Below are 115343 nucleotides of genomic sequence, written 5' to 3' on the forward strand. Positions count from 1 at the left end.
TGCTGCCGTTGCAGCTTCAAAGGCACTGGCAAGGTCGCTCGGTCCATCGATCACTGACGAGATTATCGAAGACACGATTGGCCGGCTCGCGGATACCTGGGAAACTCCGGAGGCGCGTGAGGGGATAAACGCATTCTTTGACAAGAGAAAACCGGCATGGGTGTCTGGCTGATCAGGTCGTCTGACGTCTTGCGTGCTCGATCAGGGCGGCGATCCGCGCAACTTCGACCTGTTCCGACTTTGGCGCTTCCTTTTCCGGTTCGCCATACATGCGCTCCCTGCGCCGGCGGATTTTCTTGCGCTGCCACTCACTGATACCTTCCGGCAGCTCGATGCCCGCCCGGTCCATGCCGATCAGGATCCTTTGAAGATCAGGTATCAGTTCCGACGAAATTGTGAAGGTTCCGTTGGCAGGGTGCTTGAAGACCAGCGTCTTTGTGCTTTCAGCGCCATTCAGCAGAACAGCTTTCTTGTGTCCGATCGAACCCATGGTCGACTGGAACCATGCAACCCAGCCGGATGCCTCCCAAAGGCGGACTTCGACTTTTTTCAGCTCGTCATAGGGAACCCGGGCGCGCAATCCGAATTGGGTAAACTCAAATCCGTTGCCGAAAAAACGGACCCAGGATGTCTCTTGCCGGACAGCCACTGCAAAGAATGGAAAACACGCACACGCCGGAACCAACAGGCACAGGGAGATGAGTGCGAGCGCTCCTGTTGTGCTGCCCATTCCGATGAACGCGAGTGAGAAGAACAAAATTCCAAGCGTGAAACCCAGCGCGTCGAAGACGATGATTGACGGCCGGCAAACCGGTTTGACCGCTCCGGAAGGAGCAGATGGTTTGGGAAGTGCCGCATAGATACCCGCCGCCGCGACGAGGCATAACAGGCTGTTCAGCAGCGACATGAAGAAAAATCCGCAAACAATCGCAAAGACGCTGAGGCTCAAAGGTAATACGCGGCGAATAAATTCAATCTTGGCTGTTTTGCCCAAACCGCTCTCCATGCTTTCAGACAGCGAAACCGTAACAGACTGGGGAAACTTACTGATTCTGCCATTGAATCAACAGGAGAGATGTAAATCAACAACCAGATCATTCTATCCAAAAACAATGTAACCAATAATCTGAGTTTTTGCCGGCAAACTCGATTCAATTTGGAAGTAAAACCAGCCATCCTGAATTCCGGTGTTTCCGGTAACCAATTGTAATATATAATACTTGATGCAAAAAATATCCGAGCGGTCGACAATGACATCCTCAATTCCTCCGAATCTCTCCTGTGATCCGGTTAACGAATGCCTGGGACGCAAGTGTGTGCGTGCGAGGAAGGAGGCAGCAGAAAATTGACTTCGACAAGCAAAGCCAAATGATCGAACGGTTACACCAGCCTTCCCGTATCCGGTAGCTCGCCCACGAGCTTGTCATGAACCATCGTTAGGCCAGCACCCTCAGGCGCCGCGGAGGAGGCGATGACACAAGTCGAGGAAAGATTGAGTTCCTTGTCCCGGAAGAACGGTTCGCCGCGCGACTTGCTCCACGCGCGCCATGTCGCGGTTGTTCCGGCACAATCGAAAAGAACGGCGGCTCTGACGCAGTGCGAGCCAGAAGACGGAAAATGCCAGGTTGCCTTGCACCGTCATGTCTTTTCCCGTCTTCGCACCGATAGATGCCAGTGTTTTTCGCAGAAAAAGATCACGCCCGAGTTTGGCTTCCAGACTGCGAACATGTCGACTGATCACAAATTGTGTCAAATGGAGCCCGGCCGCCGCCCGCGCGAAACAGAGGTGACGTGCTGACGCCTCAAAGGCACGCAGCCAGGTAAGCGGTGGCAGATTTGAGTGCTGCATCACGCGCATAACCTGTACATTGGTTTTCCTTCTGTCATATCCTTGAATCCATTGTTCGTCAGTCCAGGTTCAGCTTGCCAAAATCGCCGAACGCCATGAGGGAGAAGCACGATGTTGCAGGTAGCGGAAAACAGAAATCTGACCCATTGGCAGGAACGTGTGGATATGGCTGCGACGTTTCGCTGGACCGCACGGCTCGACATGCACGAAGCGGTCGCAAACCATTTCAGCCTCGCAGTGAATGACGACGGCACACAGTTTCTCATGAACCCGAACCAGCGCCATTTCAGCCGCATCAAGGCATCTGACCTTCTGTTTCTGGATGCAAACGATCCTACGACAATGGAAGGGCCAGACGCCCCTGATCCGACTGCCTGGGGATTGCACGGATCCCTCCACCGCCTTTGCCCGCATGCCAGGTGTGTCATGCATGTTCATTCGATCCACGCAACTGTGCTCGCCTGTCTCGCTGACAGCAATCTGCCGCCCATCGATCAGAATACGGCAATGTTTTACGGTCGGTATGTCATCGATGAGGATTTTGGTGGCCTTGCCTTTGAAGAGGAAGGTGCCCGCTGTGCCACGCTGCTCTCCGACCCCAAGGTCAAGACGATGATCATGGGCAATCACGGAGTGCTGGTAATCGGTGACACTGTCGCGGACACGTTCAACCGTCTTTACTATTTCGAACGGGCAGCGGAGACCTATATCCGCGCCTTGCAGACTGGCCGCCCATTGCGCGTTCTGTCCCACGAGATTGCGGAAAAAACGGCGCAGGAGCTGGAAGACTACCCCAGCCAGGCCGATCAGCACCTCAGCGAACTCAAGGCCATTCTCGACGGTGAAAACTCGGACTACGCCAGCTGAAAATGCGCGACTAGGTGCCGACCAATGCTTGGTCTTCGGTGTCCGGCTGGACAAGAAGATCCTGAAATCAACCGTCTCCCGTTCCGACAAACCGGGACTTGTCTATCTTGCGGACTTGCGAAAAGGATCTGCGGACTGCTGATCACCCAGCGACGATTGCCCGGCATGTCGACTAGTGCGCAAACTTCGACACGAAACGGCGTCTCATGTCTCCGGCACCCATGTCTTCAGGCTTGGCAAATGAAAAAGTGGTGCACCTGCGAAGACTAACATAGAACTCGAGGGCCTGTCCAAAACTTTCGAAGAATTAAGGACTTGGGAGGAACTCCTCCGCTCAGACCCTGAAGTCAAACAAGCTCTCTTGGTGCTTGAAAGGCAAAACGACGGCCTTACGCAACCGATCAACAGGAAATCTAACAGTCGGTCTCGGACGCGAGGGCCGTCACTATGAGCGAGTTGAAGGAGACATTCCATGCGACAAGCGTCGGGGGAACCGTTCAAAGCAGATTGACACCAATCACCCCCCGTCCACGCCACAAGACGACGCGCGATTGCCCGCGTGTCACTGTTCGGTTGTCGCTCGACGACTATGAACGATTGCAAACCTTGGCTGGCGGAAGGGCGCTTAGCGTTTACCTGAGAGCAAAAGGGCTGGAGGAACCCCTTCCTAAGAGAAAAACAAAGAGCAGTGTGCCGATTGCAGACCGGCATGTCATCGCCCAACTGTTGGGAATTCTCGGCCAATCACGGATCGCGAACAATCTGAACCAGCTTGCGTACCACGCGAATGTCGGAAGCTTTGCCATCGATGACGATGCCCGGTCCCAAATCAATGAAGCATATGAACATGTGCTGTTCATACGGAAGATGCTTTTGCGGGGCTTGGGCTACCGGGAATGATCCTCAAGGGCAATCAACGCGGTTCGGGGCGCAATCTTGCGCTCCATTTGCTCAACGTTGATGACAACGAGCATGCGACGGTGCATGAACTGCGCGGCTTTCTTGCCTCAGACCTCATCGGCGCTTTCAAAGAAGCTGAAGCGGTTTCGCTCGGCACCAAGTGTCAGCAATATCTTTTTTCATTGAGCCTCAATCCACCAATATCAGCAAAGGTTTCCGTCGCTGAATTTGAACTGACAATCGAAAAGATTGAAAAAAAGCTGGGCCTGACTGGTCAGCCGCGTGCGATTGTTTTTCATGAGAAGAAAGGCCGCCGACACGCGCATTGCGTCTGGTCCAGAATTGATGTCCAGAACATGCGGGCCATCAACCATTCTCATTACAAGCGAAAGCTGTTCAATATTTCTCAAGAGCTTTTCAGAGAAAACGGTTGGGAGCTGCCTAAGGGATTTCAAAACAAAGATCAGAGTGACGAGTCTGCGTATTCATTTTCGGAAGCAGGACAAGCTAAGCGCGCTAAACGTGATCCATCAGATTTAAAACATCTCTTCAAAAACTGTCTTGAACAATCAGACTCGCTCCCTGCGTTCGCTGCAGCATTGAAAGAACAAGGGTTTTGCATCGCGCGTGGTGACAGGCGCGGATACGTCGCAGTGGATTATAATGGCGAGGTTTATTCACTCTCCCGCTGGTGCGGCGTTAAAGCAAAAGAGCTACGTGCACGATTTGGCGATCCGGACAATCTACCAACAGTCCACCAAGCTCTTGATGACCTCAACCGACATTACCCGCCTACCGACGCAAGTACCAGTCATCGGCACTCAACGAACGAGATTTTCGAAAAACAGCTTGCTGAACTCGTCGTACGTCAGCACGGTGAGCGAGAAGCGCTTGTTGAAAGTCACGAACAGCGTCGCCTTGTCGAGACCAAGGCGAGAAACAAACGACTGCCTAGCGGCTTTACAGCCATTTGGGCTCGTCTCACCGGACAGCTGACAAAAGCAAAAGAAGCTCTTTCCATAGAGGCACAGCTTTGTAGGTCCCGTGATCGACTGGAATTGCAGTCAATGATCGACAGGCATCTCACTGAACGGCGCAGTTTCGCAAGAAGCTTTGTTCAGACAAATATTCTGGTAGAATTGCAGCAAGAGTTTGGTGACGAGACTGCGAGCGCTTCGCGACAGCTTTATCAACCTGATCCTCTCCAGCCGTTGGTCCTACCACCAGATGATGCTCCTTTCACAAAAGAGGAAATTCGCAAACGGCCTGATCTCATCTTGGATGTGTTGTCTGACAGGAAAGCGCAATTTTCGAGATCGGACATTCTAAGTGCTTTGGCCGATGTCATTGACGATCCGCAGGAACTGCGAATTGCGAGCAGCAATGTCCTTTCATCAGCGAAGCTTTGCTCTGTTTCTAGTGGAATCCGAAATACCTTCACAACAAAGGATTTCGTAGCGACCCAAGCACGCTTGCTAAATGTCACTTCTGAGTTAGCGGCTTCGGGCGGTTTTGCGGTTAGATCCAGGCTTATCAGCAAAGCCATTGAAGAAGAAAATACACAATTGCAAAAGCGTTTTGGAGCAGCGCTCAGCAACGAACAAGTGGCCGCCATCAAGCATGTCTTGAAGTCAAACCAGCTTTCCTGTGTCGTTGGTCTCGCTGGTTCGGGGAAAAGCACGTTGCTATCTGTTGCCCGGAAAGCCTGGGAGAAACAAGGCTATCGCGTTCACGGTGCTTCCTTAGCGGGGAAAGCGGCTGATAGCCTTCATAACGCCTCCGGAATACCATCACGCACCCTCGCCTCTTTGGAAGCCAGTTGGAAAAGTGGGTATGAACCAGTCGGGCATGGCGACATTCTCGTTGTTGATGAGGCCGGAATGGTTGGAACACGTCAGTTGGAACGTATTGCTTCAGGTCTGAAGGCACGTGGTTGCAAACTCGTTCTCGTCGGTGACCCGCAGCAACTCCAGCCGATTGAAGCCGGAACGCCTTTTAAAACGATCGCAGAAACGACAGGGGCATCCCGACTGACAGAAATCAGAAGGCAGAAGCATGGTTGGCAGCGTACCGCCTCGAAAGCATTTGCGATCGGCGATACCGAAACCGCAATGCAGGCATATCAAGATCATTGTGCCGTGCATTCTGCATTGGACCGCGATCATGCAATTGCTGAACTGGTGGAAGACTACGTTTCAGATTTTGAAGAGAACCGCCCAGACTCTTCCCGACTTGCCCTGGCGCACCGGCGCAAGGATGTGCACGCGCTTAATCAAGCCATCAAATCTGCACTTCGACAAGTCAACGGTGCGGCGACCGAATTCTTGCTAGAAACCGATCACGGACCACGGGCGTTTTGCGTTGGAGACAGAATCCTGTTCACCCGCAACAACGCGACTTTGGGCGTGCGCAACGGTATGCTGGGATCAATAACAAAGGCCAGCGACAAGCAGCTTAGCGTCCAATTGGATGCGGAGGGAAGCGGCAATCGAAGCGACATTTCCTTCTCGCCGCAGCAATTCCAATCTTTTGATCATGGATATGCCGTTAGCATTCATCGGTCACAGGGTTGCACGCTGGATCGGAGCTTTGTGCTTTCCAGTAGAACTTTGGATGATCACCTGACCTACGTTGCGATGACCCGGCACAAGGAAAGTGTAAAGTTTTATTCGGCACCGGACATAGCTCGGCGGATTAGCATCAGCCAGTGCCAGAGTGACGAAACACCTAAACAGTGGCTAAATGACCCAAGGCTGAAACGGTCATAGCAATCAAAAAATCTAACCCTTCGAGGTCACACTTTGCAATGATAGCATCTGAAATACTCTATGGCTCCGGAACGTTTCTTAACTCCGCTGAAACTAGAAATGCACTTCTCCTAGCGTACGACAGGATTCTTCTTCCTTCAGACACTACTTACGAAACTTTGCACGTAAGATATCTTGATGGAGAATTTGAATTCAAATCGTTCAACAAAATCTCTTCTATTGATTGGTCCCATCCAGACGAAGATGACGATCCCATGCATGTGGAATTCCGCGAACACCTTGAGGATGATTTGCGGCCATATTTGAAGTCTGGTCTGGTGCAGCGCGTTCCACCAGAAAAAGAATTTGACCTCAAGGCGTCACCAATGGCTGGTTTGAAATCTATTCACCCCGACCTATGGTTTTCGATCTTGGCGGGACCGGTCGCTGTGATTTCCACCGATGGCGAGATGCAACAGGAGTTTGTCTGCGATGATTTCTTTCATCAGAGCGTCGATCGCGAAAGTAGTTGGACTGCAATCAGCCTTGACATATCAAACCATCTCGCCAGGACTGACCTGTCATCGAATATGGCCTTTGACCTTCCATATCGGTCTGAAAACATAAACGCTATTTTGTCTGAGGCTGCATTCCAGGTTGTGCTACCGGTTATAAGCCGGATCGCAGTGGATGATATTATGGAACTAAGGTTGAGAACTGAAGATTTCCGCGAAGGTTTTAGAACCTACATTCAGTCAATATCGCTTGAAGCAAGACAAATGGCTTCAGCAGGTGAGGATATCACTGAGGTCCGCAGATACTGTAGGGATCTTGTATCAACACAGTTGACACCACTCCTGGCTGAACATCAAAGGCAACTGTCCGCCCTAAAAACTCAGAAAGTTGCAGGTAACTTCGAAATCATTTCCAAATTCTTGGAAATTGAAACTGGCCCTTGGGCACCTAAGTTCTGGACTGAGCTTTTTAAGATATTGTCATCGTCAACAAACGAAACTGCTGCTGAGCTTACTAATAGAAAGTCGAACCTTAATCTTACTCTCAATTTGCTTCGTCTCGTTGGCGAGGATGTAAGTTCCATTGGCCAGAAGAAGCTATCCGATGACCTGAAAAACAAAGCTCGCGAGGTTGCCAAACTTCCCACGATTAACGAGGCTATTCGTAGACTCCTATGGCGGAAAGACTAAACTAAATTCAATAATCGAAGTGTGCGAACAATTTCACAGTTCTTTGACAAAGCATGGGGCACCTGCTGAAAACTGTTCATACCCATCTTCATAGTTGACATTGGCGCAGCCTGCAGCCTGCGTAGGTATGAGCTCACAACCGACCTTCGCTGCTAGTGTGCTGAACGACCGCTCTATTAGGCTTGAGCGCCCGAATATCGGCTGAAATTCGAAGTCTACTTCCCGCTTCGACATCGAATACCAACTGGTTCGTTACCGCCCAAAAAACAGGCGTCTTCAAAAAAACTCGGCCCGGTCTACGCCTGTAACAGTACCGCTATGATCCCAAGTTAGGCGAAGGCATTGAGGCTTCATTCTTAACACCGTGCTGAACGGCTATGCCATTATGATCTTTGGCAGTCGCCGCAGGCTCAAAACGCGAAACCAGACCTTTTTCCAGGAAATTGATGGCAACCATATCAGGCAACGCTTGTTCCAACTCCACCTCTAGTTCTTGCAACTCATGTTGCGCTAGTTCCTCGTCGCCAGTTCTTTCGCGCGCGTGATCCAGCTTCTCCTGAAACTCAATCAGTTCCTGCCGTTCTTCCAAAAGCCGCTGCTTCTCCAGAAACACGGGCTCATACTCTTCCCAAGTTGGATGGGCATCAGGAATGGTTGCCGGATCAAATTCATCCTGCCCGAGTTTTTGGCCGTGTTCGTCATACACAGTTTGGCCATCCTGGGTCCGAAACACTTTGCGCCCGTTGTCGAGAACAAATGCGCTGGACAAAAGATCGTCCAACCGCTTCTGAACAAGATCGAGCGCCTCACCGTTCTCCATAAGCGCGTGAACGGTTGCTTCCTCATATACATCGAGCTTTTTTCGGAACCGCTCAATTTCAATTGAGTTCGCAACAACGACCGAAGCAGCCAATTCACTTAATGCATCCTCGGCCCTTTCCGCTTGCTGTTGCTTTTGTTCACGGCGCTGGCGTGCATCGATAAACCATTTCCGGCGGTTGGCCTCGGCGATTTCACTCGAACGCTGCCGATCACTCAATTCGCGAAACTGGTTTATGATTGATCTCATCTACTCCCCACAGTCTTTCTTGATCATTACATGGACCAATGCACCGACTGGCTTGTCTGGCTGCTGTTCAAACCAAGTCAGGAGGCGTTGGGTGTTGACTTCGGAGTCTTCTCCGTAGTTCCAGTCATAAATGCAGCGCATCCCGGTCTGATCTGGTCTATCCTTTAGCCACCGTGCATAGGCTAGGCCTTCCACAACTCCATTGATGTAACTTGCACTCTGTTCAGCTGACATCTTGTCCAAAACGTCGCCTGCGGTTTGCGCCCTCGCCTCAACTGCATAAGAAATAATCATTATAGTAATTATAGATAACAATACTAAAAATTTACTTAATTTTAACCCTGTTAAATTGGTCATAATCGTTCGTATTTGTCATACTACAGAAAATTCACTCAAATTTGCAGTAAGTCACCCAAATATCGTAAAATATCAATAAGTTGATCATCCGGCAGGCGCTGAATCAGCAACTCCGAGTTTTCACGCGGAAAGGAACGATTCTGTCAATGTGTTAGCCTCGCGAAAAAACACGTAACTTATTGAAAATAAACAAAAATGAAGATCGGATATCTGAGAGTCAGCACTGAAGAACAAAACCCGTATCGCCAGCTCGATTCACTAACACCATTATGTGACCGGGTTTATGTCGAAAAACTCTCGGCTGTTGCGGCTAGGCGGCCTGTTTTTGACGCGGTCATGGATATGCTCAAACCCGGCGATACTTTGGTAGTTTGGGATTTAGACCGGGCGTTCAGGTCAACAGTAGATGCAATCCTTCAAGAAGAGCGTTTGAGAACCGCCGGTATCCGATTTGAGGTCTTCTCTTTAAGGGTCAACACGGCGGAGCCAGCAGGCGAATTTGCCTATTCTGTGATGGCAGCGGCGGCGCAATATGAACGGCGCATGATTTCCAAGCGAACCAAGGAAGGGTTAGAAGCTGCGGTCAAGCGCGGCGTAAAACTGGGCCGCAAGCGAAAACTCAGCGACAAACAGGTTCGCCAAGCTCGTGAGAAGCTTCAATCCGGTGGCTGGACGCGCAGTGAGGTTGCGGCGCTGTTTGGTGTCCACCCACGCACTCTCGCGCGGGCACTTTCGTTACTCGGGTCGGATATGTAACGGCCCGAGCAAGTGTTTTCTCATGCGGCAATTCGTTGTCGTGTTTTGTACCGATCAACGCCAGCAAGCCGACGTTCGGCAATCCTGCTATATCTCTCCTCAAGTTCAATTCCGAGGTAGTCTCTTCCAGCCAACGCGGCGGCAACGGCGGTTGACCCAGAACCGGAAAACGGGTCGAGGATCAAATCTCCAGGTTTTGAAAATGAGCGCACCAATGGCGCGATGATCTCAACTGCCTTTTCTGTTGGATGATATCTGTTTCCAGAATAGTGCCAGGACTGGACGTCACTGATTGGCAGCAGCGGTTTCTTTGGGAATCCTTTTGCCAGTAAATATGCTGATTCATGATGATAAGCAGTGTGTCCCATTGCTGACGCATAAGCCTTAGGCCAGACAATGTGTCCTACAATCTTGAAACCAGCTCCTTTCCAGGTATCGGAAAATTCAGGCAAAGCGGTCCAACCGGAAAAGCTGATAGCCAAGGAATTTTGTTTCAACACCCGGAACAGTTCATGGAACACGGGCAATACGAACTCAGCATTGTCGTCGTTTGCAATGCTTCGACCTATCCGGTCTTTGTAGTTCACCAGATATGGCGGATCGGTAATCACCAAATCCACGCTCTTACTTTCCAGCTCTTTCAATCGTTCATTTGAATCTCCGTTTATGATTTTGTTTCTCATTGTTGTTTGCCTTTCGTTTGGGTTGAAACAAACGCGAAGCAAAAAAGAACCCCGCGCATGTTCCCTTGCCAAGCGGCGAGCGTCCGGAAAATCACTAAAGACAATGTGCCCGCGCCAGTGCGGGCTCAATTCCCGGACGGGCGGCCAAAATCCAGCGATGGATCAACTGTTTTCTCGGGAGACCGCGTAAGCGGCGGAATATGGTTGACCCAAAGCAGCGCGTCGATGGTTTTGGCGTAAGCTGGAAGAAGGGCAAGAAGCGTGTGACCAACGCACAACAAGACACTGTTGAGGTCTTGCCGTGGTACTTCACGCCTTCAAACTGAATCCCACCGGGCCGTATTCATCTCGTACAAACCTTCCCAATCTGAAAAACTCTTTCATGGGAATTCCAAAGTTTTAGAAATGTCTTTTTTTCTTCGTGTTATTTTCTGAAATTGTAGATACGTATCTCATCAAAAAACGTTAGTTTCGACGAAGAAATGATGGATCGTGCTTCGAGCCAATGCACAAGCTCCTGATTTTCGGGCGTGTTTGGTATTATTGGCTGCCCCCACCCCTTTTCAATTTTGGAGTATGGCTTTGGCAATTGTTGAATAATTGACCAAATTTGTGCCACAGATAATATCCCGTGGCATTTGTTAAAGAGAGCTATTTGCGTGGAGACTGGTTTCGAATGAACAATTAAAGCATGAGCAACATCTTCAGATAAATCACTAACATCTGCATTTGTGCGATGCAGTACGCGCCCAACATGTGATGCTCTAGAGGGTAAGTTGGAGATCAAACTCAAATCCATACCAGAAACAATTCTCAATTTTTGTTCATCACCAATTTCAGAACATAGAATTGCTTCGCGAAAATCATCGTCAATTTCATATTCGCTTTCTTGTTTTAAGTAGGCGTCAATATTCTTCGCGATAAATTCGACTTGGAGATCTTCCAAGTCATTCAAGAAAGTAAAACTGTCGGTCGAAAGAATTATTTTTTTCTCTTCAATAAGTATCCTAAGCTTTTCTTTGTCAATTTCACTAGGAAAATTCTTAAACGATCTCGGAAGCATTCGTATATATGCGCGATAAATTTCGTCCTCAAAATCATTGTTGTTGATTAGGTAGGCGCGCAATGGCCTAGCTGAAACCTGGCTACCAACTTTTACGTTAGAAAGCTTGATCAGCGAGTCGTCCGACTTTAGGAAGTCAGTAAGCGTGCCAGCATCGAAATTTTCGCTATTTAAGTAATCTAAACAGTTCTGCCACGTTGATTCGAATTTATGCAGTCGAAATAGCGGGGTGTGGAGACGCACCGGGACCTGTTCGAGCGTGGGCAATTTTTTGGATTGCTTTTCGACAAACTGCACCAGATATTCATCCTCGATATCGTCATGATTAATGACTGTCAGGATTGTCGAAACCTCCTCCTCGCTATTAGTAATAGACTCAAGGAGCACGTTTTTCAGGTAGTAGCTAAATTCTTGCTCAATTTTGGTCGTCAGAGCTTTATCTTCAGATTTCAAGACTGTTGAGTAATTCTTAGTTCGTAGCTCATTTGTTCCATTTAATCCAAGAACAACTTGGAAGATGAATTCAATATTATCGATAGAAATAACGTATTTCCCGTCGGCAGCAATTAGCTTTGTGATCGCAGTATGGGGTTCAATATTCGAAAGTTCTTTTACTTCAAACTGAACCAAACTTAGTCGTTCATACTCGAAGTCGACACCTGATTCCAGAACATCAAGCAGACTTGTCGAAAGTAACTCGGAGAATACAGAGCTCTTTTCCTTCAGTGTCTCAAGCTGACTTTCGGGAAGATGTGCAAGCATCTGAGCGGCATGCATCAAGCTGTCCGGGCTTGATATCGCGGTCGAAACGAAATCAGGCCAATTTTTATTCAGCGCTGTAAGAAGTTCAGTAATTCTCTTTCCCGTTCCGTAATATACTTGAAAGAAGTTACGGCACTCGGAAAAACTTGAAGAAATGAAATCTATTAGTTTACCGATTTGTTTCTGATACTCTCCTTGATCGGCAAACAAGCAATCAACCAGGGTTTTGTTGAGAATGAAATTCTGACGGAAATCGTCAGTTCGCATCGCTGCAATGACTTCCTTGGGATTATCAATTTGAAAATCCGGACCCGGATTCTTAAAGCTACGGATTTGGATTAGAAACTTGTTGTCGTTTGGCGAAAGTCGACCAGAATGAAACAGAGAAGTATATTGATAAAATGAGTCGTCAAGAAATCCCTCAAATATTAGAAATCGCACAAGATCTTCGTTGTCATTAAATGCACTGAATAGTGGTTCGGAATCTTTTGCATTCGTTCGAATGATTTCATTGAATTTTTTAAGGCGCAACTTGGAATTTTCGACTCTCAGCTCCCTTATAGTTTTCGAAGTTTTTTCTTTGAATTTTTCGGTCCTTTGCTCAATCTCATCCTTTCTGTCTTGATACGATTTTTCCGGATTCACTTCGTCTTGCAAACCAATGAGTTTAATGCGCACGATCTGATTTTGAGGTGAGCGACATACAATTTCCTGTTTTTCTAGCTGCTCATCGAATACTCGATGATTAAGGATAGAGTGTAGTGGATCATGTCTATTTCCTTCGAATTCAAAAATATTATGGCCTTCAGGAATCTTAGAGGCTAAAGACATAGCGTAGATCTTGCGAAGTTCTTCCTGGTCTGCTGGCACTTGCTTTTCTGCATCACTAATTTGTTTTTCTAATTTTGAGACTAGAACTCTATTGCGAGACTCGACAGTGGAAATGTATGAGTCGTGCTTATTTAAGATCTCCGCAAGCTTGCCTCTACCTCGATGCAATTCTTCGAAATCACTTGGCAACACATTCTTGTAAATGAGAATTGCAAGGAGTTTGTTTGCATCGAGGATGCTATCTCCATCGGTCTCCAAGTTTGCGACATAGATTGCGTACTCGTTGAAGATATTCTGAATCAGTCGCATGTCGTTAAGGTAACGAGATACCTCACGCAAAAACTGCTGATTAAGACGCTTGTCCAGTGAGAGGCGTTTCCCTTGTTCAATAACTTTGTCGATGGAATTGGAACTGTTAATGATCGGTATTACAGGCACAATAAATTCGAAAAATTTAGTGCGATCCGTGTTTTTGAACATGTTGTCTCTAAGAGCGTAAAGAAATCTTATTGGTCTTTTCACACCCGCGTTTGCATTAACAAGGCTATTTATCTCACGTAAAGTAACAAAAATATCTGGATTGTTGAATCTGTCTAGATCTTCAATAACGACCAGATCATAATTTGTCGACTGAAAGAAATAGATTATCTCATCTAAATGACGATTCAGAATGGATTCTTCTTCAGCGGATTCCGGCTTTATTTCAATATCTTTCAACGAAACGCTTTTTAGCGAGAAGCCAAAGCTTTTAACATATATGTGGTGTAACGTGCCCCAAAGAAACAAAAGTGCTAAAGTCAAACTTGCAAAATTGAGCCAATTGTCAAAGCTAAACGGCTGAAAAAACTTTCCACTAACAATTTCTGAGCTGCTTTGCACCAAGTGCCAGCAAGCGATTAGTCCGAAAATAATGAAGATCGAAACAAATCTGGCCCACCATTTTGGTGACTGAATTCTCTTAAAACGCGATAGTGGCAGACTGTTAGAATCCGCGCCATAGAGCATCTGCTGCAGAATGCTACGCTCAATTTCCTGTTTACTAATAGCGCTCTTCGCGAGAAGACTATTTTCTTGATCTTCCCCATACGACGACACAGAAGCTTCAGGCAAGAAAGCAGCAAGCGATATTTGAAGGACTGGTTTCTTGTAAGTCTTCAGGAATGTTTTGATAATGCTGCTTTTGCCAGAACCATAGGGACCAGTAAGCGCGATATTCGAAATGTTGGGTTCGCTGATCGCGTAGTTTAGTGCATCTGAGTATATGCCTGACCCGTCTGCTTCGTCAGTCGGAGCTAAGTGAACATATTTAGGGGGTACATTGTCGCCTTTTTGTGTGACTGAATTTAACCAACCCCTAAGTCTTGAAACGATCTTCACTTCACTGACCTGTAAACCAGTTCTCTATCAATACAATTTCTACCATTAGCTCATATGCTGGAAAACACAATATTAGTAGTTGTGGACAAAGTTGTATAAGTCTCTCGAGATTTGCCTTTCTTAAATTATTTTTGGACTGACTTTGAAAAAATTCAGGTCTCTCTGAGCTGCAGTTACTTGAGCGGTTTGGTTTTCTGAGTCGACAAATTTTGTTGAAAATTTCTCGCTATTGCGGGCCTAAATCAAGAACAACCACTTCACGGAAAATATGGGCGTATGAAGCACGACTGCATCGTGGCTGATTTGTTAGCCACAACTCAATTCATGTCGGCAGGCCAATGCGGACATTCCATGATCTATTCAAAACAGCAAGAACAATCGGCTTGTTTCCTCAAGATAGTATAATTACTTTTCTATGACGGCCTTAAACAAATGTTAGAATAGTAAAGGTAGAAATTAGATGCTTCATATTTTGATTGATACTTGCGTTTGGCTAGATCTTGCGAAGGATTATCGAAAACAAACGATAATTCGAGCTGTTCATGAGCTTGTAGAGAGCCGCCAGATCAAAATCATTGTGCCGAAAATAGTCAAGGACGAGTTTGCAAGAAATAAGTCGCGAGTGGCTGAGCAAGCACAAAGCAGCCTCCAAGCACACTTCAAATTGGTCCGTGAAGTGGTCGATCGCTTCGCAGAGGATGACTACAAGATGCATACGCTGAATTCGCTGAATGAAACAAACCAGCGGATAGCGATGAAAGGTGAAGCCGTTAATGATTCCATCAAATGGATTGAAGGATTACTAACAGCCGGAATTTGGAAAGCTACAACGCAGGAAATCAAGCAGAGAGTAACCGAGCGTGCCTTAGCCGGAAGAGCACCTTATCACCGTTCGAAAAACAGCGTCGGTGACGCAGTCATTATTGAAACATATGCTGAGATAACGAATGCGAATACGAAACGTGTCAAATTTGCGTTCGTGACTCACAACATTCGCGACTTCAGCCAGCCAGCTGGTGATCAGCGCAAGCCTCACCCCGACTTGCAACCGTTGTTCGACGGTGCTCGCTCGACTTATTGGACATCTCTCGCGGAGCTCCTAAAGGCAGAGTTCACGGAAGATCTCGATGATTTGGTAGCGGATTCGAACTGGTTTGACGAACCTCGGCGACTTTCCGAGATTCTCGTGGCTACTCACCTTTTAGAGAAACAGATTTGGTATAATCGCCATCGCAACCTGATCGTTCGTATCGCGAAAGGTAAAACTAAGGTTGTTAGTTTTGAAGAGTGGGAAGCCGCAGATCCACGGGAGCGAAATAGGACCCTTGTCGTTGACAGTATATGGGAGAGAGCACTCCGCGCAGCTCGACGCACCGAGATTGAGGTCGGCATTGAAAATCTTGGGCCATGGGACGACTTTGAGTGGGGAATGATCAATGGCAAGCTAAGTGCTCTACGATGGGTCACAGGCGATGACTGGGACATGCTGGATACATAGTCGAAGCACTAGGTGAAGCTGAGTTCAGATCCTAAGGCAACAAACCAGTTGAACAAAAACTAAATGTCTGCGTTGGGTTGGTTTGTTTTATCTAGAGGGATGCAACGGGAGAGCGCAGCGTCTCCCTTGCCAAGTTGGTGGGGTCTGCCCCGACACATCTTGCATTCGCATCGCACAACGTAAGGACGTTTTTTTCACAACGCAAAAATTCTTTAATTAATTGCGCTTCCTCCGCCCCTTTCGCATTTTAGCACCGTTGCTAACAGGCCTTGCTAGAGTTTGCGCTTTTAGTGAATTGAAAAATTCGGAAGTTTTTGTGTTCTGAGAGAGATTAAACAAACCTATCCGTTCCACATTGAGAATTTCCCCATGCAAACTCAAACACTGTGGTTTTCGATCTAAGTGAATTAGAATAGGATCGCAGGAACTTCCTAAATTCCAAATTCGAATAATATTGTCATTTGCGGCAGAAACAACTCTTCTGTTATCTTTAGTCAAGAGGGCGCAAATAACTCGGCTCGGATGCTCTAATTGATCATAAATTTGAAGCCCATTTTTTGTATTCCAAACCCGCACGCTTTTGTCATCACTTGCGGTAACAACCAGAGTCCCGTCTAAGCCAAATTTAGCAGTGTTAACGGGACCAGAATGACTCAGAGAATGTTCCTTACTGCAATTCTCATTTAAATCCCATAGACAAGCTGTGCCATCATCAGATGCGGTTATAAGCATCGTTGCATCATGGTTAAAGTCAGCATCATTTATGATATCAGAGTGTTTAACTTCATCGTTTAATATTTCACCATCTTCAACATTTTGAATTATCGCAGTGAAATTATCTCTAACTGAAAAATGCTTTCGGCACTCACAGTCGAAAAGATTGACATCAAAAAGTGATCCCGAAACAGGTTTCCCAATCGTTGAATTTTTTTCATAATCCCAAATATAGGCAGTATCTAAGCCCGATCGTACAGCCAATCTTTTTCCCTTTTTTAGAAACTCGGCACGGCTAATGCTTTTTGAAGTTCCCTTAGATATATGAGATTTAAATTGAGAGGATCTTAGCGTTGCTGCGTTAGCGTGAGCACTCGTGCTCCATATCCGTAATTCGTCCGCGTATTCATTTATGGCAATATCTTGACCCAAATAATCAATAGTAATTGCACGAACTCTATGGTCCTCAATTTGTTCCAACAAACCATTATGCGCAGAATATTTTTTCCCGCCCGACAGGATGGGAATCTTTTGGGTGATTAGCTTACCTTCAGTAATATCCCAAATTTGTCCAAATCGCATATCAAGAGACATTTCCAGTACTCGAGAGCCGTTGCCGCTTATTAGAAAATTTGAACGCCAATATTTTTCGTCAGACACACGGGGATTTTTTTTATCAGCATCCCAAATTTGACAGATACCATCTCTAGATACCGAAACAACTTTGTTGCCGGTCAAGTTTACTTCAACTGTGTTCATGGGACTATCGAAATTGATAAATTTTACGTCGTTCCTGTCCTCAAGAACGTCATAAATAAGGACAGCATTTGAATCGGAACACGGTACGCATAGTTGACCAAGGTTCTCCCTCAATTCCTCAGCGCCCGATTGTGAGAGAATGTAGTCAGGAAAAGACGCTTTCAATTCACCAGATTCAGCATCACGAAATTGAACGATTTCATCGAACATCATCGATATTATTTCTTTGCCGTCCTTAGAGAAACTGCAGTTATTGAACAGATTATCGTGCTGCAGATGAATCAAACCAATTGAGTCCATATTACTCCATAAATATGCTGATAAATTTATTGGATCACTCAGTAGAACTTTTGTTCCATCTGAGCTGAAAGTCGCGGAATCAATATTGCCATTATCAATTTTAATGGTCGATATTCGCTTACCATCTGGAACCTTCCAAATATTCGCAGTACCATCAGATGAAACAGTTACAATCTTTGCTCCGTCCTTGGAAAATTCTGCTGATACAACTGAACAATTGTGTTCGAAGGGATTGCAAAGACTCGAGCCGTCCACGTTAAATATTCTGGATGTTCCATCTTTAGAGGCTGTTACAATTTTTGTACCGTCATATGAGAAACGCGCGCATAGTACCGAGTCAGTGTGTCCCGCGAAAGGCTCGCCGATTTGTTGTGATGTTTCTGCATCCCACAAACGTACAGTTCTATCAACAGAGGCTGTAACCACTGTTTTGCCATCAGGAGACCAACTGGCGTTGTTGACTACACCACGATGACCCTCAAGCTTCAATAACTCGGAACCTAGCCTTGGTAAGTATGGGTAAAGTGGAGTCGGCCAGCAATCAGGGTCTTTTAGCGCATCTGACAGCAAACTGATATAATCATCTGCTGTTTCATGTCCAAGATATCCAAACAATTGATGCGCTAGTGAAGCAGGACTCATTCGCAAGGCTGGTACTGAAAGATTTACTGCATGCCCAACTTTTAGTGCCTCAACTGACTGTTTGTCGGATAAAAAGGATTGCTGTAATTCTGCTATTCCCACTGCCTTCAGCTTTGATTTAAGCCATCCAAAATTCATCCTTAATTCGTTTGCACAATCGATTTGTTCTGCCTTCTCCATATGATAGAGAAGGTTCTTCCACCCATACTGATGGTCATGAGGAAGATCATCCCACCCACATGGGCAGAAGGTGCGCATAGACTCAAGAAGCTGTTCATGGAGTGAGCTAAGATTACGTTCTCGCTTATTCCAAGATCGAAGGTATGCCGATATTTCATCGTGCAGTTTAATAGTTTCGCTATTGGCATCAATTGGTTGGAAGAGGGAAAATTCACGAAAATGCTTAATGCGCTCTTTTAATTCGTCACTGTCTAGTCCATGGGTTTTGTCTCGCATCCAAAGATCAATGATCACCGGAATTGGGATTTCCGAACCGTCTGGGAAAACTCCTAATTGCCTGACAAGTTCAGGGTTCATATTCGGGGCAATAAAACTTAAACTTGCTTCAATACAGTGGCCAACAAGCTTGCGGCGCTTTTCAATTTCTTCTTCACCTAACCATTCAACATCTAAGCTGTCTATCTTGTCGCGCTCAAGAAATTTTTTGTATCTTGCAATCGAATAGCTGACAGTATCTTCGTTACTATTTTGTATTCGTTTGAAGATACCGTTAGCCAAATTCAGAATAAGAGGCCATCCATTGAAACGTCTAGATAGTTCACGAAGTTGCACTTTTTGACCTCGGGTTATGTTAGTCATTCCATCCGTCAATAAGGCTAGTGAAGTTTCATCTGGGAGTTTTTGTATTGGAATTATTTCAGATGAGAATTTTGCAACTCGTTCAATTCTCGTTGTAAAAACGATAACAACGTCTTCGAGATGTTTTGATAGCCAGTTTGCTTGCGTGATAGTCCAAATGTCGTCAGCAATTATAAGAAGGCGTTGTCGGGGAAGAACTTTTCTCAGTATTTGGATGTCTTCATCGCGGCCTTCTAACGCAATTTCTGATCTTTCATTTTTACTATACTGCTGCGCAATCATATTCATGATTGCTTGTTGCAATGTGATATTTCCAGCTTTTTGGTCTCGGCTGTCAATCAATCCAAATTGCAGCCAATAGATGCCTCCGGGAAACTGGCCTTGTACTTCCCAATCATGACATATCTCAAGGGCAAGAGATGATTTTCCATATCCACCAGGACCATAAATCGCGATACTTGAAGGAATTGAAGCTTCTTCTTCAGGGCATAGAAAGCTTTTTAGTTCTTCGAATTCTGGACGCTCACTCTGATAGGCATCATTTAAGAAATCTCTGTCGCTCCATGTCGGTGGTATCGGAACTTCATCGTCATTTATCGCCTCGAAAACTGATCTTTTGAAAATCAATTTTGCGCTTTTTTTATCAAAAATTTTCTTGTCGATTTCTTTCGCTATTCCGGGTAGTTCTAGCTCCCCATGTAGGCGATAATGAATTACGATGGCGTGAATTGTTGCAGCTTTGCAATCTTCAATATCGTCTAATTTCGAGCTACTAAGATTTTTGACTATCTCCCAAATTTCTTCACCCACAGCTTCTTCAATATCTGAAATCCACTTGGCAAGTTTTGCATCAATACCAGGTGTACCTTTGCCAAATCGGACATCACGAAATAATTTGCATTGCCTGCCTACTAGTTCTTCATATTCATCTTCAGTGCACTGTTTTTGTTCGGAATCTAATTCTTTTTTAATTCTGTCGGAAAATTCTGTGAACGGAATGTTTGGCAAGCTCTTCATACCAAAACTCTATTTTAGGTGTTCTGGAAAGTCGAGATGTCAGAGTTTGGGTATCATACCTCTTTCTGAAAGCGGCGTAGGATCATCAATGGCATAATCACCTTCGTGATATTTATTTGTAATTCTACCAGTCTCAGAGTCTCGAACAATCACTGAGTATCCGAAGCTCCGAGCAGGATATTTGCCGTGTGTTCTGAATTGCTCAACAATATGAACACCATTTTCAGGATTTACTCTAATTGATGCTGCGGCTCCTTCGCGATGAGCAAGGTCCTTGCTGTGCCAGCCCAAATCCAGTGGACGTCCCTTATCATCAAATGTTATTTCGGATGCTGAACCATCAGGTGGTGCTTCACGCATGCCATTCAATCGAATGCATTGATACACCGGTAATCTTGTGTTCCGGTTATAGATTGTTTCTGTGACGTAAACGTCTTCTCCATCCTCTAAATGTATCACCCTGTATCATATCAATATTTACTTATGAATTCAAGAAAAACTATATGAAACAACTTCTAAAAAGTGAAATATCGCTTATTTTTACATAAATTACCCGCTGTAATTTAGCTATTTTTCTCGCAATTACAGGATTACGAGGGTTTCCTAGAATAGTTCAGGAAGCCTTTTGGTCATCTTCATTGCATGCTGTTTTTGAGCTCAGTTGCTGGGGATGACCCCCCCGTCAAAAAACTAACTCGAACCAAACTGAGGAGTCAGTAAGGCCTGAAACCTTCTCCACCAGGAGAAGAACGATGAACACATCGTGGAACAAAGAACTGGAAAGTAACAAGGGCAGAATCTGGACACTGGACGAGCAGTGGCTTGTGCCCAAAGCGCCAATCTTGCGGGTGTGGGACGGCGATATTTACTGTGATCCGAAAGAGGAGATTGAATTGCCAGCTTACGAACAGAACCTCGCACGTTTCATCGAGTCGGTTGTGGCCGCGAATTACTGCGGTTCCTCTGGAAGCAAGCGGTTCAACTTTGCACATCAACATGCGACAGACCGGGCCACCGGAGAGCTGTTTGACTGGAGCAGGCGTTTTATCGACCGGGAGCGTTTGCCTGCTAATCCTGAGGACGAGCTCACCGTTTGTGATTCATTCGGACGAACTCCAGATCGGGCGATGAACCATCTTAAGCAGCGGGTTGAAACTCCACGCGACAAAGTTCTGCAGGAAAGAAACCTGTGGCGGGTGTGCTATCTGACGATTGCCATGAAGTGCTTCCTGGCCCGGATTGGCTATCCGGAATTCTGTGAGCGTCGCGTCTACTGATAATTCGGTAGACGTCCGCGCTGTACAAAATGCGCGACGAGACCGGGCCGATCTTAGATCGGCCCGGTTGTTTTTTGATTTCAAACGCGCCGATGTCAGGCCAAGGAAATCGCTATCTTTAAACCGCCTAGAGTCCGCCAAGAACTCGCCACCTATCAGCCCAAGTGGTCCGGCGCAAGATCCCACGGTGCCTTCAGTCAATTCGAGACTGAAGGAGAATTCCATGACGTATCTTGGTTCCAACGAAAAGTGTTCGAACCAGTGCCCTGGCAACGGTGACTGTCAGTTTGTTGCAAGCGCCTGTGAAGCCAAGGCCTGGCAAGCAATTGCCGACCAACCTGTCATTGGCTGCATTGATCATCTCACCACTAATTTCCTTCTGAAGGCTGATCGGGCGGATATGACAATCCTTGTTCAGAACTTTCGCAACGTCGCATCTGCCGACCTGGCGGCATTCGTCCGCCTTGGCGATGAACAGGTTGCCAAACATCCGGCACTGCTCAATCGCATCCAACCGGACAAGCTCAAAGACCAGGATGTGTTCATCGGTCAAGTTTGGGTCCAGGGCAGCCTTGTCGCAGGCGCTTACGGCACCCGGAAGATTGGGCCGGAAGGTGAGCTTTCCAATCACTGGAGTGGCCTCATCTCTAACGGAACGCTCAAAGGTGCGGGGCAGATCGTTTTGGCTGCCCTGATCCTCGCAGATGAGCATTGGCGTGGAGAAATTGTCGATGGTGAAGGTGTTGCCCGTGTCTTGCCAAATGACGCTGTCAACGTTGCTTCGTCCAAAACAATGATGCGCCTTGGATATTATGCAGCCCAGGTTTTGAGCCACCCCGTGACGCTCGAAAACGCACAAAAGGGTTTGCTGGGTTCTGCTGAGCCGAACGGTGCGGACCTGCGTTATGTGTTGCTGCGCGGTTATGGCGAAGAAACCGCTGACCATGCTCGTAACACGCTCTCGGGTTGGTCGGTGTCGTTTGGAGCGGCCAAATGACTTCATCTGAGCGCGCCAGCTAGCAGATCGCCATCGATCTATAGCTTGCGAGCACTGCCAGGATTGAAAAGCCACCGGAACACAATGACGCGAGTGTTGAGCTCGCGTCTTTTTTCGATAGAGCCCGACTGCGGGCAATCCGCCCAAAATCCGTCCGTTCCGCGCCCACAAGGTCGTTCCGCGCAACAGACTGTCGACTGGCAACTTTCTTCACGTGCATTCACGAAAGGAAATGGACATGAGCCAGTCCCACACAAATGCGCCCGACCGTATCAAGAAACCGGAACGGCAACCCTATTTGAGTGTCATTCTCACAGGATTGCCCGTTGTTTCTGCGGCAATGTTGCTAGTCGCGCTTTCAAATTTGGGCACCACAGGAACCGGTGTTACCGGTTTTATAAAAATGCTGCTCCTTCCGACGGCGGCATTCATGGTGAGCTACGCGACGTACCGTATGGCTATCGAAAAGGCCGCAACCCTCTTTTCGGTTGGCTTTAACTTGGCCGCTATTATTGGTCTTGCATCCATCATTATTGTTGGCACAGGCCTGTTCGCGGCAACCTACCCCGGTCTTGTGATCACCCAGGTTGAGGAACGCCGCCTGCAAACCTATCTGTCGGACGTTACAAGATATGCAGATGCCAGGAGTTCTGCGGCAGCAAAGTCCACACAGCTGGTTCCGGTAGCGACTGCGATCGCAACCGATATTGGTACCAACGCCGCGTGCGAACGGACATCTTCTTGTGTCTCGATGAAGGGCGGCGGCGGTTACGGGACTGTTGCCCGGACGCTTGAGACCCTCGCGGGCCGCGCCAGTGCTGTTTCTGGTGAAGCAGCTTCCGGACTTGAGAGGCACAAGATCGTTTTGGCGGACGTCAACGCACATCTTGCCCAGATGGAAGAGACACTGGCGGACGAGACGATTAGTATCTGGAAACGCCGCATCGCTCTGCGTAAACTGGAGACCGGTCTTGGGCGCCTCTTGAACGAACTGGACGAGGCCGTACCCGCATCGATGCTTTCCGCCTATGCTGCGGAATTGCGAGAGGGCGTGGCGCTCACCAATCAGCCGGACGTTTCTGATCGGGTCAATGGATTGCTCGCAAGCTATGCTTCCAACCTAGAGGCTGCGTTGGAGAGCATTGCACCTCAGGCAATCGAGCGTCCCTCATTGCCGCCGCGCACGGGCGCGATCCAGACTTTCGGTTACATCGGCGAGTATGCCCCGATTGCGCTGCTGACCTTTGCTGTGGAGCTTGTCTTCCCGCTCACCTTGTGGGCTTACACGGTCATGGCGCTCCTTTGGGACCGCTATCGGAACAACCCGGATGGTGATCCCTCACCGGCACACGATACGGTGTTCGACGATCTGACCAATTTGCACCCTGTGGACGTTCCGAAACACCGGAAGAAAGGGAAAGAGCCCACTCCACGCCGCATCCCGCGCAAACGCTGATAACCTGAAATCCTGATATCCAGCGGCTTCGTTGCCGCTGGATTTCTTTATTTCTGAGCGGCTCAAAAACCAAAAAAGCTGCTGAAAAACTACTCTCCCATACGGCCTAGAAAATGACCGAAATCCGCCCGGTCTCCTTGCCTGATCGCGTTACGAGAAGGTTGCCGTCCCGCGAAAAGCGGAAACGGACGCCAAAACCTCACCCGAAACGCGATGACGAACAGGACGACTATGCATGGCTTTAGATATTACCTCTTTACCGGTCTCCGGAGGCGTTCTCGCCTCCGGACTTGTTTTTGCCGGACTTTCTGCTTTCGTGCTTGGACCGCTGGTCGCTGAACGTACCGCGCAGAAAATCGGCTGGTACCAGGACTGCGAACGCGAGATTGTTCAGGACCTCCACAGTCACACCTCCGATCCCGTCCAGCAGCCTGCGATCAGCTGCAAGGATATGTTCGGGCACATGCCTGGAGAACATAGGCAGGTCCTGAATTTGTTCGGCATGGGTGCTGCCTGTGCCGCGCTCGACCAAACCCTTGAGCAGAAAAGGCGTCTTGAAACTCTCCGCCAGCAACGGTTGGAGCGCGCCGCTGATGAAGCCGGAGCGAGGTGTTCTTGTGCTGTGGCTCATCTGGTCGAAACAGAACGTGTCTCATTGGCCTTATTTGTTTCGAGCGCTCGGCTGATCACCCCGCCATCCCTCACCGACTTTCGAGCTTCCTTAAAATCATCTGCAGAAAGCCCGATCTGCCGCCGGTTGGCAAGCGTGGAGGACTGAGCCATGATTTTTGGAACCTTTTCCATGGACGCGGTGGCGATCCACACGCATCGGGACAGCTATCTGATTGCGGGCCTAAGTGTCTTCTCAGTCCGCAGGCCATTCCTCCCCCTAGCCCTGACAATAACTCTGGGACTTGGAAGCTTCGGTCTCGCCTTCCACGACCTTTTGTGGCTTCACGAGCAACTCGCGATTGCCGGTCTTTGTCTGGCTTCACTAGTTGGCGGGTGGACACTCGGGCAACTTCAGCTTCTCAGCCGTGATCTTCGCGGTTCTGAGCTCGCCGGTGCGATCTTTGGCACCTACGGCCATTTGAACCGTCTGCGCCGGGAAATCATCGCGGCTAGGTGTGAAACGGTACAGGGAGGTGAAACATGACCCGCCCTGGTACCAAGCCCGGTTCTATCCTGCGGATCAATGGGCGGTTCTTAAGAGCCTGTCTCGCCGGTTTCTTTGCCTGGATATGCTGGAGCTACACCTCCCCGGTCAATTGGGGCTTCGGGCTGCTTGCAGCCATGTCCGCGACCGGTGCATTGGCCGAGTTCATCGGCGCGCTGCTCGAGACCTGGCAATACATCCACCACGAATGGGAGATCTACAGGTACCTCAAACAAGGCAATGCCCCCAAATCCGACCGGTTTGTCTCAGATGATGAGTTGCGCAAAAGCGGTCGCATCAAATGAGCTGGCCGTTTCGAAGGTTCACATCGAACGCTGGTCTTGATCCTGAGGGGCATCGCCTCCTCGGGACGACTTTTAAGGGCGAGCCGATCTGGGCACCCAAAGGCCATTCGCTCCTACTCAGCGCCAATGGCGGTGGAAAAACAACAGCTGGATCAATGGCTTGGCTCTATTCGCTGCTTTCCTCCGTTAGTCGGCCTGCTATTCTGGTTTTTGACAGTAAGGATGGCGAGCTATGTGCCCAGGCTGCGCCCATGATCGCAGAAATGGGAATTCCGGTTGCCGCCATCGACGAAATGGGCGTTCTCGGGCCGGACTATCCCTATCGGGTCACCGTCAATGCTCTTGGCGGTGTTGTCAGTACCTACCAGAGAAACCCTCAGGATCTGGTCTTTACGAGCGAAAACGCCAACCAGGCGCTGATCTCAGACCCGCCAGACGATCAGAAAAATCAATACTTTAGGGATCAACCCCGTACGCTCCTTGAATACATCATCTATGCCCTCCTGAAACGCAAACAGCGTCTTGCCACACTCGGCGCGGTCTGGGGGCTTATCAGCAATCCGGTGATGCTGCTGAAAATCGCAAAAATTGACGCGGTTGAAGGGGATGACCTGCTTAAGGCGCTCGCGATGGACGTGCTTGACATGTCAACGCATGAGCATTGGCCTGCTCACCGGTCTGCTGCTTTCAAGGCCTTGCGTATTTTCTCGGCAGGCTCGCGCATGTTTGAAGCAGGTCTCGATCCTGATGCAACCCATGCCGATCTAATCCGCAAGCGTGCAGTGATCTTCCTTGTGGGGCCTCAGGCCTTCATGAACCGCCTAGGTGCTATCTATGCGCTTCATATCCTGGCCTTCACTGAGGCTCTTTACAAGGGTGCCGGACCGCTCACCATGATCGGAGACGAGTTCACCAACGCCCCTCTTAAACCTTTAGTAGAAACTCTTACAACGCTGCGTGCCTTTGGCGGTGAAATCCATCTCATCGCCCAGAGCCGCTCAGAAATTGAACGCCGTTTTGGTTGGTTGGAAACTCAGACAATCGAAGAAAATGCCATTGTCAAACAATGGTTTGGCTTCAGCTCGTTCGAAGAAGCCGAACGTGTCTCAAAGGCGCTTGGTGAAGGCCAATATGTCTCCACGAACCTGAGCACCGACAACAAGGAAATCCGCCTGCAGAGCACCTATCAAACGGGTAAGGAAAGGCTTTTGACCCCTGCGGAGCTGATGGAAATGAAACCTGATGAGCAGCTGATCCACATAAAGGGGCTTGGGTTCCTGCATGCGCGGAAAACCAGCATGGAGATGATTGCTCCCTACTGCCACCTCATTCGGCCCAATCCGCTTGAAGGCGGCATCTTACCCCCCAATCCCAAGATCGTCCTGCGCACCCCGAAAGGAGCTCACTCATGATTACGTCTGCCCGCTTACTGTCCCTGTTTTTATGGATTGCGGTTCCAGTTGCCGGATATGGCCTTTATGCCGGAAAGGGCCTCCCGCACATCATCTTTGCCTATACGTTCGATGACAACGGCGCCCGTTACGATCTGAGCGTCGAACGGTACTATCGCACCTGTACCTTCATCGGTCCCAACGGAACCTTCACCGTGAACGCCAATAGCGGCAAATGCGGCTGGATCAAGTTCTTTAAGAAGTCAGGCAATGGTTAGTGATGCAAACGCAGGTATTGAGCGACTGTCGGTTCAGGGCAGCGGCGTTTGAGCTTCAGGCGCTGCGTCAGCTCGATCCTGGCAAGCGTCTTGAGGCCGCTTAAGACGAGGTTCTGGGGGACCGAACCGCTGGCAATCTGCCCATCGCAGAAATCACGGTCCTGCAAGGTGAGTTGATACGGCTCTACGGCCTCCCAAAAATCAACGTAGCCCAAAGATTCCAGCCATTCGATCACATCTTCCACATCTTCAAAAACAACCATGTCTTGAGGATATCAAATCACTGAATACAAACGCAAATTTGGTGAGGACGGAGACAATCTCATGAGCAAAGACCTTATGCGCGAACTGAAGGCCACGTTTGATCTGGCAATCCGACAGGATGAAGCAAGGAGCCTGAGCAAAGGCATAGAATGGTCTGCCTTGACCGAAATTGAAACCCGCCACGAAACCGCCCGCGAGGATGCAAGAAATCGGTTCAATGAGGAATATGAAACCCGGTTTGAGCAAGCCCGCCGCGACATCATCAATAAAGCCGGTGAGAAAAACCACGACATGCCGAGCCCATACGGAACGGATCGGTTTAAAGGGGATGCGATCTCCAGGCAGGCTGACCGACGTATCAGGCAAGATCATGAATTTGAAATGACCCAGATCGATGAGGCGGAAGCAAGAGAAATCAGCACGCTGATTGATGCTGCAGAAACGCGCAACCGTTCAAAGGGGCTGGCAAAGGATGCTTTTGCAGAAAACGCTGACCGCCGGTCCGGGGAGGAACGCCGCCTCAAGCGATAGATCAAATGACTTCAATTGGGAAAGGATAGGACCATGAGCGATACGCCTCCAAGAGCCCCTGGAAAAGATCAGAACAATCCTGTCAACACGCTGACCCTGGCACAAAAACATGATGCGTCGATGATTGTGTCGATCATCAAACGGCAGATCGAACGGACTGGTTCCTTCAAGGACGTTTTGACGGACTATGCGCATGCCTATGCCCGCAATGAACGCTTCGACACTCAGAAGGCTGATACCTTCATCAGGGCGGTGTTCAAGGAAGAGTATGGTCAGACAATGAATGAGATGCTCACACAACAAAGGGAGCGCGAGCAGAACCTGCCCAAATCCGCTCATGACGACGCACTCCTGCGCGCCAGATCTGTAATCTCACAGATTGAGCAAGATGCCACCTTGCCGCTCTATCGCGCGGTCGATTGGGAAGCGACCACTATGTCAGCGGACTATTCCATCAGTGAATCTGCCGTCAAAAGACTGATGAACGAGGTCTTTGAAGAGGTTGAGGGCCACAGCTTTTACCAGCGTGGCAAACAAGCTGAAGAAGCTCGCTATGCCCGTCAGGCAGAACCTGACCAGCCTGAACGCGAGGAAGAGCCCGAACAGGGGCATCAGCGCTCCCCGTCGCGGTGAGTATCGCCAGGGAAGGTTCTTGCCTTCACTTGCCATAAGTATATGAAATATAGGAATAAATTCCTTGACAAGGGGAAGTTGTTTCTATAGTTTGTTCTCTTTTTGTTCGAATGAGCAAAGGAGACGAAAGACGACGAGATAGGAGATCATATGACCACCACGCCCAAGAAACCACCAGAGAACACGCAGGGTTCTGAAACCCGCTCTGCAAAACGGCTCACGCCCGTGGTTGGCGTGAATTATGAGCTTTATGCATCCTATCTGGACGATCCTAGTCTCTCCGAACACGACAAGCGGGATATCATCGAAACGCTTTATGGCATCGTCTCGAGCTTTGTCGATCTCGGCTTTGACGTCCATCCCTTGCAAAAGGTTGGTTCAACAATTGGCGTCCCCGGCCCCTGTGAGCAAAATGACGATATTCGTCGGTTGATTGCAGCGGGGATGGTAGACTTGGAAGCGTTGTCCGAAAGCGCCCCGGCAGAACAGGTAATTGCCGCTGATTCCGGTGCAGGAAGGCCGCTTTATCATCACAAGGAGACTTTAGAACCAGACCGAGGAGCCCATGACCTTTGACGATCAAATCATCACCGACGCTGTTATTTATTGCCGCGTCTCTTCCCGCGCCCAAGAAGCGGACGGGCATGGTCTTGAAAGCCAGGAGACACGGTGCAGACAGCACGCAGACGCAAAAGGCTACAAGGTTGCAGCGGTCTTCCCGGACACGATCACCGGGGGCATTGACTTCATGGAGCGGCCAGGAATGGTCGCTCTCTTAAGTTTTTTGGATGCCCAGCCTGATAAACGCTTCGTTGTTATCTTCGATGACCTCAAACGCTTTGCCCGCGATACCCGCTTCCACCTCGATCTGCGTGATGCCTTCCGTGATCGTGGGGCCAAAATCGAGTGCTTGAACTTCAAGCTCGATGAATCCCCGGAAGGTGAATTCATTGAAACCATCATTGCCGCGCAAGGGGCATTGGAGCGCAAACAGAACGGACGGCAGGTCGCCCAGAAAATGCGCGCCCGCATGGAAAACGGATATTGGATTCACAATCCACCGGTCGGTTATGAATATACGACCGTGAAAGGACGCGGAAAGCTTCTAGTCCCGAAAGAACCGCTGGCAACGATCGTCCGCGATTCATTTGAGGGTCTAGCTTCAGGCCGGTTCCAGTCGCAGGCAGAAGTAAAACGCTTCTTTGAAAGCTTCCCGGACTTCCCACGCAACAAAAACAACGAAATTACACAGCAGCGTGTCACCGATGTTCTGAAACAGCCGCTCTATACCGGGTACATTTGTAGCGAGACCTACAATCTCAATTGGCTGAAAGCCCAGCACGAACCGCTCATCTCCCTTGAGACCTTCGATAAGGTTCAGGAGCTGCGTGAAGGTGCCAGCAAGCTGCCAGCCCGTAAGAACATTGGTGATGAGTTTGCCCTCCGAGGGTTTGTTCTGTGTGGTGACTGTGGCAAGCCGTATCGGAGTTCTTGGGCAAAGGGAGCGACTAAGAGGTATCCGTACTATCTCTGCCAAACCAAGACCTGCCCGAGCTACGGTAAATCCATTCCACGGAACAAGCTGGAAGGCGAGTTCGCAGCGATCATTCGTACCTTGCAGCCAAGTCAGCAACTCTTCGACCTCGTAACGCACATGTTCCGGGATATCTGGAATGAACGCTCGGCCCTTCTCGAAGACGCAATCAAGTCCGGGCAGCGTCGCTTGCGCGAATCCGATAGGCAGATCGAAACGCTTCTGGACCGCATCATGGACGCAACCAATCCGACCGTCATCAAAGCCTATGAAGACAAGATTGCTGTTCTGGAGCGTGACAAGCTGAAATTACGCGAACAACTGCAAACAAAAGCACCTGAGAAAGGCACCTTCGACAAAATGCTAGAACTCTCTCTGAAGTTCCTCGCAAACCCTTATAATCTCTGGGAAACCGGCAACATTACCCTCAAGAGAACCGTCCTCAGACTGGCCTTCTCAGAGCGCTTCACATACCACCGATTTGAGGGTGCTAGAACACCCCAAATATCCTTGCCATTCAAAACCTTAGCAGGGATACATGGGGGTGAAATCAAAAATGGTGCCGCTGATAGGACTCGAACCTACGACCCCATCATTACGAATGACGTGCTCTACCATCTGAGCTACAGCGGCGTGTCCTGACGAACAGGTAGTGGCGCATATTGCGCGCGCTCGAAAGCGTGTCGAGTGGGCCGCTAATTACCGGAGCTTGGCCCGAGATGCAAGAGGCTTGCCGAAGGTTCTCCTTGGAAGATCGCTTCTTCCGCATGTTCTGTCCGGGCCTGTTCACCGTGCCCAGGAAATAGCACCGCCCGGACCGCTGCCACAGACCTCGTTTGCCGTCCAAATCGCCGCGTAGTGCGGATCCGGATCTGTCAGTTCCAAAGCAGTGGCTGCGTTGGTGAAAACATCAAGACCTCGATTGGCCCAGGCGCGCTTCGCGACTGGCCAGGACGGAAGTCAGGGGGCTGCCGAAACGCAAGCGATGTGCAAACCCGCCTGCTTCAGGTGTGACACCTGTCGTTCAATTGAAGAACCGGGGACGAGACGTTTTTGCCTTGCTGTCCTTGTCATCGTCTTCAGTTCCCGGATCGTCAGGCATGCGCGACAACGGAAACTGGATTGGACGGTTCTTGTCGTCTTCACCGTCGGCCTTCTCCTCATCGGCTTTCTTTTCTTCGGATTTGGCATCCTCCTCAGACATCTCCGAAGAGGATTTTGCGTCTTCCTTGTCACCGGCGGGCTCATCGCCCGTGTCGTTGTCAACACCGGTGGCAGAAACCGGTTTGTCTTGCTGCGTATCTTCGGACACATCCGGCTCTTCGGCAGCTTTTGCTGCCGGTGTCGGATCTTCCTTGTCCGGTTCAGAAGAAGCTGGCTTCGCCGACGCGTCCGGCAGATCACTCAAAGCGGGGCTGTGGTGAACGTCATCGGTCGTACCTTCATATCCCTGTTTCCCGTTGTTGACCGCAACGGACGGGGCTTTGGCGGGTTTGGTTTCGGCGACCGCCGTCTCAACCGGAGCTGCCTCCTTTTTCAGAGGCTCTGCCTCCAGCTCGACGATTTTAGCCTCCGCGACGGATTTCGTCTCCTCGATGGGATCCTGCTCGGCGGGTTCGACCGCTGCCATCGGTTCGGCAGGAGCCGCCACCGGCAAGGCCGGGGCCTCGAACAAACTGTCTTCGACAAGGTCGCCATCTTCATCCACGGCAGTTCCCGGGTTGGTCCACTGGAAGGCATCCAGCTTTCCGGTCACCGGAGATACCGGCTGCCATTCGGCCGACACGATACCGTCGGCAACCCAGGCCTTGTCCTGCGGCGCCTTCAGCGCACGCGCCAGCCAGTCACGCATACGGCCCCTGTCGCCATGCTCGGCTTCCTCCACTTCTGCCATCAAAAGGAAGGCAGACCGTGTCGGTTCGGACTGCAGCACTTTCTTCAACTGCGTGCGCGCTTCTTCGAATTCACGTGCTTCAATGGCAGCGCGTGCGATCGCCATCGCGCCTTCAGGCGTGTTGGTACGCTGTGCGGAAAGGGACTTCACGCGTTTCAGCCGATCGACCGCCGAATCGCCGGTGCGGACGTGGGCGTAGGTTTCGGCCAGCTCCGGATTGGGCGACAAGCGCCAGGTTGCTTCCAGCACCTTGGCAGCCTTGCGGATATCGCCCCGCCGGGTTGCAAGGCGGGACGTCAGGACGGCAGCCGGCACCAGGTCGAGCGCCAATCCATGCGCTTCCTTTGCAAGCGAATAGGCACGCTCCGGTTCTCCGTCCTCGAGCTTCTGCGCAAGCGCCGTCAGGATAACAGCCCGCTCCCGGCGATAGCTTTTCTTGTCCAGAAGCTTGGCGGCATAGTTGCGCTCCAGCGTCTTCAGTGCCTCGTCCCAGTGATGGGCAACCGCCTGATAGCCAAGCACAGCTTTCCCGGCCCACTCCAGGCCCGGTGAGGTTTTGGCGGCTTCTTCCGCGTAGTGACGCGCCGCCACGGGTTCCCTGTGTCGTTCTGCTTCGACGAACAGGCCATGCAGTCCCAGCGCCTTTGTTTCGGGATCGTCCAGCATGGATTCGAACCGCTGCCGTGCTTCATCATCCTTGCCGGCAAGCTGGGCCGTCTGCGCCAGAAGCAGCTTGGCCGCAGGTTCCTCGGACAACAACCGGTCTGCCTCCAGACCATGACGCCGGGCGAGTTTTGCATCCCCGGTGCCAAGTGCGATCAGTCCGTGCGACAGGGCCGCGTAGCCCTTGTCCTGGCGGCGGCGCTTGAAGAACCGGTTGGCGATCTGCGGCGATTTCAGGATCACCCGGATAATCCATACGGCAATCAGGAAGACCGCAAGCAGTGCGCCAACCACCAGCGCTGCGACAACCGGAGGCTGTTCCCAGACATATCCGTCCCAGCTGACCGAGATTGTCCCGGGCAGGTCCGCCACCCAGCCAAACCCGGCAGCCAGGCCGAACAGCAGGAGAAAGAACAAAAAGACGCGGATCATAAAGCTCGCTCCCAAGCGTCGCCGGGCGACTCCGGCTCAAAACAACTACTGCGTGGACGACCGGCCAGCGGTCGCCGCTTAACTGTCCTTCCCAGCAAGCGCACTAAGCACTTCCTGTGAGGCCTTGTCTGTTAACCCATCGACCTCAACTCTCGCCTCGGCATGGGCAATCCAATCGCTGCCGGCTGCCTTTGCCGTTTCCGGAAGCTCCTGAAAGGCTGCAATCGCACCCTTGAGATTACCATTGGAAACAGCATTTTCCATGCGCCGCAAGGCTGCTTCCGGCCCTGTGCCATCTTCATCACCCGGGCCTCTGACCGCAACGATGGATTTCGCGCTCGCAAGCAGACTGTTCAGGACGTCGTCGGAATGATCCGGCTCGGAAAATGTCTGATAGATCTTCCGGGCGACCGGTGGGAACTGCGCGATCAGGACGGAAACCGGTTCGACGCCGCTCTCCGCATGCGCCTCTAGCGCCTTGAGATCGATATCGGCCGGCAATCCTGCTTTGACAGCTGCAAGCTCTGTCGCGTAGGGGCGGCCCGAATCGACCGCCGACTTGAGCGCGGAAACAGACAATGCTCTAGCGGCGACTTCGCGCGCGGTCGCATCGCCCATTGTGCCTTCCACATGCTGAAGCCGTTTTGAAATCGCGTCCAGCTCGGCCCGGATGGTTTCCAGTGCAGCCGAATTTGCGGCGCCGACCGAATTGATATCGGAGGAAAGGCTCGACAGAGTTTCGGTCGCACGGGCCTGGCTGTCGGCAAGTGTTTTCAGGGAAACGTCGGATGTTGAGACAGCGGTCTGGGCCGCCTTGGCAGTCGCTTCGGCGTTCTGAACACGGTTTTCAACGCCGGAGAGCTGCGTCTTCAGCGCACTTACTTCACTCTCCAGGCCGGTGAGCGATCCGGAAAGCTTGCCCGCTTCGCTTGTCGAGGCAGTTGTCTCGCCTTCCAGTTTGGAGAGGCGCTGCTCGAGTGGCTTCAGGTCAACCTGCGACTGCGATCCGGTTGAACTTTCCAGAGCCGCAAGCCGGGTCTCCAGGGGTTTAAGGCTGATTGGGGCGCCTTCTCCGTTGCCACTGGCCGCAGCTGTAATATCGCCGCGCAGGCTTTCAATGTCCTGTTTCAGGGCGTCAATCGCGGGCGAGACATCCGCAGATGCCGACGAAACGGCGTTCTGCAGGTCGCTTTCAAGCGAAGATACCTTGCTCTCGAGCGCGCTTACCGCCGCACTGGCGTCCTGACCTTGCGCAGACGAACTGACATCACCGAGTTTTTGTTCCAGTTCGGAAATTTTTCCTTCAGCTGCCGAAAGAGCGCTTGCAAGCTGCTGATCCTGCTCCGGCGTGAGTTTGAGAATTCCGGCCTGGTGCAGACCAAAGCCGCCGCCCAGCACAATAATCCCGCCGATCACAGCTGCTATGAGAACCCCGAACGCGCCGACACCGCCGCGATCATCTGTCGGTGGAGGGCTTGAAAAACTCGAAGATCCTGAAGACTTCGCCGAGGCTCCGGTCGACGCGGGTTTCGCAGTACTCGCCGCGGCGGAAGCGCCACCTGTCGAAGCAGGCTTGGTGGAAGCAGAGGACGTTGACGTTGCAGATGCGGTCGTCCCGGTTGGTTTCGCAGAACCTGCGCTTGATGTTCCAGACGGTGAGGAAGAACCGGCCGATGCCGCTGAACGAGGTGTTGAATCGCGCTTGACACCAGACGCTGAACTCGCCGTCGAGGCACCCGGTCTGGAGGAGGCGGGACCGGAGCCGGAAGGCTTCGCGTCCGCTGGTTTCTTGTCTGCTGCCGGCGTCGCTCCGGCCTTGGGAACGCTTGTCGACGCACTCGAAGCACCAGGGCTACCAGGCTTTTCGTCCACCTTTTCAGCCTTCAGATCGATTGTCACCGGCCGTTTGGAACCGGTTCCCGAACCGCTCGCCGGCGTCGTACCGCTGCCCGGCTTGTCCGAAGCGCCGCTGCCGTTTCCACCTGAAGAGGACGTTCCGCCAGAAGATTTCTTGTCCGTCGCCATCTACTCTCCTCCTGAACCTTCCGGTCACTTACTATACACACCTCTTGGCGAAGCGGTACCGGTGCGGCATGTCTTTGTCGCGCTGCAAAACAACGACTCCACCGGATCTGGTTAACACTCTGCTAAGGCCAGATCCAATAGTGCTTTTTCGCATGGGGCGTCAGCCACTTCTACCCTCATATAAACAGATAGTGGCTCTGCCGCCCGATGCGAGATCGTGTAAATCCGCAAACTGGAGAAATTGTGATCCGGCTCCTGGTTTCTGAGCAAGCGCAGCAACACGTCTGCCGTGCGTCTTGAATAGACAAGCACCCCGTCATAGCCCCCGCTCCGAAGCGTTTCGTTGAAGGACTGGGGAAATGCCGTCACCTCCTGCATGCTGTAAACAACGGATACCCGGCAGCACAGGCCTCCTTCCGCCAGAATGCCTTCCAGGTTTCCTGCGCGCTCCTTTGCCGCGGGATAAAGCACATCTCCCGGACCCAGCCTGTCGCGACTGCCGAGAATCAGATGTCCAAGCGCTTCAACGTCACCTGAAGCGGATACAACATCGCGGTACCCGGCCCTCCGGCAGGCATCAGCCGTCGCATCTCCCACCGCAAATACGGGAAGATCCTGAAGATCACGCAGTTGCGCATGTCGTTCGAGCGTTGAAAGGGCGCGGCGGCTTGAAATTGCAAGTGCCGCAACGCCGTCAAGGTCAAACTGCGCGGGTGGTTCTGCTCGAAAATCCAGGAGCGGAGCTTCATCTGCATGGTGACCGGCGGCCCTTATCTTGTCGGCTGTTCGCTTGCAGTCGGGTTGCGGCCGTGTCACCAGAAAGCGCATCAGGTCAGTGCTCCGACAGAAATCCGGGTCCCATCCGCATCTTCAGCGTTTCGCCGACACCAACACCGATCTTTGCCGCATCTTCCGCAGCTCCGGTTGCCTCAGCCTCGTGTGCTTCGCTTCCGTCGGGTTTCAGGACGATTCCCTTGAAGTGCAGCTGGTCGCCATCAAGCGTTGCAAGGCCACCGATCGGTGTCCGGCAGGAACCATCGAGAACGGCAAGAAAGGCCCGTTCGGCATCAAGCCGGGTCTGGGTCGACTGGTCGTGGATCGCCGCAAGCCTGTCAAGCGTGGCAGCGTCACCTTCGCGGCTTTCGATGCAGATTGCCCCCTGACCGACCGCAGGAAGAAATGTATCGGTGTCAAGCAGACTGGTGATCTCCCCTTCAAGACCCAGCCGGTTGAGGCCCGCCGCGGCAAGAAGTGTCGCATCGACGGCGCCTTCGGCCAGTTTTCGCAGCCTTGTCTGCAGGTTGCCGCGATACATCACGACTTCAATATCCGGTCTCAGCCGCTTGATCATGGCCTGGCGGCGCAGCGAACTGGAGCCGACCACCGCGTTTTGCGGCAACTCGGCAAGCGAACCGGCCTTTGGAGACAGGAAAGCGTCGCGAACGTCTTCTCGCGGCAGAAAAGCCGTCAGCGCAAGACCGTCCGGCAGAATTGTCGGCATATCCTTGGAAGAATGAACAGCGATATCAATACGCCCGTCGAGCAGCGCTTCCTCGATTTCCTTGGTGAAAAGACCCTTGCCGCCAACTTCGGACAGCGGTCTGTCCTGAATGCGGTCGCCGGAGGTCTTGATGACCTCGATTTCAAACGCCTCTTCCGAAAGACCGTGCGCCGCCATGAGCCGGTCACGGGTCTCGTAGGCCTGCGCCAGTGCCAGCGCACTGCCCCTTGTTCCGATACGCAAAGGATTTGATTGCAAGGTTTACCGTCCAGATGTTACGCCCGGCAGGAAAATGCCGGACATGCGATGAGTTTAACAGTCTTATGACCTATTACAGGCCGCGATTGCAAAACCAATGACTTCAGTCAATTCAAAAGACAATGCGACCAATCTGACTGTCCTGGGCATTGAAACCAGTTGCGACGAGACTGCTGCCGCCGTCGTGCGCGGTCCTGTTCAACGGGAAATCCTCTCCAACACCATCCGATCCCAGATCGACGAGCATACCGAATTCGGCGGTGTCGTTCCCGAGATCGCCGCGCGTGCCCATATCGATGTACTTGACCGCATCGTCGCTGAAGCCATGAACGACTCCGGCTGTTCCTGGGATGATATCGATGCTGTTGCAGCGACGGCCGGCCCAGGTCTGATCGGCGGCGTGATCGTGGGCTTCATGACGGCCAAGGCAATCGCCATGGCGGCAGACAAACCGCTGATAGGCGTCAATCATCTGGAAGGGCATGCGCTGACTGCCCGCTTGACGGATGACCTGGATTTTCCGTTTCTCCTGCTTCTGGTCTCCGGTGGCCATAGCCAGTTTCTGATGGTGCGCGGCGTCGGAGATTATGAACGCCTCGGCACAACCATCGACGATGCGATCGGCGAGGCCTTCGACAAGACCGCCAAGCTGCTCGGGCTGCCCTATCCAGGCGGACCGCATGTCGAAAAGATGGCGGCAAAAGGTGATGTCCGCCGCTTCAGACTACCCCGTCCATTACTGGATCGACCCGGTCTTGACATGTCCTTTGCCGGGTTGAAAACCGCTCTGCGGACCCAGGCGAAAAAACTGGAACCGGTCGACGACCAGACCATCGCGGATCTTTGCGCCGGCTTTCAACGGGCAGTATCGGATGTTCTTGCGACCAGGACAGGAACGGCCCTGAACCTGTTCCGGGAGCGGCATCCGCAAAGCGAACCGGTGATAGTGGTTGCCGGAGGTGTGGCTGCCAATCAGGAAATCAGGAACGCCCTCACGCACGCTGCCGCTGAAACCGGCGCCCGATTTGTCGCCCCTCCCATGCACCTTTGCACCGACAATGCCGCCATGATTGCCTGGGCCGGGATCGAGCGCATGCAACTCGGGCCGGTGAACGACATGAGCCTCCCCCCACGCCCGCGCTGGCCGCTTGATTCGGAAAATGCCGGCATACTGGGCGCAGGCAAGAAAGGCGCGAAGGTCTGAAAGGACTTTCCCGTTCGAACAAGAGCGTCGGTATCTTTCTTCATCACTGCGGATTTGACGCTGCGATCACAAACTTGCCCTTTTGCCCGTGCAGGGACCCTGATAGGAAGCAATGCCCTCCAGCAAAGGAATTCGGCAGCATGCGCGTCTATCACAAGGCATATGTTTACCTGACTTGCGGCAGTGAGCTTCTTGTGTTTTCGGAGCCCGATTATCCGGAAGTCGGATTGCAGGTTCCGGGCGGCACCCTGGACCCGGGTGAGAGCTACCTTCAGGCCGCCAGACGCGAGTTTTGCGAAGAAACCGGACTTTCGTTGGATATCGCGCTCGAATCGTTCGCGGATCAGGATCGGATCCTCGAAAATGTTCCCGATTGTCTCGACGGCCTGCATCGGCGGCGGCATTTTCACGGCCGAATACCGGAGAAGCCTGCCGCGGAATGGGAACACTTCGAATCTTCGCCAAGCGCGGGCGGTCCGCCTATCCGGTTCCGCCTGTTCTGGATCGACTTGTTCGCAGATGGCCCGCCGAGCGAGACCCGGTTCTTTGAAGGTTTTGGAGTGCAGCTTGAGACACTACGGTCGCGCATGGAAGGGCAGAACAATGGGCGCCATTAGGACAGTAGGCGTTGTTGGAGGGGGTGCCTGGGGCACGGCCCTTGCACTGACGGCCGCGCGCGCCGGACGCGAGGTTCGGCTTTGGGCAAGGGACACCGAAACGGTCTCCAACATTCGCTCCCGGAAGCAGAACCAGCGCTATCTGCCCGGCATTACCTTTGACGAGGACCTGAACGCAACCTCATCGCTGCGTGAAATTGCGGACGCCGACGCGATCCTGCTCGTTACACCCGCGCAGACCACCCGCGCCCTGCTCGCCGCTTTGAAGGAGACCGGTACGGTTCGGGGCCCGGTAGTGTTGTGCGCCAAGGGCATCGAACAGACATCAGGGAAACTCTTGTCCCGGATCCTGAGCGAGGAACTGCCGGGGGTTGAGCCGGGAGTCTTGTCCGGTCCGAGCTTCGCCGACGATGTTGCACGTGGGCTGCCGACCGCCGTTACGGTTGCGGCAAACTCGGCCAAGACAGCCCTCAGCCTGTGTGAAGCGCTGCAGTCAACATGTTTCCGGCCCTATGCGTCGATCGATGTGCTTGGAGCTCAGATCGGCGGTGCATTGAAGAATGTTCTGGCCATCGCCTGTGGAGCCGTCGTGGGCCGCAAGCTCGGCGCCAGCGCCCAGGCTGCACTGACCGCTCGCGGCTTTGCCGAGCTGACACGGCTTGGAACTGCCATGGGAGCCCAGGGCGAAACGCTGACAGGCCTTTCCGGCCTTGGTGACCTTGTCCTGACCTGCTCCTCCACCCAGTCCCGCAATTTTTCCTTCGGCCTCCGACTTGGTGAGGGTTTCATGGCGTCGGAACTGATTTCCGCCGGAGGCAAACTCGCCGAAGGCGCCTATTCCGCCAGGGTCGCGGTCAAGCTTGCGCAAAAACACGACATTGAGGTGCCGATCTGCGAGACGGTTGCCCAGATGATAGACGCCGATCTTTCGATCGACGATGCGCTCAACACCTTGATGGCACGTCCGCTGAAAGCGGAAACGGAAAGTCTTTGAACGCCTCAATCCGGCATTGAGTTTGTATCAACTCGGCCCTAGGTTCGGACAAACTACGTCAACCAGGGATTCCACATCATGCTCTATGCCTTGATCTGCACCGACAAGCCCGGTGCGCTTCAAACGCGCCTGGACACCCGCGATGATCACATCGCCTTTCTCAAGGGGCTCGGTGCCGGGCTGAAGGCCGCAGGCCCGTTTTTGGACGACGACGGCAACATGACCGGTTCCCTGGTCGTGATTGAAGCGGCCAACCGGAACGAGGCACTGGCCATAGCCGAGGAAGACCCCTATGCCAGGGTCGGCCTTTTCGAAAGCGTTGAAATTCGCCCATGGAACTGGGTGGTCAAGAATCCGGAGGTCTCATAAGTGCAGTACTGGCTGATAAAATCCGAGCCGGACAAATGGTCCTGGGAACAGCAGAAAGCCAAGGGTGATGTCGGCGAACAATGGGACGGCATCAGGAATTATCAGGCGCGCAACAACATGCGTGCCATGAAAATCGGCGACAGGGCATTCTTCTATCATTCAAATATCGGCAAGGAAGTTGTCGGTGTCGTCGAAGTGTGCAGCGACATTCATCCTGACACGACAACGGACGATCCCCGCTGGGAATGCGTGGACTTCAAGGCTGTCTGCGACATGCCGAAACCCGTCACCCTTGTTGACGTGAAGGCTGAAGAGCAACTTGAAAAGATGGCCCTTGTGGCCAATACGCGCCTTTCCGTACAGCCCGTGACCGAAGAAGAATGGAAAATTGTCTGCGATATGGGCGGCCTGAAAGAACCGGCCTAGTCCATGCCGATCATCGATGATAGGACTGACTTCATCCGCCGCGAGACCCGCATCAGACCGGTTCCTCATGCTGAGGAAATCAGCCTCCATGTCGCCGACGAAGCCATGGAACTGTGGCAAAAGACGGAAGATGAACTGGGTGAACTCGGTCTCGCGCCACCGTTCTGGGCATTTGCCTGGGCGGGCGGTCAGGGTCTGGCCAGGTATGTCCTGGACAACCCGTCGCTGGTCGCTGGAAAACGGGTGCTCGACTTTGCATGCGGCTCAGGCCTGGTTGGCATTGCGGCAATGATGTCCGGCGCCCGGTCCTGCCATGCCGTGGATATCGATTCCTTCGCACTTGCGGCAACTGAACTGAATGCTGAATTGAACGGCGTCGAACTCAGCTTCGAAATCGGTGACATTACGGCTTTTCCGCTTCCGGCCGCACAGATCGTCTTTTGCGGTGACGTCTTTTACGACAAACAGATGACCGACAGGATTCTGCCGTTTCTGGACAGGCTCGTCGACGCCGGCATCGACGTGCTGGTCGGAGATCCCGGCAGATCCTATGTGCCGATCGATCGTCTCGAGGAACTGGCAGCGTATCGTGTTCCGGTTGTCGGTGCTCTGGAAGACAGTGAGATCAAAAAAACCCGCGTGTTCCGGTTTGGGAAAAATTGATCCGCAAATCGTGAGTTTTCGGGAAGATCTTGCGAAGTGGTCGGATACACAAAAGTTTTTGCCTGGCGGGACTTCCTCTTTGCGCCGCTTGCGATAGGTTAGCCGCTCTGGCGAACAAACTGCCCCACCGATTGGAAGTGTTTCTAGGAGTTCTTTATGCCCATCGTTAACCGCCTTGCTGATCTGGCTGACGAGATCACGGTCTGGCGCCGCGACTTTCACGAAAATCCGGAAATTCTCTATGAAACCGTCCGCACAGCCGAAAAGGTCGCGGAGTTGCTGGAAAGTTTCGGTGTCGACGAAGTCACGACGGGCATCGGCAAGACGGGTGTCGTGGGCGTGATCAAGGGCCGCAACGGCGGCACAGGCAGGACCGTCGGACTGCGCGCCGATATGGATGCGCTTCCGATCGAGGAAGCGACACAGAAGCCATATGCCTCGAAAATCCCTGGCAAGATGCACGCCTGTGGCCATGACGGCCACACGGCGATGTTGCTCGGCGCGGCCAAGTACCTTTCGGAGACACGCAATTTCGACGGCACGGTTGTGGTGATCTTTCAACCCGCTGAAGAAGGTGGTGCCGGGGCAAAGGCGATGATCGACGACGGCTTGATGACCCGCTGGCCGATTGATGAAGTCTACGGCATGCACAACTATCCGGGCATGCCGGTCGGTGAATTCGCGATCCGCAAGGGTCCGATCATGGCAGCGACCGATGAGTTCCGGATCACGATTACGGGCAAGGGTGGCCACGCCGCCAAGCCGCATCAGACAATCGACCCGGTCGTCGTCGGATCCAAGATGGTGTCCGTCCTGCAGACAATCGCCAGCCGGAATGCAAATCCGCTCGATTCGGTCGTCGTCTCCGTGACTGTGTTCAACGCCGGAAATGCCTTCAACGTTATTCCACAGGAAGCACTCTTGCGAGGAACAGTCCGGACCTTGAGCCCTGAAATGCGTGATCTTGCCGAAGAGCGCATGAACAACATTGTCAGGTCGATCGCCGAAGCATTTGATGCACGCGCAGAACTGGAGTTTCGCCGTGGATACCCGGTCACGGCAAACCATGATGACCAGACGGATTTCGCGGCCGAAATCGCCGAAGGCATCGCCGGCGACGGCAAGGTCAACCGGAACATTGAACCCATGATGGGCGGCGAGGACTTTTCCTACATGCTGGAAGAACGCCCGGGCGCGTTCATCTTTGCCGGCAACGGTGACACCGCAGGTCTGCACCACCCCGAATATGACTTCAACGACGACCTTATTCCTGTCGGTTGTTCCTACTGGGTAAAGCTTGTTGAAACGGCATTGCCAGCAAAAGCTGCCTAGTGCGCTTTTGGCCCGTTCCGCGGGATGACGAATCTTCAGATTACCTATAAAACAAACGCCGGTCCCGACCGGCGTTTTTCATTTGGGCATTTCACAATGGCACTTTCCCCGTTCAAGCTTCCCTTTATCGCCACGTACATACTGGTAGGTGCCGTCGTCGGTGTTCTGGTGATCCACCCGCTCAATCTGGTGGTCGTCTGGTGGGAACTCTCCCGTTTTTCTGAAACAGCGCCGAATGTCCTGGAATTTCTTTCAGCGCGCCTGTGGCTGATACTGCTGCCCCGTCATCTCGATGTCGCGATTGCCTACACCTTTGTCGGCGCGATCGTCGGATTGGCCTTCGGAGTCTTCACCCGCAACTATCTGCGCACCACCGAGGCCTACAAGTCGCTGCGCGACGAACAGACGACGCAGATCCCGGCAATCATGAATCAGGGCGAAAACGAACGGGTTGAATTCAAGTCTTCACTTCGCTGGGACATGAAGGAAGACCGCATCAACCGTGGCCTCGAAAAGGTCATCGCCAAGACGATCGCCGGCTTTTTCAACGCGGAAGGTGGCTATCTGCTTGTCGGCGTCGACGACGACGGCAAGGCGCTCGGGCTCGACAAGGACCTGTCCACGTTGAAAAGCCCGGATCTCGACGCTTTCGAGCGCACGGTCAACGACATCGTTTCAAAATATCTTGGCGGGGACCTGTGCCCCTACATCCACACGGTCTTCGCCAGGGTGGATTCAAGCGACGTGGCGATGATCATCATTCGTCCTACCCCACGTGCTGCCTATCTGGATGAGAACCGCTCCTCGGCGTTTTACGTTCGCAGCGGCAATTCAACACGCCAGTTGGATGTTCGCGAAGCCTTGAGTTACGCCAAGTCTCGCTGGAACTGACGGGATGGACGTCTTCGCATCGGTTTTTCCCGATCAACTCGGCAGTTTCTCGACAATCGCCCTGGTCATTGCCAGCTTTTTCACGTCTGCCCTGACTGCCGCGGTCGGGCTCGGTGGCGGCGTCGCACTCATCGCAGTAATGGCAACTCTCATGCCGGCAAATGCCCTGGTTCCTGTCCATGGTGTCGTGCAGATCGGCTCCAATGGCGGGCGCGCGCTCGTTCAGCTGAGGCACGTCGACTGGTTGATCGTGGCCTGGTTCACGATCGGCGCCGTGTTCGGCGCGGCCCTCGGTGGCGCCATTGCGGTTGAGCTGCCGTCGTCTGTTCTGCGGGCCGGCATCGGTCTCTTCGTGCTGTGGGTTGTCTGGGGCAAGCCTCCGAAATTCGTCAATGTTCAGAAACGGGCCATGGCGGCAGCCGGCTTTGCATCGACATTTCTTTCCATGTTTTTCGGCGCCGCCGGTCCGATCGGCGGTGCCGTACTCTCCACCCTTGGCCTGACACGACACGGTTTCGTCGCCAACCAGGCCGTCACCGCCCTCGTCATGCATGTTTTCAAGATCATCGCATTCGGCGCACTCGGCTTTGCCTTTGCCCCCTGGGCCGGCCTGATCGTCCTGATGATCCTCAGCGGCTTCCTCGGCACGCTCGCCGGATCGCGGCTGCTCGGCAAGATGAACGAGAAAACCTTCCGGACCGGTTTCAAATGGGTGATGACGGCCCTGGCGCTGAACCTGCTCTGGCAGGCAGGCCGAAACTGGTTTTGAAGCATTCGCACCGCGAATTGCCAAGCTTGACGGTTCCAGAAGCGTCACTTGAGATATTCGCAACAGGCTTTGCCTTGAAAGACGAAGCCCGACGCGGTAACTGAGCCCGATCGGTTTTCAATAATTTGGGATGGAACGCTCCATGGCTTCTCATAGTCTTCTGCTCTTGCCGGGTGACGGCATTGGCGCCGAAATCATGAAGGAAGTGGAAAAGGTCGTCGACTGGTTCAACGAAAACAGCGACATGACCTTTGACACCACCGAAGGCCATGTCGGCGGAGCGGCCTATGACAGGCACGGCCAGGCAATCTCCGATGAGGACATGGCCAAGGCACTCGAAGTGGACGCAGTCATATTTGGTGCAGTCGGTGGCCCCAAGTGGGACAAGGTGCCTTACGATGTTCGTCCGGAGGCTGGCCTGCTGCGCCTGCGCAAGGAAATGGAACTGTTCGCGAACCTGCGTCCTGCGATCTGCTATCCGGCCCTTGCCGATGCGTCTTCGCTGAAACCCGAGGTAGTTGAAGGACTCGACATCCTGATCGTGCGCGAACTGACCGGTGGTGTCTATTTCGGCGAACCCAAGGAAATCACCGACCTTGGCAACGGCCAGAAACGTGGCGTCGACACCCAGGTCTATGACACCTACGAAATCGAACGGATATCCAAGGTTGCCTTCGAGCTGGCGCGTACGCGCAACAACAAGGTCACCTCCATGGAAAAGCGGAACGTGATGAAGTCCGGGGTCCTGTGGAACGAAGTCGTTACCGAAACGCACAAGAACGGTTTTGATGACGTCGAGCTGGACCACATGCTCGCCGATGCCGGCGGCATGCAACTGGTCCGCTGGCCAAAGCAGTTCGATGTGATCGTGACCGACAACCTGTTCGGCGACATGCTGTCGGATGTTGCCGCCATGCTGACAGGTTCCCTCGGCATGCTGCCCTCCGCTTCGCTCGGCGCCCCGGACCCCGTCACCGGAAAGCGCAAAGCGCTTTACGAACCGGTTCACGGCTCGGCTCCCGACATTGCCGGCACCGGTGCGGCCAACCCGATCGCCATGATCGCCAGCTTCGCGATGGCGCTGCGGTATTCCTTTGAGGAAGTCGGCGCTGCAGACAAGGTCGAAAAGGCAATCGAGGCAACACTTGAAAAAGGGCTGCGTACAAAAGACCTTGCAAAGGATGGCGACACCGTCGTAACCACCGCGGAAATGGGCGAAGCCATTGTGGCCGAACTGGCTGCACTGAACGCCTGAACCTGACACCGTTTGCAATTCGAGCCGCCCGCGGGTATCCCGTGGGCGGTTTGCTTTTCTCAGAGAAGTTGTTCAGATGATCGAAGACAAAATCGCCCCTTTTCTCGGCACGTGGATCCTGGATGCGGACGAAAGCGAGTTCGATCAGGGCGAGCCGCCGCAAAGCGCAACACTGCGGATCGAGGACAATTTTGGCATGGTGATCTTCACCATGAACCAGCTTTCCGCGGAGGGTGAGGAAACCAGGGATACTTTCGAAGCCGTGCCTGACGGCCCGGAAGTCAAGCTCGGCAAGAGTGGTCTGGTAGATGCCATGCGACTTGTGTTTCAGGGAGACCGGAACCTCATTTCCGAGGCCCGTCGCGGCGGATTGACGATCATGAAAGCCGACCGCGAATTATCGGAAGATGGCCAGACCCTGACCATCACCCAGACCGTGCACCTCGTCGACGTGGCAAGCTTCACCAACACATCTGTCTACCGCAAGGCACAATAGAATCATGAAGCAGATCATCGGCGCCGTCACACTGGTAGTCCCTGACTACGACGCAGCCATCTCGTTTTACGTCGAAAAACTCGGCTTTGATCTTGTTGAGGACACGAAGCTCTCGGCCAACAAACGCTGGGTTCTTGTTGCCCCGAAAGGAAGCACCGAGACGCGACTTCTGCTTGCTCTGGCGGATGATGACCAACAGATTGCTGCCATCGGCAATCAGACCGGTGGCCGGGTGTGTTTGTTCCTCAATACGGACGACTTCGACCGGGATCACCAGGCCATGAAATCAAAAAGTGTCACGTTTCTGGAAACGCCACGCGTCGAGCCTTACGGCAAGGTAGCCGTCTTTGAGGACCCGTTCGGCAACAAGTGGGATCTGATCGAGAAATACTAGGCCGGTCTTGGCCGGAAAGTGAAGTTCGGGCAGCCGTCTGAAACGGCTGCCCGACGTTTTTATTCGGCAGCCACCGTCGCGGACTTTTCACGCAATCCGTCGCGATAGAGTGCTTTGGCGAGTGCAACACACATCAGCCCCATTACCATCGTGAACGGCAACGCCCCGATGATCATGGCGCTTTTCAGTGCCTCCATCGGGTCGGCTCCGCCATTGGTCTTGCCCGCGATCAGCAGGGTACCGATGACCAGTGTCAGGATCACGCCCCAGACGATCCGGTGCTTGATACCCGTCTGCTGTTCGCCACCCGACATGATCGTGTTCATCACGAGGATGCCGGAATCCGCAGAGGTAACCAGGAAGGTCAGGATCAGGACCACGCACATTACGGTGATGGCACTGAGGAAGCCTCCGGAGAGCATTTGTCCGAGGGTGACGAACAGTTTCGCCGTATTGGAAGCACCGATGATTGCACCATCCGCACCGCCGGTCAGTTCCAGATCGATGGCAGTGCCGCCGAGAATGGTCATCCAGGCAAAGCAGACCAGAGCCGGAGCAATGACGCAGCCGATAATGAATTCGCGGACGGAACGTCCCTTTGAGATGCGCGCCAGGAACAGCCCGACAAAGGGTGAGAACGCGATCCACCAGGCCCAGTAGAATGTTGTCCACCCGGCTTGCCAGCCGAACTGACGACCCGGTTCACCGGCAGCATAGGCCGCTGTGAGAACATTCTCAGGCAATGCTGCCGCCTCGCCTTCCAGTCCGGATTTGAACGCATCGAACGATCCCCAGGCATTGGTGGCACCTGTGCGCAACGCGTCGGCGAACGGCGCAGCTTCCGGCGGCAACGCCGCTGCAAAGTCTGCCGCGGACTGCGGACCGAATGCGCCAAAGCTCAGGGATACATAGTGAATGATGTAGTCCGCGATCGAACTTGCGTATGTGGTCATCGCAAACAGGAATGACCCGAACACGACGAATGTCAGAAGCAGGATGATCGACAGAACAAGATTCAGGTTGGACAGGTATTTGACACCCCGGCCAACACCGGAGACCGCTGATATGATCGACAGGCCCATGATGACCACCAGACCCGTGATCAGCCCCACTGTCCCGGGTGCAGGTGCATCACCGCTCATGTCCATCATCCAGTCCATGCCTGAAATGGCATATAGACCGTCGATAAACTGGGACACACCGAAACCGATCGTCACCGAGACGCCGAGGATCGTTGCAACGACACCTAGCACATCGACAACGTGACCCAGGAAGCCGTTCATCAGACGACCAAACAAGGGCGTCAGAGCCGTCCGGATGGTCAGCGGCATGTTGCGGGTATAGGCATAGTAGGCAAGAGACAGACCGGTCACCACGTAAATCGACCAGGCATGAAAGCCATAGTGGAGGAATGTGTAGCGATATCCCGATTGGATCGCCTCTTCCGAGTTCGCGGTGACTTCACCAGCCAGAATCAACGGATTCGACCCCCAAAGCCCAAGTGGCTCTGCAGTTGCGAACACCATCAGACCAACACCGAGGCCGGCGCCGAACATCATGGAAAACCATGAAAATGTCGAAAACTCGGGGGCCTCTCCCGGTGTGCCCATAACCCGGCTTCCAGTCTGCGGCAGTAAGGTGATCGCAAGCAGGAAAAAGGAAAAAAAGCCGACGATTACCACGTAAAAGCCGTTGAAATCTCCCAGCAGTTGCCAGTTCAGGCTGCCCAGCACGCCATTCGCGTTTGCCGGCCAGACAAGGGCCCAGATGACCAGCGCAACCATGATCGCCTTGCTTAAGATCGCGATCTCGACGCTATGGCCTTCATAGAATCCACCCGCAGATTTCTTGATCTGCAGATCAGTGAAGGGTTGTTTGATTGACATGTGTTTCCTCCCTGTTCACACGTGTCCTGATTGCCCGGGCGGCTTCATTCGCGGCTTCCCGGCTTTTACGCCGCACGACATCACGCCAATATGGCTTCGATTTTCGAAAGCGTTGTCGCATTTACGTCAACTCCATGACCTCGGGCCGACAAACGCTTGGTTCTGCGGCCATCGCCCGGCAGATGTGCACCGTCCTGAAAACGGATCGCCTCCACGAGCTCGGCAACAGTGGACGCGAAGTTACCGCCAGCGGTTGCAGCCGGATCAATCGCGATGAAGCACTGACCGGTTCTGGGTGGGCCACCGGAGGTTCCCGAAAACGGCGAAGCGTTTATTCCCAGCGTCGCGCCGGTGAGTGCAGCAGCCATGATTTCCGTCAGAAGCGCGATGCCAACACCCTTGTAGCCGCCGGACGGCGCCATCGACCCCTTGAGGCCGACATTCGGGTCGGTTGTCGGATTGCCCTCGGCGTCGAGCGCCCAGCCGATCGGGATCGGCTTGCCTTCCCGTGCGTGTTTCATCACTTCGCTTTTCGCGATCGTGCTGGCGCTCTGGTCGATCAGAAGGGCCGGCTGTCCATCGGAACCGGGCACAGCTACAGAAAACGGATTGGTTCCAACCACCGGCTTTGCCCCTCCGGATGGTGCGATGGATGCCGGCGCATTCGTAAACCCAAGCCCGACCAGTCCCTCCTGCGCCAGACGATAGGTGTGGTATCCGAGGACGCCGCAATTGTAGCTGTTCCTGATCACCAGAACCGCCAGACCCTGTTCTCGGGTCGCGGGCACAAGCGTTTCGAAACCCAGATCAATGGCAGCATGGGCAAATCCGGTCGCCGCATCGACCGCAACGACACCCGGTTTTGGTCGCGTCAGCACGGGCGTGGCCTGTCCATCGACCTTGCCGCATCGCACGTGTTCACAGTAGATCGGGATATAGGCGAGCCCGTGGCTTGCAACACCATCTGCCTCGGTTGCGGCAGTGGCCAGGGCGAGGGCGCGCGCACTTTCTTCCGACGTGCCAGCGGCAACCAGCGCGCGAAAGGACAGGTCCTCGATTTCGGCGAGTGAAAGTGTCCGGGTTTCGGTCATCATGACACCTTTTCAGTCATTGTCGGATAGCCCGGCACCTGCGCCCAAAAGGCGTGATTCATCGGTCGCCGGGGCGTAAGTGCGATAGGCATACTCATTGAGTCTGGCCCAGTTGTCGGGATCGGGTGTCGCTCTGCTCTTGCTGCGGCAGCGTGCGGCAAGTTCTCCGCCGGTTCGAACCGTCAGTTCTTCCGCCTGAGCTGGAATACCGTCGGGGCAGCTCAGGGCAACCCCGTCGGTGATCGCGAGCTGACCGTCGATGTCGACAGTCACGCAGCATTTGTGGAAACGGGCAGCATTCGCCGCAAACGGCAGGATCACCAACGGAGCGGCAACCTGGCGCATGCGGATGGCATCCTTTGCCAGTTGATGCGCACAGTCGGAAAGGTAGGCGCCCGCAACCAGCGGGCACAGCTCGCCATCGGCGCGCCATTCGCCTTCCTGGCCTGTCGGTGCATGATCTGCCGAGACAGCCAGCCGCCGATCCAGCAAACCTGCAAGAATTGTCACACCGTCTTGCCCGTTTGCGCAAAGCCAGCGGGTGGCTTTGGCAGCTTCTTCGGCGCACCCCCAGGAGTACCCCGCTCCCCTTGCTGCCCGCTTCGAAGCTGCCTCGATTTCATTGAGGGAATAGCTCATCCGGCGATCTCCGGATAAATCCACAAATCGGCGGTTTCCGGTGAAAGGTCTTCAGGATACGGTGCCCCGGCATACATGCAGATTCTCACCCACCGGTCCGAGCGCGGATCAAAATGGGTTGCCCCGAAGAAAGACAGTTTCGCCCGTAACATGTCGATGGGCATGACCGTGGCGCTGATCGTGTTGTCGCGTATCTCGCCATACGGCGCGGCCCGGCTCATTTGCGCCCTGCGGATGGTGTGCCGGTGCTCGGGATGGTTCAGCAGAAAACGGGCGATCGGTTCCGTGGCATCCCACGCTTTCAGTGCGGCAAATGCCTTCGCGGCATCACGTGCCGGCGCCAGGGGCTGCTCATAGTCTGTGATCGGTTCCTCGAACCTTTCCCCCATGCGAGGTTCAAGCTTTTCCTCCGAAACGTACCAGGCCCTTGCGCAATTGGTCGGGTCGGTCCAGTCAAGTTCGAATGCCCAGCCGAAACCGTCTTCCAGCAGCGCTCGAACATCGCCGACCTTCATTGACCCATCAATTCTGAAAGCGTCTGAATTGCTGTCTGCCATGCAACAGGTCAATTGATCGACGAGTTCGCCATAGGGCTCCAGAACAAGGGAAGCGACAAATTCCTGCCCTTCCTCGCTGAGCGATACCTCCGACCATTCCACGAGCTTGTTCCAGGGGTAGTCATTGCCCAGATCGGCGTCGTCGAGATAGTGCGAAAGCTTTTGCAGATCGGATTTCAATTGCCCCAGCTTGGCGAGCTGAACCGGGTGTTCAGAACGCCATTGATCGACGGAAACGGTGGTCCGTTTCAGAACATTCCTGAAGGTCTCGATGTCTTCCGGCAATGCCGTCCGGACCGAGCGCACCCGTGCGATTGCTTCTTCGCGCACCATCATCCAGTTGTTGAAAAGGACAGGGTGATTGATGATGAACGGCGCCATGCCCAACCCGGTCGAGTTACCGATTCCGAGACGACGCGCGATGATCGGGTCCAGCGAGACGGCTTGTTCGCCGCCTTTTGCATCAGCCATATGCTGCACCAGGTCCCGGACAAATGTTCGGGTCAGATAAACGGACAGCATTTCCGCCTGAAACGGCACCTGCATTTCACTGCGCGCGGCTATGATTTCCCGGTCCGCAGCACCGAATTTCCCGGACCCGTAGACAGCGGTGGTACGCATCAGGTAGCCGACCGCCGAGATTTGCGCGGGATCGGGCTGCAGGCCGGCTGCAAGACTGTCGACCACGTGGGTCCACAGCCGGACCGAGCGGTTCGCCCGTGACAGGGACAACTCGCATTCGCTGATGCGTCCGGCTTCCTGCAATGGAACGTTTTGCGACAACCGATTGATGTCCGCTTCCGTCGGAATACCGTCGAACAAGGCGAATGTGGCATCCCACGCATCGGCGATCACCCGATCCGAGCGTTTTTCGGCAGGCAGGTCATGAGCAAAGGCGACCAGTGAATAGACCCGCTCCGGACCTTTCGCTGTATAGACCGCACGTCCGACGCCATTTTCATCGATATCGAACAAGGGGCAGGAAAATTCCCAGCCTTCACCGGCCATTCGGCGGGTCAGGACACGCATGAAACTCAGGCGGCACTGGTGCAGGGAGCCAAGACGTTTCAACCGCATTACTGTTGCGGGATCGCGTCGCGGAATTTGCGTGCCGCCCGTGTTCACCGGTTTTTCCTCCCGAAGTTTTCGGCGAAGAAGCGGTACCAGTTGCCCCCCATGATACCGGAAATCTCGTCCTGGTTCATGCCGACGGAACGCAGTCCGTTCTCGATATTGCCGAAATCACGGTTGTCGCCGAACCAGTCAGGCATTGGCGGAAAACCGGGGTTTTTCGCCGAGCCCTCGCCATAATCGATTTCCTTGGTCCAGCGGCCGACCCGCATCCACTCCACGACACTATCCGGCTGGTCCTGGCAGAGGTCGGTACCGATGCCCAGATGCTGCGCGCCGTATTTGTCGGCGGTTCGAGCGATCATCTCGCAAAAGCTCTGCAGCGTGCAGTCGGACTTGTCCTTCAGGTGATGCGGGTAAACCGAAAATCCAAGCATGCCACCATTCTCGGTGACTGCGCGTATGACGGAGTCCCGTTTGTTTCGAAGCGCCGGAGCCCATTCATGGGGATTGGCATGCGTAACGGCGATCGGTCGTTCAGACAGGTCCGCGGCTTCGATTGTCGACCGGTCGGCCGAATGACTCATGTCGACGACCAGCCCGACGCGGTTCATCTCCTTGATGACCTCGCGGCCCATACGGGTAACGCCGGTGTCTTCGCTTTCATAGCAGCCTGTCGCCAGCAGCGACTGGTTGTTATAGGTCAGCTGCATGAACCTGGCGCCCAGCGTGTGCACGATCTCGACCAGCCCGATGTCATCTTCAATCGGAGACGGGTTTTGAAATCCGAAAAAGATCGCAGTCCGGTCCGTCCGGCGCGCCTCGTCGATATCAGCTGCCCACTCTCCCTTCATGATCAGGTCGGGATACAGTTCGAACCAGCGATTCCATTTTTCGAAATTCAGGACGGTTTCACGGAAGTTCTCGTGATAGGCGATCGTGACGTGAACCGCGTCCACGCCACCTTCGCGCAGTTGCCGGAAAATCTTTTCCGACCAGTTGGCATATTGCAGCCCGTCGATCCGCATCAGTCCGGGCTCCCGGCGCTGATATAGGCGGTTTTGACGGTCGTGTAGAACTCGGCCGCCGCCTTGCCCTGTTCACGCGGTCCATACGAACTGTCGCCGCGACCACCGAACGGAACGTGATAGTCTGTGCCTGCTGTTGGCAGGTTGATGGTGACGACCCCGGTTCGTGCATTGCGGCGGAAGTGATTGGCCCTGGCAAGGCTCTTCGTGACGATCCCGGATGTCAGGCCGAAATTGGTGTCATTGACGGTCGCAAGCGCCTCATCGTAACTCCCGACCTTGATGACGCAGGTGAGCGGCGCGAACATCTCTTCACGGTTGATACGCATGCCGTTGGTGGTGTTGAGAAACACCCCCGGGGACATGTAGAAACCTTCGTGCGGCCGTTCGAGACGCTTGCCGCCGCAAGCCAGCTCGGCGCCCTCGGACTTGCCCAATTCCACGTAGGAGAGGTTTTCCTGAAGTTGCTCCGCACTGACTACCGGGCCCATCTGGGTGCCCTTTTCAAGCGCGTGACCGACCTTCATGGCCTCGGCCCCGGCAACCAGCTTGTCGACAAAGGCATCATGCACGCTTTCGTGGACAATCAGTCTGGAGGAGGCGGTACATTTTTGACCCGTTCCACCGAAAGCGCCTCCAAGGGCCAGGGTAGCTGCAAGATCCAGATCAGCGTCGTCCAGAACAGCCAGCGCGTTCTTGGAACCCATCTCCATCTGAACCTTGGTCAGGTTCTGGATTGCAGCTGAAGCAATCCCCTTGCCGACCGGGACAGAGCCGGTGAAGGTGATGGCATTCACTTTCGGGCTTTCCACCAGACGCTGACCAATGGACCGGCCAGCGCCCATCACAAGGCTGAACAGTCCTTTTGGAATATCCTGCTTCTCGATGATTTCCGTCAGCGCGACCGCCGATGCCGGGGTCATGTTGGCGGGTTTCCAGACGACGGCATTTCCATAGCAAAGCGCGGGTGCAATCTTCCAGGAAGCCGTAGCGGTCGGGAAATTCCAGGGAGAGATGACCGCAACGACACCGACCGGCTCGCGGCGCACGTCGACCTCAATACCGTCCCTTACGCTGTCGGCATTTTCACCGATCTGGCGAAGGCATTCGGCCGCATAGTAGGTAAAGAACTGACCGGCGCGGTAGACTTCGCCTTTGCCTTCCGCGAAAGGCTTGCCTTCCTCTCGCGACAGCAATGTGCCGAGTTCTTCGGCACGCGCCATGAGTTCGTTGCCGATGTTCATCAACACAGCCTGCTTCCGCTCCAGGCCATAGGCAGACCATTCGGTTTGCGCTAACCGGGCACGATCCAGCGTAGTGTCGAGTTGGTCCGGACCTGCCTGCGCGAACATCCCGATCAGGTCGCTCAGGTCGGAAGGATTGCGGTTTTCGATCTCGTTTTCGCCGGCCAGCCATTCGCCGGCAATCAGGTTCAATTTCGTCACAACAGGTTCCAGGTCCAAAGAATTCAGAATGGAAACAGGATGGACACCAATCACAATATCAGTCAAACTCAATAAACTTAACTCTATTTCAGAAAAACTGAAGAATGGCCGTCAAGATTGAAATGCTCCGGTGCTTTTGCACGGTGGCCCAGACAGGCAGTCTTGTTGAAGCTGCAGACCGACTCGGACGCACTCAGTCTGCGGTTTCAATGACGCTCAAGCAGCTTGAAGATCATTTGGGCAAGAGACTGTTCGAAGGTGAGCGCAAAAACCGGCTGTCACCTCTGGGAGAACAGGTGTTTGAATTGGCACTCAAACAGGTGCGCCAGTTCGATCAGGCAGTACAGAGCATAGAAGCAGCCGCGAATGCCGTTCAGGGACTGATCCGGATTGTGTCCGTACCATCAGTCGCCGCCCTGCTGTTTCCGCTCGTTCTCGAACACATGACCCGTAAATTTCCCGGCCTGAAGGTCGAACTCAGGGATACCGACACACAACAGGTGCTGGACGCCATGACGCAAGGCAAGGCCGACATCGGAATTGCGTCGGGGTATCACCCGTTGAACGGTATCAAGGCCGTCCCGCTCTTTGAAGACCAGTTTGGTCTTGTCAGCGCTGCCGATCATCCGTTGATGCTGAAGGCCGAGCCATTGACGATTGCCGATGTCGTCGCCGCTCCGTTCGTCGCAAATGCCCTGTGTGAACTGATTAGAACACCCCGGTTCCTGACCGCTGTGGCAAATACCGACGTAACCATCCACAACACACATTCACTGATCACGATGGTCAGAACCGGTGCCTGGGTTACCGTCCTGCCTCAAACGGTCGCGCGCTTCATTCCTGAATCGACCGCGTTTCGCGAAATTTCGGACCTGCCGGACAAACGGGAAGTTTTTCTCTACATCCGGGAACGTTCGCGGTTCAGGGAACTGACAGAAGAGTGCAGCAATTTCATCTTGAGAACCGAATTGCTCTGAGAACCAAAAGACGCGACCCGCGATTTGCGAAATTCTGCGCAGATCATACAGAATGTACGCGTTTCCGTCTCCTGGTCGTTGTGTGAATACGAGGCGTCAAGCCGCGGCAACGTCGCTCAGGAAAACCCTGATTTCCGTTCGCAGATCCTCTGTACTCTTCACAACTTCGCTTGTCCGGCTACCCATGTCTGCGGCAGCCGAGCTCGATTGCTGCGCAATTTCCTTCACCTGGTCCATGTCCCCCACGACAGACCGGGTCTGGTCCGCTGCTTCCAGAACATTGCCCTTGATGGCGTCGGTAGACTGTCGCCGGTTTTCAAGATCCTCGGCAATCTGCGTGGTGCATCCGGTCACTTCGCCGATATCGGCGATAATTTTTTCAATTGCCTCCACGACGCGACCCGTCCGCTCCTGAACCAGTACGACCTGGCCGGTGATCTGTTCGGTGGCCGACGCGGTCTGACCGGCAAGCGTCTTGACTTCACCGGCAACAACTTCGAAGCCCTTGCCCGCGTCGCCCGCGCGGGCCGCCTCGATCGTGGCATTGAGCGCCAGGAGATTGGTCTGATCTGCAATTGCACTGATTAGGGACACGATCTCCCCGATCGACCTGGATATTTCCGCCAGGCTTTCGATCTCGGCATTTGCAGTCGCCGCATTCTGATTTGCCGCCTGCGCGATGTCAGTGGCCTCCTGCGCGCGCCTGCTGATGGCAGTTATGTCGTTTGCCAGGATTTCAGAGGCTTCTGCAACGGCGTCAACATTTTCCGATGCGCCGGACGATGCGACGGCGGTGTCCTGCGCGCATTTATCGGCATTCTGGGCAATGTCTTCCAGGGATCCGGAGGTGTTTTTCATGTGTGCAAGGGCCCCGTCGACTTCTGCAAGCAGGTCCGTCATGCGGCATCTGAAACCTTCGATCAGATCGTCGACCCGTTCCTGTCGTTCGGCAGCGGCCTGTCCCTCGAGCTGCTGCCTCTCGCGTGTCAGTTCGATCGTGCGATCGCGATAATATCCAACCGCCCGGGCGATATCCGAAATCTCGGTGTGGCCGTAAGAAAAAGGCAGGTCGGTTTCCAGACCGTCGGAATCCGCAAGCTTCCGGATGCCGCAGTTCAAGGAATGGATGCAATAAAGGATCGATTTGCTGAAGTGCCAGGCAACGGCAAATGCAAACGCAAAGACAATACCGAGGGCCCCGGCAACTCCCCACATCCGGGTCTTGGCTTCTGTGACCATTGCCTGAAGCCGTGTTTCAAGATCCGCCAAACTGACCTGCTGCAGGTCGTTCATGGCAGCAAGAAAGGCACCGAAACGATCTTGCAAAGGGGTCAGATCAAGCGCCGTGCCGTCTGCGCCCTGCCCGACGTCGCGGGCAACGCTTGCAAGTTCTCCCTGGAAACCGCCATTCGCCTGCCGGAAAGCCTTCCCTGCCTTGCCGAATGGCGTTTCATCACCTTCTGCTCCTTCATGCATTTCTGTTCTGGTCAGGCTGCTGATCTGGTCCGCGAGTACTTTGAACTGACCGGCGCCAACAAGAACCGACATCGTGTCGGAATGGCTGAGTTCGGTCTTAGCGGCAACATTTTCGCTGTTGCGGACAACGGCACTGACCCGAACCACAAGATCCGAAAGTTGTCCCGAGACGAGTTCTGCAAGGAGGTTCGCTTCCTGAGACCGGTTCGCACGAACGCCGGACTTGTCACCAATGCAATTGATCAGTCGATTGGCCTGGGTGAGCTTCTTCGCAGGTGTTTTTGCCTGCTCATCGGGAGCGCAGGCGGGATAGGCAGCCAATACGTCGTTCGGCAAGGTGCCATCCGCCATCACGGCATCGGCCCACACAGCCTGAAGAGCTGGAAGGCCCTCAAGTTTTGCACTGTCACGCGCCAGGTCCTTGTAGGCCGATTGGATAATCCAGCCCGCACAGGCGACAATCGGCACCGTCAGAACGATCACCAGGATGAACAGTCTCTTGCGGATGGTCAATGGATGTCTCCCGAATCGCTTTGGAACGAATTGAGAGAAAACCTAGGTCGAAATTCCCAATAAATTCGAAACGGGACCACCAAATGATGAACTTCGAATCTAAATTGTTGAATTCGTTCAGTCAGTTTGGCGATTGAGTGTACTCAGGAACAGGGTCTGGCCACTTTTCCGATTTTGTGTCAGCTGCTGCGTTCTGCGACCCGGAGATTTCGCCCCCCAATTGTCCGGAAATCCCTGCTCTTCCAGTTACGACGAATTCAACAGGCCGAGGCGCATTGCTACAGGACACTTCCCGGGAGAGAGGCTCGTTCATGTGACTCACCTCTTGGGCCTGAAGGACCTGATTTTCGCGGCCATCCTCTCCGCTTGCCCCGCGAGTGGCCTGGTCATCCCTTACCAAAGGCACACTCAGGTGGCGAAACATCGGGCGGGAAATATTTTCAAAGGCCGTCTCTTGCAAACTGGTTAAATAGCATACTATATAATATTAATAGCTTGCTATATTATGGAGCGACGCATGCCGAAATTCCCGGACTTCAAATCTTTCATTCTGGCCCTGTTGATCCTTGCCGGCTTTTTCGCGGGAACAGCCGCAATAGCCGCTGATCTCAAAACAAACGAACCTGTCACCTTGATAAATGTCTTTGAGGTCCCCGCGGACCAGATCGACAAGACTGTCGAATTCTGGGAAAAGTCACGTGACTTCCTTCGTCAGCAGCCCGGGTACATTTCAACGCGGCTGCACCGGGCACTTGCACCGGATGCCAGATTTCAGTTGATCAACATTGCCATCTGGGAAAGCCCCGAAGCCTTCCAGGCAGCTATCGGCAAGATGCGCGAAACCAATCCGGACACGGATGCCCGGAATACTGTTTTCCATGCAGCTCTCTATCGGGTTATCCGGACAGATGAGGAAACCGAGTAATGTCGGGAAACTTCAGGCAGGACCGGCTGATGCACTGGGTAATCGCGGTGCTTGTTCTGGCAGCGCTTGCCTCCGGCTTCGCTATGACGAGGACTGAACCGTTTTCCCTTGCCCTTCTGCAAGCTCATTTGGGATGCGGCATCGCTGCCGGCCTGCTGACGCTGCTCCGCGTCCTGATCTGGTTCAAACGCGGCGCACCGCAACCCATTTATCCGGTTTCCTCGCGGCTTCAGAAGGTGGTCAGCAGGATTGTGCACGGACTTCTGCGTCTGGTTCCGCTCGCCCTGCTGGCAAGTGGGGCTGGCATGATCGCATTTTCAGGAGCTTTCCCGTCTATACGGGAGGGGACACTTCAGGGTCTTGTCGCCTTTCAGGATCTGCCGCCTCGCAATCTGCATCACATGGCCGCGTTGCTGCTTGCTGCACTGACCGCGCTTCACGTTGGGGCAGCGATCTGGCATTTCCGGAAGACCAATGCAAAAAGCCCCTCATGACAGGCGTCAGCGGTTAAAAAGTGCCAAGCCCGGCTGACGGAACAGCCGGGCTTGTTTTCAGTTTCTGGATGAGGCGCCGTTGGTCTAGTTCAGCCGTGATGCAGGTCCGAGATCGATCAGCTGGGTTTCGCCCGGAGCATCATCGACGCCGTCATTGTCGGTAACCAGGATCAGACGACCGCCCGCAGTCACCGCAAGGCCTTCAGGCTTGTCCTGGACCCAGCCTTTTCCTTGCGCCAGGGCAGGAAGTATATCCATCGCAAGTCGTTTCTTGAGGATCGGAAGAGTTTCGCCGTGTGCGGCCGGTGTGATGCCTTCCAGCGAAACAACGGTGACCTGCTTGATTGCGGCATCTTCGCCACCCTTGTTGTCGCGCTCAAGGATGGCGAACCGGCCGTCACCGAGCGAGACGATTTCGGACAATCCGACCCAGCCACCGGCAGCACTCTTCGGCGCGTCGAGCGGATAGTGGACGAAACCCCAGGACTTGTCGGCGGGGTTGTAGATCCCGATCTTGGTGTGACCCTTCGGATCATCGTTCCATTCCCGCTGGACAGCGACGGCAACGAGGTTCTGTCCGTCCATTTCGAATTCAGCAACCCCTTCGAACGAAAACCGCTTCTGCTGGTCGATCAGGCTCTGCGGCAACGTGATTTCTTCCTGAACTGCGCCATCGGCGTCGACTTTCAAAAGAAGATGGCCACGTTCGTTCTTCGGATGTCCTTCCGAGGCCAGCCAGAACCCGCCGTCCCGTGCGACTGCAATGCCTTCCAGATCCAGTCTCTCCTGATTGAAGCCGGTCACGGTGGTGTAAGAGGTGATCCTTGCCGGTTTGGCGGAAATGTCCAGGGTGTATATCCGGCCGTCGTCATAGAAACTGTCGTTCACCGCGTAGAGCTTGTTGGCGTCGGACGGATCGGCAGCCAGCGCCGAGATCGCACCCCAGCCGATCGGGGCTCCCTTTTCCGGATCCATGTCGGAAACGACGGACGGATATGCCGGAGATTCAGCGCCGAACTTGTAGAGCGTGATATGCGAGCGAACATTGTCTTCCGCGCTGTCAACTTCGTTGGCGACCAGGAAGAGATCGCGTTCCGGGATGGCAAGCAATCCTTCCGGGCCGACATGGGTCGGCAGGAACTGGACGAATTCCGGCTCACTTCCCGTGTCCCTGTACACGGCAACAAAGTTGCCCCGCTCCGAGTTGACGAATATCAGGGTCTCGCCGCCGAATTTGCCGACAGCAACACCTTCCGGCTCTGTTCCCTTCTTGTGGGCACGCTTTGCCGGGTAATGTCCGTGTGACATGCCCAGATGCTCCATCTGGTTGCCGCTGTCGAACAGAACGTCGCCCCTGGCACTCCAGATCGTAAAGCCGCGCGAACCGCCTTCGTAGTCGCCCTCATTGGCTGTTACGAAACGCTCGTCATCGATCCAGGCAACCGCATCAGGTTCGCGTGGAACGTTCTCGCTGCTCCCGGACGCATCGCTCATCCGGGATTTCTTGACAGGAACATTTTCCGCCGTCGCAACACCGGCGGAAAAGTCAGCGACAACTTTGCCCGTGGCAAGGTCGACTACCGCAAGATGGTTGTTTTCCTGCAGCGTCACGACCGCCTCGTTTCTGGAGTTGATGGAAACGAATTCCGGCTCCGGATCTGACGGCGCGGTTCCGGCAAGACCTGTCAGGTCGACAAGGCGCACCGCATCGCAATTGGTCGGCGCGCCATTGCCGTCAAGATCGAAGATCGCAAGGTGGCCGGCGGGCATCTGCGGCATGACACCGTCATTCAGGTCTTCATCGCGCTCGTTCTCGATCGCGATCGCGGCATATTTGCCATCCGCCGAAATGGCAACGCTGTCAGGCTGGCCGTTGGTGTCGCATCTGGCAATGACGTCCATGCCATCAAGCCCGATCACGGCCAGATGGCCGGATGCATTGACATAGTCCTCGCTGGTGTTGACCCCGGCATAGGCGGCCTTTTCACCAACAGCGACGGATGTCGGCTCACCACCGAGATCGACCCGCCCGATCGGTTGAATGTTCAGCGGGTTGCCCGCGTTGACGAAGACGATCGCCTCACCGGGACTGTCGGTGAACGCCAGCGTGCGGCCGTCCTTCGATGCAGAAATGATTTCGGCTACCGTCTCGGTCGCCTGGTCGACACCGTCCGGCAGGGTCTTGTAAACCGGGTAGGTATTGATCCGCTCGAAAAACTCCGCCTGCGCTGCTGACACGGCACCAAGACCGCACAGAACAGCAAGGCTGACGCTTTTCAGAAAACGTCCGCGAGGGTCCGACATTGCACTAGCTCCCATATGTTTTGGGTTGAGGTGCGCGAAAACTAGTTGGCCTCATTACAGAAAAAGTGACAATCGCATGAAGGTTGTGTGACAAGCTCACGAATAAGATATGCAGCGTTTCCAGGGTGAGGTTTCCAGAAAAAGCTGGACAAGACACCGGAATTCTCTCACGTTGCAACCCTTGCATTTTCTCGCGCAAAACGCGCGCTTCTCTATTTCGGATATTCTCATGCAGATCGGATTTGTCCGCGCCGCCCTGGTGCTGGGGCTGCTTGCCGCCGTTGGTCCTTTCGCCATTGATCTCTATCTTCCGGCGACACCCCAGATCGTTCAGGATCTGAATACGGATGACGCCGGAGCACACATGACCTTCACGGTCTATTTCATTGCCTTCGGTCTCGCACAGCTCATTTACGGACCGATCGCGGACTGGCTCGGCCGCAGACCGCCCATTTTCGTAGGGCTCGTGGTCTTCATTGCCGGTTCCGTTATCTGTGCCATGGCGACTGACATTTCCATGCTGACCCTTGGTCGCTTCGTGCAGGCACTCGGGGCTGCTGCACCGATGGTGATCGTGCGCGCGGTGGTCCGGGACCTGCATACAGGCACGCAGGCGACGAGGCTCATGGCTCTGGTGATGCTCGTAATCAGCATTTCGCCGCTGCTTGCGCCCCTGACCGGCAGTTTCATCATTTCCCTTGCAAGCTGGCGCATGATCTTCGGCGCCCTCGCGCTGATCGCCTTGCTCGCAATGGTCCTGACAGCGCTCCGGCTTCCCGAAACACTTCCCGCGGACCGGCGCAGCCCGATAAATGCAGCCGCCTTGCTGCGCAGCACCGTCTACCTGATGAAAGATGCAAGGTTCCTGGGCCTGACGATGATCGGTGGTTTCGCGCTGGCCAGCTTCTTCGTCTTCATCGCCTCAGCGCCCATGGTGTACATGACCCAGTACGCCCTGACGCCGACGGAATTCAGCCTGGTGTTCGCCGTCAATGCAGTAGGCTTTTTCGCCGCCTCGCAATTCGCGGCCGATCTCGGTCAAAAATACGGTATGGGCCGTGTTGCATTCTGGGCGGTCTGCGGATTTGCCGCGGCAACCTCGACGCTATTTGCGCTCGTCTGGCTGGGTCTCGATGATCTGCCGGTACTGATGGCCATGTTTTTCCTTGGCAATTCGTGCCTCGGACTGGTCATCGCTCCGACAATGGTCATGGCTCTGGAGGAGCACGGAGAACACGCCGGCATGGCATCGTCGCTTGGTGGAACATTTCAGATGGTTGCCGGCGGCCTCATGATTCTGATCTGCAGCCCGTTCTTTGACCGCACCGCCTTGCCGCTGGTCGGCGCTGTTGCAACCTGCGCCTTCATTGCCTTTGTATTGGCTCTGTTGACGCTGCGTCCGCAACAGGAAGGCAATGCTCCCGCCTGAGGACGTCCTCAGGCGGAGGATTTTCCGATTTCGTCCAGTCTTTCCTTGAGCGACAATTTGTCGAGCGAGGACATCGGCAAACTGATGAAAATTGCGATCCGGTTGTTGAGCATGCGGAATGTCTCGTTGAAGGCCAATCGTTTTTCGGTTTCGTTGCCTTTGGCCAACACCGGATCAGGAACGCCCCAGTGTGCCGACATCGGCTGTCCCGGCCAGACAGGACATGTTTCCTTCGCTGCATTGTCGCAGACGGTGAAGACGAAATCCATTTCAGGTGCCCCAGGCCCGGCAAACTCGGACCAGTCCTTTGAACGGAAGTCTTCAGTCTTGAAATTGAGTTTCTCCAAGAGCGTTAATGCTTCCGGCCGGACGAAGCCGGCAGGGTTCGATCCAGCAGAATAGGCCTTGAAACGTCCTTTCCCATCCCGGTTCAATATCGCTTCTGCCATGATTGACCGCGCCGAGTTTCCGGTACACAGAAAGAGGACATTAAAGACTTCGTTGGACATCATTCCCTCCAGGTACTATTCGCTATTTCCGGCAGGCAATGGCCTCCATCACCTGCGCGCAGAGTTCAGGGTGGCCACCGCAGCAATCGGCCACAAGATAAGTCAGCAATTCTTTCGTTCCATCCATATCCGCGTAGTAGCGGATCGAGCGTCCCTCACGTTCGTTTCGAACCAGCCCGGCCTGCAGGAGAACAGACAGGTTGGCCGACATGGTGTTTTGGCGAACACCCAGCGCTTCACCGATATCACCCGCGCTCATGCCTTCCGGACCTGCATTAATCAGAAGCCGGAAAACATCCAGACGTGTCTTTTGGCTGAGCGCACCGAAGGCACTCAAAGCTTCATTTATATCCATAAATCATGATATATTGATTCTTTTGCGGACAGCAAGCAAAGAATCGCCATTTGATCGAACTTTCGGTATCCGGATCCCTCATTGCGCAAACAGGCTTGTTTTCCTGCGTCCGAACTGTTGATCTGCGCTGTCGGACGACGGAAGGGAAATCATGAAAACATTCGCGAACAATTGGCTCGGTAGAGGACTTGAAAACACACCGGGATTCGCGGCCGGCAGTATTTCGCAATCACCGGGCCCGGAGCGGGAGTTCTTTGCCGACGTTACGGGAATTGAACCCTCTCCGCTGTTGAACCTCTCCGAACTTGCCTTGGAGCTTGGGGTCGGCGCCCTTTACGTGAAGGACGAGCGAAATCGTCTTGGACTGGGAAGTTTCAAGGCACTTGGCGCAGCCTATGCCATTGCGAAGCGCGCATTTGCAAAAATCGAGGCGGGCGAGACAAGTGATCCCGCAACGGCGCTTCACGGCACAACATTCGTCTGTGCAAGCGCGGGCAACCACGGACTTTCCCTTGCCGAGGGTGCGCGCATGTTCGGTGCCGAAGCCGTCGTCTTCGTCGCCGAAACGGTGCCGGAGGCTTTCGCTGACCGGTTGCGGGGCCGAGGCGCAAGGGTAGTCCGGGCTGGTGCGATTTACGAAACCAGCATGGCGGAAGCGGAACGTCAGGCTTTGGAACATGGCTGGCAACTCCTGTCTGACAGCACGTGGCCCGGGATGACCGACCCCGGACGGGACGTGATGGAAGGATATCTGATCATGGGCGAAGAAATTGAATGTCAGATACCCGAGCCGCCGACACATGTGTTTCTGCAGGCCGGTGTTGGCGGTCTGGCCGCAGCCTGCGCATTGAGCGCGCGCGCAAGCTGGGGCAATGATGTCACGATCACGATCGTCGAGCCGGAGGCAGCCCCCGCCCTTCAGGCCAGCATTGCGGCTGGCAAGCCGGTGAATGCACCCGGTCCGGTTTCAACCATGGGCCGCCTGGACTGCAAGGAACCATCGCATCTGGCACTGAAATACCTGGCCAGGCAGGCAAACCGTTTTGCGACGATAACCGACAGGGAAGCAGAGGAGACGGTGTCCTGGTTGAAAGACCATGACCTTTATACAACGCCGTCGGGAGCCGCCGGCCTGTCCGCGCTTCATCACGCACGCGGCCAGTTCGATGAACTTGGCCTGACCTCCGGGTCCAGGGTCCTGTGCTACCTCTCCGAAGGTCCCGAACAAGGCTGATAAGGATCTCCCCGAAACCAATTCTCGAGAGAAGCTGACCACAGTCTGGGCACACAACTGGCCGTGACACCATGCGTCGCCGGCCTCGAACAGCCACATGGCAAGCCGGTGGTCGATTCAGGCAATACCCTTGTGCGGCACAGGATGCTTGCGGGAATAACCGCCAGGGCAAACAGCCCCGAGTGCCCGTTCAATCCCGGGTTCAAGCATGTCGTTCATGGATTTCATGCGACAATGCGAGCATCAATCGATCGAATTCATTGTATTCCTTGTTGACTTCGACGGGATTCCGGGCAAAAACACCGCCGTCTCAAGTTTTGACGATTGCGAGCACCTGATGAACCGGCTGAAAGCCGACATTCTGGATATGATGTCCATGGCCCTTGCCAGCGCTACATTTCTGCGCGGCGAGACCCGGTCGGCTGCCGCAACCGCATTCAAACGCACAACCAAGACAACCAAAACCACCGCTTGACGGTGCCGCTCATCCCGCCTCCCCGGGGATGGGAGGCGCCAGGAGCCGGCGAGCCCGTTTCCCCGGGTAGCCGGTGAAGCGGGGAGACGGACAAGGACAAGTCAGAAATGGGTTTCAAGATCGCAGTTGCAGGCGCTACCGGCAATGTCGGCCGCGAGATGCTTGACATTCTCGACGAGCGCGGCTTTCCGGCAGACGAGGTTGTCGCCCTGGCGTCCCGTCGCTCGCAAGGAACGGAAGTTTCATTCGGCGACAGGACACTGAAGGTTCAGGCTCTGGAGAATTACGATTTCTCCGACACCGACATTTGCCTGATGTCAGCCGGAGGTACTGTTTCCAAGGAGTGGTCGCCGAGGATCGGCGCAAAGGGCTGTGTTGTCATCGACAACTCCTCTGCCTGGCGTTATGACGCGGACGTGCCTCTGATCGTTCCGGAAGTCAATGCGGACGCCATCACCGGCTTCACCAAAAAGAACATCATCGCCAATCCGAATTGCTCAACAGCCCAGCTCGTGGTGGCACTCAAGCCGCTGCACGATCACGCCAGGATCAAGCGCGTCGTCGTTTCGACCTACCAGTCGGTGTCTGGTGGTGGCAAGGACGCGATGGAAGAGCTGTTCAACCAGACGAGGGCCATTTTTGTGAACGATCCGATCGAACCGGACAAGTTCACCAAGCGCATCGCCTTCAACGTCATCCCGCACATCGACAGCTTCATGGAAGACGGCTACACCAAGGAAGAATGGAAGGTGCTCGCCGAAACCAAGAAGATGCTGGATCCGGCCATCAAGGTAACCTGCACCGCCGTTCGCGTTCCGGTGTTCATCGGCCATTCCGAAAGCATCAACCTCGAGTTCGAAAACGAGATTACAGCAGACGAGGCTCGCAACATCCTGCGGGAGGCTCCGGGCTGTCTCGTGATCGACAAGCAGGAAGACGGTGGCTACATCACGCCGTATGAAAGCGCCGGCGAGGACGCGACCTATATCTCGCGTATCCGTGAAGATGCCACCGTTGAAAATGGCCTGAACCTGTGGGTCGTCTCCGACAATCTTCGCAAGGGAGCGGCTCTCAATACTGTCCAGATCGCTGAAGTTCTGGTCAATCGCGGCCTGATAACTCCCAAGAAGGCCGCAGCCTGATCGATCCTGGCGGGCGCTTTCCAGCGCCCGTTTCTTCATTCCGAACAGGTCCGGTTTCTCACGATCTTCTTGGTGTCGGAACCCGGCAAGGCGTTGATGGGTGGATTGCCGGTTCCAAGCACGATATTCAGGCACCGATACGAACCCTCGGTCCCGCATGCCGGGTGCGCCCGTATTGTCAGTGATTGCCGGACTTTCTGATCGTCCCATCAACAATCTGCCCAATCTTTATCCGTGATTTCAGGAGCGCGATTCCCGAATGCATGCCTCGATTGACAGCTCCTTTCAGAACTTTTCGGCATCGGCACCCGGCGCCCGGTTCACCGACTGGATTGCAACACGTGCGGAACCTTATTGGACCAGCGCGACCAATCACGCATTCACACGCGCGATTGGTGACGGATCCATGCCGGACGAAGCATACGCTCGCTATCTGATCGAGGATTACACGTTCATCACGGATCTTGCTTCGACACTTGGTTACCTGGTCGCCAAAGCGCCGAACATGCGGGCAAAGTCGCGACTGTCTGCATTCCTCGCCCTGCTCACGTCGGAGGAAAATGATTATTTCCTGCGGTCCTTCGACGCTCTTGGCGTCCCGGCCGAGACCTATGAAACCGCCGCGCAAGGACCGGTCACGCGTGCATTTGCCGATCTGCTCCTGACGTCTTCAGGCAAGGGATCCTATGCCGAAGGGCTCACTTGCCTGCTCTGCGCCGAATGGTGTTACCTGACATGGGGTCGGCGCGAGGCACAAAAGCCCCGACCGGAGAAATTCTACCTCGCCGAATGGATAGACCTTCACGCCGTTTCCGGTTTCGAAGACTTTGTTGATTGGATCCGCGCTGAACTCGATGAGATCGGCCCTGCGCTGTCGCCTTTGAAACAGGAAACACTCGCTGAACTCTTCACCCGGATGAGCATGCTGGAAGACGCGTTTTTTGAAGCCGCATGGACAGGCGAACTCCCGGCTGCTTTTGATGATCCGCAACGGCGGTAACGCATGTATCTCTATGAAGCTGCCGCTCTCGGAGCCGCCAGTCTTTGGGCCCTGACCGGACTTTTGTCTGCTGCGCCTGCTCAACACCTTGGCGCAATCGCCTTCAATTGCACGCGCATGGTTCTCGTCACGATCATGCTGTGCGTTTGGGTGATGTTGACCGATGGCTGGAATTCAATCGGCAGCGGCCACCTATCGCCATTGATCCTGTCAGGCTTCATCGGAATCTTCATGGGCGATACCGCCCTGTTTCTGACACTGAACCGAATGGGTCCGCGCCGCACGGCGATGCTCTTCGCACTTAACGCACCCATGTCTGCAATACTCGGCTGGCTGATCCTGGATGAAACGCTCACCGCCATACAGGTTCTGGGGATCGTGCTGATTTTTCTCGGTGTGCTGCTGGCGATTCGTTTCGGCAAACGCAAGTCGCAGCTGCACAAATGGGAAAGTATCAAGGGCCCGCTCTGGGTTGGTGTCCTGTTTGGCATTGCCGCAGCGCTGTCACAGTCCATAGGGTCCTTGATTGCCCGCCCTGTCATGGAAACCGGCGCAGACCCCGTTGCGGCCTCGAGTATCCGCGTTGGAGTGGCTGCACTCGGTCTCGTCTTGTTGACGCGTCTGCCATTCAGTTGGGTCAAGCCTGCTGGAAGCTTCACGCTTCCCGTCATCGGCATCATTGCGGTTTCCGGCCTGCTGGGCATGGGCATCGGCATGACCCTGATACTCTTCGCTCTCTCCGGCGGCGAAGTCGGCATCATCGCAACACTATCAGCAACGACCCCGGCGGTGATGCTGCCAATGATGTGGTGGCGGACGAAGGAATTTCCTGCTCTGGGTGCATGGGCAGGTGCTGTCCTCGTCGTTGCAGGGAGCGCGCTGCTGTTTGTCGTCTGAGAGAATTCGCAGCAACAATAGTGCATGGTGTCGTGAACAACATGCATGGGCCGGACAAGCCCGAGGACGTCGCCTTTTTCCGCAGCAGCGTCGATAAATGTAAACAATCGCCAGAGATTGCAATCTAGCCTGTCCGAGAGAAAAGTTGGTCAAAGTCACCCGGCAGCACACCGGGGATCCGGACGACGCTGCGAATCAAGGTTGCGGTCAAGGGGAAATGGACGTGTCCGTATTGCTCGAACCGTTTCGGCTGAAACACCTCACGCTGCGCAATCGCATCATTAGCACGTCGCATGCGCCGAATTTTGTCGAAGCCGGTCATCCGCGTGAGCGCTACAGGCTGTACCACGAAGAGAAGGCGAAAGGCGGCGTTGCCCTGACGATGATCGGCGGATCGACGAACATCGCGCCGGACAGCCCCTCGGTTTTCGGTCAGCTCTATGCTGGCGATGACAGCATCGTGCCATGGTTCAGGGAATTGACCGATGGCGTACACCGGCACGGCGCGGCTGTGATGTGCCAGATAACCCATATGGGTCGCCGAACGGCATGGGACGACGGGCATTGGCTTCCGGTCCTGGCACCTTCAGGCGTGCGCGAACGTGCCCACCGTGCGTTCCCCAAGGTGATGGAATTGCAAGACATGGATCGTATCGTCCATGACTTCGCCGCGGCGGCGCGCCGGTGCAAGGCAGGTGGTTTCGATGGAATTGAATTGCTGTCCCACTCGCACCTGTTGGGACAGTTTCTGTCTCCGCTCACCAATCGGCGCGAAGACGATTATGGTGGTCCTCTTGCAAATCGAATGCGTCTGACGCTGCAGGTGATTGATGCCGTGCGAACAGAAGTTGGCCCGGACTTTGTCCTTTCGATGCGCATCACCGGAGATGAACTCACCGGGGACGGTTTGAGCACCCGGGACTGCATTGCCGCTGCCCGGCTGATTGAGGAAACCGGTCAAGTCGACTTGCTCAACATTCTTGCAGGTGCTCCGTACGATGATTTGGGCCTTGCCGAATGGGTACGCCCAATGGGACTGCCATCTGCTCCACATATCGAGGTGGCGGGACGCATCCGCGAGGCCGTCAACCTACCCATCCTTCATGCAGGCGGCATTGCCGATATTGCCACAGCACAACATGCGATAGCTGAAGGTCACGTCGATCTGGTTGGAATGACACGCGCCCAGATGGCCGATCCCTATCTGGTGGCCAAACTTTCACGCGGGGAGGAAGTCCGCATTCGTCCCTGCGTCGGCCTCGGCTACTGTGTCGACAGGGTCAATCAGGGCAAACCTGCCGTCTGTGGGCACAATGCTGCAACCGGGCGGGAACAGACCTTGCCTCACGTCCTGTCAGCCAGTGAACGGCCCAGGAAAGTTGTCGTTGTGGGCGGAGGCCCCGGAGGACTCGAAGTTGCGCGTGTCTGTGCTCACCGGGGTCATGATGTTGTCCTTTTCGAGGCCTCCGATCGTCTTGGAGGACAGTTGGTACTGGCCGCCAGGGGGACGACGCGCAGACAGGTCCAGGGGGTCGTGGATTGGCTGATCTCGGAGGTGAACACCCTTGGGGTCGACCTCCGCCTGAACACTTATGCGGAAGCCGGCGAAGTGATTTCCGAGATGCCGGATCTCGTCATCATCGCGACCGGCGGCTGGCCGGCACCTCCAACATTTCCCGGTGCTGCACTCGCCGTTTCCAGTTGGGACGTTTTGTCCGGTGAAGCTCGAGTTTCGGGAGAAATCCTTCTGTTTGACGAGGTCGGCGATCATCCGGCTGCGGTCACTGCCGATTTTCTGTCGCGCGCCGGAAGCTCTGTCGAGATTGCAACACCCGACCGCACGCTGCTGCATGATCTTGGCCCGACCACAAGCGCTGTTGCCTTGCGAGATCTGTCGGCCAATGGCGTCAAATTCACGTGCCTTCAAGAAATTGCGGAGCTGACCGGAAAGGGTGGCAGGATAGAGGTGCACCTGCGTCACACGTTGACCGGAGAAATCACCGCTCGTCACGTCGATCACGTGGTTGTAGAGCATGGCCTTACTCCGATGGACGGGCTTTATCATGAGCTCAAGCCATTTTCTAAGAATTTCGGTCAGATCAATCACACTGCTCTGATCAGGGGAGAAATCGCCTTCCCGGACACCAATCCGGAAGGTAAATTCGATCTGGCACGTGTTGGCGACGCGATCGCAAGCCGCAACATGCATGCCGCAATCCTGGACGCCTTGCGCATATGTGTGCCGGTTTGAATCGCTTCCGGACCTCTTGTCGCCGGCAACCCGAAGCGATCACGGATCACCTGCTTTCAGCGGATCAGACAGGACGCGCGAACAAAAAAAGAATACAAGTAAAAATTGAAGTCATTTGCCGAATATTTACCTTGAAAATTTACGATCCCCTGCGAGAGGCTATAGGGGAATTTCATGAAAAGTCTTTATGCTCGTTTGAGCGTTACGTCCACGCTGGCAATTGTTTCGGCCGGCGTGCTGACAATCTCGATGGTTGTCGTCGGTTTCATCCTGTATCAGGTGGCGCTTGGTCAGGCTCAATCTGCTGCCATCAAGAAACAGGACGTCAACCTGCGCGTCGCCGCGACGATCCTTCAAGAACGTGTTGAAGGAACGAATGTAAGCTGGAACAATGCCGGCAACGTCACGCGGATCGAACTGGCCGAAATTCCTGCGTTCGAGAATCATCAGATGATCGATGCAATCGGCCGGATGACCGGTGAGACGGCTACTGTTTTTGCCTGGGATCCGGAAACGCGCGACTTCTGGCGCAAGACCACCAACATCATCAAGGGCGACGGCAAACGAGCGGTTGGAACGCCTCTGGGCCAGAAGGGTGCCGTTTACCCGGTCGTGACCGGCGGCAAGACGTTCTACGGTCAGGCAACGATCCTCGGCAAGGACTATTTCACGGTCTACAAACCAATCTTTGCCAGCCAGGGTGATATCATCGGCATTCTTTATGCCGGGGTCGAAAAAGCTGCTGTGCAGGCGAACGTCTGGGAACTCATGAGCGGCTACGCAATGCTGGCGTTTCCGGTGGTGATCGTTTCTGTACTGCTTCTGATTTTCGCGATCCGTCAGCAATTGCGCCCCGTGACAAAACTTGCAGAAATCACCACGCAGATTGCTCAGGACAATCTGGAGGAAGAAGTTCCTTTCAAGGAACGAACCGATCAGATCGGCGCGCTGGCTCAGGCCGTCAACACACTGAAGACAAGAGCCGTGGAACGCCTTTCGCTTGCCGATCAGCAACGAGACACGGAAGTCGCTGCACATGAGCGCCAGAACAGTGTTCAGGCATTGATCGAAGGGTTCCGCAGCAATGTATCGAACGTTCTGAATTCGGTGAACGAAACCGTCCAGAACTTGGAGGGTACGGCCGGACGCCTGTCCGACCTTTCAAGTCAAAGCGCGACCAGCGCCACGGAAACCCTCAATTCGGCCGACGATGCGACCTCAAGCGTCCAAACCGTGGCAAGCGCAGCCGAGGAACTCTCCGCCTCGATCGGAGAAATCTCCCGCCAGGTGGCCCAGACGACCGAAGTTGTCAGCAGAGCGACAGAGGGCACTCGTGTCACCAACGAAAAGGTCGAAGGTCTTGCATCTTCAGCCTCCAAGATCGGTGAGGTCGTGACACTGATCCAGGCGATTGCCGAACAAACAAACCTTCTGGCACTCAACGCCACGATCGAAGCGGCGAGGGCCGGAGAAGCCGGCAAGGGCTTCGCGGTTGTTGCGGCCGAAGTGAAGGAGCTCGCGACACAGACTTCCAGGGCAACTGAGGAGATCGGTGCCCAGATTACGGCCATCCAGGATGCGACCAAGGAATCCGTCAGCGCGATCGCGGAAATAACGACGATCATGGAGGAGGTGAATTCCTATACCAGCACCATCGCCTCTGCGGTCAACGAACAGGGATCGGCAACGGGCGAAATCTCTCAAAACGCGCAGAAAGCCGCCGAAGGCACCACATTCGTTTCATCGCGAATGTCTGATCTGTCAGGAACCGTAAACGAGACGTCGGAGTCTTCACAAACGGTTCTGGATGCCTCAGAGCAGTTGTCCACGCGCACCGAGGAACTGCAACGGGAAGTCGAGTCGTTCCTGCAAAATGTTGCTGCCGCCTGAGGCACGCTTCTGAAGCATCGTTATCGCGCGGAGGCCTCCGGTCTCCGCGCACCGGCGCTCTCCGCCTCACCCTCTTTGCGCCCGGACGACGCGGCCAGCCAGTTGAATACCAGCCTTGCCTGTTCGGACGCATGGGGTTGCAGTTTGACGTAGTAGTCACGCGGAGACGAAACGGTTTCCCGCAACAGTTTCACCAGGCGCCCTGTCTCCACGAAAGAACGGGTCAAGCCTTCCCAACCGAGAACTGCGCCCATATCATCCTGCGCTGCCTGGAGCGCGATAACATAGTTGTTGACCCGGTGGCTGTTTCTCAGCTTTCCTCCATAGCCCAGCGCTGCGAACCAGTCCTGCCAGTCGGTCCAGTCTGTTCCGCCGGCGTCCAGATGTATCAGCGGCAGGGCTGCCAGATCGTCGATTGTCGAGATCCTGTTTTGTTCAGCAAAACGCGGACTCGCCAACGCTGAAATACGGTCATGGAACAATGCCCGGCACAGCCCGGTATCACTGGACATATCACCGTAGTGAATACTGAGATCGCAGTCCGGTTCGATTTCGTCGGCGTCACTGACGATCTGCGATACCGAGATGTGTGGGTGCGACTTCCAGAATTGCGCCAGCCTGGGTGTCAACCACAACGCGCTCATGGCGGTCGTCGCCCGGATCGTCACGGATGTTTTCCACGCCCGTGCTCTCAACTGATCCAGAGCACCGTTGATCTCCTCAAATCCGCGTTGGAGCGAAACCAGCAGATAGGCTCCTGTCTCGGTCAGTTCAACGCCGCGATGATGGCGGCGGAAGAGAACGCTGTTCAGATCCTGTTCGAGCGCTTTCACCTGATGGCTGACCGCCGCCGGCGTAACATTCAGTTCGGCCGCGGCCTTTTTGAAACTGATATGCCTGGCGGCAGATTCAAAGCTGACCAATGAGCTCAGCGGTGGCAGATCATACGGACGCTTAGGCAAATCGATCTCACCTCAATCCGGGCAGCGATGTAACATCCTAAGGACCATTTGAGATATCTGCATTAGTTTTTTTGACTCAAGATGAATATTTTTGTCATTGCCAGCCTGGGCGATGAACTCGAGAAATAAGGTCAGGAACGAACTCGAAGCCTTCAGGATCTTTCATGCTGAATCCGAATACGCCGATGCTCGCCGACGCCTTGCACGCCACCCGTCAGTCGTTCGACAAAATCCCCGTCGTTGATCTGGCCCCACTGATTGATGGAAGCAATCCGCAAAAGGTTGCCGGAGAAATCAACTGGGCGCTGGCCAATGCGGGTTTCATGTATGTCAGGAACCATGGCATCGCCGACACCGTGGTTGACGATGCATTCGATCAGACCAAGGCTTTTTTCAAACTGCCGGATACCGAGAAAATGGATCTGCACGTTTCCAGATCCGGCCAGACGTTACGCGGCTACATAGAGCCCTTCGGCGAAAACACTGACCCTGGCAAGACCAAGGACCTCAAGGAGTGCTTCGACCTTGGTCCTGAATCCGAGCCTGACTGTCCCTTCTTCGGACCGAATCCCTGGCCGGACGAAGCGAAAATTCCCGGATTTCGCGATGCGGTTTATCGCTACCATGAAGAAATGAAACGACTGTCGATGACAATACTGACCGGGATAGCCCGCAGTCTTGATCAGGCACCGGACTTCTTCGAAAACAGGATGCGCAACCCGATCAGCATCCAGCGTCTCCTGCATTATCCTCCACAAACAGGGATCGTGGACGAAAGCATCATCGGCATAGGTGCACATACGGACTACGGCAGCCTGACAATCCTGGCACAGGACGATGTCGGTGGTCTGCAGGTCATGAACCGCGACGGGCAGTGGGTTGAGGGTACGCCCATCGCTGGCACCTTCGTCATCAATATCGGCGATTTGCTGCAGCGCCTGACCAATGACCGGTTCCTGGCGAACCTGCATCGTGTGGTCAACACCAGCGGGCGCGAACGCTATTCAATCCCGTTTTTCATTGATGCGGACTACGATGCCGAATTCTCGCCTCTTCCTTCCTGCGTCTCGCAGGACAATCCGGCGCGCTATGAGGCGGTGACTTGCGGTGCCCACAAATACGGGCGGTTCGTCCAGAGCTATCCGCATCTTCAGAAAGTTCCCGCCTGACCAATGGTGGATTTTTTGCAGTTACGGGCACACATTGACATCTGCTAATTGGGGAACACGGCGTACGAACTCCCGATATGGTTGGATAAAAGCGCCGTGGTGTGGACAGCGGTTACCCCTCATAGGAAACGTGCATGAAGCTACCCGACACGATGACTGCAGTGCTGCTGACGCACCACGGTGGGATTGAAGCACTTGAATACCGGACCGACGTCCCGGTGCCCCGCCCCGGCAAGGAGGAACTCCTGATCAGGGTCTCGGCAGCAGGGGTCAACAATACCGACATCAACACGAGGATCGGCTGGTATTCCAAGAAGGTCACCGACAGCACCAATGCGGGCGGCGCAGAGGGTTTCGAAAATGCTGCTGACGCCGATGCCACGTGGTCGGGCATTCCCATGTCCTTCCCGCGCATCCAGGGTGCAGATGTCTGCGGTCATGTTGTTGCCGTCGGCGAAAAAGTCAACGATACGCGCCTGGGTGAACGGGTAATCGTTCGCAACATGTTGCGAAGCTATGTCGACTATCGTCCCTTCGAGTGCTGGACACTCGGTTCGGAATGCGATGGCGGTTTTGCACAGTTTTGCGTTGCCCCGGCCCGGGAAACGCACGCCGTCTCCTGTGATTGGAGCAACGAGGAACTGGCCTCCATTCCCTGTGCCTATTCCACCGCTGAAAACATGTTGCACCGGGCGGCGGTCGGAGCTGAAAGGGTCCTGATAACAGGCGCCTCGGGAGGTGTCGGATCCGCTGCAGTGCAACTCGCAAAAAGGCGCGGCGCACAGGTGATCGCCGTGTCGTCCAGCGCGAAGGCAAAAGCCGTCCTGTCTTTCGGTGCGGATCAAGTCATAGACCGCGACGCGGACTTGCCGGCAGAATTGGGAGAAGGCAGCGTTGACGTGGTGATTGACCTGGTGGCAGGAAAAGCCTGGCCCACTTACCTGCAGATCCTGAAGCGCGGCGGTCGATATGCGACAGCAGGCGCCATCGCCGGACCTATTTCCGAAATTGATGTCCGGACGCTTTATCTCAAGGACCTGACATTGTTCGGCTGCACTTTTCAGGAAGACGCCGTTTTTGAAAACCTGGTCACCTACATTGAAAACAGTGAAATCCGACCGCTGGTGTCAAGGAAGTATCCCTTGGCGAATATTGCCGACGCACAGGAGGACTTTCTCGCAAAAACCTATCCCGGGAAACTGGTGTTGGTTCCGCCGCAGGTGGAGGCATGAGAATACGGCGGATCGATCTGTTCCAGGCCGACCTCCCCTATTCCGGTGGAACTTACATGTTGTCCGGGGGGCGCAAGTTTTCTGTTTTCGACGCCACGATCGTCAGGATGGAGACGGATACCGGTCTTGAAGGCTGGGGAGAATCGACACCCTTCGGTTCAAACTACATCGCCGCTCACGCACTGGGCGCGCGCGCCGGCATTGCCGAGATTGCTCCATCTCTTGTTGGACGCGATCCGAGACAGGTTGAACGGCTCTATGATGTCATGGACAGCGCCCTGGCGGGCCACGCCCATGCCAAAACAGCACTGGATGTTGCCGCCTGGGATATTCTCGGCAAGGCAACCGACATGCCTTGCTGGATGCTTCTGGGTGGGACCACGGCCCGGCGCATGCCGGCAATTTCTTCAATCCATGCCGGATCACCGGAAGATATGCGCAGGCGTGTAGCCGAACATCGTGCCAAGGGATTTCTGGGTCATTCGGTGAAAGTCGGCGCGCTTGACGGCGAAGGTGGTCCCGCGCTCGACGCCGCGCGGATCGAGGCATCATTGGCGGATCGCCAGCCTGACGAGTTTTTTCTGGTCGATGCCAATGGAGGCCTGACGCCGGAAACGGCTCTGCGAATGCTGAACCTGTTGCCTCACGGACTGGATTTCGTTCTGGAAGCCCCTTGCGCTACCTGGCGGGAAACCCTGTCACTAAGGCCTCGCTGCCCGGTTCCGATCATCCTGGATGAACTGATGCAGACCGATGAAGACCTGGCCCAGGCGATAGCTCTGGATGCATGCGACGGAATAGGTCTCAAGATTTCCAAGGCCGGTGGTCTTACGCCCGGCCGGCGGCAAAGGGATACGGCGCGAGCGGCCGGAATGACAATCAGTGTGCAGGACACGGTCGGCTCGACGATTGCATTTGCCGCGGTCGCCCATCTCGGACAGACCGTCCCTGAAAAGATCTTGCGATGCATACTTGATTGCCGCGACATGGTCACGAAACAGCTGGCGGAGTTCGACGCACCGCTGGTCGATGGAGGAGTGCTTGCTCCGGCGGCCCCGGGCCTTGGTCTGACCGTTGATCGCGCGGCTCTTGGCGACCCTGTGGCCAGTTGGGACTGACCCACATGTTTCAGGCCTGATTGAGAACCTGTCTGCGGATTGCCTGAATGCCCGCGCCGACTGCACTCGGTTCCGCCGGGATTTGCGATTGAATCAAAACCGGGCCGGGGATGTTCCTGCCAAACCTGTCCGGTTCGCCGATGGACGTGGCATTGATCAGCATCTCACGAAGCGCGGGCGGCGCTTCACCGCCGTAAACAATCGCGGCAGGGTCAAGGATGGCGTAGATGTTGCCGACAATCCGGTTGAGTGCCGGCGTCACCCTTTGCACCCAGTCTCTGACGCCTGGCCATTGCGGGTCGAAGTTTGATTTCAACACGTCGATCGACGGCACATCGACCCCGTTCTCCCGAAGCTCCGTGATCAGGTACTGCAGTGCCGGACGGTCAGCCCGTTCTTCGGCCGGAAAGGACGTCGTCAGTTCGGCTGCATTCTTGTTGAAACCGTAAAAGGGCTTGCCCTCGATGACCAGGCCGCCACCAAATCCGTGATTGAAGGAGAGGTAGGCAAATGTCGGATAGGTCTTTCCGGCACCACTCCACAATTCGGCAATCGCTCCGAGCGTCGCATTGTTCTCCGCATGCGCGGGACAACCAAAGACTTCCGAAACCCGCTTTTCAATTGCAAATCCGGTCCACTTGTTCAACGGAAGCGGGGTCGTGAACAGATTTTCCCTCGTGATCCTGAACCCCTGTGTCGAAACTCCGCAGCCCGCGACGCGTACCGGATCGATATTGAGCGCCTTGCGTTGGCTTGTCGCGGTCTCGTAGGCAGCTGCGATGACGGCTTCCGGATCGTTCGGAGACACGTCAATCCTGGATTTGGAAAGAATCTGCCCGACAAGGTCGATCCAGACCGCCTCCACCGAATTGGTGTCGACCGAAACACCGAAGCCAAAGGCTCCGGACGGATTGACCGCAAGCCTCGGACTTGGTTTGCCGCGCCCCTGGATCACCGGTTCGCAACGCTGGAGAAGTTCCTTTTCGAGCAGATCTTCCGTCAGCCGGTGAACCGTCTGTTGAGACAGACCGGTCAGGGGCGGCAGGTCCGCACGCGCGACAAGTTCGTTCACCCTGACGGCTTCAAGAATTGCCGAACTGCTCGGCCCGATAGGAAAATAACCAGCATTTTCAGAGGCTTGTTGAGTCCGAAAAAGTGCTGTCACTGATTGTTTCCCGAAGTCGCAGATTGAATCACCCGCCCATCCTAACCAGCCACACCAGCTGCGCCAATCCCTGTCATATTTTTATTACACTTTGTGAGTAATAAATGTTATTACTCACTGAGAGTGATATTATTCGACGGGTAAGGAAATGGGAGCGAGGGCGAATAATGGACGGGATAACAGCAGGCAACCTGAAGATGGTTTTCGGCGACTTTGTCGCTGTCCGCGACGTCAGTTTCGAAGTTGCAGCTGGTGAATTCGTAACGCTTCTCGGGCCATCGGGATGTGGCAAGACAACCCTTCTCAAGATGATCTCCGGCTTCCTGACGCCGACCGGTGGGACCATTCATCTCTCGGGTGTGGATGTTACCCGCACACCGCCGGAAAAACGCGACACCGCACTGTGTTTCCAGTCTTACGCCCTGTTTCCGCACCTGTCAGTTCTGGAAAACCTGGAATTTGGCCTTCGGCAGAAGCGTGTGCCTCCGGCAGAGCGCAGACAACGCCTGGATGCCGTAATCGATAATCTGGATCTGGCGCTGCATCTGGGCAAACTGCCGAACCAGCTTTCCGGTGGACAGCAGCAGCGTGTCGCCCTCGGTCGGGCACTCGTCATGCGCCCGAACGTGATCCTGTTCGATGAACCTCTTTCCAATCTCGACGCCAAGTTGCGCGATCAGGTTCGCATCGAAATCCGCCGCATCCAGCGTGATTTCGGCCTGACGGCAATCTACGTGACACACGATCAGGCCGAAGCCCTTGCCATGTCGGACAGGGTTTTTGTCATGAATGGCGGCAAGATCGAACAAGCCGACACACCGGAAGAACTCTACAGCGCCCCCAAAACAAGTTTTGTCGCCGATTTCATCGGCAGTGCCAATGTCCTGGAAGCGGACGTCACATCGACGAATGGCAACGGGGACGTCGAACTGTCAACGCCCCTCGGTCCGCTGAAAGCAAATTCCGGGGCGCCGCCGATGGGACGAAAGGTAAAAATCTGCTGGCGCCCGGAACATGCCGACTTGACGGCCACAGGTGAAAACCGGTTGAGCGCACGGGTAACGCACAGGGCCTTTCAGGGACATTTCACCGACCTCCATCTGGATGACGGCGGCAACGGATACCGGATCCAAACCAACCAGCCGTCGATCCGGGAAGGGGACACGGTCACCTTTTCGCTGAGATCCGACCAGATCGTTCTTCTGGAGGCCCTCGCATGACCTTGAGGAAGTGGTTGCTCGTATTGAGCCTGCTGACACCGGGCATCGGTCTGATCGTCGCCTTTATCGGTGTCGCGGTCTATATCGCGGCTGCGCAGTCCTTTGGTTATTACAACCTGGCCGGAGAAAGCAGTTTCTCGCTCGAATTCTGGGACAGGATGCTGGACCGCAAGGTGTTCAGCCGCGCCGTGATGTACTCGATCTATATCGGGGTGATCAGTGCATTTCTGTCTGTGGCCTTTGCCTACCCGCTGGCAATCTGGCTGCGCAAGCCGTTTCCAGGCTCACTTGCAATTGGCGCAATGCTGAAAGCGCCCCTTCTGGTGCACGGTCTGGTCGTCGCCTTTCTGTTTATCAACGTCATTTCCTATCACGGCATTCTCAACCAGCTGCTTCAGGGTATCGGCCTTTGGGATGAACCGCACAGACTTCAGAACGACCGCAATGCAATCGGTGTTCTCATCCTGCAAACGTGGAAGAACATGCCTTTCGCGCTGCTCCTCTTGACCGGCGCCGTCCAGAGCATTTCCGATGATGTCCTCAACGCGGCCCGGGATCTGGGCGCTGGCAGTTTCGACCGGTTTCGCAAGGTAATCGCCCCGCTCACCGTTTCGGCCATGCAGGCGGCTCTCATCATCATCTTCATCGGCGCACTGGCCGATTTCAGCTTCCAGGTGATCGCGGGGCCAACCAACCGACAGTCGCTCTCACAGCTGATGGTGTTTTTCAAGGATGGCGGTCGCTGGAACGATGCCGCTGTCGTCGGCGTCAGCCTGATGATCATTGCCATCGCCGGATCTGCGCTGCTTGCAGCCGTCAGCCGGATCGTGATGCGCGGGAGGATCGCATGAGCGCTCAACGTCTCAACCAGATCCTGCTGGTTCTGCTTGTCAGCCTCACCGCTATCTGGCTGATTGTCCCTTTCTCCATGGCGATCCTCTGGTCGCTCGTCGATCCGGCTGAACCCTGGACCGCCGACAAGCTGGTGCCACCGGTCATGTCATTCTACCGATGGCAGGACATGTGGGAAAATTCGTCGCTGCAGACGGCGCTCGTCAATTCCTACCTGTTGGCACCTTCCGCCGCCATCGCGGCACTCGCCCTGGCGATGCCGACGGCTTTCGCGCTTGGCCGCATCCGGTTCCCGGGCCGGGAAGTTTGCAAGATCCTGGCTTTGCTGCCGCTGATCGTGCCACCTTTCGTCACCTCCATTTTCTTCACGTCGATGCTCTACCAGCTTGGCCTGCACACATGGCGTTTCGGTGCGATCCTGTTTGCCCATGCGATTGTGTTCATGCCCTACGCAATCCGTATCATGACAGTCAGTTTCGAGCAGGTTCGCAGTGACCATATCGACGCGGCGCGGGACCTTGGAGCCAGCGCCTGGGCACGCTGGAAAGTGGCCTATCTGCCAGCTCTCAAACCGGGCATTTTCGCCTCGCTCCTGATCGTTTTTATCCAGTCGATCGAGGAATTCGCACTCGCTTTCATCGTCGGCTCGCCCGACTTCACCACCATTCCAACACTGCTCTACGGGACGCTCGGACAGGACTTCGTTCGACCGAATGCAGCCGTGTTGTCCCTCATTCTCGTCGTGCCCAACGTCATCTTGATGCTCATCCTGGAGCGGCTTCTGAAATCGGCCAATCCGGCACTGAGTTCGGGAAAGGGCTGACGAGAATACCAAGATCAACACTAATCCGGTCGGCGTCGATTGGGTGTCAGAAGTTGATCGACTTGAAAATGTTGGAGCAACTCTTCTGTGTCCGGCCGGACGCAGGTTGTTTCGAGCTTAACGGAGACCAACCGGCATGTTGAAGACTCTCATCCTTTCCACCACAGCCCTGGCCATCGGCGTCAGTGCATCCGCAGCTTCCGACCTTTCCGGCATGAGCTGGGACGATATCGTTACCCAGGCAAAGGCGGAAGGTGAACTCACCTGGTACGTCTGGTACCTGCAGGACGACCTGCGCCGCGCCGTCAAATCGTTCGAAGACGAATATGGTATCGATGTCACGATTCCGGAAGGAACATCTGCCGGAAATGCTGAAAAGCTCATCGCGGAACGCAACCGTGAAGTCGGTGACATTGACGTCTTTGCCTGGGGTTACAGTGACTTTGAAACCGTGGATCTGGCAGCAACTTTCTCACCGCTCAAGATGCTGCCGGCCGATGACGGCCGGGTCTCGGAACTGGTTGGCATCGACGGTGGCGACTTCGTGCTGGCCTATTGGGGCAATCAGACCGGCATCGCTTATGACCCGGCGAAAGTTTCAGCCGACAACTTGCCGCAAACCCCCGAGGAATTCGCAGCCTTCTGGAGCGAGAATCCCGGCAAATTCGGCTTCAACTACGAGAAAGGCGGCTCTGGTCCGTCCTTTTATCAAAATACGCTTCGCAGTCTGACCGGTGTTGATTTCTCGAATGGAGAGATCTCCGACGGCAAGCTGGCAAAAGTCGAGGAAGGCTACGGCTTCTTCAACGACAACGCCGAAAACTACGTTGTCACAGCCTCCAACGCCGACAGTATCGTTCGCGTCAGCGACGGCGAACTCTGGATGGTGCCGGCCTGGGAAGATCACCTCGCCGGATTGCAGAAACGTGGCGAAGTGCGCTCTGAAATCAAGTTCTACATCCCTGAAATGGGCATGAACGGCGGTGGCAACGGCATTGCCATTCCGAACAATGCTCCGCATCCTGCCGCGGCTGCCGTCTTCGTAAACTGGCTGACATCCGCGGACACACAGACCATGTTCAACCGTGATTTCGGCACCGCGCCGATGCATGCCGAGGCTGACGACAGCAACGCCCTTGTGCCAAACGACCAGCGCGCGAACCGGCAGCCATGGGCAGGCCAGCCATTTCGCAAGGCAGTTGAGGAAAGTTTCATCGAGAACGTGATCCTGGAGCGCTAACGCGCAATACTGTCACAGGCGGTTTCGCGGCAATCGCGGAACCGCAAACTTCAAAACAACGATACCAACCGAAGTAGCCATATGAATTTTCAACAGACACCCGTCGCCCGCCCTCCGCTGAACGATTTTCTCGCCGACCGGTCCTGGAAACTCGCCGTTGTCGCCCATCGTGGCGCCTGGCATGGAGCACCGGAGAATTCGATCCGTTCCGTCGAACTAGCAATCCGGAACGGATACGAGTTTGTCGAGATCGATGTCCAGGCAACCGCGGACGGGCAACTTGTCTGCATTCACGACGATTCGGTCGAACGCATGACGGGACAACCTCACGTCGTGGCTCAATCCGAGGCTGCTGACCTGACGGGCCTTTTTCTCAAGGAAGGCGCGGGTGGAGAAAATGCAGAATTCACATCCTCTCTTCCTGCTCTTCTCGGCGATCTCTTGAATGTGAGTTCGGACAGGATCTATGTCGATATTGACGTGAAGCACTTCAGGGATCTTGAAGTTGTCTGCGAATATGTGCGCTCACACCAAAGCCGTCACCACGTCAATCTCAAGACCGTGGTGGCAACCCCGAAAGACCTGGAATATCTGGATAATCTGGAACGACGGACTGGATTGCTGATCAAGCCCGTGCTGCATGTCACCGGCGACACTCTGGAAACCTTTCTCGGCTTCCTGCAGACACGCCCGACACCGTTGGTGGAGATCCTGTGCGATACCTGGACAACTTTCGAACGATATGCCGAGGCAGCCCATCGAGCCGGAACCGACCTGTTCCTGAACACTCTCGACGAAGTGCCCTCTGCTGTCGTTACAGATACTCCGTCGCTGTCTGATCCGGACCAGGGCTGGGGCCGCCTCATGCGTCAAGGCGCCCGGCTGTTACAGACGGACCACCCCGAGGCGCTGAAAAAATATGCCGACAGCAAGGCGGAACCGGCTTCGGCGATCCAGGGCCTTTAGCCCGGGTCACACCTTTTGATGGCCGGAGCGGTCAAGAACGTGTGATACGTTTGCACAGGGCGACAAGCGTCGCTGCCTCGTCCGGTGTCAGTTCGGTCTTTTCAAACACCTTGTCCGTGACCTTGCAGCTCTCGCTCCACAATTCCCTGCCTTCCGGCGTAAGGTGAATGAACTTCTGGCGTTCGTCACCTTCCGCCATCTCCCGTCGAAGCAGATTTCGTCCCTCCAGTCGTCTGAGCAGAGGCGTCATCGTTGCCTTTGACAGGCCGAGGCGATTCGCCAGACTGGTGATCGAGACATTGTCCTTTTCCGCCAGCGCCATCAGCACGATATACTGGGCATAGGTAAGGTCATGCTGCTCCAGCAAGGGGCGATAATACTGATCAATCGTGTTGGATGCCGAATAGAGCGCAAAACACAACTGGGAATCGAGCGTAATCTCTGCTGCTTCCGAGACTGCCGATTTTTCTGACAAGTGAGTGATCCTTGGTTGGTGCTGCCTGACGACAATGTCAGCATATAGCACTTGATTATCTTTACGCATAATGTTAGTGCACGAACAATTTGTTTTCTAATTAATAACGAGGAGACCACTAATGTTCAAACCGGCTTTCATGGCACTTTGCATCGCCCTGACCCCAGGCACCTCGTTTGCCGAAGATCCGCTCGCAAACGCGGAAAGTGCATTTGCCGCATTCCAGGACGTGTTTGGCGTGACAAAAGGCAAGCGCCGCAATCACACCAAGGGCTATTGCATTGAAGGCGAATTCCAGCCGTTGGACGCGGCAATACGCGACTTTTCCGTCAGCCCGCTTTTCACCGGAACATCAACGGTCATCGGAAGGGTTTCCCACAAGGGCGGGAACAATGAGGCATCCGACGACAAGTTCGGTCACTACGGCCTGGCTATGGAGATCACGACACCTGACGACGACGTGCATATCATCAACATGAACACCGAACATTTTTTCCCCGTCGCAACGCCCGAGGACTTCACCGAGTTGATGCGTGCGAAGGCAACCGGCAAAGAGGCAGTTGCGCGGTTCTCAGCAAAAAGCCCGGAATTGCGGGCCCACAAAAGCTATCACGCAGCACTCGACAAATCGCTCCGTCCATATGAAGGCGCAACCTACAACAGCATCAACAGCTTTTACCTGGTTGACCAGACTGGAAAGAAGACAGCCATCCGTTTCTCTTTCATGCCGGTGGGAGAGCACGAGATTGCGCTTGACCCGACCAAGGACTTTTTCCTTCAGAACATGTTGGCAAACCTGCAGGCCGGAGAAGTGGCCTGGAACATGGTGATCACGATCGCAAATCCGGGTGATCCGGTGAACAATCCGGCGGTTCCGTGGAAAGGCGATCACAAACGGATCAACGCTGGCAAGTTCGTCGTGACGTCCGCGATGACCGAAACGGATGGCCGGTGCGATGCGATCAACTACGACCCCACGGTTTTGAGCCAGGGCTTCGAGCCATCGGAAGACAGGATGCTTGAAGCCCGTTCTCTGATTTATGCGATCGGTGTCGGCAAGCGGCTTTCGGAGAAGGAATGACCTTCCGTTTTCCTCAACCAGCCACACCCGAAACATATTGAAATTTCCTCTTTCCCGCCAGGAAACAAAAAATGACACAGGCCACAAAGCTGATAGATGCACTCAACGGTACATTTGGATGCCACAAGAGTTTTCGCGCTTCGCACGCCAAGGGATTTACGGTCAGCGGCCGCTTTATCCCGGCACAGACAAATGCGGGTGTTCAAATCCCCCTTCTTCAGTCCGAACAGCCGGTCGCGGCCAGGTTTTCGGTTGGCGGCGGCAAGCCGGGTATCAGTGACAAAAGTCCAACCGTGCGCGGTATCGGACTGATGATAGGCGGCGCGTCGGAGGTCTGGTCTCTGGCGCTGATTTCTGCTCCGGTCTTTTTCGCCAATAGCGCACAGCAGTTCGTCGACTTCCTCGCCGCCCGCGCACCTGACCCTGAGATCGGAGGTCCGAATCCGGAGAAGGTGAAGGCCTTCAACACTGCCAATCCGAATACCGTGCCACATCAGGAGTATCTCAAGTCCACCTCACCCTGCCGCTGTTATTCCACCGAGCGGTACCACTCGGGACACGCTTACGGTTTTTCAATCGACAATGCGTCGGTTGCTGCCCGGCTGGTCCTTGAACCGACGGCTGGTCGCACCGGATTGACGCCGGAGGAACTGGCCGTCTTTCCCGACGATTTTCTCCGGGATGCGATGACCCTCAAATTGGCCGATGGCCCGGTCTGCTGGGTGCTGAAGCTGATCGTTGCAAATGCGGCAGACGAGGTCCGGGACCCGACAGTTCCCTGGGATGGAGAACACCGGGAAATTGTCCTTGGAACAATAGAGATCGAAGACCTGGACGACGGCAAGGAAAGTCAGTTGCGGGTGTTTGATCCGGCGCATCTGGCAAAAGGTGTCGATGCTCCAGGTGACAAGGTTTTTGCTTTGCGCAGTGCTGCCTACGCGGAATCGAAATCGCGTCGCACTGAATGACCATCCGTATGGTGTCTGGCTCAGTTCCGTGAAGATCTCTGTTGTCGGTACGATGCTTCCGGCACCGGGCGCTGCGATGAAGGTTTGTTTCTTGTTACCGTGCCCGGATATTCCTGGCACGGCGCATCTCGGTCAGCTCGATCAATTGCAGAAATAGACTTTACTTCGAACAAGAAATTTACCTATAAATTCGATCTATATTACTTTTTTATTTCACGAAATTTGAGTTTTATTATTTTTAATTGAAAAAAACTTCCTGCAATCCAATACTTCAAAAGCAATAACATGAGAATTGCAGAAAACTCATGGCCATAATGTTAAAACCGGTGGTTTTTATGAACGAATGCCCCACGAACAACCGGCATTTTCCGTCCGCAAACAGGAAGTAATGCATCATGACGAAGCCGTCCTTTGATCCAGCCTTCCTATCAGTGGACGAAACAATGCCTGACCCTTCCACCAGCACAGAAAGCCATGCGGAAAACCTCGACCAGGCCTCGTTGCCTTTTTTCTCGCTCGACGAGATTGCGGATCAACTGACCGATGGCTACTGGCTGAACGAGGGTGGACTGAGGCGAGCGTTTGACACAAGCAGCAGCAATCAGGTGTCGGTGAACATCGATGGTCTCAGCGAAGAAGGGCAGTCCCTGGCGCAACGTGCGCTCACGGAATGGTCGAATGTCGCCGATCTGGAATTCGTCTACGTTTCCGGTGCTGCTCAGATAACCTTCAATGATGAAAACACGAATGCATCCGCGACATCCCAAACCAGCGGAGGCATGATTCTCTCATCTGAGGTCAACATTCCCCTGTCCTATCTGGAAACCCACGGCACGGGGGTTCCCGGATTTGCCTATTTCATGTATCTGCGCGAAATCGGGCAGGCTCTTGGTTTGGGTCATGCCGGGAATTACGAAGACACTGCCACGTATGGCGTTGACAATCACTATGCCAACGATTCCTGGCAATCATCCGTCATGTCCGCGTTCAGCCAGACCGACAACACCTCGATAGATGCCAGTTTCGCCTATCCGGTCACACCGATGATTGCCGACATTCTGGCGGTTCAGAACCTTTACGGAGAACCGGACTACATCTATCCGGACTACAGGATATTCGGCGCCAATGTCTACGGTGATTACAACGAGCGAGGCTTTTACGAAATCAGTCCGGATGCCACTGCGACCATCTTCGATTCCGGTGGTGAAGATCTCATTCGATTTCTCGGATATAGCGGTGACCAGCGCATAGATCTCAACCAGGAAGCGACGTCGGACTTCGCCGGCGGAAAGGGCAATCTCGTCATCGCACGCGGTGCCGTCATCGAACGCGCCTACGGTGGAAACGGGAATGACGAGATTATCGGCAATTCCTCCGATAACTTGCTGGTTGGCTACGACGGTAACGACACGCTGATCGGTGGCGAGGGAGATGACTTTCTCAGCGGATGGAACGGCGTCGACCTGATGTTCGGCGGCCCGGGAGACGACACCATCATGGCGACGAACGAGGACGTCTTTTTCAAGGATGGTGCGCCGATCGACCTGGGTGGTCCGGGGTATGATCGTTTGATCATTTCACTTGAATCATACTTCGAGACCGACAGCCTTTCGCAATTCGGCATCGAACATTTCTGGGGTGGTGGCGGTGACGACAGGGCGATCGGCGACGATGGAACCGTCGACTACATTCTGGAAGGTCGCTATGGCAATGACATTCTGACCGGGAACGCCGGGAACGACACTCTTCTAGGTGGTGACGGCCACGACGTCCTGACCGGGGGCGCCGGCAATGATTTCTTGCGTGGCGGCATCTGGGGCTATGATCAACTCTTTGCCCAGGAGGGCGACGATACCGTCTACTACGCGAGCGGCAAGGTGTTCTGGGACGACCACAAACCCCGGGACATCGGCGGCTCCGGCTTCGACACCCTGATGATCGAAAACGGTTCGAAATTCAACACCGTAGGTCTTTCATGGTACGGCTTCGAAGCCTTTGAAGGTGCTGAAAAGACGGACCGGGTTTACGGAAACGATGCAAGCGTCAACTATCGCATGGATGGCGGTGGCGGCGACGATGACCTGCGGGGGAGTGGAGGTAACGACACTTTGCTTGGGGGAGAAGGAACCGACATCCTGTTTGGCAAGGACGGCGATGACCTGCTTGATCCCGGCCCTTCCACGTCAGGACAACAGGAACTTTTTGGTGGTGACGGAAGCGACACCTACCGGATTTCAACGGATAGCGGCCGAACTTATATCGAGGAACTGTTCGAACAGGGCTCTGACAGCCTGGTTTTCGAGAGCCTGATGCCGTCGGACATCGAAGCCACGATCGTCGATGGCGACATGCTGCTTCTCTCCTGGCACGACGGCACGGGTCAGGTCACGGTAAACGACCTTGGGCAAAACATTGAACGGTATGAATTTGCCGACGGATCCGCATACTCGGCCGACGAGTTCGAATTTTCCTGAGTTGTGACGCGTGCAACACCGGCACCGATCCGACGCATGACCGGACAAATTCGCTCTGCAAAACCTGTTGCAGATGAAGAATCTGAATTCCGGGGTCAGCCACCGAAATCGCTGATCAGATCCGGCATGAATGGTAGATCCGTAACGCCAATATCTATACCGGCCTGCACGAACAGGGTTGAAAGCTGACCACGGTGGTGGGTCTGATGATTGAACATGTGCGTGACAAGCAGCCATCGGGGACGACTGCGCGAAACACCATCCGTGCTTCTGGTCCAGGTCATCGTTTGTGCAAGCCAACTTACTGAAAGCTGGTCGGCAAAGGTGATGATATCGCTGCACATGTCCTGTTGGGCCTGGCGCAATTCCAGATAGTCGTCAAAGATGTCAACACCCATACCGTTGACCTTGTAGGACTTTTCGAAAAACCGGTTCATCCAGACCCGGTCTGCGAACAGGATATGATTGAGTGTTGAGTGAACCGACCTGAAAAAGGCGCCCCGATCCTGCTTGCGATCTTCATCGCTCATTTGGTCTGCCGCAACATGGATCTTGTTCGTCATCCAGTTGTTGTAGGCAGCCATGCGTTGGTAAAGGCCTGGATCGATCTGCATTGTGCTGCTCCGTTTGCGAACCTCAGTCCGCATCCTCGGTCGATCCGGAACCGGCTGTTTCGAACCGCTGTGTTTCCGGGTCCATAAGCCGGAGTTCTCCGGAGCCGATATCGAACCAGGCACCGTGAAACAGAAGACCGTCCTCCCGGACAGCTCTTTCCACAAAGGGAAAGGTCATAAGGTTCTTCAGTGACTGGCGAACACCGGCATATTCCATGGCGAGCTGAGGGTCATCCGCCTTGTCGATCGGCATGCAGGCCATGGCGATTGCAGCCGGTTCCAAGAGCTTGATCCAGCGCCCGATGAACTCGCCGGTAGCCATGGGCGAATTCGCATTTTCGCGGAAAGCTTTCACACCACCGCACTGACCGTGGCCCATGACAACGATATGCTTGACCTTGAGGCTGTCCACGGCGAACTCGATCGCGGCGCTCGTGCCGTGCTGACCCTGCGCTTGCTCATGTGGCGGCACCAGATTGGCAACATTTCGCACGACAAACAATTCGCCCGGCCCGGCATGAAAGATCCCTTCAGGTGTCACCCGGCTGTCGCAGCAAGAAATCACCAGAATGTCCGGCTTTTGACCGTAGACAGCCAGACGCTCGTGGGTTTCCTTGTAACGGACAAAGCCCTTGCTGAGGTACCGTTCATAGCCGTCCATGAGAGATGCGGGAAAAGTCAACGATTAGCCTCCTTGAAAGCACTGGGTGCGCGCATCATCGGTGGGGAGGTTCTTATCACTTGCCAAAGGGAATGCAAATCAGCCAACGCGATTACGCTGTTGGGAGAACAGGATCTCCGTCACATCACGGGAACACCGTGACGGACCGGTTCACGGGTGACCATTTCATGTCAGATCGTCGGATCGTGCTTGCGCCGGTCACGTGCACCGGCGCAAACCTCTGGCCTGTCAGCTGGCAGACTTGAGTTTTTGCACGACCTCTTCCGTGGTCCAGACAGCGTTGGCCATATAGCGGAAGTTGATGATCGCGGACAGGTATCCATCACCTTCTGGCAATTTCGCTGCTGCCGTTGCATCGCGTATCACGGCCACTTCGAAGCCCTGTTCCAGCAATTCGCGAAGGTGGCTTTCGGTACACAAGTTTGCCGACATCCCGGCGAGTATGACCTGGTCCACACCGTTCTTGCGCAGCTGAAGCGTAAGGTCGTTGGTGTCGTTGCCATAAACCTTGTGCGGTGATGTCACGATGGTCTTGCCATCGTTGATGTATGGCTTGTATTGCGGCATCCAGTCGGCGCCGGACCCCTCGAAACCTTCAGTCGTCAGGGCTCCCTTGCGGTCGAACATGCCGATCTTGTGCATCAGTTTCTCAAGCGCACCTTCGAATTTCCATCCGTGATCCGTCGGGTAGTAGTAGTGAGGCGAAACAGCCACCGTCAGACCCGCTTCCTTTGCGGACTTGAACAGCGTTTCGATGTTATCGACCGTGTTGTGTTCTTCCACGCTCGCACCGATCACGCCCCACGTCACACCATCGGGATGAAGAAAATCAATCTGCGGGTCTGTAACGACGAGAGCAGCGCGCTTGAGATCAAGCTTCATGTCCGAGGGTGGCAAGGCCGGTTCCGCCGGATCGGCATAAGGGTTGGCCGTTTCTGCCGATGCGTTTCCTGCAACGGTGGCAGCGACACCCGCCGCTCCGGCCACCACGGCACCGCGTAGCGCGGCACGGCGCGAAACTCCCGACTTCCGCATTTCGTTCTCATGTTCGTGATCGTGATCGTGACAATTGCACATCGACAAATCCTCCAGGTTTGATGTCAATGACCTCAACTTGAAAGACATGATGTATCTTTGCGTCCGAGAAAGAGACAAAAAGGACAAATTTTGTATCTTTTCATCCGAAAGGCGTGCAGTGTCACAACATGAATTTCGAACACGTATTCGATCAGCTTGAGCTCACGACAGACCCTTTCGCTGTTTGCGAATTGCGTGGCGAATGCGATCTGGGTCTGGGACAGGATGCAAATGCCACGCTGCATTACATTCTCGCCGGGGAAGGCGCGATCCTGATCCGGGGCGAACCGGCCATCGAGGTCAGCCCCGGAAGTCTTGTGCTCATTCCCGCTCTCCAGAGCCATGCGCTGCGCAGCTTCGGCAGGCCCGGCGAACCGGTCCCCAAATGTGATCCGGCAGAGCTCAAACTGCGACACGTGCTGGAAGTTTCTCGAGATGGCGGCGACGACAATCAGGTTATCGCGCTTTGCGCGCGTGTACGCGTGGGTTTGCGCGGTGCAGAAGACGTCATCGATCTCATACGCAGCCCGATCGTCGAGCGGATCGACCCTGACAACCCGTTGCGCCCCGTGCTGAACATGATCCTGCAGGAATTGAGCCGGCCGACAACCGGAAGCCGCGCGATGATCCGGTCCCTGCTGACGCAGTGCATGATCGAGTTGCTGCGCCGCCGCGTTGTGCACGACGACGAAGGCCTGCGCTGGATGGCCGCCCTTCGGGATCCATCGGTCTGGGAAGCGCTGCGGGCACTGCTGGACGCTCCGGGAGACGCGCACACAGTGGAAAGCCTGGCTGCGCGCGTCGGCATGAGCCGATCGACCTTCGCTCAACGATTCGCCGCTGCCTATGGAAGCGGCCCCATCGAGCTCTTGCGCGATTTGCGGTTGCACCGTGCCGCAAGGTTGTTGCGCGACAGTGATTTGCCCGTCAAGACGATTGCGCACTCGGTCGGATTCAGCAGTCGCACTGCCTTCAGCCGGTTGTTTGAACAGCGCACAGGCCAAAGTCCGATTCAGTACCGGCAACAGCAAATTTCACAAAGGTAAATCCTTTAGAAGCGTTCCGCACGCAGGACCGAGCAGTCCGATACTGTAACAACACCGATGTGGCGCTCGACCACGGCAAAGGCCGCCTCCAGCATTTCGTCGAGCCGCTCGGGACGGATGATGCATATGATCGCGATCATGCCTCCGGCTCTGGAGACCTGGCCTTCGCGGCTCCAGCGCCCCGACCGGCCACTGCCGCCCATCACCGGCAGGATCGTGTAACCGGTCACTCCGGCTTCATCCAATGCGTCGGTCAACCGCGTTTCCATGGGCGCCTCAATGATGATTTCCACCCGTTTTGCATCATTCATCATCATGAACTCATCCTCCGGCAGCCTGGGCAATGTTGAGATAAAGCGGAATTCCGATCGTCAGGTTGAACGGAAAGGTAATGCCGAGAGACATTGTAAGGTAAATCGATGGATTGGCCTCGGGCAGTGCAACTCTCATGGCGGCCGGAACCGCAATGTAGGACGCGGAGGCACTCAACGTCATCAGCAGCATCGTTCCGCCAACGGAAAGGCCGATCACGTTTCCGGCCAGGAGACCGGCAACCGCGCCGATCAACGGCATCAGGATACCGAACGAGATCAATCCAGGCCGCAGGAGTCCGGCGCTGCTGCGCAGTCCGCGTCCGGCGACAAGACCCATATCGAGCAAAAACAGGCAAAGAACACCCTTGAACGGGGAAACGATGAAACTTTCGATTTCCGATAGCCCTTTCGGACCGGACAGGAACCCGATGAAGAACGAACCGACAAGAAGCACGATGGAACCGTTCAGCAGGATCTCCCTCAAAAGTCCCTTGGTCCCCTTGGCCCGTTCTGCATTGGTATCGGCAGACGAGAACCTGGCCGCCAGCCAAAGAGCCGACAGGATGGCCGGAGCCTCCATGGCCGCTGCAACTGCAACGAGATAGCCTTCGCTGGCAATGCCCTGGCTCTGCAGAACCGACGTCGCCGCGACAAAGGTCACGATCGATATCGAACCGTAATGCCCGGCAACGGCAGCCGCATCGACCGCACTGAGGCGTGACATGGTGCGCAACAGTCCGAATGCGGCAAATGGAATGACGAACGAAAGGACAACGCCGGCAAGAAGTGCGAGCAGGAGCGTGGAATCAATGCCATGCGCACTCACGCTTACTCCGCCCTTGAAACCGATGGCGAAGAGCAGATAGATGGAAATCGCTTTCGCCGCCGCTTCCGGAACAGACAGGTCCGACTTGACCAGCGCGGCCCCCAGTCCAAGCGCAAAGAAGAGGATGATCGGCGACAGCAGGTTTTCTGCCGCCAATGAAAAGATCGTTTCAACCAAACCCGTTGCGCCCTTAGCCCGACCGCATCCCGACGAATGACTTCATCGAACAGAATACGTAAGAATACTTATATTGGCGGATATGGGTATTTCCTGAAACGCGTCAAGGACCGTCAGCAGGACAACCGCTGAAAAACGCCTCATACCTTGAGAGATAGAGACTCAGGTCGCCACATTCACCTCGTGGGGCTCGTCGCCTTCGCCATGATCTTCGTAGGCATGCCTGATGTTGCCGGGTGGAATTCCGTCGACCGCGCCACGGAGCGGATGAACCGGTCCGTGATCAATTCCCGGTTCCAGCGCCTGCAATGCAGCTGCGCGATAGGCTGCAACGCCATCCAGAGCGTGATTTTCAACGTGGTGGGCATCAATGAGCACCGCCGGTTCATTTTCGGAATAACCGGTTTCGCTGTCGTGTCGCTGCGCGCGGTTACGCTTGTCTCTGCGATCATAACCGGTTCCATCACCGTCCTTGTCCGCAGGATACTCTGTCGCGTGCGCAACGACCTGGGCCGTTTGAGGCCTTTCGATCGTCGCCATCTGGGCCTCCTGGCCGTCAGAGAATGCCGCCTTCTGGCGGAACCCGCTGATAGTCTCAACAAAGCGTTAACAAAGCTTTACGCAAAGTTAACCTGTTGACACACCAAGAACAATAGTGCCTCGCGACGTTATGCACTCGAAAATTCTAGGCAGCGCGCTCCGCTGAACTTCCAACGATCTTGACAACGTCAGCCATGATATCTGTCAACTGGAAGTCCTTCGGAGTATAGACGGCGGCAACCCCCATCGCCTTCAACAGGGAGGCGTCTTCATCCGGAATGATTCCACCGACAACAACGGGAATATCATCCGCGCCTGCGTTCCTGAGCCGCTCCATGACATCGCGGACGAGGGCAAGATGCGACCCCGAAAGGATCGACAATCCGATGACGTGAACGTCTTCCTCGACTGCCGCATTCACGATCTGCGCCGGTGTCAGCCGGATGCCCTCGTAGACAACCTCCATTCCACAATCACGTGCGCGCACCGCAATTTGTTCCGCCCCGTTGGAATGACCGTCAAGCCCCGGTTTGCCGACCAGGAACTTGAGGCGGCGGCCCAGTTTTTCCGAAACCAGTTCGACGTCGCTTTGAACCGATGCCAGATCGCCGGCATCGTCACGTACAGCCTGCCCGACACCGGTCGGCGCCCTGTATTCGCCGAAAACATCGCGCAGGACACGGCCCCATTCACCCGTGGTAACACCGGCCTTTGCCGCCGCAATGGATGGCTCCATGATATTCCGACCTTCCTGAGCGGCCGACTTGAGTTCGGCAAGCGTGGCCGAAACGGCAGCGTCATCGCGAGCGTCGCGCCAGGCCTTCACCTTTTCAACCGCTTCTTCCTCCACGTGCTCCGGCACGGTCAGGATGGCACCATCTTCACCCGCCGCCAGCGGAGAGGATTCGCTCTCGATCCAACGGTTGACGCCGACAACGACCTGGTCGCCTGCCTCGATCGCGGCCAGACGCGCTGAATTTGCTTCAACGAGCTGCCGTTTCATATAGCTGGAATCAACGGCAGCAACCGCACCTCCCATGGTATCGATCCGGGCAAGTTCCTCACGTGCCTCGGCCTTCAGCGCGTCGACTTTCCGGGTGACCTCCTGAGAACCATCAAAAATGTCGGCATATTCGAGCAGGTCCGTTTCATAGGCCATGATCTGCTGCATCCGGAGCGACCATTGCTGATCAAACGGTCGAGGTAATCCGAGCGCTTCGTTCCAGGCCGGCAGTTGCACCGCCCGTGCCCGCGCATTCTTGGACAGCACCACGGCGAGCATTTCGACCAGGATCCGGTAGACGTTGTTTTCCGGCTGCTGCTCGGTCAGTCCAAGGGAATTCACCTGGACACCGTAACGGAAACGCCGATAACGCTCGTCCTCGACGCCATAACGTTCCCGGCAGATCTCGTCCCACAGTTCCGTAAATGCGCGCATCTTGCACATTTCGGTAATGAACCGCATGCCGGCATTGACAAAAAACGAGATCCGGCCGACGGCCTTTGGAAAATCCTCTTCCGGAATTGCCTTGCTGGCTTTCATGGAATCCAGAATGGCAATCGCGGTTGCCAGGGCAAAGGAGAGTTCCTGGACCGGAGTCGCGCCCGCTTCCTGCAAATGATAGGAACAGACATTCATCGGATTCCACTTGGGCATGTTGGAATAGGTCCAGGCAATCACGTCCGTGGTCAGTTTCAGAGACGGCGCCGGCGGAAAAACATAGGTTCCGCGCGAAAGATATTCCTTGATGATGTCGTTCTGGGTCGTGCCCGAAAGAAGCGCGCGGTCGACCCCCTGCTCGTCGGCAGCCGCGATGTAGAGCGACAACAACCAGGGAGCCGTGGCATTGATCGTCATCGACGTGTTCATGCGCTCCAGCGGAATTTCGTGAAAGAGTGCACGCATGTCTCCAAGATGCGCGACCGGGACGCCGACCTTGCCGACTTCTCCTTGAGCCAGAAGGTCGTCCGGATCATATCCGGTCTGTGTCGGCAAGTCGAACGCAACCGATAGTCCGGTCTGGCCCTTGGCAAGGTTCCCGCGATACAGCTTGTTCGATTCCGCTGCAGTCGAATGTCCCGCATAGGTTCGGAAAATCCAGGGGCGATCCCTGTCCCCGATATTCTTTCCCGCCTGGCTCATGCCACAACTCCTTCTAAGGCCTTCTTCTGCCTGTCTTATTCTGTATTCGCAGCGCCTGGGCCGCCCAGATCTCCCGGTCTGGCAGCAACATGCATGAGATTACGCGCATGCGAAATTTCACTGTGCAATGCAAAATATGCTTGGCATTAAAATGCAAGTTAAGCAATAGTCGTATAGATCAACACCCTATTTTGAACAATAGTTGCGCAAAATGGGGTTCTGAGCCATTCGAGCCTTGTGCAGATGCGAAATCGGAAATGACAAGAAGCCCTGGGAGGGGATGAATGACATCAGCAGCAGCAGCAGCCGAAGCCAATGACAACCGAACTCTTGAGGATGCTCCGGTGAAAGATCTTTACGAAATCGGTGAAATTCCACCACTCGGCCATGTCCCGAAAAACATGTATGCGTGGGCAATCCGGCGTGAGCGCCACGGAGCACCGGAAGATGCCATGCAGCTTGAGGTCGTGCCGACCTGGGAGCTCGACAGCCACGAGGTGCTGGTCCTCGTGATGGCGGCAGGCGTCAACTACAACGGTATCTGGGCAGGTCTGGGTGAACCGATCAGCCCGTTCGATGGCCACGGCGCCCCCTATCACATCGCCGGATCGGATGCCTCCGGGATCGTCTGGGCTGTCGGCGACAAGGTCAAGCGCTGGAAAGTCGGTGACGAGGTCGTCATTCACTGCAATCAGGACGACGGTGATGACGAGGAATGCAACGGCGGCGATCCGATGTTCTCCAACAGCCAGCGGATCTGGGGCTACGAAACACCGGACGGTTCCTTCGCGCAATTCACCCGCGCCCAGGCACAGCAGTTGATGCCCCGGCCGAAACACCTGACCTGGGAAGAAAGCGCCTGTTACACGCTGACATTGGCGACCGCCTACAGAATGCTGTTCGGACACCATCCGCATGAGCTGAAACCCGGGCAGAATGTCCTGGTCTGGGGCGCGTCAGGAGGGCTAGGTTCCTATGCCATCCAGCTGATAACGGCAGCTGGCGCAAACGCCATCGGCGTCATCTCCGACGAAGACAAGCGGCAGTTCGTCATGGATCTCGGCGCCAAGGGTGTGATCAATCGCAGGGACTTCAACTGCTGGGGACAATTGCCGACCGTGGGCTCGCCCGAATACGGAGAGTGGTTCAAGGAAGCACGCAATTTCGGCAAGGCAATCTGGCAGTTCACCGGCAAGGGAAACAATGTCGATATCGTCTTTGAGCACCCCGGGGAAGCGACCTTTCCAATTTCGACATTTGTCTGCAAGAAGGGCGGCATGGTTGTGATCTGTGCCGGAACCTCCGGCTTCAACTGTACATTCGACGTCCGTTACATGTGGATGCACCAGAAACGCCTTCAGGGTTCGCACTTCGCTCACTTGAAACAGGCGGCCTCCGCCAACAAGCTGATGGTCGAACGGCGCATTGATCCTTACATGTCCGAGGTTTTTCCGTGGGACCAGATACCCAGGGCCCATACGAAAATGTGGAAGAACCAGCATGCACCCGGAAACATGTCGGTTCTGGTATCTGCTCCAACGACCGGGCTGAGAACATTCGAAGACGTTCTGGAAGCCGGAAAGCGCTGACAAAAAGCTCCCTGAAAGGCTTGAACCCCAAGCCTGATGCAGCCTGGCCGGTCCGTGTCTCACGGGCCGGTCTTTTTCGTTTTCGGCCCATGGTCCAGGGTCATGCCGAACGGCACACCGGGAATCGGGCCCGGTTTCCGATAGAAGCGAAATTGCCGCTTCAACAAGTTTCATTCCCTGACCTGCCGCAGCACGAAGTCGCGACAGCCTCGCAAGCAATGCATCTGCCAACGCATTGGTACCGGGCAACCAAAGGCATTGCCCACAATTCCTTTTGGGCCTGCCGCAATTCTGCTGCGTTGTCGATTTCCCTTGAGAGGCAGAATTGATTCGTTGGAACGCAACCGGAGATCCGCCGCACGTGAACAAGCACCACAGGGGTTTTCGGACCACCAAATATACCCTTGCCGCTATTGCCGCGCTCTCCGTCGCCGCATGCCAGAGCGAACGCTTTCAAACGCCGCCGTTTTACAAGGATCTTGCGCGCGTGGACGGTCAGGTCGACACGTCCACCGCGGCGCAGATGATTTCGCAATACAGGATCAACAACGGACTGCCGGCGGTTGCGCCGGACCCTCAACTCAATGCGATCGCCAAGTCCCAGGCTGAAGCAATGGCAGCGGCCGGATCGGTTCAGGCATCCCTCGCACCAGACCAGCTACTGGCAACGCGCATGTCGTCCATCGGCGAACCGAAGACGGCTGCGGCGGAAAATGTCAGTGCGGGTTACAGGACATTTGCAGAAGCCTTTTCAGGCTGGCGGGAGTCGCCCGGGCACAATCAGGTTCTTCTGACCGGGGACGCGACCCGCCTGGGTATCGCAACAGCCTATTCGCCAACCGCCAAGCACAAGGTCTTTTGGTCCCTGGTTCTGGCGTCTCCCCGGCCCGCACAGTAGAAATCGCCTAGTAGCGGCGCGGATATCGAGGATAAATGGGCTGGACTGGCCGCACCACCGCCGGCGGACGCCGGTAGATCGGATAGTTGTTTGAGTACCGCGGCACACCGATATAGACCCCGGCACTCGGGATCGGCCGACCGTAGTAGCTCCCCTGAACGCCATAACTCAGGTATTTTCCTGACACCCAGCCCTTGACGTTGGCAAACGCCGCGTCACACCAGGAAAAGTTCGCCGTGCATCCGAATACGGTGACACCACCGCCCTGTGGGACCGTCGTGATAACAGGATAATTCGTACCCGGTCCCGCGCGCATGTTGAGGTTTGCGGTCGTGTAAGCAATCGCGGGACCCGACTGGGCCAGCGCCGGCATTGACATCATGGCCACGGCGCAAAACGCAAGCGGCAAGCGGATCATCATATTATCATTCTCCGAATAACTTGAGACCGGGCGCAGACCGCCCGGGCTCCAAGCCCACACGGTGCAGATGTGGGAAGACAACATGGCGAAAATATAGCACCTGGGTCCGGATTTCCTGATCGCCCGGTCGAAAGAAGAGATTCCCCTTGCCCTCGACCTGCCCGATCGGCTTCATTTGGGGTGAAACGATAGGTGGGGAAAAACAAACATGAACAGCATTCGCAAGCTTGCATCGGCAGTGGCAGTTTCAGCGGCCTTGCTCCTGGTGTCTCAGACCAACGCCTCTGCGTTTGACGCCCATGCAGGGTACTATTATCCCGAACCCCAGACTCGCGAAGTTTACATTTCCGAGCTGACCGTCGCACCGGACGCGCAGGAACGGTCTCGAGCTGCCTTTGTCATCGGGCTTGCCGCCCAGCACGCGAAGCAGAATCATGCAGCCGGATATCACCTCTTCGCCAAGGGGGGAGACCTTGAGAAACTGATCATCGTCTCAACGGGTGACGACCGGTATGACACGTTGTATCGCATGCGCGCGCTTCTTGCTGCTCTGACCTCCCTGGCACGGTCAACAGAGCTTTTCGCCCGCTCCAATCATCCTCACGAATTGAATTTTCTGGACTTCTGCAAGCTTATCGGCTTCACGCAGGTCACCGTGACGAACGGCAAGGATGTCGCGCACCAGATCAAGATCCAGTAGATCGCGCCGGAGCCGACCGTCTGCCACCGGCGAGCCCTCAGCGCTTGAGCTTGCCCTTGAGCCAGGCGCGGTACTGGGACTTGGTTCCAAAGAATGCGTTGCGGTCGACGTCGCCCTTGACCCCTGAGACACGTCCTTCAGCCGTATACTGCCAGAAGACCCAGTCGTCCCGCTGCTCGTAGATGTTCTTGGGATGCGTGGCGACGGACCGCAGCCAGAATTGTTCGCCCTTCAGGGCTCCGACCATCCGGTCCCGGTGAAAATCCACTGATGAGTAAATCACCGGCCTTTTGCCGTAGTGCCGCTCCATTTCATCCAGGAAAACCTTCATGTCGCGGACAATCTTTGCCCGCTCCGGTCTCAAGCGGCAGGTCTTGGAATGGGCGTTCCACTCCATATCGAGGACGAGGGGAATCGCATCAGGATCCTGGGGAACCACTTCCTTGACCCAGGCGATCTGTTCCTCGACCGGACGGCAGAAGTAATAGAAGTGATAAGCGCCCCTTGGAACACCTGCCTTGCGCGCCGCAATCCAGTTTTGTGCGAACCTGGGATCAACATGATCTCCGCCCTCGGTCGCCTTGATCCAGGCAAATGCAACTCCGGATTTTTTGACCTTGTCCCAGTCGATGTCCCCCTGCCAGCGCGACACATCGATACCGTGAACCGCATAGTCTTCCGGCGTCGGGTCCGGAAAGTCATAAGCCGAACAAGCGCCCAGGAACAATATTCCGAACATCGAACAGAAGGATTTGACCAGGGCCAGCACAGCAACCTCTACAGAGTTAAGAAAGGCTTTTCTTGTCCGCTCAAAATGCGCGTGAGTTCCTAACGGAACGTGGACGAATTGATAAAATCTCCGCAAAAACCCGTATTCATCTTCAACCGGCTACCCGATTAGGGCGGCATTGCGGCAGCACGAAGACAAGAACCTGACTGTCGAGGAATTTCGAGGGACGATCAGAACGACGCTCTGCCCGTGGCCACACCTGATGTGTCATGACAGACAAGCTTTATGGCCAGCTTGTCGACGGCCCGCCGCATATTTTACTCGGCCGGGGAACCGAACCGATTGGATAAATTTCTGCAATCAGGCTGAAGACTGAGTGTTTCCCCAAATTTTCCAGTTTAACACCAATTCGTCTCATCTATCGTGTGAAACCGTGCAGTAAAAACAAAAACACGGCACAACCTGGAAAATCATAGTGTTAAAAATTCGCGTGTTTACTTCACGTCGATCGCATCAAATCGTCATTCAGGTAGACTATTTCAACCGGGGAAGATAAAAAAATCTCAAAGAGATAAAAATCCGGGGGGCATTTATGAATGAACGTGAAATCAAGATTGTTGAGACGGCGCTTCAACTTTTTTCTCACTACGGAGTCAAGAAGACAACCATGAGCGAAATAGCAACCGCCGCCGGGGTTGCAAGACAAACACTTTACAATGCTTACGATTGCAAGGAAAAGCTGATCTACGACGCCGTAGAGCATCATGTTCGCAAATCGTCAAGCCTCATTTCCGAAGAATGCGCCGAGTTGGACACACTCGGAGAACGTCTCGATGTCGCTTTTTTCCACCTGAGCGCCAAACCCTGCGAAATGATGCTTCAAATGCCTCACGGTGAAGAAATTCTCCAGATAGTCGAAGGAATTGACGCATCGAAGAAGGAGAGCATCGTTCGAATTTGCAACGAGGCGATCGGGAATGCCCTGGAGCCGTTCAGGGACAGACTGCGACTTGGCACCGTTGAATTCGGAGATCTTTGCAATTTTATCAGGCTTTCCTTCGACCAGATCAGAACCAAGAGCGAAGAAAAGAACCAGATTGACCGGTCGTACGCACCGCTCAGACAATTGCTTGAAAACAGCGTCAGGAACTGACCCGACGCCAGCATATCTGCCGGCATTTGGCTTCTGAATTCATTGAACGGAAATCCGACCTCCAGATAGGGGGAGGCCCGGCAGTTTGGAGTCTGCCGGGCCGAATGACTGAGAGGAGGTCAATTTTTCTCAGTCAGATTCTAATCGAAAGATTAGAACGTGCGCTGCATACGAACACCAAAGAGGAGTTCGTCAAGGTCATCAACATTCTGACCGGTGATGTCGGCGCTTGTGTTGGAGTAACCAACGTCAGCACCCAGAACGAAACCGGAGACCGGCTCCCACTGGACTGAACCGTCGATTGCCCAGCGGTCGATATCGGCATCGGTTGCCCCGATGAAGTCTTCCTGATCAACGTGTGCGTAGGAACCGTCAACTGCAAGACCGATGGTCGGAGTGGCCTGGATGTAGACACCGGCAGACAGGGAGTAACCGGTGCTCTTGTCGCCGTTTCCGCCGTAGTCGGCCACGGATCCAAGTGTCGTTCCAGTGTTGCTGACCACGGAGATATCGGTGATGCCGTTGCCGATGTAGGACAACGCACCGTCAGCATAGAAACCCTGGAAGTAGATGTTGGAACCGGAGCTCGCGAACGGCAGGTTGACGTTCACACCGGCGCCGACTGCCCAGCCCAGGCTGTCTTCACTACCACCATGAGGAATCTTGCCGTTGAAATTGGCATCCGGATAGACCTGATGCAGGGCACCGGAAAGCTGTGCGGAACCCCAACCCTGGGACATGCTGAGTGCGGCGACGAAATCCGGAGCACGTGTGCCGCCGTAGTCACCGACTTCGCGGTCGGAACGGTCTTCAAGAGCGACCGTTGCAGAGAAGCCGTTGCCAAATGCAGCGGTGTAGGCGAGTTGGTTCGTTGTGACATCAGACCAATCGCGCGTGACAACACCGATGAAGGCCTGACCCGTGTAGATGTTGAAGTTTGATCCGAGGTAACCGGCTGTCAGGCCGCCCCACTGGATGTAACCCGCATCAAGCTTGAACCCGTTCTCTCCGTTTTCGACCTGCATGCGCAGCCCGACATAGGCACGCAAGGTACCGAATTCTGTCGCATTACGCGCATCGAGGTAGGCGTAACCGCGTGTCAGCCAGGAATAGCCGTCAGAATCACGGGAGCCCCATGGACCATCTTCCAGAACGTTGTTGACAACGAACTGTGTACGAAGACGACCACCAACACGCAGGCAGGTTTCGGTACCCGGGATATAGTAGAAGCGAGAGCCGTAAGCGTCACAGACGCGAACGTAATCGACCGGCTCCGGAGCAACCGGAAGATCGGCTGCCTGAGCGGTGGTAGCGGTAGCAGCTGCAGCTACTCCAAGCATCAAAGCTTTTAATTTCATCGTAATCTCCAAGTTTCTGGTCACAAGCAAATAAGTTTTGATGCAGTCGGTGTAGATTTCTATATCTTGCGTTGCATTCAAATCCTTAACTAAGATTTGAATCACTTATCTGTCCTGCTTTGACTACGAAAATCATTTTTTATTCGGAAGCTCAAGCGTAAAAGATTGAGTGAGGTAGGATTGAATTTCAGAGTCACATTTTTACAACATTCTGATTTCAAAGACTTTATTGTCTTTTTCATAGCGAAGCCATCCGAAATTCCAGAGAATGGAAAACGGTTCTATACTCTATTAGATCTTTTATTCTTCTGATTTTTATTGACCGCACATCTGCGGCGAGTAACTGGGGCATTGTGAGTTTTCATGATGCCTCAATCCGAAAATGGACTCAAATAACAAAAATGTCAAAATGTCTTTTCGTCTATATGTCCAAATTACAACACCGCCGAGATATTTCTAACCTTACAGTTGCATGCACTTGAAAACATGCCAGCAATCCCCAAGGCGACGGAAAGAGGGCTTGAAGGTCATCCGGCAAGTCCCAAGCGTATTGCACTCCGCACTCAAATCCTTATGACTGGCCTTTCCGTAACCATTCCCAGCCCGGGGCCTCCATGACCGATCGTCTCAAACTAGTTACCTGGAACATCAATTCCGTGCGTCTGCGCATGCCGATTGTGGAACACCTGATCGACGAGATCGCACCGGATGTCATCTGCCTTCAGGAAACCAAGTGTCCAGACGCGAATTTTCCGGAGAACGCGTTTCGCAAGGCCGGATATGAGCACATGGCTATCAACGGTCAAAAGGGCTATCACGGCGTGGCAACCCTCTCCAGGCGACCGCTCACCAACACCGAGAAGCGCGACTTCTGCAATGTCGGAGACAGCCGGCATGTTGCAGTCGACGTTCCCTTCAACGGGTCCAGCCTGCGACTGCACAATTTTTATGTCCCGGCGGGCGGTGACGAACCTAACCGTGAAGTCAATCCGAAATTTGGTCACAAGCTGGACTTCATGTCGGAAATGCATGACTGGCTTCAGGGCGAAGAAACGGATCGGCCAGCAGTTCTCGTCGGCGATCTCAACGTCGCTCCATATGAACACGACGTCTGGTCTCACAAGCAGCTTTTGAAAGTGGTCTCGCACACGCCTGTCGAAACAGAACTTTTCGAAAGTGTGCGGGAAAAAGGCGGTTGGCTGGACGCCATGCGTCAGTTCACGCCGCTGGAGGAGAAGCTTTACACCTGGTGGAGCTATCGGGCGAAGGACTGGTCGAAAGCCGACAAGGGACGCAGGCTTGACCATGTCTGGGTTTCCGGGCCGCTTGCTCCGCATGTCAAAGGCACAACGGTGATGCGTGAAGCACGCGGCTGGGAGAAACCTTCCGACCACGCACCGGTGATTGCTGTTTTCGAAGCGTAACCCTTTCGAAGTCATTCACAGGTCGAAATTGTTATCCGTTTGAAACTCCGACCTCATCGCATATCGGACCGGGGCACCGCGTTCTTTTGTCTCTGACAGATGGGCGTCAGAGCGGCACAGCAGATCAAAGTCTCAATATCACCTTGCCACGCACCTTGCGCGCCGCAATTTCCTCAAGAGCCGTTTCGATCTCCTCAAGCGGATAAACTGCATGAATATGAGGTTTTAGCCGCCCCTCCTGCACCCATTCAAGAAGCTGCGTCATGTTTTTGCGGTGACCTTCCGGATCACGCTCGATCGCCGCTCCCCAGAACACACCAAGCACATCGACCCCCTTGAGCATGACGATGTTCAACGGAATCCGGGGAATGTCCCCGGCCGCGAATCCAATGACCAGAAATCGGCCTTCCCATCCGGTAGCCCGGAGGGTCTTCTCCGTATGATCACCTCCGACCGGATCGTAAACCACGTCCACACCCTTGCCGTTCGTCAGTTCCTTGAGCCGTTCCTTCAGCGGTTCCCGGGAATAATCGATGGTCAGATCAGCGCCGAGTGAACGGGCGAAGGCAAGCTTTTCCTCTGACGAGGCACAGGCGATCACCTTTGCTCCCATGATCGTCGCCACTTCGACCGCAGCCTGGCCGACGCCCCCGGATGCGCCGAGAACTGCAACCGTCTCACCGGGTTTGAGATCCGCACGGTCGCGATAGGCGTGCAGCGTGGTCCCATAGGTCACAGCCAGTCCCGCAGCAACGTCAAAGGACACCCCGTCTGGAATCCTGATAAGGTCTTCCGCCCGCACGAGCACCTTTTCACGGGCAGCTCCGCATTTCATGTATCCCATGACCCGGTCGCCGGTGGCAAATCCGGCCACATCAGCTCCGGTGGCCTCGACCACTCCGGCAAATTCCGCACTCGGTGAAAACGGGAAATCCGGTTTGTACTGGTACTTCCCTTCAATGATCAGCGTGTCGAAAAAGTTGAGAGCACAGGCCTCGACCTTGACGACAACCTGCCCGGGCTCTGCTGCGGGCTCGGCAATCCGCTCGACGACAAGATTTGAAGGCGGGCCGAATGATTTGCAGAGACAGGCTTTCAACGGAACCTCTTTGAACACGAAACCGGAAGATACTGCTTGCGACACCGGAACCCGGCGCAAGCCAAAGGCACGTTAGCAAGTCTTTTGCACCGCACCTATAGGCATTCCGGATAAGCTCGCGGTTCAATGTCTGGCGATTTTCCGGTAAGAGGCGGCAACGCAGTAAAAAACGGAACAGGTAATGCGCGGATATTTTGCCGTCGGTGCGGAGGGCCTCTCGAAGCGGATGAACCTCGGCACGCTCATGCGGTCTGCCCATGCATTTGGGGCGAATTTCTTCTTCACGGTTGACGCGGATCAGAAGATCCGAAAGGCACCTCCTTCAGATACGTCCAAAAGCCCCGGTCATCTGCCGGTTTTTACCTGGGACAGTGTCGACACAATGGAATTGCCCCGCGGGTGCCAGCTGGTCGGAATTGAACTGACCGACGACGCAATTGATCTTCCGAGCTTCGGACACCCGCTGCAGGCGGCCTACGTGCTTGGTCCGGAGCGTGGCTCGCTCTCGCCGCAAATGCTGGAGCGCTGCAATCACATCGTGAAGATCCCGACAAGGTTCTGCGTCAATGTCGCCATGGCAGGTGCGATCGTCATGTATGATCGTCACAGGGCGCTTGGGCGCTATGCGGAACGCCCGGTCACCGCTGGCGGCCCCAAGACCGATCGTCCGAAACATGTCAGTGGCGGACCTGTCATGCGCAAGGGGCGAAAGGTGCCGGGAACCTGAACCCGCCACACGAGGTAACGTCCACACATCAAGAGACGAAAGACGGCTCTACCGAGATGCCCCGCGCTGCGTTGCAATAAGCGATCTGCCGACGACGGCTGCCAGTACTGCCATGACCGCAAATGTGGCAAACAGCCAGATCGAGGAATTTGCCGTCGCATCAAGATCATTCCTCGTGTTGAAACCGGAAAGGTTGGCAACCAGTCCGGCAACCGCGGTGCCGAATGAAACGGCAAACATCTGGATGGTGGAAAGGGCCGAAGCCGCATTTTCCTTTTCAGAAACATCCGTGAATTGCAGCGCGAACGTATTCAGGTGCGGCCAACTCATACCGATACCGGCCCCGACGAGAATGAGTGCGAACGACAGGACGGCGGCAAGCGCTGTCCCGGCTGATCCGTACATGGGTGTCGCAATTGCCAGCAACAGGGTGCCCGCCAGCATGACCACCGGTCCGGTGACAACAGTGCGGTGCATGGCGACACCGGTGAAGCGCGCAGAATAGACCTCGGCCGATGACCAGCCGATGGAAACAAGCGCAGCGATGTATCCTGCAAGCAGCGGAGAGAGACCGTGTAGACGCTGCAGATAAAACGGCATGAAAAACTCTGCATTGACGCAGAAAATGAGCAAAGACATTACGGCGAAAGACAGAAACAAGGGCGACCCGGGCTGCATTGCGCCCCGTGGAAACAGACGTATGTCGGCAGTGTTCTCCCGCCGCATCAGAGCGAGTACCAGGACAACTGACAGCGCGACGCCCGCAGCCGCCACGAGTGGAAACGTCGCCAGGGATCCGGCCGAGACAGCAAGGACCGCGCCAGCAAGAAGCGCCAGTTGGCCAAAGGCGATCGGGGCTGCCGGTGGCAGGTCGTCCCCGACCTGGGGCAGAAGTCGCCAGATCAGCACGGTATAAATGATCGTGACGGGGATGAGCGATGCAAATCCGCCGCGCCAAAAGTCATATTCTGCGAACATGCCCCCGATTGCCGGACCGAACAGCATCGCAATGCCCCAGGTTCCCGACAGCAATGCAACGGCCCGGGACCACAACCGTTCGGGATAGGCGAACACGATCATCGCATAGCACAACGTGAACATGATCCCGCCGCCGATTCCCTGAATGAACCGACCGAAAAGCATGACCGGCATGTCAGGAGCAGCAGCGGTAATCAGACTGCCGAGTGCAAAGACGACCCCCGATACGGCAAAGGACAACCTTGCACCCAGTCTGTTCAGGATCTTGCCGGTCACGGCCGCGCTCAAAATGGCAGCGAGCGTAAACAGGCTCGAATTCCAGGCATATAGCGCCTGCCCGCCGATTTCAGAGACGATCGATGGCAGCATCGTTGCAGAAATATTGATGTTTATGGCATGCAGAATGATTCCGCCTGCCAGGACTGCCGAGACCGATGCGTGAGCACCCCAAAGGACTTCGCTCCAACGCGCTTCTCCGGACTGCTCGAATGTGGCTGTCATGAGTGTATTCTCTCTTTTCAGAACAGGAATTTGCTCAACGCCGCCTCTACCTAGGGGCTCAACTTAAGTTGAGGTCAAGATTTCTTTTGTATGTTTTTGCAGGGATGTTTCCGAAGTAATAAATCTTGCAATTGCCGACAACGGGCAGTTTTCTTGGAAACACAGCCGGGGGAAATCGATGACCGTTTCTATCAAGTTTCAATTGTCGGTGCTTTGCCTTTTGATGTGTCTCCTGACGTTCAATCCGGCTCAGGCGGCATTCGACAGGGTCGCGCTGGTCATCGGCAATGGCGCCTACCGGGCAATGTCGACACTTCGCAATCCGCCAAATGACGCCGATCTCATGAGCACCAAATTGTCCGGGCTCGGCTTTGAAGTCGTTCGGGTCATCGACGGAGACAAGGCAGCCTTTGCCGCGGCCCTGACCGAATTCGGGCGCAAGGCTCAGGGGGCGGACGTTGCCCTGGTGTTTTACGCCGGACACGGCGTCCAGGTGAACGGCCGTAACTGGCTGTTGCCAATTGACGCCGACATCATCGCCTCGACGGATCTCCCCGGTCAGGCAATCAAGGCGAACGACCTTCTGGAAATCATGGAAATATCCGGAGCGAGGCTGAAACTCGTATTCTTCGATGCCTGCCGCAACAATCCGTTGCCTCGATCGCTTACCAGAGGCACATCGAACGGCCTTGCCCGGCTGGAAGCCAATGCGGCAGGAATGATGATTGCGTTTGCGACGGCGCCGGGCGACGTGGCTCTCGACGGAACGGGAAACAACAGCCCCTTTACCGAAGCGCTCGCGCGTCTGATCGACACACCTGACCTCGAAGTCCGCCATCTGATGGGAAAGGTGCGCGAAAGCGTTTATGTGTCGACCGGTGAGCGCCAGCTTCCCTGGCTCAATGAGGCGCTGATCGGTGAATTCTACTTCGGAGGAAAATCGGCATCGGGCGCGTCTCCCACCAGACCGCAGCCACAGGTCGCAGCAATTGCCCCAAGTGCACCCCGGCCCTCTCACAGGCCTGTTCCCAGATATATCAGCAGCCAATGTGTTGCCGCACCGGTCCCGGGCGACACAATCGAGGTCTGTGCCAGCTCAATCCTCAACCCGCAATATGGCAATCGCTACGGACCAGGCAATCTCCTGGACGGCAAGTTGTCGACCGCATGGGTCGAGGGTGTTTCGGGAAACGGACCGGGTGAGCGAATCGTGATGTCTTTCAAACGGCCGCGACAACTGGCCGGGTTCGAAATCGTCAACGGCTATGCGAAGAACCGGGACATTTTCCGCAAGAATGCCAGAGTTCAGACGGCTCGCCTGACATTGTCAAATGGCGACAGCCAGATCATTTCCCTTCCCGATACGATGGCGACAAGCAGCTTCAGCTTCGCGCAACCTGTCGAGACGACCTGGTTGGAGCTGCAGATAGAGACGGTTTTCAATGGTTCGAAATATACCGACACGGCCTTGTCGGAGCTTGTTCCGGTTTTTGCCGATTAGGGACGTCCGGAACTATCTTCTGTCGATCGCAAAAGTGAAGGAACGGTTCGGAAAAGGTTCACTCGACAGCGTAAAATGCCACCATTCGCCCGGGTAGTTTCGAAATCCGCCCTTGCGCATCAAACTGACCAGTTCTCTTCGAAACTGCTGTGCGAGTGCCGACACCGCAGCAGAGTCTGTTCGACTGGCCGGATCGAAGCAATCGAACGGAGTCCCGAAATCGACCGTTTCGCGGTCGTTTCTTTTACAGACCGCTTGTCCTTCCCGGAATGGCTTCTCACCCAGAAGATCGAATCCCACATCAACGGTAGAGCCGCGCGCATGGCTGCTCTTGGCGCCGATATAGCCCTGACGAATCAGTTCCGATCTTGAAACATTGGGAAAATAGGCCGGATCCGTTCCCTTCCCCGATTTCACCCAGGCAACCATGGCTTCCACGGCGCCTTGTGGCCGGTAACAATCAAAGACAACCAGTGAACGGCCAATTTTGACGGCAGCATTTTGCACCTTGCCGAGCGCTTTGGCGGCGGCTTCGGTCAGAACACACTCCCCGGCATTGTAACCGGGCAGCCTTTGGCGCATGAAATTCCGTTTGCCTGCATAGCGGATCTCCTGACGGATATCTGGGACATATTCCCGCAGATACACAAACCCGTCAGGAAGTTCACCTGCCTGGCAGAACGATCCCAGCAGCAGTGAAATCACGGCTGCCGAGACTGTCTGCCTAGTCCACATCGACGGCCTCATCGGCCTCGATCAACTGCCGCAGCCTGCCGAAAGCAAGGCGAATACGTGATTTGACGGTTCCGAGCGGCAGACCGGTGGATTCTGAGATTTCGCTGTGAGACTGCCCGAGAAAGAAGGCAAGTCGGACAACTTCCCTCTGCTCCTCGGGAAGCTTGCCGAGGGCCTCGCGCACACGCTCCTCGCGCAGTCTTGCATCCATTTCTTCCGAAACATCGGGCAACGGAGCTGGTTGCAACAGAGGTTCATCGGGGTCGAGCTCCGAGGTTTTTTGACGCCTCAGCCTGTCGATTCGTCGATTTCTGGCGACCCGGAACAACCAGGTACTCGCTGAAGATTTCCTCGGATCGAAAAGATTCGCCTTGCGCCAAAGCGTCACCATGACGTCCTGGGCGATTTCTTCGGCGATCGCCGCGTCGGCGCCTTGTTTCATCAGATAGCCCTTCAAACGCGGGGCAAAATGATCAAACAATTCAACAAATGCGGCTTTGTCGCGGTCAACCGCGACCTTGACGATCAGATCCGAAAAATACTGCGTCTGCACCAAAGGCCAACATGCTCCCCGTCTGCCACTCCTGTTTAACAGGTTCGAGAGTTTTCGAAAGAGGGTTCAGCCCTTTCTGCCACACTGTTGCCTCGATTAACCGCAACAGCCAGTAGCGGAAACAATCATAAACGAGATCAACCGGCAGAAACGTCAGAAAACCGAAATTGCCTCGTGAAAGCTTCAACCCTTTCGTAACCCGCTTTAAGTTATCATTAAAGCAACCTTTATAAGACAGACGGCAATTGCATCAAATTTGACGAAAACTCATAGCCAAACGGTGTGGAGATGATGAAAGCAAAATCGCTGGTACTGGCCCTCGTAGGCCTAGCCGTTTCGAGTGCAGCAGCTTTCGCACAAACCCCGACGCTCCTTAAGCAGCACAAGGATTGGGCGGCCTACTCACTGACCAGCGGAAGCGGCAAGGTTTGTTACGCGCTGACAAAACCCACGACGATGCTTCCGGGCGATCGCAATCATGGGGATGTATTCTTCTTCGTGACTTCGCGACCGGCTGAAGGTGTCTCGTCCGAACCAAGCCTGGTTGTAGGTTACCCCTTCAAGGACAAGTCCTCTGTCGCGATCGACATTGACGGTAAGAACTTTACGCTCTTTACCAACAACGATGGCGCCTGGGTCGAAAATGCAGCAACTGAAGCTCAGTTGGTGTCTGCGATGAAGGCGGGTCGGGAAATGAACGTGAACGGCGAATCCAGCCGCGGCACCAGGACGACCTACAAGTTTTCCCTGTCAGGTGTTACCGCGGCGATCGACACGGCTGCGCAGGCCTGCCGCTAGGCAACGGTTCGCTCTGAACCGACGGAATTTTGGCCCGGCCGGGAACACCCCGGCCGGGTAACTGCGTATGACGTTTCGCGTGCATGCGCGCGTGGCATGGCTCCAATGCGGCCAATCAGCTTGATTTTTCGGCTCAATTGTGGTTTTGGAAGCGCTTGAGTTTGAGCCTGCGGATGCGGGCGACCCGGCTGCTGCTTGCTGAGCGCAAAGTGTTGACGAATGCCGGATGTGAAACGGATCACGACATGGCAACTACGCTCGACATCGCGCGAGACAATCCGAACGCGCAGACAGTTACCGCTGCAGCAATCACCCCTTTGCACAATGACGACAGGCCAACCCTGATCGGGCTGTCTCGCGAGGAACTCGGTGAATTGCTCGGGACCATCGGTGTTCCACAGAAGCAGTGGCGCATGCGCGCCTCTCAACTCTGGCACTGGCTCTATGTGCGCGGCGTATCCGACTTTGCCGACATGACCAACATCGCAAAGGATCTGCGCGCAAAACTGGCTGAAGCCTTCACCTTGGTGCGTCCGGAAATCGTTTCCGAGCAGATCTCCGTTGATGGCACACGCAAATGGCTTTTCCGGTTTCCGCCACGCGGGGCCGGCCGTCCGGTCGAGGTCGAGACTGTCTACATCCCGGAAGAAGGCCGCGGCACGCTCTGTGTCTCTTCGCAGGTCGGCTGCACTCTGACCTGCACATTCTGTCACACTGGAACCCAGAAACTCGTGCGGAACCTGACCGCCGAGGAAATTCTTTCGCAGATTCTCATGGCCCGTGACAGGTTGGGGGATTTCCCTCATGCCGACACCCCGCAAGGTGCAATTGTTCCCTCCGAAGGCCGCCTCGTGTCCAACATCGTCATGATGGGCATGGGGGAACCGCTCTACAATTTCGACAACGTCAAGAAGGCCTTGCTGATCGCATCCGACGGCGACGGCCTGTCACTCTCCAAGCGCCGCATCACCTTGTCGACTTCCGGCGTCGTGCCGGAAATATTCCGCACCGGTGACGAGATCGGCTGCATGCTGGCAATCTCGCTTCACGCAGTTCGCGACGACCTTCGCGATGTTTTGGTGCCAATCAACAAGAAATGGAACATCGAGGCCCTGCTCGATGCCTGCCGCCAGTACCCGGGGCTTTCCAACGCCAAGCGCATCACCTTCGAATATGTGATGCTCAAGGGTGTGAACGACAGCAATCAGGAGGCATTGGATCTCGTCCGGCTTCTCAAGGGCATTCCAGCCAAGATCAATCTCATACCGTTCAATCCCTGGCCGGGATCGGACTACGAATGCTCGGACTGGGAGCGGATTGAGGAATTCGCCGACATCGTCAATCGGGCGGGGTACGCATCACCGATCCGAACACCGCGCGGCCGCGATATCTTTGCAGCCTGCGGCCAGTTGAAATCGGCTTCGGAACGAATGCGCAAGAAAGATCGCGAGGCGCTCGCAGCATCCTGAACGATTTCTCAAAAAAACGGCGGCCAATGGCCGCCGTTTTCGTTTGCGATGGCGACCGATCAGGCCGCCGCAACATCGCGTAGAAATTCCGATACCGTGACGTTGAGCGTTTCCAGCTTCTCCGACGCATCTGTCACGGCACCTTCGACGGAGCGTGCGGACATGGACGTCGTATCGACCGCGGAGCTGACATTTGACATGTTGTCACTTGCCGTGGTCGTGCCCGAGGAGGCCTCGGAAGCACTCCGGCTGATCTCGCCGGTCGCGGCATCCTGTTCCTGAACGGCCGCAGCGATGGACGCCGTGTTCTCATTCGCCTTGACCATGATATCCGCAACACCCTGGATTGCCGCGACAGCCTGCTGTGTTGCCGCCTGGATTTCAGAGATCTGACTGGAAATGTCTTCCGTCGCCTTTGACGTTTGCGTCGCAAGTTCCTTGACTTCCGCGGCGACAACCGCAAAGCCTTTGCCGGCTTCACCTGCCCGGGCTGCCTCGATCGTCGCATTCAGGGCAAGCAGGTTGGTTTGCTCCGCTATTGCCTGGATGAGACCGATGACCTCACCGATGCGAGCTGAACCGGACGACAGCATTTCCATTTTTTCGGTGCTGATCTGGGTCTGGCTCGTGGCATCTGAAATGACCTGACTGGTTTCATCAACCCTGCGGCCGATTTCCGAAATTGACGAAGACAATTCTTCGGTCGCGGCCGCAACCGTCTGAACGTTGCCGGAAGCATGATTGGTCGCGGTCGCTGCGCTACTGACCTCGTCAGCGGCGTTCGACGCGGTTGCCATCATCGACGACGCATTGGATTGCATCTCGGTCATCGATGCCTCGACTGTGCTCAACAACTCTGAGGATTGTGTCCTGAAAGTCTCGATCAGGTTCTCGACCCTGTGCTGGCGCTCATTGCGAAGCTTCTCTTCTTCTTCCCGCGCTTCCGCCAGGCGTGCCTGTTCCGCAACGCCGTCACGGAAGCCCGCAATTGCCGAGGCAATCTCTCCGACTTCATCCTGACGACCGGCTTCCGCGAACTCGACGCTGACATCACCGCCTGCGAGTTTGGCCGCGCTTTGAACCAGGTTCTTGATCGGGTTGGTAATCGAACGGGCGGCGAACCAGCCGATAATCGTCATGACAACCAGAATCACCGCGCTGATCACGGCGATCTGCGTACCAAGCCTGGTTACGGGAAGGAGAACTTCACTTTCCGCCTCAACAGCGACCACAGCCAGTTTTGCGCCATGAAACTCAAGCGGCGACGACGCGGCAAAAAATGATTCTCCGCGGAAGTTGTCCAGATGTCCATTGGATGCCTGGCCGGCAAGCGCCTTGTCGACAACCTCGCTGTCAAGGCTGGCCTTGAGAATATCGTTGTCTTCAGGCGTTTTCGCCGAATCGTTCCGGAACAGTTTGTCGGCGCCGATAAGGATCGCCTCACCGGTCTCGCCGAGCCCCGCAACGCCTGACATGATCGAGTTGATGTTATCGATCGGCATCTGGAAGACGAGCACGCCAAGCTTTTCATCACCCTTGTAGATCGGGGTTGAAATGAAGCTTGCGGGAGCATCCGCACTCGGTGCGTAGGGTTTGAAATCGAAGAAATGGACTTTGTCCCTATCGCCCTTCAATGCTGCCCGGAATGCATTGCCGAGGTCAGTGTCCTTGTACTGGCCATTGATAAGATTTGTCGCGTAGTCCAGTTCCTTGAAGACCGAGTAGATCAGTGACCCATCTTCGGCGAACAGGAAAATATCATAATAGCCGTGGGTCTTGAGTGTTTGCCGGAACCACGGATGGTACTGCGCATGGACAACGTCGTACGGCGTGTCCCCGGCGCTCATCAGGGCATCCTTTTCCCCCAACGGATGCGGATTGTCGTGGATGTAGGCGTTTTGAAGCGTCGTTGCCACATCGCCTTCCCCGGTTTTCCAGGCTGCGTCGAAGTCTTCAAGGGCAGTCTGTACAAACGGGCTTCCCGCAGTGACGGTGAGATCCTGGACGATCGATTCCAGATAGTGAGAAAGATCGTCTGAGCGAACCTTGGCGAGCGCGCTCAATCGCTCCTCCGCCTGCTCCTCGATGTTGGATGCACTCACCCAGTAGGCAAGCGCACCGACAAAGACCGCTGCGACAACTGAACACCCCGAAATGATCGCGGGCAGTCGAAAACTCAGCTTGGAAAACCGGGTCCCCATGGCACCCTCCAGTTATTAAGATCACCTTACTGAGTTGACGTGAGTCTGCTTACTGCAAAGTTAATTATGCCCAATTATTAGGCTTAATGATGAAAAAATGGAAGTTGTGACCTTTATTTTATCAACCAAATCTATTTTAATACTCAATAATGACAAGATGTATACTTGGTTTTTTTCAACTTATGCGAATTCTATTTTAAATTTTGCAATTCACAACTTACATCTTTTAGGTGTACCGCGCACAATCAGGCCGGTCGGCGATTCGACTGAATGATCAAGACTGCGCACATCCGGGTGATTGCAGGGAATACCAACCTAGATTTACAGCGCGGTTGTATTACTCTTCTGGATAACCACTTCACAGAAGAGGGCCAAGCCGGAAATTGCTGGATACGCAGACCGACCATTGCCCGGGTCTGTATTTGGTGCCTGAAAAAAGAATTGCCTGTATGAAGTTCACACGGCGAGGATTTTCCGGCGCTTGCTGAAAGAAAGCCCATCGAATCCCGTGAGGGTTTGGGAGAAATTGCAATGAGCAAACATGTTATCATTCTACTCATAATTATGGTGATTTCCGCAATCGTCGTGGATGCCTTTGCACAAAGTCAGCCTTTCGACAGCCATATTGCCATCGAAAATCCGGCGGATCTTTCCAAGGACGAAGCGCGCAAGATTTACAGCGACCTGAAGGAGCGCATGGCATCCCTTTACGCCATGTCGGATCTCGCGGAGATTCGCGATTATCAGTCCTGGGAAGCCTTCAACGATGCTCCCTATATTTCGGCTACTCATGGTCAGCGCTACGTCAACAATTACGCCAACGTCAGGGCCATCAACTATGCAATCCTTGCTGAAGGCGAGGAGCTGCCCGTCGGCTCTGTTCTTGCTAAGGACAGCATCACGGTTACGGGCGACGGTCGCATTTTCCCAGGAGCCATGTTCGGCATGGAAAAACTGGCCGAGGGCGCCAGTCCCCAAACAGCTGACTGGCGGTATTTTATGGTGATTCCCGATGGCTCCATCGTGGGCGATACCACTGGCGACAATCCTGACCTCATGACCTATTGTCATGAATGTCATCTTGCCGTCGAAGACCGGGATTTTACGTTCTTTGTTCCCGAAGACTACCGGATCCAGAAATAACGGTTCGGGTGTCACTGTTGAAATGCCGATCAAACGAGCAAATGTGGGAATACGTTCACAGGATCGACTACCCGCCTCAGCGAAAAGATACACTCGATTGTTGAGCCAACGCCTGCGCAAACGGCCAGGTTGGCGCTTTTGATCGAACGGTGGGACCAGCGCGCTTTGCGTCATAGCGCCAACAACACACACAGTTGCAAGGTCACAAAGCAAAAAGGCCGCCCGGAGGCGGCCTTACAAGGTCCATTCGCTGTTCCGGTTATACCAGTCCTGCCTTGGTCAAAGGCAGGTTGGTGACCCATTCATCCTTTGCAGCGGCAATGGCATTCGCGACAGCCGGACCGATCGGAGGGGTCCCGGGTTCGCCAATTCCGGTCGGGGCCTCGTTTGATG

Annotated in this window: 106 protein-coding genes, 1 tRNA gene and 1 pseudogene (2 of these 108 cut by a window edge); 64 read left to right on the plus strand and 44 right to left on the minus strand. The window is 54.9% G+C overall.

Annotated elements, in window-relative coordinates; genetic code table 11:
* Positions 1–172, plus strand: the final stretch of a protein-coding gene (locus LA5095_RS09700; protein ID WP_055114450.1) for a crotonase/enoyl-CoA hydratase family protein. It extends 617 nt beyond the left edge of the window; the window shows 172 of its 789 coding nt (coding positions 618–789); its start codon lies off the left edge, out of view; the stop codon is at positions 170–172.
* Here LA5095_RS09700 and LA5095_RS09705 read toward each other — a convergent pair whose 3' ends face one another.
* Together LA5095_RS09705 and LA5095_RS33445 are read right to left on the minus strand one after the other, a co-directional pair.
* Entirely contained in the window at positions 173–907 is a 735-nt protein-coding gene (locus LA5095_RS09705; protein WP_055115513.1) for a hypothetical protein, read from the minus strand.
* 543 nt (positions 908–1450) lie between these two features.
* Entirely contained in the window at positions 1451–1858 is a 408-nt protein-coding gene (locus tag LA5095_RS33445) for a LysR family transcriptional regulator (protein WP_055114452.1), read from the minus strand.
* 102 nt (positions 1859–1960) lie between these two features.
* Between LA5095_RS33445 and LA5095_RS09715 the strand changes: the two genes are divergently transcribed.
* From LA5095_RS09715 to LA5095_RS09730, 4 genes are all read left to right on the plus strand, one after another.
* Entirely contained in the window at positions 1961–2716 is a 756-nt protein-coding gene (locus LA5095_RS09715; protein ID WP_055114454.1) for a class II aldolase and adducin N-terminal domain-containing protein, read from the plus strand.
* A gap of 447 nt (positions 2717–3163) precedes the next feature.
* On the plus strand, positions 3164–3616 hold the full coding sequence (locus LA5095_RS09720; protein WP_144435941.1) for a plasmid mobilization relaxosome protein MobC: 453 nt from the start codon (positions 3164–3166) through the stop codon (positions 3614–3616).
* Positions 3613–6384, plus strand: coding sequence for an AAA family ATPase (locus tag LA5095_RS09725; protein WP_055114458.1), 2772 nt, complete (start codon positions 3613–3615; stop codon positions 6382–6384). The genes LA5095_RS09720 and LA5095_RS09725 overlap by 4 nt, the downstream gene beginning before the upstream one ends.
* 38 nt (positions 6385–6422) lie before the next feature.
* Positions 6423–7568, plus strand: coding sequence for a hypothetical protein (locus LA5095_RS09730; protein WP_055114460.1), 1146 nt, complete (start codon positions 6423–6425; stop codon positions 7566–7568).
* 316 nt (positions 7569–7884) lie between these two features.
* Here the strand turns inward: LA5095_RS09730 and LA5095_RS09740 are convergent, their stop codons facing one another.
* On the minus strand, positions 7885–8637 hold the full coding sequence (locus tag LA5095_RS09740) for a hypothetical protein (RefSeq protein ID WP_055114462.1): 753 nt from the start codon (positions 8635–8637) through the stop codon (positions 7885–7887).
* Positions 8638–8994 (minus strand): hypothetical protein, encoded by a 357-nt coding sequence (locus tag LA5095_RS09745; RefSeq protein ID WP_055404240.1) that lies wholly within the window; start codon positions 8992–8994, stop codon positions 8638–8640.
* A gap of 195 nt (positions 8995–9189) precedes the next feature.
* Here LA5095_RS09745 and LA5095_RS09750 point away from each other — a divergent pair, with 195 nt between their 5' ends.
* On the plus strand, positions 9190–9750 hold the full coding sequence (locus tag LA5095_RS09750) for a recombinase family protein (protein WP_055114464.1): 561 nt from the start codon (positions 9190–9192) through the stop codon (positions 9748–9750).
* A gap of 20 nt (positions 9751–9770) precedes the next feature.
* On the opposite strand, the gene LA5095_RS09755 is transcribed toward LA5095_RS09750, so the two are convergent.
* Together LA5095_RS09755 and LA5095_RS09760 are read right to left on the minus strand one after the other, a co-directional pair.
* Positions 9771–10433 (minus strand): DNA methyltransferase, encoded by a 663-nt coding sequence (locus LA5095_RS09755; RefSeq protein ID WP_055114466.1) that lies wholly within the window; start codon positions 10431–10433, stop codon positions 9771–9773.
* A gap of 424 nt (positions 10434–10857) precedes the next feature.
* Positions 10858–14466, minus strand: coding sequence for a YobI family P-loop NTPase (locus tag LA5095_RS09760; RefSeq protein WP_082442469.1), 3609 nt, complete (start codon positions 14464–14466; stop codon positions 10858–10860).
* A 460-nt stretch (positions 14467–14926) separates the two neighbouring features.
* Between LA5095_RS09760 and LA5095_RS09765 the strand changes: the two genes are divergently transcribed.
* Positions 14927–15964: a PIN domain-containing protein gene (locus LA5095_RS09765; protein WP_055114468.1), complete on the plus strand. Its 1038-nt coding sequence runs from the start codon at positions 14927–14929 to the stop codon at positions 15962–15964.
* Between the two features lie 216 nt (positions 15965–16180).
* Here the strand turns inward: LA5095_RS09765 and LA5095_RS09770 are convergent, their stop codons facing one another.
* Both LA5095_RS09770 and LA5095_RS32355 read right to left on the minus strand, forming a co-directional pair.
* On the minus strand, positions 16181–20215 hold the full coding sequence (locus LA5095_RS09770; RefSeq protein ID WP_055114469.1) for an NB-ARC domain-containing protein: 4035 nt from the start codon (positions 20213–20215) through the stop codon (positions 16181–16183).
* 39 nt (positions 20216–20254) lie between these two features.
* Positions 20255–20575, minus strand: a complete 321-nt coding sequence (locus tag LA5095_RS32355; protein ID WP_144435942.1) for a hypothetical protein — start codon at positions 20573–20575, stop codon at positions 20255–20257.
* Between the two features lie 392 nt (positions 20576–20967).
* Between LA5095_RS32355 and LA5095_RS09775 the strand changes: the two genes are divergently transcribed.
* The 3 genes from LA5095_RS09775 to LA5095_RS09785 all read left to right on the plus strand — a co-directional run bounded on the left by LA5095_RS09775 (position 20968) and on the right by LA5095_RS09785 (position 23945).
* Positions 20968–21492, plus strand: coding sequence for a hypothetical protein (locus tag LA5095_RS09775; protein WP_055114471.1), 525 nt, complete (start codon positions 20968–20970; stop codon positions 21490–21492).
* A 223-nt stretch (positions 21493–21715) separates the two neighbouring features.
* On the plus strand, positions 21716–22489 hold the full coding sequence (locus LA5095_RS09780) for a hypothetical protein (protein WP_055114472.1): 774 nt from the start codon (positions 21716–21718) through the stop codon (positions 22487–22489).
* A 238-nt stretch (positions 22490–22727) separates the two neighbouring features.
* Positions 22728–23945, plus strand: a complete 1218-nt coding sequence (locus LA5095_RS09785; protein ID WP_144435943.1) for a hypothetical protein — start codon at positions 22728–22730, stop codon at positions 23943–23945.
* A gap of 256 nt (positions 23946–24201) precedes the next feature.
* Here LA5095_RS09785 and LA5095_RS09790 read toward each other — a convergent pair whose 3' ends face one another.
* A complete protein-coding gene (locus LA5095_RS09790; RefSeq protein ID WP_055114476.1) occupies positions 24202–24576 on the minus strand; it encodes a hypothetical protein in 375 nt (124 codons plus the stop codon).
* A 150-nt stretch (positions 24577–24726) separates the two neighbouring features.
* On the opposite strand from LA5095_RS09790, the gene LA5095_RS09795 reads away from it, so the two are divergent.
* The 4 genes from LA5095_RS09795 to LA5095_RS09805 are packed head-to-tail and all read left to right on the plus strand — an operon-like array spanning position 24727 to position 27075.
* On the plus strand, positions 24727–25101 hold the full coding sequence (locus LA5095_RS09795) for a hypothetical protein (protein WP_144435944.1): 375 nt from the start codon (positions 24727–24729) through the stop codon (positions 25099–25101).
* Positions 25098–25406, plus strand: coding sequence for a hypothetical protein (locus tag LA5095_RS32360; RefSeq protein ID WP_144435945.1), 309 nt, complete (start codon positions 25098–25100; stop codon positions 25404–25406). Before LA5095_RS09795 ends, LA5095_RS32360 begins: the two co-directional genes overlap by 4 nt.
* Positions 25403–26818, plus strand: a complete 1416-nt coding sequence (locus LA5095_RS09800; RefSeq protein WP_055114480.1) for a type IV secretory system conjugative DNA transfer family protein — start codon at positions 25403–25405, stop codon at positions 26816–26818. The genes LA5095_RS32360 and LA5095_RS09800 overlap by 4 nt, the downstream gene beginning before the upstream one ends.
* Positions 26815–27075, plus strand: a complete 261-nt coding sequence (locus LA5095_RS09805) for a hypothetical protein (RefSeq protein WP_055114482.1) — start codon at positions 26815–26817, stop codon at positions 27073–27075. The genes LA5095_RS09800 and LA5095_RS09805 overlap by 4 nt, the downstream gene beginning before the upstream one ends.
* Here LA5095_RS09805 and LA5095_RS09810 read toward each other — a convergent pair.
* On the minus strand, positions 27072–27338 hold the full coding sequence (locus tag LA5095_RS09810) for a hypothetical protein (protein ID WP_055114484.1): 267 nt from the start codon (positions 27336–27338) through the stop codon (positions 27072–27074). The two genes, LA5095_RS09805 and LA5095_RS09810, sit on opposite strands and share 4 nt — an antisense overlap.
* 61 nt (positions 27339–27399) lie before the next feature.
* On the opposite strand from LA5095_RS09810, the gene LA5095_RS09815 reads away from it, so the two are divergent.
* The 4 genes and pseudogenes from LA5095_RS09815 to LA5095_RS33510 form a co-directional block, all read left to right on the plus strand.
* Entirely contained in the window at positions 27400–27870 is a 471-nt protein-coding gene (locus tag LA5095_RS09815) for a hypothetical protein (protein WP_055114486.1), read from the plus strand.
* Between the two features lie 33 nt (positions 27871–27903).
* Positions 27904–28503, plus strand: a complete 600-nt coding sequence (locus tag LA5095_RS09820) for a hypothetical protein (protein ID WP_055114488.1) — start codon at positions 27904–27906, stop codon at positions 28501–28503.
* A 150-nt stretch (positions 28504–28653) separates the two neighbouring features.
* The gene (locus tag LA5095_RS09825) at positions 28654–29079 is read left to right on the plus strand and encodes a hypothetical protein (protein WP_055114490.1); all 426 of its coding nucleotides are present in this window, start codon (positions 28654–28656) and stop codon (positions 29077–29079) included.
* A pseudogene (locus LA5095_RS33510) lies at positions 29069–30046 on the plus strand (recombinase family protein); the annotation flags it as partial. The gene LA5095_RS09825 and the pseudogene LA5095_RS33510, both read left to right, overlap by 11 nt.
* Positions 30047–30594: 548 nt before the next feature.
* Here the strand turns inward: LA5095_RS33510 and LA5095_RS09840 are convergent.
* The 3 genes from LA5095_RS09840 to LA5095_RS09850 all read right to left on the minus strand — a co-directional run bounded on the left by LA5095_RS09840 (position 30595) and on the right by LA5095_RS09850 (position 34442).
* Positions 30595–30670, minus strand: a tRNA-Thr gene (locus LA5095_RS09840).
* A 391-nt stretch (positions 30671–31061) separates the two neighbouring features.
* Positions 31062–33026, minus strand: a complete 1965-nt coding sequence (locus LA5095_RS09845) for a heme biosynthesis HemY N-terminal domain-containing protein (RefSeq protein ID WP_055114496.1) — start codon at positions 33024–33026, stop codon at positions 31062–31064.
* Positions 33027–33104: 78 nt separating this feature from the next.
* The gene (locus tag LA5095_RS09850; protein WP_055114499.1) at positions 33105–34442 is read right to left on the minus strand and encodes a COG4223 family protein; all 1338 of its coding nucleotides are present in this window, start codon (positions 34440–34442) and stop codon (positions 33105–33107) included.
* Between the two features lie 7 nt (positions 34443–34449).
* Here LA5095_RS09850 and LA5095_RS09855 point away from each other — a divergent pair, with 7 nt between their 5' ends.
* Positions 34450–35166 (plus strand): hypothetical protein, encoded by a 717-nt coding sequence (locus LA5095_RS09855; RefSeq protein WP_055114500.1) that lies wholly within the window; start codon positions 34450–34452, stop codon positions 35164–35166.
* Here LA5095_RS09855 and LA5095_RS09860 read toward each other — a convergent pair.
* A complete protein-coding gene (locus tag LA5095_RS09860) occupies positions 35163–35879 on the minus strand; it encodes a uroporphyrinogen-III synthase (protein WP_055114502.1) in 717 nt (238 codons plus the stop codon). The genes LA5095_RS09855 and LA5095_RS09860 overlap by 4 nt on opposite strands.
* Before the next feature lie 4 nt (positions 35880–35883).
* Positions 35884–36810 carry a hydroxymethylbilane synthase gene (hemC, locus tag LA5095_RS09865; protein ID WP_055114504.1) on the minus strand — a complete coding sequence of 309 codons (927 nt, stop codon included), beginning with the start codon at positions 36808–36810 and terminating at the stop codon, positions 35884–35886.
* Positions 36811–36943: 133 nt separating this feature from the next.
* On the opposite strand from hemC, the gene tsaD reads away from it, so the two are divergent.
* From tsaD to LA5095_RS09925, 12 genes are all read left to right on the plus strand, one after another.
* The gene (tsaD, locus tag LA5095_RS09870; RefSeq protein WP_055115517.1) at positions 36944–38014 is read left to right on the plus strand and encodes a tRNA (adenosine(37)-N6)-threonylcarbamoyltransferase complex transferase subunit TsaD; all 1071 of its coding nucleotides are present in this window, start codon (positions 36944–36946) and stop codon (positions 38012–38014) included.
* Positions 38015–38154: 140 nt separating this feature from the next.
* Positions 38155–38631: an NUDIX hydrolase gene (locus LA5095_RS09875; protein WP_055114507.1), complete on the plus strand. Its 477-nt coding sequence runs from the start codon at positions 38155–38157 to the stop codon at positions 38629–38631.
* Positions 38618–39625 (plus strand): NAD(P)H-dependent glycerol-3-phosphate dehydrogenase, encoded by a 1008-nt coding sequence (locus LA5095_RS09880; protein WP_055114509.1) that lies wholly within the window; start codon positions 38618–38620, stop codon positions 39623–39625. Before LA5095_RS09875 ends, LA5095_RS09880 begins: the two co-directional genes overlap by 14 nt.
* A 78-nt stretch (positions 39626–39703) precedes the next feature.
* The gene (locus LA5095_RS09885) at positions 39704–39994 is read left to right on the plus strand and encodes a YciI-like protein (protein ID WP_055114511.1); all 291 of its coding nucleotides are present in this window, start codon (positions 39704–39706) and stop codon (positions 39992–39994) included.
* Positions 39995–40420: an EVE domain-containing protein gene (locus tag LA5095_RS09890; RefSeq protein WP_055114514.1), complete on the plus strand. Its 426-nt coding sequence runs from the start codon at positions 39995–39997 to the stop codon at positions 40418–40420.
* 3 nt (positions 40421–40423) lie between these two features.
* Positions 40424–41083 (plus strand): class I SAM-dependent methyltransferase, encoded by a 660-nt coding sequence (locus LA5095_RS09895; RefSeq protein WP_055114516.1) that lies wholly within the window; start codon positions 40424–40426, stop codon positions 41081–41083.
* 156 nt (positions 41084–41239) lie between these two features.
* Positions 41240–42415, plus strand: coding sequence for a M20 aminoacylase family protein (locus tag LA5095_RS09900; protein WP_055114518.1), 1176 nt, complete (start codon positions 41240–41242; stop codon positions 42413–42415).
* A gap of 96 nt (positions 42416–42511) precedes the next feature.
* On the plus strand, positions 42512–43306 hold the full coding sequence (locus LA5095_RS09905) for an AlbA family DNA-binding domain-containing protein (protein WP_055115520.1): 795 nt from the start codon (positions 42512–42514) through the stop codon (positions 43304–43306).
* 4 nt (positions 43307–43310) lie between these two features.
* Positions 43311–44075 (plus strand): sulfite exporter TauE/SafE family protein, encoded by a 765-nt coding sequence (locus tag LA5095_RS09910; RefSeq protein ID WP_055114520.1) that lies wholly within the window; start codon positions 43311–43313, stop codon positions 44073–44075.
* Between the two features lie 142 nt (positions 44076–44217).
* Positions 44218–45330 carry a 3-isopropylmalate dehydrogenase gene (gene leuB / locus LA5095_RS09915; RefSeq protein ID WP_055115522.1) on the plus strand — a complete coding sequence of 371 codons (1113 nt, stop codon included), beginning with the start codon at positions 44218–44220 and terminating at the stop codon, positions 45328–45330.
* Positions 45331–45406: 76 nt separating this feature from the next.
* On the plus strand, positions 45407–45826 hold the full coding sequence (locus LA5095_RS09920) for a hypothetical protein (protein ID WP_055114522.1): 420 nt from the start codon (positions 45407–45409) through the stop codon (positions 45824–45826).
* 4 nt (positions 45827–45830) lie between these two features.
* On the plus strand, positions 45831–46220 hold the full coding sequence (locus tag LA5095_RS09925; protein WP_055114524.1) for a VOC family protein: 390 nt from the start codon (positions 45831–45833) through the stop codon (positions 46218–46220).
* Positions 46221–46279: 59 nt separating this feature from the next.
* On the opposite strand, the gene LA5095_RS09930 is transcribed toward LA5095_RS09925, so the two are convergent.
* The 6 genes from LA5095_RS09930 to LA5095_RS09955 form a co-directional block, all read right to left on the minus strand.
* The gene (locus LA5095_RS09930) at positions 46280–48106 is read right to left on the minus strand and encodes a BCCT family transporter (RefSeq protein WP_055114526.1); all 1827 of its coding nucleotides are present in this window, start codon (positions 48104–48106) and stop codon (positions 46280–46282) included.
* A gap of 80 nt (positions 48107–48186) precedes the next feature.
* A complete protein-coding gene (locus LA5095_RS09935; protein ID WP_235808767.1) occupies positions 48187–49200 on the minus strand; it encodes an Ldh family oxidoreductase in 1014 nt (337 codons plus the stop codon).
* Positions 49201–49209: 9 nt separating this feature from the next.
* Positions 49210–49836 carry a DUF3726 domain-containing protein gene (locus tag LA5095_RS09940; RefSeq protein WP_055114528.1) on the minus strand — a complete coding sequence of 209 codons (627 nt, stop codon included), beginning with the start codon at positions 49834–49836 and terminating at the stop codon, positions 49210–49212.
* A complete protein-coding gene (locus LA5095_RS09945) occupies positions 49833–51518 on the minus strand; it encodes a hypothetical protein (protein WP_208992636.1) in 1686 nt (561 codons plus the stop codon). The genes LA5095_RS09940 and LA5095_RS09945 overlap by 4 nt, the downstream gene beginning before the upstream one ends.
* On the minus strand, positions 51515–52492 hold the full coding sequence (locus LA5095_RS09950) for a membrane dipeptidase (RefSeq protein ID WP_055114532.1): 978 nt from the start codon (positions 52490–52492) through the stop codon (positions 51515–51517). The genes LA5095_RS09945 and LA5095_RS09950 overlap by 4 nt, the downstream gene beginning before the upstream one ends.
* Positions 52492–53937: an aldehyde dehydrogenase family protein gene (locus LA5095_RS09955; protein WP_055115527.1), complete on the minus strand. Its 1446-nt coding sequence runs from the start codon at positions 53935–53937 to the stop codon at positions 52492–52494. Before LA5095_RS09955 ends, LA5095_RS09950 begins: the two co-directional genes overlap by 1 nt.
* Before the next feature lie 104 nt (positions 53938–54041).
* Between LA5095_RS09955 and LA5095_RS09960 the strand changes: the two genes are divergently transcribed.
* Positions 54042–54914, plus strand: a complete 873-nt coding sequence (locus LA5095_RS09960; protein ID WP_055114534.1) for a LysR family transcriptional regulator — start codon at positions 54042–54044, stop codon at positions 54912–54914.
* Between the two features lie 96 nt (positions 54915–55010).
* On the opposite strand, the gene LA5095_RS09965 is transcribed toward LA5095_RS09960, so the two are convergent.
* A complete protein-coding gene (locus LA5095_RS09965; RefSeq protein WP_055114535.1) occupies positions 55011–56903 on the minus strand; it encodes a methyl-accepting chemotaxis protein in 1893 nt (630 codons plus the stop codon).
* Between the two features lie 517 nt (positions 56904–57420).
* Between LA5095_RS09965 and LA5095_RS09975 the strand changes: the two genes are divergently transcribed.
* A complete protein-coding gene (locus LA5095_RS09975; RefSeq protein WP_082442470.1) occupies positions 57421–57828 on the plus strand; it encodes an antibiotic biosynthesis monooxygenase family protein in 408 nt (135 codons plus the stop codon).
* Positions 57828–58322, plus strand: coding sequence for a cytochrome b (locus LA5095_RS09980; RefSeq protein WP_055114539.1), 495 nt, complete (start codon positions 57828–57830; stop codon positions 58320–58322). The genes LA5095_RS09975 and LA5095_RS09980 overlap by 1 nt, the downstream gene beginning before the upstream one ends.
* 84 nt (positions 58323–58406) lie before the next feature.
* Here LA5095_RS09980 and LA5095_RS09985 read toward each other — a convergent pair whose 3' ends face one another.
* Positions 58407–60626, minus strand: a complete 2220-nt coding sequence (locus LA5095_RS09985) for an esterase-like activity of phytase family protein (RefSeq protein WP_055114541.1) — start codon at positions 60624–60626, stop codon at positions 58407–58409.
* Positions 60627–60855: 229 nt separating this feature from the next.
* On the opposite strand from LA5095_RS09985, the gene LA5095_RS09990 reads away from it, so the two are divergent.
* Positions 60856–62055, plus strand: a complete 1200-nt coding sequence (locus tag LA5095_RS09990; protein WP_055114543.1) for a multidrug effflux MFS transporter — start codon at positions 60856–60858, stop codon at positions 62053–62055.
* A gap of 8 nt (positions 62056–62063) precedes the next feature.
* On the opposite strand, the gene LA5095_RS09995 is transcribed toward LA5095_RS09990, so the two are convergent.
* Together LA5095_RS09995 and LA5095_RS10000 are read right to left on the minus strand one after the other, a co-directional pair.
* A complete protein-coding gene (locus LA5095_RS09995; RefSeq protein ID WP_055115531.1) occupies positions 62064–62564 on the minus strand; it encodes an arsenate reductase ArsC in 501 nt (166 codons plus the stop codon).
* Between the two features lie 22 nt (positions 62565–62586).
* Positions 62587–62919, minus strand: coding sequence for an ArsR/SmtB family transcription factor (locus tag LA5095_RS10000; protein WP_055114545.1), 333 nt, complete (start codon positions 62917–62919; stop codon positions 62587–62589).
* Between the two features lie 151 nt (positions 62920–63070).
* Between LA5095_RS10000 and LA5095_RS10005 the strand changes: the two genes are divergently transcribed.
* From LA5095_RS10005 to LA5095_RS10035, 7 genes are all read left to right on the plus strand, one after another.
* Positions 63071–64153, plus strand: coding sequence for a pyridoxal-phosphate dependent enzyme (locus tag LA5095_RS10005; RefSeq protein WP_055114547.1), 1083 nt, complete (start codon positions 63071–63073; stop codon positions 64151–64153).
* 217 nt (positions 64154–64370) lie between these two features.
* Positions 64371–64628 carry a hypothetical protein gene (locus tag LA5095_RS10010; protein WP_055114549.1) on the plus strand — a complete coding sequence of 86 codons (258 nt, stop codon included), beginning with the start codon at positions 64371–64373 and terminating at the stop codon, positions 64626–64628.
* 107 nt (positions 64629–64735) lie between these two features.
* Positions 64736–65770 carry an aspartate-semialdehyde dehydrogenase gene (locus LA5095_RS10015; RefSeq protein WP_055114550.1) on the plus strand — a complete coding sequence of 345 codons (1035 nt, stop codon included), beginning with the start codon at positions 64736–64738 and terminating at the stop codon, positions 65768–65770.
* A 259-nt stretch (positions 65771–66029) separates the two neighbouring features.
* A complete protein-coding gene (locus LA5095_RS10020; protein WP_055114565.1) occupies positions 66030–66770 on the plus strand; it encodes a TenA family protein in 741 nt (246 codons plus the stop codon).
* A 3-nt stretch (positions 66771–66773) separates the two neighbouring features.
* Positions 66774–67667: a DMT family transporter gene (locus LA5095_RS10025; protein ID WP_055114566.1), complete on the plus strand. Its 894-nt coding sequence runs from the start codon at positions 66774–66776 to the stop codon at positions 67665–67667.
* A 223-nt stretch (positions 67668–67890) separates the two neighbouring features.
* Entirely contained in the window at positions 67891–69918 is a 2028-nt protein-coding gene (locus LA5095_RS10030; RefSeq protein ID WP_235808768.1) for an oxidoreductase, read from the plus strand.
* 174 nt (positions 69919–70092) lie between these two features.
* Positions 70093–71808 carry a methyl-accepting chemotaxis protein gene (locus LA5095_RS10035; RefSeq protein WP_055114568.1) on the plus strand — a complete coding sequence of 572 codons (1716 nt, stop codon included), beginning with the start codon at positions 70093–70095 and terminating at the stop codon, positions 71806–71808.
* A gap of 20 nt (positions 71809–71828) precedes the next feature.
* Here the strand turns inward: LA5095_RS10035 and LA5095_RS10040 are convergent, their stop codons facing one another.
* Positions 71829–72770: a LysR substrate-binding domain-containing protein gene (locus LA5095_RS10040; protein ID WP_055114570.1), complete on the minus strand. Its 942-nt coding sequence runs from the start codon at positions 72768–72770 to the stop codon at positions 71829–71831.
* A 164-nt stretch (positions 72771–72934) separates the two neighbouring features.
* On the opposite strand from LA5095_RS10040, the gene LA5095_RS10045 reads away from it, so the two are divergent.
* The 3 genes from LA5095_RS10045 to LA5095_RS10055 all read left to right on the plus strand — a co-directional run bounded on the left by LA5095_RS10045 (position 72935) and on the right by LA5095_RS10055 (position 76289).
* The gene (locus tag LA5095_RS10045; RefSeq protein WP_055114572.1) at positions 72935–73939 is read left to right on the plus strand and encodes an isopenicillin N synthase family dioxygenase; all 1005 of its coding nucleotides are present in this window, start codon (positions 72935–72937) and stop codon (positions 73937–73939) included.
* 134 nt (positions 73940–74073) lie between these two features.
* Positions 74074–75171, plus strand: a complete 1098-nt coding sequence (locus LA5095_RS10050; protein WP_055114574.1) for an alcohol dehydrogenase family protein — start codon at positions 74074–74076, stop codon at positions 75169–75171.
* Entirely contained in the window at positions 75168–76289 is a 1122-nt protein-coding gene (locus LA5095_RS10055) for a mandelate racemase/muconate lactonizing enzyme family protein (RefSeq protein WP_055114576.1), read from the plus strand. The genes LA5095_RS10050 and LA5095_RS10055 overlap by 4 nt, the downstream gene beginning before the upstream one ends.
* A gap of 10 nt (positions 76290–76299) precedes the next feature.
* Here the strand turns inward: LA5095_RS10055 and LA5095_RS10060 are convergent, their stop codons facing one another.
* Complete coding sequence (locus LA5095_RS10060) at positions 76300–77454, minus strand: ROK family transcriptional regulator (RefSeq protein WP_055114578.1); 1155 nt, start codon at positions 77452–77454, stop codon at positions 76300–76302.
* Between the two features lie 167 nt (positions 77455–77621).
* On the opposite strand from LA5095_RS10060, the gene LA5095_RS10065 reads away from it, so the two are divergent.
* The 5 genes from LA5095_RS10065 to LA5095_RS10085 all read left to right on the plus strand — a co-directional run bounded on the left by LA5095_RS10065 (position 77622) and on the right by LA5095_RS10085 (position 82555).
* The gene (locus LA5095_RS10065; protein ID WP_055114580.1) at positions 77622–78674 is read left to right on the plus strand and encodes an ABC transporter ATP-binding protein; all 1053 of its coding nucleotides are present in this window, start codon (positions 77622–77624) and stop codon (positions 78672–78674) included.
* Positions 78671–79525, plus strand: coding sequence for an ABC transporter permease (locus LA5095_RS10070; protein ID WP_055114582.1), 855 nt, complete (start codon positions 78671–78673; stop codon positions 79523–79525). Before LA5095_RS10065 ends, LA5095_RS10070 begins: the two co-directional genes overlap by 4 nt.
* Positions 79522–80349, plus strand: a complete 828-nt coding sequence (locus LA5095_RS10075; RefSeq protein WP_055114584.1) for an ABC transporter permease — start codon at positions 79522–79524, stop codon at positions 80347–80349. The genes LA5095_RS10070 and LA5095_RS10075 overlap by 4 nt, the downstream gene beginning before the upstream one ends.
* Before the next feature lie 136 nt (positions 80350–80485).
* Positions 80486–81589 carry an extracellular solute-binding protein gene (locus LA5095_RS10080; RefSeq protein WP_055114586.1) on the plus strand — a complete coding sequence of 368 codons (1104 nt, stop codon included), beginning with the start codon at positions 80486–80488 and terminating at the stop codon, positions 81587–81589.
* Between the two features lie 81 nt (positions 81590–81670).
* Positions 81671–82555 carry a glycerophosphodiester phosphodiesterase family protein gene (locus tag LA5095_RS10085; RefSeq protein WP_055114588.1) on the plus strand — a complete coding sequence of 295 codons (885 nt, stop codon included), beginning with the start codon at positions 81671–81673 and terminating at the stop codon, positions 82553–82555.
* 31 nt (positions 82556–82586) lie between these two features.
* Here the strand turns inward: LA5095_RS10085 and LA5095_RS10090 are convergent, their stop codons facing one another.
* Positions 82587–83030 carry a MarR family winged helix-turn-helix transcriptional regulator gene (locus tag LA5095_RS10090; protein ID WP_196879743.1) on the minus strand — a complete coding sequence of 148 codons (444 nt, stop codon included), beginning with the start codon at positions 83028–83030 and terminating at the stop codon, positions 82587–82589.
* A gap of 121 nt (positions 83031–83151) precedes the next feature.
* Here LA5095_RS10090 and LA5095_RS10095 point away from each other — a divergent pair, with 121 nt between their 5' ends.
* From LA5095_RS10095 to LA5095_RS10105, 3 genes are all read left to right on the plus strand, one after another.
* Entirely contained in the window at positions 83152–84111 is a 960-nt protein-coding gene (locus LA5095_RS10095) for a catalase (RefSeq protein ID WP_208992637.1), read from the plus strand.
* Between the two features lie 71 nt (positions 84112–84182).
* Complete coding sequence (locus LA5095_RS10100) at positions 84183–85079, plus strand: catalase (RefSeq protein WP_055114590.1); 897 nt, start codon at positions 84183–84185, stop codon at positions 85077–85079.
* 443 nt (positions 85080–85522) lie between these two features.
* The gene (locus LA5095_RS10105; protein WP_158510362.1) at positions 85523–87553 is read left to right on the plus strand and encodes a M10 family metallopeptidase; all 2031 of its coding nucleotides are present in this window, start codon (positions 85523–85525) and stop codon (positions 87551–87553) included.
* Between the two features lie 95 nt (positions 87554–87648).
* Here LA5095_RS10105 and LA5095_RS10110 read toward each other — a convergent pair whose 3' ends face one another.
* From LA5095_RS10110 to LA5095_RS10120, 3 genes are all read right to left on the minus strand, one after another.
* Positions 87649–88167 (minus strand): DinB family protein, encoded by a 519-nt coding sequence (locus tag LA5095_RS10110; RefSeq protein WP_055115538.1) that lies wholly within the window; start codon positions 88165–88167, stop codon positions 87649–87651.
* Between the two features lie 22 nt (positions 88168–88189).
* On the minus strand, positions 88190–88849 hold the full coding sequence (locus LA5095_RS10115; RefSeq protein WP_408008832.1) for a carbonic anhydrase: 660 nt from the start codon (positions 88847–88849) through the stop codon (positions 88190–88192).
* Positions 88850–89077: 228 nt separating this feature from the next.
* A complete protein-coding gene (locus tag LA5095_RS10120) occupies positions 89078–89884 on the minus strand; it encodes a cysteine hydrolase family protein (protein ID WP_208992638.1) in 807 nt (268 codons plus the stop codon).
* A gap of 170 nt (positions 89885–90054) precedes the next feature.
* Between LA5095_RS10120 and LA5095_RS10125 the strand changes: the two genes are divergently transcribed.
* Entirely contained in the window at positions 90055–90972 is a 918-nt protein-coding gene (locus LA5095_RS10125; RefSeq protein WP_055114595.1) for an AraC family transcriptional regulator, read from the plus strand.
* Between the two features lie 5 nt (positions 90973–90977).
* On the opposite strand, the gene LA5095_RS10130 is transcribed toward LA5095_RS10125, so the two are convergent.
* From LA5095_RS10130 to LA5095_RS10145, 4 genes are all read right to left on the minus strand, one after another.
* Entirely contained in the window at positions 90978–91289 is a 312-nt protein-coding gene (locus LA5095_RS10130) for a P-II family nitrogen regulator (protein ID WP_055115542.1), read from the minus strand.
* Between the two features lie 4 nt (positions 91290–91293).
* Entirely contained in the window at positions 91294–92289 is a 996-nt protein-coding gene (locus tag LA5095_RS10135; protein ID WP_055114597.1) for a sodium-dependent bicarbonate transport family permease, read from the minus strand.
* A 162-nt stretch (positions 92290–92451) separates the two neighbouring features.
* Positions 92452–92829 (minus strand): hypothetical protein, encoded by a 378-nt coding sequence (locus LA5095_RS10140; RefSeq protein WP_055114599.1) that lies wholly within the window; start codon positions 92827–92829, stop codon positions 92452–92454.
* Positions 92830–92974: 145 nt separating this feature from the next.
* A complete protein-coding gene (locus LA5095_RS10145) occupies positions 92975–94972 on the minus strand; it encodes a protein meaA (RefSeq protein WP_055114600.1) in 1998 nt (665 codons plus the stop codon).
* Between the two features lie 284 nt (positions 94973–95256).
* Here LA5095_RS10145 and ccrA point away from each other — a divergent pair, with 284 nt between their 5' ends.
* Positions 95257–96561 (plus strand): crotonyl-CoA carboxylase/reductase, encoded by a 1305-nt coding sequence (gene ccrA / locus LA5095_RS10150; RefSeq protein ID WP_055114602.1) that lies wholly within the window; start codon positions 95257–95259, stop codon positions 96559–96561.
* A gap of 361 nt (positions 96562–96922) precedes the next feature.
* A complete protein-coding gene (locus tag LA5095_RS10160) occupies positions 96923–97459 on the plus strand; it encodes a CAP domain-containing protein (protein WP_235808769.1) in 537 nt (178 codons plus the stop codon).
* Between the two features lie 7 nt (positions 97460–97466).
* Here the strand turns inward: LA5095_RS10160 and LA5095_RS10165 are convergent, their stop codons facing one another.
* The gene (locus tag LA5095_RS10165) at positions 97467–97880 is read right to left on the minus strand and encodes an SH3 domain-containing protein (protein WP_055114606.1); all 414 of its coding nucleotides are present in this window, start codon (positions 97878–97880) and stop codon (positions 97467–97469) included.
* A gap of 208 nt (positions 97881–98088) precedes the next feature.
* Between LA5095_RS10165 and LA5095_RS10170 the strand changes: the two genes are divergently transcribed.
* Positions 98089–98580: a hypothetical protein gene (locus tag LA5095_RS10170; protein WP_055114608.1), complete on the plus strand. Its 492-nt coding sequence runs from the start codon at positions 98089–98091 to the stop codon at positions 98578–98580.
* A gap of 37 nt (positions 98581–98617) precedes the next feature.
* Here LA5095_RS10170 and LA5095_RS10175 read toward each other — a convergent pair whose 3' ends face one another.
* On the minus strand, positions 98618–99319 hold the full coding sequence (locus LA5095_RS10175) for a glycoside hydrolase family 25 protein (RefSeq protein ID WP_055115546.1): 702 nt from the start codon (positions 99317–99319) through the stop codon (positions 98618–98620).
* Positions 99320–99902: 583 nt separating this feature from the next.
* Here LA5095_RS10175 and LA5095_RS10180 point away from each other — a divergent pair.
* Complete coding sequence (locus tag LA5095_RS10180) at positions 99903–100463, plus strand: TetR/AcrR family transcriptional regulator (protein ID WP_055114610.1); 561 nt, start codon at positions 99903–99905, stop codon at positions 100461–100463.
* A gap of 152 nt (positions 100464–100615) precedes the next feature.
* Here LA5095_RS10180 and LA5095_RS10185 read toward each other — a convergent pair whose 3' ends face one another.
* Positions 100616–101821 carry a porin gene (locus LA5095_RS10185; RefSeq protein WP_055115548.1) on the minus strand — a complete coding sequence of 402 codons (1206 nt, stop codon included), beginning with the start codon at positions 101819–101821 and terminating at the stop codon, positions 100616–100618.
* Positions 101822–102435: 614 nt separating this feature from the next.
* Between LA5095_RS10185 and xth the strand changes: the two genes are divergently transcribed.
* Entirely contained in the window at positions 102436–103245 is an 810-nt protein-coding gene (xth, locus tag LA5095_RS10190; RefSeq protein WP_055114612.1) for an exodeoxyribonuclease III, read from the plus strand.
* A 124-nt stretch (positions 103246–103369) separates the two neighbouring features.
* Here xth and LA5095_RS10195 read toward each other — a convergent pair whose 3' ends face one another.
* Entirely contained in the window at positions 103370–104344 is a 975-nt protein-coding gene (locus LA5095_RS10195; RefSeq protein WP_055115549.1) for an NADPH:quinone oxidoreductase family protein, read from the minus strand.
* Between the two features lie 181 nt (positions 104345–104525).
* Between LA5095_RS10195 and LA5095_RS10200 the strand changes: the two genes are divergently transcribed.
* Positions 104526–105071: an RNA methyltransferase gene (locus LA5095_RS10200; RefSeq protein WP_029062546.1), complete on the plus strand. Its 546-nt coding sequence runs from the start codon at positions 104526–104528 to the stop codon at positions 105069–105071.
* 48 nt (positions 105072–105119) lie between these two features.
* Here LA5095_RS10200 and LA5095_RS10205 read toward each other — a convergent pair whose 3' ends face one another.
* Positions 105120–106550 carry an MFS transporter gene (locus LA5095_RS10205; RefSeq protein ID WP_055114614.1) on the minus strand — a complete coding sequence of 477 codons (1431 nt, stop codon included), beginning with the start codon at positions 106548–106550 and terminating at the stop codon, positions 105120–105122.
* A gap of 178 nt (positions 106551–106728) precedes the next feature.
* On the opposite strand from LA5095_RS10205, the gene LA5095_RS10210 reads away from it, so the two are divergent.
* The gene (locus tag LA5095_RS10210; protein ID WP_055114615.1) at positions 106729–108051 is read left to right on the plus strand and encodes an NADase-type glycan-binding domain-containing protein; all 1323 of its coding nucleotides are present in this window, start codon (positions 106729–106731) and stop codon (positions 108049–108051) included.
* A gap of 12 nt (positions 108052–108063) precedes the next feature.
* Here the strand turns inward: LA5095_RS10210 and LA5095_RS10215 are convergent, their stop codons facing one another.
* Together LA5095_RS10215 and LA5095_RS10220 are read right to left on the minus strand one after the other, a co-directional pair.
* Entirely contained in the window at positions 108064–108786 is a 723-nt protein-coding gene (locus LA5095_RS10215; protein WP_082442474.1) for a M15 family metallopeptidase, read from the minus strand.
* A complete protein-coding gene (locus LA5095_RS10220) occupies positions 108776–109342 on the minus strand; it encodes a sigma-70 family RNA polymerase sigma factor (RefSeq protein ID WP_055114617.1) in 567 nt (188 codons plus the stop codon). Before LA5095_RS10220 ends, LA5095_RS10215 begins: the two co-directional genes overlap by 11 nt.
* A 285-nt stretch (positions 109343–109627) precedes the next feature.
* Here LA5095_RS10220 and LA5095_RS10225 point away from each other — a divergent pair, with 285 nt between their 5' ends.
* The gene (locus tag LA5095_RS10225; RefSeq protein ID WP_055114619.1) at positions 109628–110137 is read left to right on the plus strand and encodes an invasion associated locus B family protein; all 510 of its coding nucleotides are present in this window, start codon (positions 109628–109630) and stop codon (positions 110135–110137) included.
* Positions 110138–110382: 245 nt separating this feature from the next.
* Positions 110383–111606, plus strand: a complete 1224-nt coding sequence (gene rlmN, locus LA5095_RS10230; RefSeq protein ID WP_055115553.1) for a dual-specificity RNA methyltransferase RlmN — start codon at positions 110383–110385, stop codon at positions 111604–111606.
* 59 nt (positions 111607–111665) lie between these two features.
* Here rlmN and LA5095_RS10235 read toward each other — a convergent pair whose 3' ends face one another.
* Positions 111666–113807 carry a methyl-accepting chemotaxis protein gene (locus tag LA5095_RS10235; protein ID WP_055114621.1) on the minus strand — a complete coding sequence of 714 codons (2142 nt, stop codon included), beginning with the start codon at positions 113805–113807 and terminating at the stop codon, positions 111666–111668.
* A 531-nt stretch (positions 113808–114338) separates the two neighbouring features.
* Between LA5095_RS10235 and LA5095_RS10240 the strand changes: the two genes are divergently transcribed.
* Positions 114339–114950: a cytochrome P460 family protein gene (locus tag LA5095_RS10240; RefSeq protein ID WP_055114622.1), complete on the plus strand. Its 612-nt coding sequence runs from the start codon at positions 114339–114341 to the stop codon at positions 114948–114950.
* Positions 114951–115209: 259 nt separating this feature from the next.
* On the opposite strand, the gene LA5095_RS10245 is transcribed toward LA5095_RS10240, so the two are convergent.
* Positions 115210–115343, minus strand: the 3' portion of a protein-coding gene (locus LA5095_RS10245) for a xanthine dehydrogenase family protein molybdopterin-binding subunit (protein WP_055114624.1). It continues 2056 nt past the right edge of the window; 134 of the gene's 2190 nt are visible here — the last part of the coding sequence; its start codon lies beyond the right edge, outside the window; it ends in the stop codon at positions 115210–115212.

Source organism: Roseibium album, assembly GCF_001404515.1.
GTDB lineage: Bacteria > Pseudomonadota > Alphaproteobacteria > Rhizobiales > Stappiaceae > Roseibium > Roseibium album.

Coding starts and splice junctions, on each gene's coding strand:
- LA5095_RS10140 (WP_055114599.1), bottom strand. CDS start 92,829: ATGGCGACGATCGAAAGGCCTCAAACGGCCCAGGTCGTTGCGCACGCG.
- LA5095_RS10120 (WP_208992638.1), bottom strand. CDS start 89,884: ATGCGGAAGTCGGGAGTTTCGCGCCGTGCCGCGCTACGCGGTGCCGTG.
- LA5095_RS09715 (WP_055114454.1), top strand. CDS start 1,961: ATGTTGCAGGTAGCGGAAAACAGAAATCTGACCCATTGGCAGGAACGT.
- LA5095_RS10045 (WP_055114572.1), top strand. CDS start 72,935: ATGCTGAATCCGAATACGCCGATGCTCGCCGACGCCTTGCACGCCACC.
- LA5095_RS09725 (WP_055114458.1), top strand. CDS start 3,613: ATGATCCTCAAGGGCAATCAACGCGGTTCGGGGCGCAATCTTGCGCTC.
- LA5095_RS10095 (WP_208992637.1), top strand. CDS start 83,152: ATGTTCAAACCGGCTTTCATGGCACTTTGCATCGCCCTGACCCCAGGC.
- LA5095_RS09940 (WP_055114528.1), bottom strand. CDS start 49,836: ATGAGCTATTCCCTCAATGAAATCGAGGCAGCTTCGAAGCGGGCAGCA.
- LA5095_RS10105 (WP_158510362.1), top strand. CDS start 85,523: ATGCCTGACCCTTCCACCAGCACAGAAAGCCATGCGGAAAACCTCGAC.
- LA5095_RS09755 (WP_055114466.1), bottom strand. CDS start 10,433: ATGAGAAACAAAATCATAAACGGAGATTCAAATGAACGATTGAAAGAG.
- LA5095_RS10010 (WP_055114549.1), top strand. CDS start 64,371: ATGGATTTCATGCGACAATGCGAGCATCAATCGATCGAATTCATTGTA.
- LA5095_RS09875 (WP_055114507.1), top strand. CDS start 38,155: ATGCGCGTCTATCACAAGGCATATGTTTACCTGACTTGCGGCAGTGAG.
- LA5095_RS09845 (WP_055114496.1), bottom strand. CDS start 33,026: ATGATCCGCGTCTTTTTGTTCTTTCTCCTGCTGTTCGGCCTGGCTGCC.
- LA5095_RS10025 (WP_055114566.1), top strand. CDS start 66,774: ATGTATCTCTATGAAGCTGCCGCTCTCGGAGCCGCCAGTCTTTGGGCC.
- LA5095_RS10130 (WP_055115542.1), bottom strand. CDS start 91,289: ATGATGATGAATGATGCAAAACGGGTGGAAATCATCATTGAGGCGCCC.
- LA5095_RS09805 (WP_055114482.1), top strand. CDS start 26,815: ATGATTACGTCTGCCCGCTTACTGTCCCTGTTTTTATGGATTGCGGTT.
- LA5095_RS10085 (WP_055114588.1), top strand. CDS start 81,671: ATGAATTTTCAACAGACACCCGTCGCCCGCCCTCCGCTGAACGATTTT.
- LA5095_RS10100 (WP_055114590.1), top strand. CDS start 84,183: ATGACACAGGCCACAAAGCTGATAGATGCACTCAACGGTACATTTGGA.
- LA5095_RS09785 (WP_144435943.1), top strand. CDS start 22,728: ATGAGCCAGTCCCACACAAATGCGCCCGACCGTATCAAGAAACCGGAA.
- LA5095_RS09860 (WP_055114502.1), bottom strand. CDS start 35,879: ATGCGCTTTCTGGTGACACGGCCGCAACCCGACTGCAAGCGAACAGCC.
- LA5095_RS09815 (WP_055114486.1), top strand. CDS start 27,400: ATGAGCAAAGACCTTATGCGCGAACTGAAGGCCACGTTTGATCTGGCA.
- LA5095_RS09730 (WP_055114460.1), top strand. CDS start 6,423: ATGATAGCATCTGAAATACTCTATGGCTCCGGAACGTTTCTTAACTCC.
- LA5095_RS09810 (WP_055114484.1), bottom strand. CDS start 27,338: ATGGTTGTTTTTGAAGATGTGGAAGATGTGATCGAATGGCTGGAATCT.
- LA5095_RS10225 (WP_055114619.1), top strand. CDS start 109,628: ATGATGAAAGCAAAATCGCTGGTACTGGCCCTCGTAGGCCTAGCCGTT.
- LA5095_RS09790 (WP_055114476.1), bottom strand. CDS start 24,576: ATGAGCCACAGCACAAGAACACCTCGCTCCGGCTTCATCAGCGGCGCG.
- LA5095_RS10185 (WP_055115548.1), bottom strand. CDS start 101,821: ATGAAATTAAAAGCTTTGATGCTTGGAGTAGCTGCAGCTGCTACCGCT.
- LA5095_RS10200 (WP_029062546.1), top strand. CDS start 104,526: ATGCGCGGATATTTTGCCGTCGGTGCGGAGGGCCTCTCGAAGCGGATG.
- LA5095_RS10180 (WP_055114610.1), top strand. CDS start 99,903: ATGAATGAACGTGAAATCAAGATTGTTGAGACGGCGCTTCAACTTTTT.
- LA5095_RS09990 (WP_055114543.1), top strand. CDS start 60,856: ATGCAGATCGGATTTGTCCGCGCCGCCCTGGTGCTGGGGCTGCTTGCC.
- LA5095_RS10005 (WP_055114547.1), top strand. CDS start 63,071: ATGAAAACATTCGCGAACAATTGGCTCGGTAGAGGACTTGAAAACACA.
- LA5095_RS09740 (WP_055114462.1), bottom strand. CDS start 8,637: ATGAGATCAATCATAAACCAGTTTCGCGAATTGAGTGATCGGCAGCGT.
- LA5095_RS10145 (WP_055114600.1), bottom strand. CDS start 94,972: ATGAGCCAGGCGGGAAAGAATATCGGGGACAGGGATCGCCCCTGGATT.
- LA5095_RS32360 (WP_144435945.1), top strand. CDS start 25,098: ATGACCCGCCCTGGTACCAAGCCCGGTTCTATCCTGCGGATCAATGGG.
- LA5095_RS09720 (WP_144435941.1), top strand. CDS start 3,164: ATGAGCGAGTTGAAGGAGACATTCCATGCGACAAGCGTCGGGGGAACC.
- leuB (WP_055115522.1), top strand. CDS start 44,218: ATGGCTTCTCATAGTCTTCTGCTCTTGCCGGGTGACGGCATTGGCGCC.
- LA5095_RS09900 (WP_055114518.1), top strand. CDS start 41,240: ATGCCCATCGTTAACCGCCTTGCTGATCTGGCTGACGAGATCACGGTC.
- LA5095_RS09975 (WP_082442470.1), top strand. CDS start 57,421: ATGCCGAAATTCCCGGACTTCAAATCTTTCATTCTGGCCCTGTTGATC.
- LA5095_RS09960 (WP_055114534.1), top strand. CDS start 54,042: ATGGCCGTCAAGATTGAAATGCTCCGGTGCTTTTGCACGGTGGCCCAG.
- LA5095_RS10055 (WP_055114576.1), top strand. CDS start 75,168: ATGAGAATACGGCGGATCGATCTGTTCCAGGCCGACCTCCCCTATTCC.
- LA5095_RS09800 (WP_055114480.1), top strand. CDS start 25,403: ATGAGCTGGCCGTTTCGAAGGTTCACATCGAACGCTGGTCTTGATCCT.
- LA5095_RS09825 (WP_055114490.1), top strand. CDS start 28,654: ATGACCACCACGCCCAAGAAACCACCAGAGAACACGCAGGGTTCTGAA.
- LA5095_RS10020 (WP_055114565.1), top strand. CDS start 66,030: ATGCATGCCTCGATTGACAGCTCCTTTCAGAACTTTTCGGCATCGGCA.
- LA5095_RS10015 (WP_055114550.1), top strand. CDS start 64,736: ATGGGTTTCAAGATCGCAGTTGCAGGCGCTACCGGCAATGTCGGCCGC.
- LA5095_RS09950 (WP_055114532.1), bottom strand. CDS start 52,492: ATGCGGATCGACGGGCTGCAATATGCCAACTGGTCGGAAAAGATTTTC.
- LA5095_RS09920 (WP_055114522.1), top strand. CDS start 45,407: ATGATCGAAGACAAAATCGCCCCTTTTCTCGGCACGTGGATCCTGGAT.
- LA5095_RS09780 (WP_055114472.1), top strand. CDS start 21,716: ATGACGTATCTTGGTTCCAACGAAAAGTGTTCGAACCAGTGCCCTGGC.
- LA5095_RS09705 (WP_055115513.1), bottom strand. CDS start 907: ATGTCGCTGCTGAACAGCCTGTTATGCCTCGTCGCGGCGGCGGGTATC.
- LA5095_RS09775 (WP_055114471.1), top strand. CDS start 20,968: ATGAACACATCGTGGAACAAAGAACTGGAAAGTAACAAGGGCAGAATC.
- LA5095_RS10215 (WP_082442474.1), bottom strand. CDS start 108,786: ATGTGGACTAGGCAGACAGTCTCGGCAGCCGTGATTTCACTGCTGCTG.
- LA5095_RS10165 (WP_055114606.1), bottom strand. CDS start 97,880: ATGATGATCCGCTTGCCGCTTGCGTTTTGCGCCGTGGCCATGATGTCA.
- LA5095_RS09770 (WP_055114469.1), bottom strand. CDS start 20,215: ATGAAGAGCTTGCCAAACATTCCGTTCACAGAATTTTCCGACAGAATT.
- LA5095_RS10240 (WP_055114622.1), top strand. CDS start 114,339: ATGAGCAAACATGTTATCATTCTACTCATAATTATGGTGATTTCCGCA.
- LA5095_RS09855 (WP_055114500.1), top strand. CDS start 34,450: ATGAGAACCCCGAACGCGCCGACACCGCCGCGATCATCTGTCGGTGGA.
- xth (WP_055114612.1), top strand. CDS start 102,436: ATGACCGATCGTCTCAAACTAGTTACCTGGAACATCAATTCCGTGCGT.
- LA5095_RS09885 (WP_055114511.1), top strand. CDS start 39,704: ATGCTCTATGCCTTGATCTGCACCGACAAGCCCGGTGCGCTTCAAACG.
- LA5095_RS10235 (WP_055114621.1), bottom strand. CDS start 113,807: ATGGGGACCCGGTTTTCCAAGCTGAGTTTTCGACTGCCCGCGATCATT.
- LA5095_RS10205 (WP_055114614.1), bottom strand. CDS start 106,550: ATGACAGCCACATTCGAGCAGTCCGGAGAAGCGCGTTGGAGCGAAGTC.
- LA5095_RS10075 (WP_055114584.1), top strand. CDS start 79,522: ATGAGCGCTCAACGTCTCAACCAGATCCTGCTGGTTCTGCTTGTCAGC.
- LA5095_RS09925 (WP_055114524.1), top strand. CDS start 45,831: ATGAAGCAGATCATCGGCGCCGTCACACTGGTAGTCCCTGACTACGAC.
- LA5095_RS09905 (WP_055115520.1), top strand. CDS start 42,512: ATGGCACTTTCCCCGTTCAAGCTTCCCTTTATCGCCACGTACATACTG.
- LA5095_RS10080 (WP_055114586.1), top strand. CDS start 80,486: ATGTTGAAGACTCTCATCCTTTCCACCACAGCCCTGGCCATCGGCGTC.
- LA5095_RS09750 (WP_055114464.1), top strand. CDS start 9,190: ATGAAGATCGGATATCTGAGAGTCAGCACTGAAGAACAAAACCCGTAT.
- LA5095_RS09910 (WP_055114520.1), top strand. CDS start 43,311: ATGGACGTCTTCGCATCGGTTTTTCCCGATCAACTCGGCAGTTTCTCG.
- LA5095_RS09745 (WP_055404240.1), bottom strand. CDS start 8,994: ATGACCAATTTAACAGGGTTAAAATTAAGTAAATTTTTAGTATTGTTA.
- LA5095_RS10065 (WP_055114580.1), top strand. CDS start 77,622: ATGGACGGGATAACAGCAGGCAACCTGAAGATGGTTTTCGGCGACTTT.
- LA5095_RS10170 (WP_055114608.1), top strand. CDS start 98,089: ATGAACAGCATTCGCAAGCTTGCATCGGCAGTGGCAGTTTCAGCGGCC.
- ccrA (WP_055114602.1), top strand. CDS start 95,257: ATGACATCAGCAGCAGCAGCAGCCGAAGCCAATGACAACCGAACTCTT.
- LA5095_RS09935 (WP_235808767.1), bottom strand. CDS start 49,200: ATGATGACCGAAACCCGGACACTTTCACTCGCCGAAATCGAGGACCTG.
- LA5095_RS09980 (WP_055114539.1), top strand. CDS start 57,828: ATGTCGGGAAACTTCAGGCAGGACCGGCTGATGCACTGGGTAATCGCG.
- LA5095_RS10050 (WP_055114574.1), top strand. CDS start 74,074: ATGAAGCTACCCGACACGATGACTGCAGTGCTGCTGACGCACCACGGT.
- LA5095_RS33445 (WP_055114452.1), bottom strand. CDS start 1,858: ATGCGCGTGATGCAGCACTCAAATCTGCCACCGCTTACCTGGCTGCGT.
- LA5095_RS09765 (WP_055114468.1), top strand. CDS start 14,927: ATGCTTCATATTTTGATTGATACTTGCGTTTGGCTAGATCTTGCGAAG.
- LA5095_RS10035 (WP_055114568.1), top strand. CDS start 70,093: ATGAAAAGTCTTTATGCTCGTTTGAGCGTTACGTCCACGCTGGCAATT.
- LA5095_RS10070 (WP_055114582.1), top strand. CDS start 78,671: ATGACCTTGAGGAAGTGGTTGCTCGTATTGAGCCTGCTGACACCGGGC.
- LA5095_RS10000 (WP_055114545.1), bottom strand. CDS start 62,919: ATGGATATAAATGAAGCTTTGAGTGCCTTCGGTGCGCTCAGCCAAAAG.
- LA5095_RS10210 (WP_055114615.1), top strand. CDS start 106,729: ATGACCGTTTCTATCAAGTTTCAATTGTCGGTGCTTTGCCTTTTGATG.
- LA5095_RS09795 (WP_144435944.1), top strand. CDS start 24,727: ATGATTTTTGGAACCTTTTCCATGGACGCGGTGGCGATCCACACGCAT.
- LA5095_RS09930 (WP_055114526.1), bottom strand. CDS start 48,106: ATGTCAATCAAACAACCCTTCACTGATCTGCAGATCAAGAAATCTGCG.
- LA5095_RS09820 (WP_055114488.1), top strand. CDS start 27,904: ATGAGCGATACGCCTCCAAGAGCCCCTGGAAAAGATCAGAACAATCCT.
- LA5095_RS32355 (WP_144435942.1), bottom strand. CDS start 20,575: ATGCGTGAAGCACCACCTGATGGTTCAGCATCCGAAATAACATTTGAT.
- rlmN (WP_055115553.1), top strand. CDS start 110,383: ATGGCAACTACGCTCGACATCGCGCGAGACAATCCGAACGCGCAGACA.
- LA5095_RS09895 (WP_055114516.1), top strand. CDS start 40,424: ATGCCGATCATCGATGATAGGACTGACTTCATCCGCCGCGAGACCCGC.
- LA5095_RS09985 (WP_055114541.1), bottom strand. CDS start 60,626: ATGTCGGACCCTCGCGGACGTTTTCTGAAAAGCGTCAGCCTTGCTGTT.
- LA5095_RS10175 (WP_055115546.1), bottom strand. CDS start 99,319: ATGTTCGGAATATTGTTCCTGGGCGCTTGTTCGGCTTATGACTTTCCG.
- LA5095_RS09880 (WP_055114509.1), top strand. CDS start 38,618: ATGGGCGCCATTAGGACAGTAGGCGTTGTTGGAGGGGGTGCCTGGGGC.
- LA5095_RS10125 (WP_055114595.1), top strand. CDS start 90,055: ATGAATTTCGAACACGTATTCGATCAGCTTGAGCTCACGACAGACCCT.
- LA5095_RS10110 (WP_055115538.1), bottom strand. CDS start 88,167: ATGCAGATCGATCCAGGCCTTTACCAACGCATGGCTGCCTACAACAAC.
- LA5095_RS09995 (WP_055115531.1), bottom strand. CDS start 62,564: ATGTCCAACGAAGTCTTTAATGTCCTCTTTCTGTGTACCGGAAACTCG.